We start from the raw sequence: 115343 nt of genomic DNA on the forward strand, positions 1-115343 counted from the left end.
CTATAAGTTCTACTGGCACTCCTACAGCGCTGGCCTGCTCCTCAAACACCTTAAACCTATGCTTAACCTGTGGAGCAACTATAGCAAGATCATACTTTTCAGCTCTTAATTCATCCTCAAACTCTCCAGTTCCCACTGCTTTAATCTCTAGTGGAAAACCTTTTTTATCAGCTTCCTGCTTTATAGCCTTAACTACTATAGCAGATGACATACCACCAGAACATACCATTAAAACTTTCATATGTTATTCCTCCTTTTCTTTATATATATTTATTAAGCAATATGCGTGCCAACTTCTGAAAACCTCATGCACATAACGTTTTCAATGATAGTGTATCTTTAGATACACTACGATACACTTTTATTTACATATATTATGATACACTATTTTTTCTGCCGATACACTAAGTTAACAACTAATTAACACTTGCTTAACCCTTTGTTTCTTAAATGCTAAACATGTAGTTATACATGTAATTAACAATATTCTCTAACCAGCATACTATATATTGGTTATTTGGAATATATAAATGCAATTAAGAATATTGTTAAAGTAGATTTAAAAAGGAGGACTTTCATGAGCGATTTGGATTCATTACTTTTAGAGGAAGCAAAGAAAGCCATTATAGAATTGGATTCTTTAAATAAACCTCTTTACAGTACAACTATTTTTGAAGAGATTAGCGGCGTGCCCTATGAGCCGTGTTTTTCTACTAACAACATAGGATTTACTACCTTTCTAACTACCCACCAAAAAGAATTAGGAATAGAATTTATCAGCCTAGTTAATATAAATTGCCAAAACTTCAATACTCTTACTGTAGAGTGGAGAATTTCTAATCTAAGAAAGCAATAAAAAAAGCATTGCCTGACCATATCTGTGTCATGCAATGCTTTTTTTATAATTTTACCTATAAAGTGATTCTTAGCTTCAGATGGATTAATCTTCTAAACTAAAAATAACTTAATTAATAAAAACAAAATCATCTATAACTTTTTCTGTTTTTCTGTTATCATACATAAGCTCTTCTGTGATATTTAAATTATTTTCATCATATAACCTCATAAAGGTTATTCCATCAATAATTTCGGAACCTATTAAAGGCCATACTTTAAGAAAATATCTTTCTCCTCTAGTACTCATAACTATAGTTTTTTTATTCACTTCTGTTTCTATGTGGCTTATAAAACAATTTTCATTATCTCCAGCAGCCACCACGTACTTACCGCTATCAGTAGTTATGATTCTAGAGAAACATTTAGTATCTCCATAATTAATCCAATCCAACTTTAATTTGCCGTTAAAGCCCTTAATATAAACAGCCATGCCAAACTCTCCACCATATACGAAAGATACTATTCGAGCATTATCTACATATCTAAAAGATAATAAGGAAATTTTTGCACTATCTATTAGGATGTGAGATTCTATATCTTTCAATATATTGTAGCTGTTGTCTTGAATTATATAATCAGTATTTTTACTTAAAAAATGTATAAAGAAAATAAATGCCACAAACAAGGTTGCCATTAATATATTATTCATATAAACACACCTCCAAGCTAATTATAACACTTTTAACTTAATATATTAATATATTAGTTAGGGAGTTTAAAATTTAATTTAATATTTACAATTTCTGATCTAGAGCCTATTCTTATGGGTGGCCCCCAAGTTCCATAACCTGAAGAAACCACTATATTTAAGTCTTTCTTCTTTAGATATCCATAATCAATTTCATATATTTTACTAGTTATTAAATTATTAGGTATCATCTGTCCTCTATGAGTATGCCCACAAAGCATCAAATCTGCCTGTATGTTATTAGCTTCTTCAATATCTTTTGGTGTATGATCAATTACTATAAATGGTAGGCTATAATCTGTATCTTTTATTATTTCCTCTAGGGGTTTCCTAGTACCTTTTACTCTGTTTATGGATATATCATCTCTTCCTACAATATAAAAACTTTCATTAACTAATAAAGCCTTATCTCTTAACACTTGGACATTTCCCTCTTCTTCTAGAGCCTGGGTAATCTCATCACCCTTTCCCATCATAAGATCATGATTGCCTAAAGCCGCATAAACTCCATACTTGCTATATATATTTTTAAATTCCTTTGCCATGTATTTATCTAAGAAAGGCTTTATAGAGCTATCTACAATATCCCCTGCTATTATTACCACGTCAGGATTTAACTCATTAATTTCTGACACCATCTTTTTAAGCCTTTTATTTTCAATAAGATCTCCTAGATGTATATCAGAAACCATAACTATATTTAAGCTAGATAGACCTCCTGCATTTTTATTTACATTAATATTATAGTTTTTCACATAAGAATTCTTAGCATTAAAAGAACCTAAAGAGATTAAAAGTACCATTATAACAGCAGTGACCAAAGAAATTACTACGCTTAAATTACTATAATTCATTATAATATTAGGAATAAAGTGTATTCTTTTATTAAATAACTTTACCAAATCTAACAATGAAAAAAATATTAAAAGGTAAAATATTACTGCCATATAGTATACTCCAATAATGTTAAATGCATTCGTAATCCTAGAAGGCATATAAGGGTCTAATATTTTAGCTGCCACATAAGATAGGGCTATTATCCAAAAAACTATCCAAAAAATAGTTGTATTTATATTAAAAACATGATTTATCCTTTGAATAGTTCTTTTCCCAATATAGTAATTTATAATAAAATAAATGCTGCTAGCAATTATTATAAATGCTAGCATACCAAAATTTATTTTTAATCCTTTGCTACTCATTTAAGAATTCCTCCACAGTTAACAAATTATTTTATTTACATAGATATTATTAAGATACAATCATTACTCACATTATAGTTTTAGTATAAAGAAAAATAAAGGGTATAATCCTTCTATAATAAGCATTATAACCCTTTATTAATAACTTATTAACATGTTTAACTTTTAATCTTTATGCTTTTTGCTTTTTGACGCCTTATTTTTTTCTTCTTCTTTTTTCTTTTCTTTCATTAGATATTTATTATACATATTTTGAAAAAGCTTTAAGTGTAACTTTTCATCTATAATTATCCTATCTAAGAGTTTTCTTATGTATTTATCTCCTATCATCTCTAAATGTTTATTATAATTCTCTATAGCTTCAGACTCTGCTCTTATATCCGCTCTTAGCATATCCAATATGTTATCTGAATAATCTACATGGGAAGCCTTCCAGTATTCCCACTCATTACAGCTACAAGATATAAATGCAGGTTTTCTGCCTAAAAGCTTTATGGTTTCTCCCAAAAGCTCTAAATGCTTCATTTCTACTATAGAAATACCACCTATAAGCTCTGCATAATCCTTGTATTCTTTATCACTTACTATATGCTGAAATGAATATAAAGAAACCGCTGTAAATTCGCTTACCATTCCCGCATAATCCTGTAGAAGTAAATTAGCATAAAACACATTTTCACATTCAACCTTTGGTTCTGGATAAGGTTTACTATCCATATATTTTGTGTGTTTTGATATATCTCCAGGCATAAAAAACTCCTCACAACATATTCACTATACATTATATGCTGTGAGGGTAAAATAAATTACATTTATAATTATATCTCTAATGAAGCTCCTTTAGTATCTCTTCCCATGAGTTTATCTTTTTTTATAAGATAGATGAATATTGCAGTAAGTATTACTCCCTTAAATACGCTGCTCATACTTATGCTCCACCATATTCCATTAAGTCCCAAAGAGGTTTTACTAGATAATAAATCTGCTGCTGGCACTCTTAATCCTGTAAATATTATACTTACTACTGAAGGGAATAAAGTTTTTCCTAAACCATTAAATGCCCCTGTAGTAGTGATTTCTATGCACATAAATAGCTGTGAATATCCTAATATTTTCAAATATTCCGCACCAATAATAGTTGCTTTTGCATCATTAGGTATAAATAATTTAAAAATATCTCCACCTAAGAACACTAATAGTAAGGTAGAAAATACACCTATCACCATAGCCATAATCATGGTATATATGTATCCTTTTACTATTCTGTTTTTATTGCCCGCTCCATAATTTTGACCTATAAAAGCACTTAAAGCTGTAGAAAGACCACCTGCAGTCATCCAAGAAATAGCTTCAATTTGAGATCCTATCTTTTGAACTCCAATAGGCTCTGCTCCCCAGGTAGCTATTATCCTTGCAATTAACATGGCAAACACCGTAAATAAACCATTTTGAAAGGAAACTGGTATCCCAAGTCTTATAATAGATTTAGCATAATCCATATTCATCCTTTCAAAGAGGCTAAATTTAAAGTACTCTTCTTTTGATTTAAGTATGGTGATGATAAAACAAGCAGTAACTAAAAACTGAGCTAATATAGTAGCTATGGCTGCTCCCTCTACCCCCATAGGCTTAAAGGGTCCTATTCCAAATATTAAAATAGGATCAAAAACTATATTAAAAACCAAACCTAATGTGTTAATTTTTAATGGAGTACTGGAATCTCCAGCTCCATTAAATATAGCTGTAAAAACGGGATTAATAAAATAAAACATAAGTCCTAAGCAAATTATCATAAGATAACTTTCTGCCATGTTTATAACTCTCATATCTCCTAAATTAAAAAATCCAATAAGCTGTTTTCTAAATATAAAGATAATTATGGAATAAGAAATAGAGAGTATCAAGTTAATTTGAATACTTGTGGCGATATAATGCTTAACTGAATGTACATCTTTCCTTCCTAAATTTTGAGCGACTTTAACTTCTGCTCCCACCTTGGATATAATTATAAAAGCCATAGCTAGCCAAGTAAAGAATCCTGCAGTTCCCACTGCTGCTACTTCTTTAGTTCCTACTTGTCCAATCCAAAACATATCTGTTATGTTATAAGCCGTTTGCAAAAATGATGTTCCCATAATAGGTAATGCTAATTTTAAAAGACTTTTTGCAATACTGCCCTTAGTCAAATCTAATTTATTACTCAAGCAAAACACTCTCCTTTTGTCATCAAGTGATTCTTAGCTTCAGGTGGAATCTCTTAAAAGGAATACCTACTCCAGCTGAAGTTTAGAAGAAAATTTATAAGGAACCTTCTTCTTTCCACCTAAAGCTTTTAAAAATTAGAGGAAGACGCTTTAGGTGCTACGAAGAAGTAAGCAGATTTGGAGCATCTGCTTATGGAGCTTAGCACCCCTTATCCTACCAATTAAAGAAGTTGGAGTATTAGGGGCGGTTAGCTATCGGATAACAAATTTAAGTATATGGGTATTATAAAGTAAAATCAATACACTTTTTATAAATCTTTAACATAGAACAGAGTATTATTCTGCTATAATGTTAATTATCAAATCATACTAATACTTTTATAAATTAAAAAGGAGGATTTATGAAAAGATATCATATGATAGTTAAAGGAAGAGTCCAAGGTGTGGGCTTTAGATATCATGCTAAATATGCAGCTGCAAAAACTAATATTACTGGATGGGCTAAAAATTTGGATAACGGAGATGTGGAAATCGAAGCACAAGGAGAAGATGAGCTTTTAGAAGCCTTCATAAAGCTTTTAGAAAAAGGCAATGGTTTCTCTAAGGTAACCTCTATTTTCAAAACTGACATTACATTAATTCCAAAGGAAAGATCCTTTAATGCTGTTTATTATTAAGTATAAAAATTTGAAAACTTCAAATCATATGAAATATACAAATTTTATTTTACCTATTATAACTTCTCTGATAGAATAGTATCTGCACTAAGTTTTTAGTGAGGGTGGGAGAGGGGCTTCGCAAAGGATGAGACGATGAATAATAAACTAATTGATTTTTTTGATTTTAATTTACATGATACTAATATGAAGAAAGAGTTCATGGCTGGACTAACCACTTTTTTTGCAGTTGTTTATATAATAGCAGTTAATTCTTCCATACTAGCAGATTCAGGAATGCCCCGTGAGGCTACTGTAATTTCTACCATACTAGCTTCTAGTTTGGGGTGTATCATTATAGCCTTTTACTCTAATACCCCACTGGTTATGATTCCAGGTATGGGGGTAAATGCTATGTTTACATATACTATAGTGAATAATTTAGGTCTTAGTTGGCAAAGTGCCTTAGGAACTGTTATGATGGCTGGTATTATATTTGCCATCACAGCCTTTACACCTTTAGGAAACATTTTAAAAGAAGCTATTCCAGATTCACTTAAAGATTCTATAAGTGTGGGTATAGGACTTCTTCTTACAGTATTAGGACTTCAAAAAAGCGGACTTATTGTGTTAAGCCCTACTTCTTTCGGTGCACTAGGCAAGCTTTCTAGTTTTAATGTGCAAATGTCTATATTAATACTTATAATAGCAATAATACTCTTTGCAAAAAATGTACCAGGTAACTTTTTAATTACTATAGTTGTAGGAACCTTATTGAGCATATTAACAGGTATTAATAGTGTGGACTCTTCCCAAGGCTTTAAGTTTTCTTTAGGAAATTACAGTTCAATTTTTATGAAATTAAGCTTTAAGGATATATTAACAGTACCTTTTTGGGTGGGTTCATTATCCTTAGCAATGGTTTTAATATTCAGTAACATAGGAGTAATAAATGCTTATGTAAACGGAATGCTTAAATCCCCTGAGAAATATGATAAAAGCTTTAAAGCTAATGCGTTATCAGCTTTAAGCTGTGGACTACTAGGAACAAGCCCTACGGTTACCTCTGCTGAAAGTGCCGCTGGTATAGCAGCAGGTGGTAAAACTGGTTTTACTTCACTAACCACAGCAGTGTTATTTCTATTATCCATACCCTTTATCCCCTTTATAAAATTGATACCAGATAACGCAGTAGCTCCTATATTCATAATAATTGGCTATTTAATGCTTCAAAATATATCAGCTATAAACTTTAAAGATGTTACAGAAGGGATTCCTGCCTTCTTAACCATAGCTGTGATACCTTTTTCCTCTGATATAGTAAATGGTATGGCCTTCGGCTTTATAGCCTACCCCATATTAAAGTTATTTTCCGGAAAAAAATCTCAAGTAAAACCAGCATTATATGTAATAGCATTATTGTTTTGTATATATTTCATATTAAAAGCTAAGTTTTAACTACAAAGAAATAGTGAAGTTTGCATAGCAAGCTTCACTATTTTATGCTCTAATGTGAAAATTTTAGAATGTCCAGTACATTGATACTGTTATTATCTATGTCCTTTTTCTTATATTCTACTTGAAAAATAGGCTCTTTATGAAGCATAGCTTTTATTTCATCTTCTGCTGCTTTATAAGAACTGCTGTTGTGAGTAACAATAATTCCATAATCATTTATCTTATCACTATACTTTTGTAAATAAGTTCTTACAGGACTACTTATATTACCAACCCATAAAGGTGTAATAATAATGGTTATATTATAATTTTGTGGATTATATTTAGCTTTATTTATGGTGCAGGTACTCTTTTTTATTCCTTGCCATGCTGATTTAATATACCCTGATATACCCTTTCTTTTTTCTTTCTCATTTATTTTTTCTACCATACATTTATAGTGCTTATTTAGCTCTAAAGCTACCTTTTCACTTCTTCCAGTTCTAGTAAAGTAAACTACTAGTATATTATCCTTCATCTCATTTCACCCATTTTAAAAATTATAAATATCAGCTTGAAATTTCTAGTTAATTTTATCATAGCATTTGTTCAATGTATATTAATATTAATTATTATTAACATTATTTTAGTAAAACTTTGATACTCAATATAGGCTATTTAATGGTTTTTATTATATACTTGTGCTATAAAATCTTAAATTATATAATCTAATGGTAAGGCAGGTGTTAATAATGGACTTAATAAAAGTAAAAGGTAATTCTTATTACATACAGGCGCCTACTAGTATAGGTGTATACACATTTAAAAATAAAAACTGCATGATGGTGGATACTGGTAACAATAATACTTCAGCAAAAAAAATTGAAGATGCCTTAATTCAAAACAATCTTCACCCCAAATATATTTTTAATACTCATGGTCATTTGGATCACTGTGGAGGAAATAACTATTTTAATGACAATTATCCAGGTATAATTACTTATAGTACTTTTAAAGAAAAATTATTTATGGAAAATAACGATTTAATGCCTTATGCTCAATTTGGCTCTTTTCCTGCTAGAGAAATAAAAAAAAGTTCAAAAAGTATAAAGGTAGATTATGTAGTAGAATATGGTATAAACAAAATAAATGACGAAAAATTAGAATTTATGCCTTTGCCAGGACATTCCATAGAACAGGCAGCTATGATTACCCCTGATAAAGTATGCTATTTAGGAGATGCTATTTTTAGCCATTCAACCTTGATGAAGTATCCTTTACCTTACTACTACAATATATTGGAAGTCTTAAATTCTTTAGATAAAATTAAAGAAATAGACTGTGATTACTTTGTGGTAAGTCATGGTGATAAACTATATAATAAAACTGAGATTCTTGAACTATGCAATGTGAATATAAATAATATACATAAATATATTAATGACATATCAGAAGTCCTATCTCAGCCTCTATCTAAAGAGGAAGTTTTAGAAAATATAGCTGTACTTAATGATATTAATATGAATTTTCAGGAATATTATATAAATCTATCTGCTATATCAGCATTTATTGCCTTTCTTTATAATAATGGCACTTTGAATTTTAGTATAGAAAATGGAAAGTTATATTACTATACAAAGGAAAAATAAAATACAATATTACTCCAGTGATATGTATAACATTTATAAGAAGATATAATGTTATAACTGGCAGTAAAATTTTATTAGATATTATTAAGAGATTAATGGAAGACTTTTTCACTCTATTATATACTACTGATAATAATAATAAAGGAAGGAGGATTTTTACAATAATCATCTTAAAATTACTATAGGCTATTTTATTCATAACAGGATTTACTTCCAAGAAAACTCCTGTTTTTAATAAGGTTCTAGTAAAAACAGCATCTGTAAAATTTAAAAGATATAATAATACAAATCTTTTTCTTAAAGCAAAAATAGCATTAATCTTAATACTTTCTTCCATGAATAATTTCTCCTTTTATAAACTACAATTTATTAAAACCTAATATATTATGTGTTTTAAAATGTAAATTATTCATCAATTATCCATCATAATATTATTAAAAGAGCACATACCTTATATTAGTATGTGCTCTTAATTATTTGACTATTTAACTTTTATAGTGATAACGTATTGAAGGCCTTTTCTCTTTGGCAAGTCTTGATTTATAAATTCTACTTTAAAGCCCTTATATTCACACATTAATTTAAGATGGCATAATGCGATACCCATATCTAATTTACTAAAGTGAGCTAAATTTCGTGTTATTATGTTTCCCTCAGTAACATAGGCATGAATTTCACTATGATCTTTATAGAATCTCCAGGGTTGAAAATTTACAGCAGAAGGAGCACGTCTAACCCCTTGAAAAATTTCTTCCCAAGTATCATTAAGAGTCCCTAAAGCTATATATTCTAATTCCTTCCTCTTATGACCGCTGCTTAATTCTATGTTAAAGATATTACTATCTTCTGGATAGCCAAAGGCTATGAGTACAACCGGCTTCTGATTTTCTGGTATTTCTACTATACCATTTAACAGCTCTTTTTTAATGGCCCCTCCTATCCAGCAAGTTCCTAATCCCATATGGGTAAGGTCTAACACTAATTTTTCAAAAGCAAAACCTATATTTTCGTGAAATCCTTCTTTCTCTTCTGAAGTTACCACTATATAGTGAGGGGCTTCTATCTTTCCGTAGCTACCAATAATACCTTTGCTAATCTTTTGAATTTCTACGCCATTTTCTACTAAAAGTCCCTGCATTTTTATTTCTTTATACAGAGGAGTTACATTTTTAATTAGCTCTTTTATCTCTAAGAGCCTTTCTTTTTCTATAGGTTCGCCTTTATACTTTCTTATAGACTTTCTTTTATATATAATATTTTTAATATTCATATCTATTTTCCTTTCCAAATATTTATATAACTCAATTATAAGTCTATATTGAAAATATCGGAATACCTTTATGCAAAAATACACCTAATTATTATGACTTTAGGTGTATTTTTGTATTAATATTATGGCTAAACTTTTATTTTTACTATTTAAACCTTATCCAAGTATCTCTTTTAGATCTTGTTCTACAGTAGTTACCGGTGCAATTCCAAAGTTTTCCACAAGCACATTTAACACATTTTCAGAGATAAATGCAGGAAGTGATGGTCCTAATTTAATATTCTTTATGCCTAAGGAAAGTAAAGTTAATAATATACATACTGCCTTTTGCTCATACCAAGATAATATCATAGATAATGGTAGATCATTTACACCGCAGTTAAATGCTTCTGAAAGAGCTAGTGCAATCTTAATTGCTGAGTACGCATCATTACATTGTCCTACATCTAGTAATCTTGGAAGACCTGCTACTGTTCCAAAATCAAGTTTGTTAAATCTATATTTACCGCAAGCCAAGGTTAAAATCACAGTATCTTGTGGTAGAGCTGTGGCTAAATCAGTATAATAATTTCTACCAGATTTTGCTCCATCACAACCTCCTATTAAGAAGAAATGCTTAATTGATCCATTCTTAACAGCATCTATTATTTCTGCTGCATAGCTTAAAGTTGCATTGTGTCCAAAGCCCACTAATATGGTCTTTTCTTCTTCCTCTTCAGTAAAACCTCCTAAAGATAGTGCCTTTTCAATAATAGGAGTAAAATCTTTAACTCCATTATTTTCATCAATATGCTGTGCACCTGGCCATGCTACTACACTGGTAGTGTAAATTCTATCCATGTAGTTTTCCCTTGGTTTTTGAATACAGTTTGTAGTCATAAGTACGCAGCCTGGTATTCCATCAAATTCTTTTTGTTGATCCTGCCATGCACCGCCATAGTTACCTACTAAATGCTTATATTTATGAAGTTCAGGGTAAGCATGGGCTGGAAGCATCTCTCCATGAGTGTATATATTTATTCCCTTACCTTCTGTTTGCTCTAATAAAGCCTTAAGATCCTTTAAGTCATGTCCAGAAACTATGATAAATGGTCCTTTTTTCTTAGTAACAGCTACTTTTGTAGGAGTAGGATGACCATAAGATTCTGTATTAGCCTTATCTAATAGTTCCATTATTTTAAAGTTAACTTGTCCCAACTCCATATTTAACCCTACCCATTGCTCCACTGTAAGTGTGGTATCTAAAGTTGAAGCTAGCCCTTTATAGAAGAATTTATTTACTTCTTTATCTGTATATCCTTGTACTGCTGCATGGTGTCCATATGCCGCCATACCTTTTAATCCATATATCAAAAGCTCTCTTAATGAAGTTATATCATCATTTTCATTTAATGCTAAAATACCTATCTTTTTAGCATCTGCTACCATAGCTACAACTCCTTCTGGAGCCATATAATCCGCATGAATGTTTGATGCAGCCTCCTCTGATAAAGCTTTAATTTCTCTTTTTATTTCATTTGCTTTTAAAATCACTTCAGCAATTACTTTTTCATCAAAACTAACATTAGTTAATGTAGTAAACAATCCATCCATAACAAATTTATCCATGTCATTACTTAAAGCTACTCCCTTTTCCATAGCTTTATAACCATAATAACCTATTCCTTTTAACTGATATATTAATAAATCTTGTAATGCTGCTACTTCAGGATTTTTTCCACACACACCGAATTTGGTACAACCAGTTCCAGCGGCTCTTTGTTCACATTGAAAGCAAAACATATCTGGGTTACTTAAATTCATTTCTTTTAACATTATCTTACCTCCTAAAAACTTTACCGATTTAGTACACTTTTATTTTATAAGTTATATTAAATAAAATCGGTAACAAAAGTTACAGTTTTAAAATAAAAATATAAATTAGCAAATAAAAAGGACTTTTGGACTTTAAATACGTTGTTAATTGTAAAGAGCAACTTTTAAGGAGTGAAACTTTAGTGTATAAGAGGTTAATATCCATACTTTCCCTATTCTTTATAGGTATGATTATAAGTGCCTGCAATTTAAAAAGTCCTATTAATAAAGAAGCAAATAGTTATACCCTTATTGAAAAAGAAAATTCCGCCCCCATATATGATGCTAAGACTGATAAAATAGTAGCTCAAGCCTATAAAAATTTCCATATATCTTTAGATAAAGTTAAAGCTAACAGAGCTTATTTTTCATTATCTATACATGAAAACCCTAATGGTAATCCTACAAATAAAGAATTTTATATTCCAATAAAGTATCTAAAAAAAACTTATAAAGATCCTTTTTTAATATTAGAAATAATATCAACAGATATGTTATCTCTAAAAGAAAATGCTGAAATATACGACGATAACGATAACCCCATTGCTAAGTTTACTGAAAATATTGGAGCCATGAGATTTATTCAAAAAACAGATAAAGGTTATCAGCTCGTTATAGCTAATAACCTTGTATATATTAAAGAAGGAGATATTATAATTATTCCTCAAAAGCAATAGATATTTTAAATCTTTTTTAATAATAGTTTTCTTCCAAGTGAAAATAAAAGCTCTGTGTAATTTAGTACATTACACAGAGCTTTTATTCCTATTTTCTATTTTTCTTTTTTACTACCTTAAGTCTAAAGAATTCTTCTCTGTCTTTTTCATCTAATACATTAGATATAAACCTTACAATTTCCTTAAACTTAGGTATTTGTATATTCTGAAGAGCATTAGCTCTCTTCTGAGTCTTCTTTACCTCTATAGCCAGCTTATATACTGCATTCTCTACTTCTGCCAGTTCATAGGTTAAGTATTTAACCTCATTAAACTTTTGAAAGGCCTCATCTACAGCAGAGTTACTCCTATATATGCCATAGGCTGGTTTAATAGGCTTTATTTCATATTTTACTTCTGGTACTTCCACTCCCATAACGGAGCGGTAAATAACTTCATAATCATTAGTTTCAGGTATAGCCATAGCTATATCTTCCAAAGTATTGATACCAATACTGATGTTAGCATGCCTTAAGGCTTCATAAGCCTCCTGGAAAGTTATGTTAATCTTATCTTGGAGAGCCTTAACTCTGTTCATATAAGACATCATTTCTCTTATAAGTACATTTCTTTTTTTATCTAAAAGTTCAAAACCCTTTTGAGAAAATTCTAGTGAACTTTCAGCTGACATCAGGTTGGATTTGGTAGGTGCTATATTTTCCATAAAATCACCTATCCTTTATAATATTTATCTAAAGTTTTCTGTGAAATTCTATCTAATTCATTTGTAGGTAGTATGGATAATATCTCCCAAGCCAAATCTAAAGTTTCATCTATATCTCTATTTTCGTCATAATCCTGTCTTAAGAATTTATCTTCAAATAATCTTCCAAATTCCATAAATATCTTATCGGTTTCTGAAAGTTCATCTTCCCCTATAACCTGAGCTAAAGCCTGAACATCCTGAACTCTAGAATAGGCTGAAAATATTTGGTTTGATACTTCAGCATGGTCTTCTCTTGTATATCCTTCTCCAATACCATCTTTCATAAGTCTTGACAAAGAAGGTAGTATGTTAACAGGAGGATACACATTTCTTTGCTGTATTCCTCTACTTAAAACAATCTGCCCTTCAGTTATATATCCAGTAAGGTCAGGTATTGGATGAGTTATATCATCATTGGGCATAGTCAGTATAGGAATCTGAGTTATACTTCCTTTACTTTCATTCATCATACCAGCTCTTTCATATAAGGAAGCTAAGTCAGAATATAAATAACCTGGATATCCCTTTCTGCTGGGAACTTCTTCTCTTAAGGAAGATAGTTCTCTAAGTCCTTCACAGTAGCTTGTAATATCCGTTAATATAACAAGTACATGCATACCTTCCTCAAAAGCTAAATATTCTGCTGCCGTAAGGGCACATCTAGGAGTAATGATCCTTTCTACTATAGGGTCATCCGCTAAATTCGTAAACATTACAACCTTTTGTTGAACTCCTGCTTCTTTAAAACTTTTTCTAAAGTAATTTGCATCGTCATTCTTTATTCCCATGGCTGCAAATACTATACAGAAGTTCTCCCCTTCATCAGCACTGATTTTTGCTTGCCTAACTATTTGAGCTGCTAAATCATTGTGTGCCATACCGCTTCCAGAAAATATAGGAAGCTTCTGTCCTCTTATTAAGGTTGCAAGACAATCTATGGAGGAAATCCCTGTTTGAATAAAGTTTCTTGGATATTTTCTAGCTACAGGGTTTAAAGGTCTACCATTTACATTGTATCTTCTAGAGGAATAAATAGGACCACCCTCATCCCTAGATTCTCCTACTCCATTAAATTCTCTTCCTAGCATATCTTTAGAAAGTGGTATTTCAAAAGGCTTCCCAGTAAAGTGCACTGAAGTATTTTCCACAGAAATTCCTAAAGTAGGCTCGAAAACCTGAATAACAGCTTTGTCACCTTCAATCTGAACTACTCTACCTTTTCTAGTTCTTCCATCATCTAGAAGTATTTCCACTATTTCATCATAAGCCACATTTTCTACTTCAGATAGTATTATTAAAGGGCCTTGAACTTTATCCAATCTTAAATATTCTTTTTTCATATTATCACCTACTTCTTAGACGCATATTTATGATAAAGGTTTCCGTAAAAAACTTTTATTTCATCTTGTAGAGAATCTAAAAGTTCATAATTATTATTTGGGACATTATATTTCATCTTATATAAGCCTTCAAAAATCTCTTTGTTAGTTATTTGAGATATAGGAACTCCCACTTTTACTGCCTTATAAGCATTTTCATAAAAAACTTCTATAGCTTTCAGCATTCTATACTGTTTTTCCAAAGGAACAAAGGTATCCTCTGCATGGTACGCATTCTGCTGCAAGAAAGATACTCTTATAATCTTTGCAGTTTCAAGGATTAATCTTTGATCGTCTGGTAATACATCTTCACCTACCAGCTTAACTATCTCTAATAGTTTACTTTCTTCATATAAAAGCTTTAGCATCTTTCCTCTTAAATCCCATATTTCAGGAGAAACATTTTCTTCATACCAGTCTTTTAATAGATTTATATACCCGCTATAACTAGACAACCAGTTTATGGCTGGATAATGTCTAGAATATGCAAGTTTCTTATCAAGGCTTAAAAAAGCACTTACAAATCTTTTAGTATTTTGTGTTACAGGTTCAGAAAAATCTCCACCAGCAGGGGATACTGCTCCTATTACAGTAACAGACCCTTCAGTTCCATTTAAATTTTCTACATAACCAGCTCTTTCATAAAACTCTGCTAATCTAGAAGGAAGATATGCAGGATATCCCTCTTCCGCAGGCATTTCTTCAAGTCTTCCTGATATTTCTCTTAAAGCCTCAGCCCAACGTGAGGTAGAGTCAGCCATGATAGCCACATGATACCCCATATCTCTAAAGTATTCTGCTAAAGTTATACCGGTATATATACTAGCTTCTCTAGCTGCAACTGGCATATTAGAAGTATTCGCTATAAGTATGGTTCTGTTCATAAGAGGCATATTGGTCTTAGGGTCAATAAGTTTTGGGAAATCTTCCAAAACTTCTGTCATCTCATTTCCTCTTTCACCACAACCTATATATACTATGATGTCTGCATCTGACCACTTTGCCAGCTGATGCTGAGTCATAGTTTTTCCTGTACCAAAACCTCCTGGTATGGCAACAGTTCCACCTTTAGCTAAAGGAAAGAATATATCAATTACCCTTTGACCAGTGATAAGAGGTCTAAATATAGTTTTTCTCTTTTTAATAGGCCTTGGATTTCTAACGGGCCAAACTTGATATAATTTAAGCTCTTCTATAGATTTTTCTGTCTTTAATTTAACTACTACAGTTTCAATATTATATTTTCCTGAAGGCAATACCTCTACTACTTCACCTTCTAAATTGGGTGGTACCATAATTTTATGCCTAATTAAAGGAGTTTCCTGTACCTCTGCATATACATCCCCAGATATAAGTTTTTCTCCTAAATTAACGGTTATAGTTACATCCCAAAGTTTATCTTCATCTAAAGTGATAAGTCCTATGCCTTCTGGTATAAACCCTTTAGACATTTCATTTATCCTAACCAAAGGTCTTTCTATACCATCAAATATATTACTTAGTATGCCTGGTCCCAGTTTTAAGCTTAATGGATTTCCGGTAGATTCTATAGGTTCATTGATCTTAAGACCTCCGGTTTCTTCATAAACCTGAATGGTAGCATTATCTCCTTCAAGAATTATTATTTCACCAATGAGCCTTTTGTTTCCTACCATAACCATTTCTCTCATTTTAAATCCGCTCATGCCACTAGCTTTTACTACGGGTCCATTAACTGCAATTATACTTCCAATTTTCTTTTCCATGTTATCCCCCTCTCTATGCAAGAGCTTCAGTTACCATTATGCCTATTTGTTCTTTACTATCTTTAAGTTTACTAATTAGTGTATTATCATACTTGAATTTCATACTGTAATCCTCCAGCATAAAACCGCCAATAATATTCTCACTAGAAGCAGCTGTCTTTAACTCTAAATGACTATTAGCTGAATTCATTTCATTGATATATTCCTTGAACTTTTTCAAGTCTCCTTCTTTGGCATAAAGGGTATAGCTTCCGGGTTTTAAATTATTTAAGGCATTAGTTAAGTTTTCTTTAAAATATTTAAGGTAATCCTCTGAATCCACAAAAGCTATAAGTTTTTCCTTTACAGCTTCACTGGTTTCTTGTATAAGTTCACTTTTTATCTTCAATACTTCATTATGCCTCTTTAATTCTTCTTTCGATATAATCTCATTAGCTTTTGCTTTTGCTTTTTTTACAGCATCTTTTTCATAAGTTTTTCTTACTCTATCTAGCTCTTCCATCTTTTCTTTTAGGATTACTTCTTTCTCTTGTTCAAACTTTTTCAAAGCTTCTTCTCTTTTTTCTTCTAACTTATCAAAAATAGCTTTATGAAAAAGTCTTAATTTATCATCAATTGTAGTTGACATACCATCACCTATTTCTGTTATATACTAGATTTTTAGGCCAATCGATTCTTTCATATATTTAGCTATATAATCATCTCCTCTTATGCTTCCATGCCTATCTGGCATTTCTATTATAAGAGGTCCGCTTTTAGAAAGCTTCATTTGGTTTAATTCTTCAGGGATAAGGTTAGCTGCCTTTTCAGTAATTATTATAATGCCAACCTCTTCATTGTTTTTAATGTCTTCCAATGCCTTTATAACCTCATCCTTGGTGTGAGCCAATAACCCTTTAATACCTGCCATTTTCATTCCCAATAATGAGTCAGTATTATCACTTATTATAAATGCTTTCATATCATCATATCCTAATTAAATTCTTGATAATATCATTATAGAAATAATAAGTCCATATATTGCAATACCTTCTGCTAGCCCAACATATATAAGGGTCTTACCTAATATGGAAGGATCCTCAGATACAGCTCCTAGGGCTGAAGAACCTACCGCTCCAACTCCATAACCAGCTCCTACTGTGGCTAATCCTGTACTCAAAGCAGCAGCTAAATAGCCTAGTCCAGCTGCTGGATTTGCTGCTGTTTCAGAAGCCGCATGAGCCGCTGTAGGTATCATTAGCACTACAGCTCCCATCATAGCAGGTATAAAAACTCCTAAATTTATCTTTAAAGCCTTTCTAACTTTCTTTTTTCCTTCTATCTCATTTTTTGATTTTTGAATTAACCCATAAGTTACAGTACCTACAACTAAGGCAAATACTATTATTAAAAATAAATACATCATATTAACACTCCTCGCATATTAAATTAATATTTTCTTCTATATGGTTTTGATTAATATTCTTTTCTAAAGCTATGGGGTTAAAAGCCACCCCTGAACCTTGATAATATTTACTAAACAGTTCATAGTACTCTAATCTAAGACCTTGAATAAATACTATTAATCCCTCTAAACCTATGATTATAATATTTCCTAAAACATACATAAACACGCTTCCTACTCCATTGTTCATCATATTAGCCATAGCAGCAAAAGCTACAAACAGTCCTACGTGGTTTAGAGCAAAAGCTCCCACTCTGATAAAGGACAAAGTATTAGAGAACATACTAAGCAAGGTCTCCAATATTTCAAATCCTGCTTCTACAAAGTATTCTCCAGGCTTAGTATTGAATAAAGGTCTTTTATGCATAACTAAATTAGCTAAAGGTTGTTTCATCATTATTACTATAAGTAGAGTAATTAAAACTACTATTACTATTGGTGTAGGAACTATATTTACCTTTAACACTTTAGTCAATATAAAACCTAATACTATTAAGTAAAAAAGTAAACCTGCTACCCCCTCTTTGCCAAATAAACCGTGTTCTACATCTTTTTTTCTAAAGGCATTAACTAAACCTAAAGCAAATCCAACTATTAATAGAATACATCCAAAGACTATTGCAGCTAGCAATATATCTTGAATATCTTCCATAGGCCTGATAAGCAGTGCAGGTATAGTTTCAAAACCAAAAATACTACCATAAAGGCTACCAAATACCATAGAGCTTATACCTAATCTTGAGAGAATTCCCCCTAGATTAACTCTTTTAAACTTATATTTCATAAGAATACCCGCAAGTGCAAGTATAAACCCTTGTCCTAAATCCCCAAACATTGCTCCAAACATAATCATATAGCTTATGCTTAAAAAAGTGGTGGGGTCTATTTCTCCATAGGCTGGGGTTCCATACATTTTCACCATAGATTCAAAAGGTTTAATAAATGAATTATTTTTAAGCTTGGTGGGTGTAGTTAAATGAGGATTTTCCAAGCTTTCTGGTTTCTTTTCAATTATTATTATCTTTTTATCTACCTTAGTAACTATTTTTTTAAATTCTTTCAAATAGCCCTGTGGAACCCATCCAGATAAATAGAAAAATTCATTGGTAGTGGCTGCTGTATTTTTTATATCATTAGCTCTAATATCTAATTCTAGACTTAAATCCAAGATTTCTATTTTAGAATTATTATCTTCAAAGAATTTTTTTAAATTCATCTCTAATTGTTCTATTACTTTTTCTATTTCTACTTTCTTTTCTCTCAAGGTTTCAGATGCTTCCTTTGGAGTCCCTGTAAATTCCTTTGCCATAGCTATAGGTTCACAGTTAGCTGACTGGAATACTTTTTGGGCTTCATTTAAAAGCATGTTTGGGGTAAATGTCATAATAATTTTGTAATCCTTAAATTTACAAAGGGTTACCACAGTTGAAGGTATATTTTCATAATTTCTTTTTAACTTTTCCCTATTATCATCGCTTATTTTATACATTCCCCAAGTAAAGTTTGAAAGGCCATTAAGTTCTTCCATTTTAACATCTACTTCTGAAAGAAAATCTAGTCCTTGAGCCATTCTCTCATATTCGTCTCTTTGATTTTTCTTTTCAATTAACTCTTCATTTATACCGCTATAGTTTTCATAAAGATCATTAATGGATTTAAATATCTCTCCATCATCCCAAATAAATTGATTATTATAATCATTACTTTTTACATATTTGCTTTTTTCCTTAATTAATTCTGCAATTTGTTTTGTAATTTTAGAATAATCCTTATGAGCGGTATAAGGTCTTATATAACATACGTTCAGCAAAGCATCCATATTATCTTCATTAGTACTTAGAGTAAAATTAGTGGAATTGATTTGCTGCAGAACATCTACAGGTTCAAAGTTATTCGTCATAACCACTAACTTTGAAATTCTGTCAAACTGGTTTATACTTCCTACCATGTCCACCATGTACATTTTTTCGATGGCCATATACTCACCTCTTTTATAGTGCTGTAGTTAGAAACTTAATCATTTCTGTATTTTCCGCGTTATACCGTTTATTTTCCACAATGGAAACTATATTTTTAATTTCTATGTGGAGTAAATTAAAATAGGATATTACCATAGATATGTCTAGATTTGAAGCCCTCATATAACTATCTAAAAACTTTTTAAAAGATGCTCTTTCATAAGCTTCTATCAGAAAATCAGAATTGTTTTTCATAGGAATAATTTGGCTATAAGGTAAATCTTTTAAAAGATCATAATACTCATCAACACTTTTGGCATAACAAAGCTTTTTAAGTATGTCTGACTTTAGCTTATAATTATCATATATAGCATAGTTAAATAGTTCTTCTGGAGAAATATTATAATACTTTTTACCTCTGTAAATAGCAGTAATATTCAATAGATCAGCTTCAAACCCTGTAATATCACTAATTATTTTTCTGTCGGTTTTATCTAGCTTCTTAATGAATTTCCTTAAAGTAATGTAATAAGTAAAGTCCAAATTATTTTCTAATCTAAACAGACCTTCATTGCTTATTTTAGCTTGAAAATATTTAGTATGCTTATAATAGACAGACCCTTTAAGCCTTTCAATAACCTCTTCTGCACTATTAGAAGATAATAAATAATCATAATCTACAGTAGTAAGAGGATTTTTAAAAGCTAGCATTTCTTCAATCTCTTCTCTTGATCTACCTACAAATTTAGCTCTTATTATTACTTTAATATCCTCAATTTCATACCTCATAAAAAGAATTTTAATTAGTCTTTTGTATTCTCCATTGAAATAGTGACTGAGTTTGTATAACTTCTGGATGTGATACCTTTTTAGTATTATTTCGAATTGCCCTCTTCTTATACTTTCGGCAGGAATCCCCTCAAGAGCTTCATTATAATGAGTTTCTTCTTTTAGTATTCTAATACACTCAGCAAAAGAATTTGCTGATAATAGTTTATTATATTGTTCTTTGTTTAAAAAATGCCCTTGCATCGCTTTAATTTTGGTGTTTATGGCACCATATCTAATAATATTGCTCATATTCCCCCTCCTTTATCAGGAGTTTATAATATTGAGAAAAACAGTATTTATAATAACATCTTTAGCCTTAATATAATTACTATTTATTCTATCAATTTCCAATTGTTTATCTTTAGCAATTTCTTCGGCTTTTTTTTCTGCTTGGTATATACCTTCATTGATGATGTTTTTTTTAATAGTATTTATAATGTTTATATTTTCCTCTTCAGCCTTTGTTAAATGCTCCTTAAGTTCTTTATTCTTTGCTTCTATCATCTCCTCAATATCTTTATCGTATCTTTCTGCTTCTTTGTCAATATTTATTATGCTATTAATTACATACTGCATAGTTTACACCCCCCGCTAAAAAGCCATAATTATATATTAATACTTTAGATGTAAATGTAAAATTTCAAAAATGGTGTTAATTAGAGCAAATGGAAGTTAGTATCATGTAAATTTCCTATATCCGTTTAATTTCGCAATGAATATGTTTTTAGACTAAATTTTGTACTTTTTTAACAGATTAATAACATTATAAATTTAGTTTTAATATTCTGATTTTTTCTAATATTCTCAAGATATATATGGTACCATTATTATAAGAATTATTTAAGGAGGAATATATATGACTGATAATTTTAATTATCCACCAGGAAACCCCAATAACCATCCCGAAGTTATTCCTGGAATAATAAGTAATGGTATATCTCCAGTGAATGATAAAAGCCCTGAAATTTATACAGAGGATACTGTGTCTGAAATAAAACCTACTGATGTTACTAATAATTATAATGTTTCGCAAAAATACAAAGCTTTAATGCATGTTCATGAAGCATCAAAATGGGATACAGCCTTAGAATCTGCTAAGAGTATATATGACCACTTAGGAATGCAAAATGTTCATCTCATCTTTGTAGCAACCGGTGATGCTGTAAAAACATTAATTGATAAGGAAAAGGCGAATACCGACTTTATGGATTCCATAAGAGCTTCTCTGGCTCATAGTAATGATGAAAATATTGAAACCATACTTGCTTTATCCGTAAGTGGTGCAGATTTTAAGGCCTGTGGTGCATCCATGGCTCATTATGATATAGATGCTCCCAAGATGTTTAACTACGTAAAAATAATTCCTTCAGCGCCTGTAGAACTATTAGTTAAACAAAATGAAGGTTATGCTTATCTTCTATTTTAACAGGAGGTGTATTTATGCCTTGGAATAAAAATGATTATCCAGCATCTATGAAAAATCTTCCAGATAAACAGCGAGATAAAGCCATTGAAATAGCTAATTCATTATTGGAAGATGGCTATGAGGAAGAAAGAGCTATCCCCATTGCTATTTCCACCTCAGAAAAATGGGCGGATAATAGAGCCTCTATCCCCTCTTCCAAGGAGATGAAACAAAGTAAAGGTCATGAAAAGGAAACTTCAGAAGCACTTTACCATATACTTCCTAATAAGGAAGAATGGATTATCAGAAAAACAGGTTCAAAAAGGCAGAGTTTTTCCTTTGATACAAAGCAAGAAGCTTTAGATAAAGCTAAATATATTTTAAAAAATACACCCTCTAGGTTTATAGTTCATAAAAAAGATGGTAGTTTTGAAAAAGTATTATAAATATCATCAGTCTTTAATTAATTATTTTAAAAGTATAATAAGACTTATTAAGGGTCCCATAAATATGGGACTCTTTTTTATTGTAGACATAATTATGACACATTTTTATGCTATAATTTGTTCATATTATTATTAACTTCAGGAGGATTATTATGAGCACGACTATACTCATTGCAGACGATAATATAGAGATAATAGATATTCTTACCCCTTACTTAAAGAGAGAAGGATATGATGTAGTATCTGCACTAAATGGTGAAGAGGCTTTAAATGAGTTTAAAACAAGTAACCCAAGCTTAATACTTTTAGATGTTATGATGCCTATTATTGATGGTATGGAAGTGTGCAGAATAATTAGAAGGGAATCTGACGTACCCATAATTATGCTCACAGCTAGAGGGGAATATAATGACAAAATTTTGGGGTTGGAATTAGGTGCTGATGATTACATAGTAAAACCTTTTAGTCCTGGGGAAGTAATTGCTAGAATTAAAGCTATCTTCAGAAGGATTGATAATGCTGAAAGTTCTTCTAAGCCCTTAACCTTGCATAACCTTGAAATAAATATAGAAACATATACCGTTAAAATAAATCATATTTCTATAACCTTAACAAAGAAAGAAATTGAATTACTATACCTACTAGCTTCAAACCCAGGAAGAGTCTTTACTAGAGATGTTCTTTTAGATAAAATTTGGGGATATGAGTACTTTGGTAATTCACGTACTGTAGATACTCACATAAAAAGATTGCGATCTAAGCTTAATATTAAAGATGATTTTCTTTGGGATATAAAAACCTTATGGGGTTTAGGTTATAAATTTGAGGTAAAAGAACATGCATGATAAAGAAAGAATTATTCATAATAAATTGATATTTAAAATCACCTTTGGTTTTATTTCTATAATATTAGTTTCTACCATAATTTTAGGTTTTATTTCTTTTCAAATTTTTAAGGATTATATGTACAAAAATAAAAAAAATAATATGTCCATGAAAGCTCATCAAATATCAACTATGCTAATGAGCCACGATATTGAAAAAGAAACTAATTTTGATTATGAAAGTCTATCTAATTATGTAGAACCTTTAGCCAATGGACGTATATGGATTTCAGACAAAAATGGTAATTTAGTGTTTTTATCGCGTAAAGGCTGTAAAAACCATATGATGGCTGGAGGTAAAATGGGTGCGAACCTAGACAATGACGCCTTAACCAGTGCTCTAAAAGGCAATACATTTATTAAAGAATCCAAGAATGCATATTATGATGAGAACATGCTTCTAGTTGCTGAACCTATTTACAATAAAAATAATGAAATAAACGGGGCTATACTACTATTTTCACCTATACAGGATTTAAAAGAAGCTCAAGGTAAATTTCTTCAATATCTTACTTATGCCCTTATCATTGAACTTATGCTTGCGGGGATATTAAGCTTTTATTTTTCTAAATTCATAACTAAACCCATCCTTTCCATGGTTAACTTTTCAGGAGAATTAATAAAAGGAAATTATAAAGTTAAAAACAATATAGTGCAAAAAGATGAAATTGGACTATTGGCAAATTCCTTAAATGAGCTTTCCAAAAGACTGGATGATAATGTTAAGGTTTTAATGGAAGAAGAATCGCTGAGAAAGGAATTTGTAGCTAATGTATCTCATGAATTCAGAACACCTTTAACTATATTAAAAGGTAGATTGGAGTCTTTAATAGATGGTGTAATTGAAGATAAAAATATACAGTATAACTATGAAAGTATGTTAAAGGAAGTAAATAGGCTAAGTAGAATGGTTAATGACTTATTAGACCTTTCTAAGCTTCAAAACAACAAGCTTCAACTTAATATAGAAGATATAGATGTAGAATTACTTTTAGAAGAAGTTTTGGATAATATAAGCGTATTAGCCAAAGAAGCAGGAATTAAATTAAATGCAGATATAGATATCTCTTCTATTACTATTAAAGGAGATTATGATAGACTTAAGCAACTTCTAATAATATTTCTAGATAATGCAGTAAAATATTCACCCAAAGGCACTTATATAGACATAAAGGTAAGTACAGGGGAATACCTGAATATTTTAATTAAAGACCATGGATATGGAATTGCAGAAGATGACTTAAAATACATTTGGCAAAGATTTTATAAAGGGGATAAATCAAGAACTCAAAAAGGCGGCACGGGCTTAGGCCTTGCTATAGCAAAACATATCATAGAACTGCATAAAGGCAAAGTTCAAATACAGAGTAATTTAAAGGAAGGTACTACAGTGATCCTTAGTTTACCAATATAAAATGGCAGTCATATGAGTTATGATTTATTGGACAATAACTCATATGGCTGCCATTGCTTATGCCACTGCTGAAAGCAAATTGCCGATTATATAGGCGGCTGTAGCGGCTAATCCACCTACTATAAGCATTTCTAATCCAGACTTTAGCCAATTTTCTTCAGTTACCTTTACCTTTAAGGCCCCTAACGTAAATAGAGTAGCTCCTGTTAACACACTGGCTATTATAAAGGTATTCTCTGCAAAATATGGGATAAATCTTGAAAGCACATAAGCTAATACTGGTATAAAACCAAATATTACAAAGGAAGTAAAGGTAACCAAGGCATTTTTTACAGGAGATTCATCTTCCTCTATAATACCTAGCTCCTCTACCATCATTATATCTATCCATGTATTTTTATTTTTTGATATAATCTCCGTTACTGTCACGGCATCTTCCTTTTCCATACCCTTTGCAGTATATAGTTCTATTAATTCTATTTTTTCTCCCTCAGGATAGTGCTCTACTTCCCAAGTTTCTCTTTCTCTCTCCAATTCTTTATACTTTATTTCTGCTTTTGTACTTAAATAGTCTCCAATGGCCATAGAAAGACCATCTGCTATTAAGTTTGCAAAGCCCATAATGAGAACAACTCCAGGAGAAAGAGCGGCACCTGCTACCCCTGCTACTACTGCAAAGGTAGTAATAATGCCATCAAGGCCCCCATAAACAACATTTTTTATATATTGCCCTTGTTCAGTATTATGCTTTTCATAGGACCTTTTCTTCAATTGATGTGCTTTTTTTGCAGCTTCCACATCTTTATTTTTAAAAGCTTCCTTAGCTTTATCTAAATTTCTAGAAAACAAAATATCACCTTCCTTTTGTAAGATTATTTTCTAATTATTTCTATTATAATATATGCTATCATTGAAAACAAATGTAAAAAAGCGCCTAAAAAGCGCTTTTTCATTCAAATACCCTATTAAAAACTTAAAACCAATTCATCAACATTATTAATTGCTTTATCTAAGAAACTCTCTGCTCTTTCAGGGAATTGATTCATTCCTTCTACATAAATTGTTTTATAGTCTGTTATACCAATAAAATTCATAATTGTTCTAATGTAATTAGTTCCAAAATCTAAGTTTTTACCTGGTTCTTCTGAGAAAAAACCACCAGAAGCTTGTACATGAATAACTTTTTTCCCTTGAAGTAGACCAACAGGACCATTTTCTGTATACTTAAATGTTTTCCCAGCTACACATACCGTATCTAAATAAGCTTTCATTACTGCTGGAATAGTAAAATTCCAAATTGGAGTTACTATAACATATTTATCTGCGTTTATAAATTGATCTGTGAGGGATGAGAAAGCTGCCAGCTTATTTTTCTCCTCTTCCTTTAAATTTTGAAATTCTGTTCCACTTGCTAATTTCTCCCAGGCATTAATTATGTCCTTATCTACCATGGGAACATATGTATCAAAAAGATCTATTTCTTCAATTACATCATCCTTATTTAATTTTTTGTAATCATTGATAAATTCTCTTCCTACTCTTAATCCAAAGGATTTATTTTCTTGTTTTGGGTTTGCTGTAATGTATAATACTTTACTCAATTATATTCTCCTCGTCTTTCTCGCTTATAGTTTCACGTTCTAATTATTAACAAATAATAACTATTACTTATTTAATATAAGTATATTACTAATCATTATTAAAGTCAATAAAAAAGGCGAAGATTTCTTCACCTTTTTAACTAGTTTCTAAATTTGAAAACTCTATATTAATATTTCTCATTAATCTGTCCTCTAAGAAATCTATATTTTCATTTACTTTTTCTTCATTTATCTTGTTTAATGGCAATTCTACTGTAAATGAAGTTCCTACATTTTCTTCGCTATCTACAGTGATATTACCTCCTAAAGCTTTAGTCATCAGCTTAGCAAGGTTTAATCCAATTCCTGTTCCCTCAAAGTTTTTTACTAGTTCATTGTTTATTTGATTATATCTTTCAAAAATATATTCTAACTTTTCTTTGGGTATTCCTATTCCCTCATCCCTAACTACAACACATACATTATTTCTTTCAACATAAACATATACATAAATTTTCTTATTAGGAGGAGTAAACTTTACTGCATTAGAAAGTAAATTTAAGATAATCCTTTCGTACTTTTCATCATCTAATGCTGTAATAATCTCATTATTAGATGAATTAAACTCTATGTCTATACCTTTATCCTTTGCATAAACTTCTATAGATTCAACAATAAGTCTAGTTACCTCTATTATATTAACATTTTTTTCATTTACCTTAAGGTATCCTGAATCTGCTCTTGTAATATCCAATAAGTTGTTTACAAGTCTTAACTGTTGAAGACAACTCTGCCTTATTTTACCTATATACTTTAAAGACATTGCATTTAAAGAATCTTTTCCTGTAAATTCTAGAACCTGAAGGGCTGATAACGCTACTGTTATAGGTGTTTTGAATTCATGAGAAATAAAAGAGAAAAACTCCTCCTGTGCTTTTAATAGGTTATTTATCTCTCTATTTTGGAGTATTTCATCTGTTACATCCACAACTATTATAATTAACTCTTTATTTACTCCATCTAAATCAAATAGCGGCTGACAAACTATATTATAATATTTTTCTTGATTATAACTATTTATCTTTATGTTCTTAAAATATTTTGTTTTCTTGGTGTTCTTTAAACTTCTTATGAACGACTCATTTTCATAAAGTTTTATGCTTTTTAATATATCCATTATTGAAATTATTTTTTTATCATAATTCTTATATTGAATTAATTTCTTTGCCCTATTATTTAATTCAATTACCTCCAAATTCGGGTAAGATAATCTTAAAATAGGTAAGTCTAGAGAATTAATAATATCATATAGATAATCTTTTTGTTTTATAAGATGCTCTTGCTGTCTAATAAGATATGATACATCTCTAAAGCACATAACCACATTAGATACCAGTGCATTTTTATCAAATATAGGAGTAGCATTAATATCATAGTACTTAATTACGCCATGATTATTTACGGAGACCCTAACATTTTTTACATCTTCTCCTTTTAATGCTCTTACAGCAGGTATATTTTTAGTATCTAACAATCTTCCCTCCTGGTCATACATGGGCATATTATTGATAACGTCACCAACTTTTTTTATACTTTCCTCATCCCCAAAGGTTTCTCTAGCTATTTTATTTAGTTTAGTATAATTACCGGATTTATCTGATATAAATAAGCAGTCTGACATATTTTCTATTATAGCTTCCAATTGCTCTTGTTGCCGTAGTATAAGGCTTTCCTGCTTTATAATTATATCTTTACTTTTTACATCTTTTGTAACATCCTCAACCATAATAACTATATGATTACTTTCTCCACCTATATATATTGGTGTTATGGACAAGTTCCAATAGGTTAAACCTTTATTAGGTACTAATATTTCATATTCTTTATTATTATAAGGCTTTCCAGTGAGTAGAATGTTATTCCATAAATTCTTTAATTTCTTTTCGTCGATAAAAGAAACCAATTCATGGACCTTTTTGCCTAAAATAAACTTCTTTTCATCTTTAATATCCAGCATATTAAAAAGTAATTCATTACCATAAATTAGTCTAAAATCCAAGGCAGTATAAATACCCATAGGAGAAATATTATTAGAACAAAGCTGATATAATACCGACATATGAGGAGTAGACATTAGATTTATAACATCATAAATAACATAGGTTTTGCATCCTAAATCTTCTCTCATTATTATTTTACATTCTGATGGAAGATAGTTTTTATCAAAAAATAAGTACCCTCTATTATGAGAGATTTCCTCTAAGGATACATTAAAATTTACAACAAAAAAACTATTTATATCACTATGAATTATATTATCTTCTTTGCAGGATAAAAGTTCTAAAAGCTCTATACTTATTTCTATTATTTTTTCTTCATAAGCACGTATAAATAAATTGCTTTTAATATTCTCTATAGAATTAAACATTATTACACCTGCCTTTTTTATAGATAATATCTCTTTTCCCTATTTATTATAATATCATAAAATTTACATAATGAACAATTTTATAACTAAATATGTATTTTTTTGTATATTATATATGAAAATAGTGTTTTATGTTGATCTATTATGTCTATTAATCATCTAAACACTGAGGTTTATTAATAATTTATTAACAGTTATTAACATTATGTGATCTATTGACTATCAATAAAAAAATGTTATAATATTTACAAAATAGTAAAACGATGATGAGAAGAGTAAGCTACAAACTATTTTCAGAGAGAAAATACATTTGCTGTAAGTATTTTTAAATAAGAGTAGCCCAAAACCGCCTCTGAGTGGCTCTAATAAAGCCCGGTAATTCCGTTATAATTATCTATAAAGAGATTTATTCATTTTGGATAAATAATCAGGGTGGAACCACGGGAATTTACAGCTCTCGTCCCTTTTAGGGATGAGGGCTTTTTTTATTTTAAAATAACAATTAAATTGAAAATAACCACTGGAAAGGAGTTTAAAAATGATAAAAATAACTTTAAAAGACGGTTCAATAAAAGAATATGCTTCTGCTATATCCGTTTATGACATAGCAAAGGATATAAGTGAAGGTTTAGCTAGGGTAGCATGCGTTGCTCTAGTTAATGGCAAAGTGGAGGATCTACGCTATATAGTTCGGGAGGATAGTGACCTTAGTATATTAACTTTTGAAGATGAAGAAGGCAAAAAAGCTTTTAGACACACAGCTTCTCATATGCTTTCACAAGCGGTAAAAAGATTATACCCTAATACAAAGCTAGCTATAGGACCTGCTATAGACGAAGGATTCTATTATGATTTTGATAGAGAAGGGTCCTTCAGCTATGAGGATCTTGAAAAGCTTGAAGCTGAAATGAAGAAAATAGCTAAAGAAGATCTTGCTATTGAAAGATTTGAACTTCCTAGGGAAGAAGCAATTAAACTTATGGAAGAAAGAAACGAATCTTATAAGGTAGAGCTTATAAACGAACTTCCTGAGGATGAAGTTATATCCTTCTATAAAATGGGTGAATTTGTAGACTTATGTGCTGGTCCTCACTTAATGAGCACTAAATTTGTAAAAGCTTTTAAATTAACTCACACAGCAGGAGCCTACTGGAAAGGCAGTGAGAAAAATAAAATGCTTTCTAGAATATATGGTACTGCTTATACAAAAAAATCAGATTTAGAAGCTCATCTTGAAAGATTAGAAGAAGCTAAAAAGAGAGATCATAACAGATTAGGAAGAGAGCTTGGTTTATTTACCACCTCAGAAGTTGTAGGTCAAGGATTACCTTTATTAACTGGAAAAGGTGCAAAAGTAATTCAAATACTTGAAAGATTTATAGAAGATGAAGAAGAAAACAGAGGCTACACTATAACTAAGACTCCTTTTATGGCAAAAAGTGATCTATACAAGATTTCAGGACACTGGTCTCACTATAAAGATGGAATGTTCATTTTAGGTGATGAGGAAAAGGATGATGAAGTATTTGCATTAAGGCCAATGACTTGTCCATTCCAATTTTCCATATATAATTCGGAACAGCATAGCTACAGGGAACTTCCTATAAGATACTCTGAAACTTCCACATTATTTAGGAATGAATCTTCTGGAGAAATGCATGGACTTATTAGGGTAAGACAGTTCACTCTTGCTGATGGACATATCATATGTACACCAGATCAAGTAGAGGAAGAATTTAAGGGCGCTGTAGACCTTATTAAATATGTTATGAAGTCTTTAGGTATACAAAATGATATATCCTATAGATTCTCCAAATGGGATCCAAATAATAGAGAAAAGTATATAGATAATCAGGAAGCTTGGGAAACTTCTCAAGAAAAAATGAAGGTTATCTTAGATCATCTTGAAATAAATTATAAAGAAGCTATCGGTGAGGCTGCTTTCTATGGTCCTAAACTAGATGTTCAATTTAAAAATGTTCATGGTAAAGAAGATACTATTATCACAGTACAATTAGACTTTGCTTTAGCAGAAAGATTTAACATGTACTATATAGATAAAGATGGAGAAAAGAAGAGACCATTTATAATTCACAGAAGTTCTATAGGTTGCTATGAAAGAACTTTAGCTATGCTTATTGAAAAATATGCTGGTGCTCTTCCTACTTGGATGGCTCCTGTTCAGGCAAAGATTCTGCCTATCTCAGAAAAATATCATGATTATTGTGAAAAAGTGGCAAAGACTTTAAAAGGCAAGGGCATTAGAGCAGAAGTTGACTACAGAGCCGAAAAGATAGGCTATAAGATAAGACAAGGAAGAATGGAAAGAGTTCCCTACCTGCTAATTGTTGGCGAAAAAGAAGCTGATAACAATGAAGTTTCAATAAGAAGCAGAAAAGCTGGCGAAGAAGGAGCAATATCCTTAGAGGCCTTTATGGAAAGAATTCAAAAAGAAGTAGAAGAGAAAGTAACAGAATAATTTAGAATTTAAAATGAAGGAGGAAACTCGAAGAGTTTCTTTCAATATATGCAAAAGGAAGAAGCTTCTGACGAAGCTTCTTCCTTTTGGTAGATATGAAATAACCTTTTAAACTTTATTTTTTCTAAATATTAATAATTCAACCACATATTCCATAATAAAAAACTCCCTCAGGAGTTTTTTATTTTGACTTTATACTAATTTATAAGTTTTTCTGACTCTTTTTCAGAAAAACTATCCTTCATTCTCAATTCTAAATTCTAAATTTTAAATTTTCGAAACGTATTCCGCTTCATATCTAGCCATTACATAAACCGTGTCGGATAATCTATTAACAAATTTCATTAAAACATCGCTTATGTCTGTTTCCCTTTTTAAAGAAACTAAAGATCTTTCAGCTCTCCTTAAAATTGTTCTGCTTACATGCAGCATTGCAGACTCTAGAGTATCGCCTGGAATTAAGAAGCTATTTTGCTCTCCAATGATGCTAAGGTAGCCATCTATGGTTTTCTCCAAGGTGGTTACATCTTCATCGGTAATTCTCTCTGCCAGCATTTTTATACCTTCTTCATCACTGGCTAATTCAGATGCCACTACAAAAAGTTTCTTTTGAATCCATCTTATTTTTTCTTTTAGCTCATTATCTACGCAGGATGCATAAGCCATGCCTAAAAAAGAGTTAGCTTCATCTATGGTTCCATAACAATTAACCCTTAGACTATCTTTATTTACCCTGCTTCCTCCAAAGAGTCCTGTTTCTCCTTTATCACCAGTTCGAGTATATACATGCATAATAACTTTCCTTTCTTAAAACTTATATTATTATATTTTTATTTACAATTCTTCCTTGCTAATAATTACTATTCTTAATAATATTTTATCATAAAAAGCTTCTAAGTTCATGCTTCATAATAAATTAACAAATAATAAAGTTTCATATTTTAGCTGATAGTATTAATGGCTGCCCTTGAAGGACTTATTCTATTATGTTATGATTTATGAGTATAATTGAATAAAAACACAGGGGGGCTGGTAATGCCAGCTGAGAGTAAGAACTTGATTTTTTGACCCTATTAACCTGATCTGGATAATGCCAGCGTAGGAAGTTGTATTGATTTATTTTAATTAAAGTAAACTTTTTAAACACAAATCCTATGGGTTTGTGTTTTTTTATTTGACAAACTTATTGTAGTAGGAGGATTTATATAATGAAAAAAGTATTAACTATAGCAGGTTCAGATAGTTGTGGCGGAGCAGGCATTCAAGCGGATTTAAAAACCTTCAGTGCTCATGGTGTCTATGGAATGAGCATCATCACCGCTGTAACAGCACAAAATACTTTAGGGGTGTTTGCTGTACAGGACATAGATGATGCTCTTATACAGGCTCAAATGGATGCAATTTTTACAGACATAGAAGTAGATGCAGTAAAAATCGGAATGGTATCTAAAATATCCATTATAGAAATTTTAAGTAAAAAGTTAAAACAATATAAACCAAAAAATATAGTTTTAGATCCAGTAATGATTTCAAAAAGCGGATACTCTCTATTAAAACCGGAATCCAAGGAAGCCCTTATAAAACAACTTATTCCTTTAGCTGATATTATTACACCAAATATACCAGAAGCAGAGGAAATATTAAAAGAAATAAATAGTGATATCCTAAGTATAGAAAATATAGAAGATATGAAATCAGCAGCTAAAGCTATTTATAATCTTGGATGTAAACATGTACTTATTAAAGGTGGACACCTTAAAGAAGAAGCTGTAGATGTACTTTATGATGGGGAAAACTATTATAGCTTTAACACAGAGAGAATTCATACAAAAAATACCCATGGTACAGGCTGTACTCTATCTTCCGCCATTGCATCCAATATAGCACTAGGTCACAATATGAATACTTCAGTTAAAAATGCAAAAGATTATATCACCACAGCCATAAAACATTCTTTCAGCATTGGTCAGGGAGTTGGTCCTACTAATCACTTCTATACATTATATAAAAAGAGCGGAATTATCGCAGAGGAGAATAAATAATGGAAAGATACTTAAAAGTTATAGATTTACTAGCAAAATTAAGAGAGGAAAAACCTTTAGTACATCATATTACCAACTATGTCACTGTGAATGATTGTGCCAATATAACCTTAGCTATAGGTGCTTCACCGGTTATGGCAGATGATATAAATGAAGTGGAAGAAATGGTATCCATGGCCTCTTCTTTAGTACTTAATATAGGCACCTTAAATGAAAGAACAATTCATTCCATGCTGGCAGCTGGCAAAAAAGCTAATGACTTAAATATCCCTATAGTATTAGACCCAGTGGGTGTAGGCGCAACTTCTTATAGAACTGGAACAGCAAAAAGGTTAATTAAAGAATTAAATATTTCAGTTATAAAGGGAAATATTTCCGAAATATCTACGCTTTATGGAATGGATGCCAGAACCAAAGGTGTAGACGCTGAAGAAAGCGGTGATGTCTCCGAAAATGATATTCAAAGCAAAATAGAAATAGCTAAAAAACTAGCTAGTAATTTAAATTGCGTTATAGCTATTACAGGAGCTATAGATATAATTACCGATGGAATTAAGGTATATACCGTAGAAAATGGAGATGTAATAATGTCTAGGATAACTGGTACTGGATGTATGTGTGCCTCACTTATTGGTTCATTCTGTGCAGTGTCTAGTAATGCATTAGAAGGTGCTTTAGCTGGAGTTTTGTCCATGGGTATAGTTGGAGAAATAGCTAAAGAAAAAATAGGTATTAGTCATAAGGGGACTGGAAGCTTAAAGGTGGAAATTATGGATGGCATATATAATCTTAATAAAGATATTATTACAAAGAGAGGAAAAGTATATGAAAAATAATATAGATTATACACTTTATTTGGTAACGGATAGAAACATACTTCAAGGTAGAAATTTATTGGAATCTGTAGAAGAAGCCATTAAAGGTGGAGTTACCTTGGTGCAGTTAAGGGAAAAATCTATCTCCACCAAAGAGTTTTATAACATTGCAGTGGAATTAAAAAAACTTACAGATATGTATAATATACCTTTAATAATAAATGACAGATTAGACATAGCACTATCCATAGATGCTGCTGGATTACACATTGGGCAAGATGATCTTCCTACTTCTGTCGCTAGAAAATTATTAGGTAAGGACAAAATATTAGGAGTTTCAGCTAGAAACCTAGAAGAAGCTTTAAAAGCTTCTTCCGAGGGTGCGGATTATATTGGGGTGGGAGCCATGTTTCCCACTATAAGTAAAAGCGATGCTGTATGGGTATCCATTGAACAGTTAAAGAAAATAAGAGAAAACACCTCCATTCCCATAGTGGCTATTGGAGGCATCACAGAAAAAAACGTTAAAGAACTTACTCATTGTAATATAGATGGAATATCAGTGATTTCTGATATTCTAGGTAAAAAAGATATAAAAATGGCTGCTGAGAGCATAAAGTTAAACTTTCTCAACAAAATATAAAAAGCATAGGGATGGGTGTACTTTTACATTTGTCCCTATGCTTTAAACTATTTATATTTATTTAATTTGCAGGTAATGGATTTATTCAATATCCTTATCCTCTAATATATGAGGCTTAAAATAATATAATATAGCTACGGCAGTTGCCCCTACAGTTCCATCTATTATGTCTGTCATGGTGTCTAGGAGGCTTCCCCCTTGGGAATTCAATCCAAAAATCATATCTCCAGAAAACTCAAATATTTCCCAAAAGCCAGCACAAGCTATCCCAAATATTATGATGAAAAAAGTAATAAATTTTTTATCTAACACCTGAAATTTCTCTTCTTTAAATATATTTAGAAGTATCATGTAGGCTATCATACCTAAAATAATGCCTGAGGTGAGATGAAGAAAATCATCCCAATTAGGAACTTTTGAATAAAAATTCATAAGCTTTCCCAAAAACATAGAAAGAAAAATAAACACTGAAATAGCAAAATTCATTTTTTCTGTAAACTTAACTTTAAAAATTATATAAACATAGTCCACCGCATAAGTAGTTATCAAGGTTAAAAACACATCAAACAGCCTATTTGCATTTCCTTGTATTACAAATAAAACCCCAGTTAAAACTATTAAAATTCTAAACCCTATAAGAAACCACTTATAATTCTTATTATTAATTTTTTGCTTCTGTAAGTTAAGCAAATTATCACATCCTTGTTAATGACTCCATGTATGCTTTTATATATCCTTTATTTAAATAAAATCCTAATACTATTTTAGAGCTTTTAAAGCCTCTTTAAAGGTTTCAACAACATAGTATACATCTTTTTCCGTTACCCAATGATGTGTAACAAATCTCATTATACCATTTTCATCTCCATTTATCTTTACCTGCTTTTCATAAAAGAAATCCACTAAATCTTGGATATTAATATCAGTTTCTTTTATATCAAAAAATACCATATTTATTTGTATATCATTTAAATTCACCTTTACTCCAGGAAACTCATTTAAAAGTTCCCCTAGTAATCTAGCATTTTTATGATCTTCTTTTAGACCCTCTCTCATTTCTTTTAAAGCAATTAAACCTGGAGCTGCAAGGAAGCCTGCTTGTCTTAATCCACCGCCCATGCGCTTGCGATTTTTTCTAGCAGCACTTATAAATTTTCTTGTGCCTGCTACTATAGAACCTATTGGTGCACAGAGGCCTTTAGACAAACAAAAGGTCACAGTATCACAATATTTAGTAATATCTTTTACGTCTACATCTAAATATGCAGCAGCGTTGAAGAGCCTAGCTCCATCTAGATGAACTTGTACATTATGATCCTTGGCTATATCATAAACCGCTTTCATATTTAATAATGAAGGTACCTTACCAGAAGAGTGAGCTGTCTCCATACATATTAGTCCAGTGTCTGGAAAATGTATATCCTCTCCTCTTAATTTGGATATCAACTCTGATATTATAAATTCTCCACCATTATCATGTAAAGTTCTAAGCTGAACTCCTGATAAGGCGGCTGCAGCCCCTACCTCATGTATCATAATATGACTGTTTTCACCTAGAAGCACCTCATCCCCTCTTCTGCAATGGGTCATTATACTTACCTGATTGCCAAAGGTTCCACTGGGAACAAACATAGCAGCTTCTTTTCCTACAAGTTTTGCTGCATACTCTTCCAATTCATTTACTGTAGCATCGTCACCATATACATCATCCCCTACTTCAGCATTAAAGATAGCTTGTCTCATTTTATCTGTAGGCTGAGTAACCGTATCACTTCTTAAATCTATAAAAGTCATAGTTTTTCACCTCTCTCTAAATATATATTATTATATTATAACAATAATACAAATTTATATAAACATTTAATAACTATTTGTTTAATTAAAGCCACATTAATAAAAATACAAAAGCTGATGATAATGGAACTGTTAAATTATCAATTTTTCCTGGAGAAACTCCTTCCACTATAGTGGCTACAGCAGAAATAATAAAGCTGTGTAGTATAACATTTTCATTTTCAAACCCAACAAGCAATACAAAGCTAATTAAAAAAGACACAGCTAACATGGCTATGCTCCCTTCTAAGGACTTTGTGTTTCCAAAAAAGCTATACTTATGCTTTCCTTTAATTTTTCCAATTAAAGCAGCAGCAGAGTCACCATATCCCATGATAAGCACGCCAATAGCTCCTGCCACAGGATGATATTTAGGATAATATGTTATTATAGATAGTATTATAACTGATATAACATAAAACATTGTTTTATAATCCCACTTACCATTAAACTCTATAGCATTAATAAATTTAATTTTACTAGACAATAACATTATGGCCATAAAAACCAACGCGGAAAGTACAGCGCTAAAAGGCGTTGTAAAATAATTCATAGCAAATAACCACCAAGTAGATATTATTGCATGAACAAAATTCTTAATACCTCCCTTGGAAAAAACATTAATTTTTTTTAAAAAGTTTCCCATAATTAAAATTGTTATTACGAATAAAGCAGAAAGAAAAATTCCAATAATATCTGACATATCTCCCCCAATAAATAATTGTTATAATAATAATATAATCTTTATTAATAAATTTTTAATTAACTTTTGTTAAACATTATTTAAACATTATTGTTTTTCTTGTAAATATAGATTTTTCTAATTTCCCGGGTAATTTTAAAAGCAGAGCTTCAATTTATTGCTCTGCTTTTAATAATATCACATATTTAATTTTGTATTTAACTCATCAATGACATTGATATATTTTCTTTGGATTTCTTCTTTTTCCCCCTGTGCTTCAAAGGCTTGGCATTCTTCCTCTAATTTTTCTTTTGATGAATCCGAAAGATTATTTTCAGCAAATTTATACACTACAGTATCTTCTTTATCTATATGTCTTTGTAAAAGATGCGTATAGGATATAGCATTTGCTATAACATCTAGCTTAGCCTCCTCATCACCCTTTAAAACTTTTACAATCGCTTCCTCCAGTTCTTTAATATACAATCTACCTAAATCATGTTCTACAAGCATTCCATACTTTACAAGTTTCTCCGCAGGAGCCCCTAGTTCCTGTACCATCTTATTAAATAGCATCTTTTCTTCTTTTCCATGATGATGCTTATCTGCATAGTTTCTAATAAAATCTATAATTTTATAAAAGTCTTCATAATCTAATTTTTCATTTTTTAATATTTTATAACAATACTTTCTAACGATTATTAGCATCTTTTTTATATTATTATGCTCTTCCACCATAGTTTGTATAGCTTTCATGTTTTCCTCCTATATATTTTCTATTTTTTTATTATGCATTGAGTACCATCTTCTTGTTTAACATAGTTAAACTCTGATGTAAGATTATTTACAAAAGCATCTATCCATTTAGTTCTTAAATTATAAAAGTTTGCTACATCTCCTCCAGCGGATTTCCAATATTGAGAATGAAGGCAGGTAGTAGCTCTCCATGCAAATATTTTATCATCACTTTCTAAAAATTCATTAACCCTATCACAAGGCATTCCCTCTAAAATGTAATCATTTATAGCTGCAAAAACCTCTTCTGGAGTGGAGGCATTTCTTTTATCTTTTTCTGACTCTCCGTCCTTTACCCCTTGATTATAAAATATATTTTCCAAATCATTTTCATACTTATTATCCATTTTTAGAATTCTCGTAATATACTCCGCTTGTCTTGCTTCAGCTTTTTGTATTTTATCTTGAAGCCATCCATGTATATTAGATTCATCTATGATTTCTTCCAATGGCTTATCCTCAGTAGGTTTTCCATAATTATTATATATATCTATACTCCAACTACTCACAGGTAAATTCATCGTTTCAGCATAACTTATTATTTCTTTTTCAATATTTTCAAACCATTTGATCTTATTAAATAACCAATAATGTATCTTACCTAAATATTTACTCAAATTTATCACTCCAGATTTTCATAAAATAATATTTTATTATATATATTAAAACTTATTATTTTTCTAACTTTTCGTTAAGTGCATTTAAAAGATCATTTACATTAAGTCCATGTACTAAAGCTGCGTCTTGAATAGATTCTGCTTGAGAGGCTGGACATCCTATACATCCCATACCAAAGTCCATAAGTATATCTATAGCTTCCGGATAATTTCTAACTAATTCTCCTATGGTAATTTCTTTTGTTATTTTCATATTTATACCACCTTTCAAATAATAATTATATGTTATATCATTTTCATCTTTATGAACTAATTATACAATTTAATTCCGAGTAATTCGGTAATATATGTTACCATTTTATTTTTTTATAAAAAACTAAAAGAGATTGTCTATGCAATCTCTTTTAGTCTTAATTAAGGTATAATAAAGTGTAAGGTCTACCAAATCATATTTTTTTCTGCTTCTCTTCTAAGCTCTTCCCTAAAATTAGGATGGGCTATGGCTATAAGGTTTTCCACTCTTTCTTTTATGCTTCTTCCTCTTAAAGCCGCTACTCCATATTCCGTAACTACATAATCTACATCGTTTCTTGAGTAAGTTACTGCAGCCCCTAGGTTTAAAAAGGGCACTATGGTGGAGAGGGTATCTTTTTTAGCAGAGGAATATAAGGCTATTATAGACTTGCCCTCAGGACTGTTTTGTGCTCCAATACCGGTATCCGCTTGTCCACCACTTCCAGAATACTGTCTAAAACCTATAGATTCAGAAGCGCATTGTCCTGTTATATCCACTTGAAGTGTAGTATTTATAGATACCATTTTATAGTTTTGTCCTATAACATAAGGGTCATTGGTGTAGGCACCTCTTCTAAGCTCTACCCCTACATTATTATCTATAAAATCATATAGTCTTTTTGTACCCAATGCAAAAGTACCTATCATCTTATTTTTATGAAGGGTTTTTCTACTATTATTTATTACTCCAGCTTCATACAAGTCTACCATGCCTTCAGTGATCATCTCAGTGTGAATGCCTAAATCTTTTTTGTTCATAAGGGCTTTAGCCACAGCATTAGGGATTCCACCTATACCCAGCTGTATGGTACAGCCGTCTTCCACAAGCTCTGCAATGTAATTTCCTATAAGCATATCTTTTTCTGAAGGTTCTATCACAGGAAGCTCTGGAACCTCACCATGGTGTTCATAAAAAAAATCTATTTCTCTTATGTGAACGGATGTATCCCCAAAGGTCCTTGGTAAATTTTCATTAATCTCCAGTATCACTATGTCAGCCTTTTCTATATAATCCCTTTCATAGGTTACAGAAAGAGATATGGAAAAATATCCATGCTTATCCATAGGAGATGCGGAAGCTATAAATATATTAGGTTTTTTATAACTTAACCTTTTAGTAGCTGATAGATGGAGATGATTAGGTATAAAGGTAGTGGTTCCATAACTATGGGCTTTTCTCGTAAGTGGACTGTAAAACCAAGTTTCATTGATAAAGTGACCTTTCATAGAAGGATCTGAAGTAAATTTATAGTCATTCATATTAAGACAGGTAACTATTGAAACATCCTTTACTTTATCCTTAATTTCATGTAACTTTGAAAGAAAACCTACGGGTTCTGCTCCTGCTAATCCCACCACCACTTCATAATTTGATTTTACATTGTCTAATGCTTCTTCTAATGTAATTAACTTACTTTTATACTCATCCTTTAAATTCATGTTTTTCCTCCTCTACTTAAGAAATCTGTCCCCATTTAATAGTATTAGCGGCCCAAGCATATCCAATACCTGCCCCTACTGTAACTATAATATCTCCATCCTTTATTTTTCCTTCCTCTAAAGCAAGGTTCATAGAAAGTATTTGATCTAGCTGCCCTAAATGACCATAATCCTTGAGGTATATAGATTTTGATTCTGGTACCCCTAATTCATTTAGGATATATTTATGGGCAGAATATTTAAAATGTATCATAGCTAAATAATCTATATCTTTTTCACTATATCCACTTTTCTTTACAGAATCTCTTATTACTTTAAGAAAGTTAGGAGTAGACTTTTCATTTAATCTTTCCTTCATTCCTTCTACATCCATAACATCTAAAGCTTTATAAGCATTTTCTAAATTTTCAACATTTATAGGATTTTCTGTTCCTCCATAAATAACTCCCACATCTCTGGCAAAGGATCCATCGGTTATTATGGAAGTTTCTAAAAGCTCATTTCTCCCATAATTTTTTCTAAGCATCACAGCTCCCCCTCCGGCAGCCAAGTTAAACATAAAACTTACCCTATTATTTTTGTAGTCAATAAAATCTCCATTTCTGTATCCACCGCAAACCAATATGGTATTCATGTTATCATCTGACAACATCATATCCTTGGCTATTTTTAAAGCTGTGATCTCTGTGCAGCACCTTTGAGCTATATCAAAGCCTATAGCTCTATATGCTCCGATTTTTTCTTGAATATATATAGCTGAAGTGGTAAGAGGATACTCTTTCCATTCTTCACCTATACAGATAATAGCATCGATTTCCATAGGATCTACTTCGGTATTTTTCAAACAATCTAGAGCAGCAAAATATCCCATTTCTTGAGTACCATCTTTTTCTCCTGCAATGGTTTTCTTTTCAAAGCCTAGCTTGCCAATAACTGCTTCTTCACTCCAACATCCTCCAGTTAAATCGCTTACATCCTTAGCAGATAATGTTTTCTCTGGCAGATATATACCAAATCCCATAATTCCAACATGTTTTCTCATAATATTACCTCCCATAACAGGCTTTATTTTCCTCTAATAAGTTATAAGAGCAAAATTTATGCCAAAGTTTCCATAGCCTCATAAATGGGAATAAATTATATAAAAACCTCGCTTAAAGTGGAATAAATTATATAAAAAACCAGCAGTTCTTACACTGCTGGCTAACCTATCACTTATTTAGGTATATATATACAAATATCTTATGTATCAATATATAACATTGTATACTATTGCTACATCTTTAATTCTATGCCATACTCCTCAATTTTTCTATATAAAGAAGCTCTAGGTATATTTAATTTCTTGGAGGCTTCAGATTTATTATAGTTGCATTCTTTCAGCATTTCTATGATTATTTCTTTCTCAATTTTGTTTAAAATATCATTTAATCCGCCTTCTGTGGTGCTTATATATTTTTTCTTTAAGGTTTCGTTTACAATATGGGGTGGTAAATCTGATAAAGTTATATTTATGTCATCAGCGTTAACACAAATCTTTTCCAATATATTTCTAAGCTCTCTTACATTTCCATGCCAAGGATACTGAATTAATATTTCCATTATGTTTTTAGGTATATGCCTGTACATTCCTGTTTCCTTATAAAAGCTTGTAAGAAATCTCTCTGCTAATAGTGGAATATCTTTAGCACGTTCTCTTAATGGAGGAATATCTAAAGTAAGTACATTTAACCTATAATAAAGGTCCTCTCTAAACTTTCCCTCCGCCACCATTTCTTCTAAGTTTCTGCAGGTAGCACATACCACCCTGACATTTATAGGTATGGGGGACTTTCCTCCTATGGGCATAACTTCTTTTTCCTGTAGTACTCTTAATAACTTAACTTGCATATGCAATGGCATTTCTGCAATTTCGTCAAGGAAAATGGTTCCTCCTTCTGCTAATTGAAACTTTCCTATGTTTCCCCCTCTTTTAGCTCCGGTAAAGGACCCTTCTTCATAGCCAAATAGCTCTGATTCTATGAGGTTTTCAGGTATGGCAGAACAATTTATGCTTACAAAGGCATTATTTTTTCTAGGGCCTTGGTTATGAATAGAATGAGCAAAAAGCTCCTTTCCCACTCCACTCTCACCTAGTATAAGCACATTTGAGTTTACCTTAGCCATCTTTTTAACCTTTTTCTTGCAGTTGATGATTTGTTCAGATTCACCTATTATATCATTAAGGTCATACTTTGCAGAGTTTAGCCTAGCCATTTCATTTTTATATAATCTAAGTTCTTTATCTACCGCTTTAAACTTATCTAGTACTTCCTGCATTTTATCTACATCATCAAAAAGCACCATACCGAAACCACCAATGACATTACCGTCATCATCAAAAATTGGTATCCTGTGCACTATGGCATCTTTTCCATTGTGAAATTTATGTTTACATGCTATTTCTGCTTGTTTGCTTTTGAGTACGTCTAAAAATTTAGAATTTGAGTTAACTTCGGTTACTAATCTCCCTAAAGAATCCCCTACTGTTACACCTAAAAAATTACAAAAGGTCTTATTGATAAAAATTATTTTTCCATCTTGATCTAGTATGTTTACAGCTAAAGGCAGCTTATCAAATACATCATAGCAAAAAGACATAAACTGTGTATCCATCGCTAGACTTCTCATATGCTTCACCCCATTATCAATTTAGTATATAGAAATATTTTCAATATATTCCAAGTATATCATAATAAAAACAGGATAACAATGCAAGGAATGTATTGTTATCCTAAGATCTAAAATATTAGGGGATTAAAATTTTGTATTTAGCGGTATCTAAAAAACCTTTTAAAATAGAAACGAATTCATAAGGTTTTTCATACATGGATGCATGTCCTGCATCCTTTATAACCACCATATGAGAATGTTTTATCTCCTCATGGAGTATATGTTGATAAGCTAAAGGAGTTATTATATCCATATCGCTGCCTATGATAAGAGTTGGCAAGGAGATACAGTGAAGCTCATCGGTTAGATTTAAAGAAGAAGCACTCCTTGCTGCTCTTCTAAAGCCTTCGTACCAATCTTTAGTAAAGACTTTGCAAAAGAGATTTTCTCTATCTTCTAGCCATTTACTATTTTCCTCATAAAACTTGTGAGAATAAATGAAAGGCATGGTAGCTTTAAAAAACACATGTCCATCATAGGTGGAAGCAGCAAAATCCCAAAGCTTTTCAATATCCTTTAACATATTGGTGGTCTTACTAGTGGTATTGCTTAAAAGTAAAGTATTTAATCTATTTTCATACTTAAGAGCAAATCTCATGGCCACTTCTCCCCCGTAAGATACACCAAAAAGATGTACCTTTTCTAAGGATAGCTTATCCATAAATTCTTTTATCATATCCACATGGATTTCCTGATCATAATAATCTTCTGCCTTGGAAGACTGCCCTTGATCTATAAGGTCTAAAAGAATTAACTTATAGCCCTTTAAACTTTCAGTGAATGGCTTCCAACTTAAAGTGCTCATCATTATTCCATTTAAAAATATCACTGGTTCACCTTCACCGTATATCTTATAATAAAGCTCATGTTCATTTATTTTAATTTTAGGCATTTATATTTTATTCTCCTCCTAGGAAGTCTGATATAACTTCATATTTAAAGTTTTTATCATCTACATACTTTGCTTTCATAAAGTACATCTTTTCAACACCATTACGTCTATCTGGGGTATAGGTTATTCCCTTTGCCATACCATCGCTGAAATCTTTAATGCTTTCCATACCCTTTTGGAAGTTTTCCCAAGTTAAGTCACCTTTAGTGTTCTTTAGGCCCTCTGTAAATACCTGCGCGGCTACCCATCCAGCTACTGCATAAGCGTTAGGTGTTTCATTAGGATAGTACTTTTTAAAGGCTTCAATGAATTTTTGAGCTGCTTTGTTGTTAGGGTCTGTAATATCTGCCACCCAGGCAGCGGTAATCACATCATTCCATGCATCTTTAGCTAATTGGAAAAGAGTTACGTCTGCAACTATATAAGTAGCTAAAAATTGAGTTTTAAAGCCTTGTTTTTTAGATTCTACAGTGATACCTGCAGCAGGCTTTGCGTTTCCATATATTATGGTTACATCAGGCTTTGCTTCATTAAGCTTTTGTACGTGAGTGGAGAAATCTGTATCTGTAGGATTGTATGGTACTTCCGCTACTAAAGCACTGTCTTTACTTATAGCTTTTAGTTTAGCCTTTACCCCTGCAAGTCCTTCTTTACCAATATCATTATTCTCATAAATAACAGCTATTTTATTTGCTTTTAAATTATCTAAAGCATATTTAACCATTAAACCACCTTCAAAGGTGTAGTTAGGCTGCACTGGGAAGTAATTTCCTTTAACTTTAGAAAACTCACTAGAACCACTACCTTGATAAACTGCAGGTATTCCTTTTTCTTTAAAATAGTCTATACTAGCAAGACAACCTGGTGTACCTAATTGTCCTACTATGGCAAATACTTGATCCTTTTCTACTAATTCCTCTGCCTTTTGAAGAGCTATATCTGCTTTAAATCCATCATCCTTAGATATTAATTCTATTTTTTTACCGTTTATTCCTCCTTCCTCATTAACCATTTTAAAATAGGCTTCCATGCCATGAAGCATAGGCATTCCTACTATGGCTAAGGATCCGGAGGTTGGTCCCATGGTTCCAACTTTTATAGTAGTGTCTGTAACCCCTTGCGCTACCTTTTCTTTACCTGCTTTGCCTTCTTCTCCGCTCTTTCCGCATCCAGCTAACAAGGACACTGAAAGTATAGCACTTAATATGATACTTAAATTTCTTTTTAACATAAAATACCCTCCTAAAATATAAACTTATTATTTAACCCTCCCTAGGTTAACCACCCAAGTAGGATTTTTTAACACTTTCATCATTTCTTATAACCTCAGCAGTACCTTCTAAAACGATGTTTCCTGTTTCTAGAACATATACATAATCTGCGATTTTTAAGGTTTGAAAAGCATTTTGTTCTACTAAGAGCACTGTAACCCCTTGTTTGTTTATTTCTTTAATTATTTGAAAGATCTCTTTTACTATTATGGGAGCCAATCCTAGAGAAGGCTCGTCTAGAATAAAGAGTTTTGGGCTTGCCATTAAACCTCTACCTATAGCAAGCATTTGTTGCTCCCCTCCACTCAGTGTTCCTGCTATCTGGTTCTTTCTTTCTCTAAGCCTAGGAAAATATTCGTAAACCTTAGAAAAATTCTCTTTAACTTCATTGTTATCACCTAGAACATAACTACCTACTTTTAAATTTTCTTCTACAGTAAATTGTGGAAATATTTTTCTACCTTCAGGACAATGTATTATCCCCTGTTTTACTATTTCATAAGCTTGTTTACCATCAATTTTTTTATCTTCTAGTTCAATACTTCCTTTAGATATAGGGACTATGCCTGACAAAGCTTTAAGAGTAGAGGTCTTTCCTGCCCCATTAGCTCCAAGAATACTTACTATCTTTCCTTCTGGGATATGAAAATCAATGCCTTTTACAGCTTTTATAAAGCCGTAATTCACATGCAAGTCGCTTACCTTTAGCATTATTTATACCTCCTCCCCTAAATAAGCTTCTATTACCATAGGATTACTCTGTATCTCTTTTGGTATGCCTTCTGCTATTTTCTTTCCAAAATTCATAACAGCAATCCTGTCGCATATATTCATAACTAAATTCATATCATGTTCTACCAATAGCACTGTAATTCCAAATTTATCTCTTATATTTTTAATCCTGTCACCTAACATTTTTGTTTCAGTATCATTCATTCCAGCTGCAGGTTCGTCTAAAAGAAGTACTTTTGGTTCTGATATAAGCGCTCTTCCTAGTTCCACTAATTTCTGTATACCATAGGGTAAGTTAAAAACCAGGCTGCTTGCGTAATTTTCTAATCCTAAGAATTTTAAAACCTCTATAGCCTTTTCTTTTTGTTTATTTTCTATCTTTGATACTTTAGGAAGCATAAACATGGAGGATAATATTCCATAACTTGCATTTATATGATTTCCTACTAAAAGATTGTCCATAACTGTCATATGTTTAAAAAGTTCTACATTTTGAAAAGTACGTGTAAGACCATATTTAATTACCTGATGGGTTTTCTTTTTTGTAATATCTACTTCTCCAAATATAACATTGCCAGAATCCGGCTTATAAAACCCGCTTATCATATTAAATACAGTAGTTTTACCTGCTCCATTTGGACCTATTACTCCAAATATATCTTTTTCAGAAACATTAAAGCTGATATTATCCACAGCTTTTAATCCACCAAAGGATATGGACAATTCATTTACACTAAGTACTGTATTCATTATTATGGCACCTCCTTCAGCTCTTTATTTTTAGGGAAATTATTCTTGCCTCCCTTAGATATAAATTTCTTAATATAAAAGGAAGCTTTGTGAAGAAGCTGAATAATTCCATAAGGACAAAACATAACGGTTAATATTAACAAAATCCCTGTAGCTATAAAGGACCCATTAGTAATTTTAATAGCCTTCATATATTCTGGTAATAGTGTCATAAACATTGCACCTATCACCGATCCCCATAAAGAACCTAATCCGCCTATAACTATCATGGCTAAAAGATTTAATGATATTGCCATACCAAAAGATTGAGGATAAACCTGTCTAAAGAGATAGGTCCAAAGGCTTCCTGCTGCTCCAGCATAAGCAGCACTTATTACGAAAGCTATGGTCTTGTATTTAGCGCTGTTTACCCCTAAGGAGCTGGCGGCGGTTTCACTATCTCTAATAGCTTGAAGTGCCCTACCTGTCTTTGTATTAATAAGATTTTTAGCCAATATAAAGGCAATAACTATGAATATTAGTATTAAATAATACATTTCTTGTCTACTTTTAAATTCTATATTAAATATTTTTGGAGCTTTAACTCCCTTAAGTCCTGAAAAGCCTCCAGTAAATACTTCAAACTCCATAAATATATGCTCAAAAGCAACTCCAAAACCTAAGGTAGCAATGGCTAAATAGTTACCTTCCAAACGAAGGGCAGGTAATCCTAAAATAAACCCTAAAATAGCTGTAACCACTACAGAAGCAAGCAAAGCAATGATGAAATTCACATCATATCTTATGGAAAGGTTTGCAGTTATATAAGCTCCTATACCTATGAAGGCAGCATGTCCTAAAGATATTTGCCCTCCAAAACCTAAGAGTATGTTATATCCTATAGCTGCAATAGCATATATTCCGCCTAAGTTTATCAACGTAATGGTACTTGTACGAAGTTTTACTCCTAATAGCTCACACAAAGTTGGAAACAAAAAGGCTAAAATTAAAATGATTATGGAAGTTTTATTTTTATTTAAATAACTCAATATCTTTTTAACCACTGCTACACCTTCTTTCTATAGGTTTTTCCTAGTAATCCATTAGGCTTAATAATAAGCATCAATATTATAAGACCAAAAGAAAATACCGTTTTCCAAGATAGTGAGATGTATTTCCCAAAAATATTTTCTGCAATACCTAGTAAAAGCCCGCCTACCACAGGCCCTCCAAAGGTGTTAAATCCACCTAGCACCGCTGCGGCAAAAGATTTTAAATGCATATCCGCCATCATTGACACATCTAAAAAGGTAATGGGAGCTATAAGCATACCCGCCACCCCTGACAATACAGCACTTATTATCCAAGTAAGAGTAACCACCTTGTTAACCGATATTCCCATAAGCTGTGCTGCTTCAGGATTCTGTGCAGATGCTCTTAAGGCTAATCCTGTTTTTGTATACTTGAAAAAGTATAATAATAACAGCATTATAAAAAAGGTAATCCCCATGGTAGCAAGGCTATTAGGTTCTACAGAAGTACCTAATATTTGAATGTTTTCTCCTTGTACAAGCTTAGGGAAGCTTTTAGTCTCAAAACCGAAAATATTACCTGCTAATCCATTAAGTATCATTATTAGTCCTAAGGTAGCTATCATAGAGCTTAAAAGCGGAGCATCCTTAAGAGGGCCAATAACTATTTTTTGAATTATCAATCCCATAATGGCAGCAAAGATTATAGTAAGAAAAAAAGCTAAATAGTAAGGTACCTTTAATGTGGTCAATAGAGTAAAAGCCATAAATGTGTTGAACATAGCCATTTCCCCTTGAGAAAAGTTAACTATGTCAGAAGTCTTAAAAATCATTACTAGTCCTAAAGCTGCTAAAGAATATAAACTACCAGTTATTAATCCGTTTATTATTAACTGCAGCATTGCTACACCCCCTGTAAAAATTTGATACAGTGTAAATTTTTATTACAACTGTTTTAATGAACTTATATAGTGTTTTATGTATTCTTATTCTCTTTAGAAGTCTCTATTCCACTGTTCCCCCTTTAATATAGCTATTATTGCTTATTTTCACGCTTAATTATATTACTAGCATTTTCTATGCCAAGTTATAGGAGTATACTTATTTTACGGGGAATATATGGCATTATAATTGCTATATATAAATTAAAAGAATTAAGGCATCGTAAAAAGTAACTAGTCAAAGATACGAAGTATTTTTTGGAGATGCCTAAGGAGGGTATATTTATGAGTCAAGATTTTAAAGTACAATATGTCCATCTCTCTAATGGTGAAACTTACGCTTATCGTGAAGCAGGTAAGGGAGAGGAAATACTTCTTTTAGTTCACGGTAACATGTCATCATCTAAACATTGGGATACTGTTATGGAAAAATTACAGGATAAATATAAAATTTATGCTGTAGATTTAAGAGGTTTTGGATTTTCCAGCTACAGTAACGAAATAAGTTCTTTAAAGGATTTTTCTGAAGATTTGAAGCTATTTGTAGATGCTATAAACATAAAAGGCTTCTATGCTGCTGGCTGGTCTACTGGTGGCGGTGTGGTGATGCAATTTGCAGCAGACTATAAGGATTACGTTAAGAAGATAATATTAGTAGAATCTGTGGGAGTAAAGGGCTATCCTATGTTTAAGAAGGATGAGAAAGGACAACCTATTTTAGGACAATTCTTAAGGAACAAAGAAGAGATAGCAGAAGATCCCATTCAAGTAGCCCCAGTATTACAAGCTCTTAAAAATAGGGATAAAGAGTTTTATAGAGGCTTATGGAATCTGGTGATTTATACTCAAAAGCAGCCATCTCCTGAAAAATATGAAGAGTATTTAGAAGATATGCTCACCCAGAGAAACCTAGTGGATGTTGATTATGCTCTTTTAACTTTTAACATCACCGATGAATTTAATGGGGTTACTCAAGGTACTGGGTCTGTAAAGGATATTAAGTGTCCAGTTTTAATACTTCAAGGAGATAAAGATTATGTGGTTCCTCCATATATGGGAGAAGAAATTGCTAAATATATACCTCATGGGGAGTACGTAGTTTTAAGAGATAGTGGACATTCTCCACTGGTGGATTGTTTAGAAGTCCTTGTGGATAAGATGATAACATTTATAGATAAATAATAAAAAAAGGTTCCTTGCAATATAATATGCCAAGGAACCTTATATTTATTATATGATGACAAATTGCTTATATATTTGTAGTTAGCTCATCTTCATTGTGCTATGTAAATAGATTCAAACATAATACCTTTAATTAAAACAGCTTTATTAGCATCCACACCTTTAAGTTTAATAACCCAAGTTTTAGAACCTAAAAATTTATCACCTTTAAATCTTCCTATGGTTTTGCCAGCTTTAAAATCATCTTTAGTATACTTAGTTCCTTTTTCACCTGCATCTACATATTTAATATTTTCTCCAATTACCATATTATCTTTCCAGGTATACTCCTTTAAACTCATATACCATGAATAAGAGGCCATGATAGCTACTAAAAGAATCAAACATATACCTATGAAAAACTTTTTTGCTACAGCTTTCACCCTTATTCCTCCTAATAAAATATTTAATAGCCTATTTCTTGTGGAATATTATACCAAATAATAAATTACATGTATATACATCACTATCCTCTAAATATATAGTACTGTATTCAATAATTCAACATATTATACAAGCAAATTTTCAAACAATTTTGATTATTTTAATATATTGATAAGATTTTCTATTTTATTTATGATAAATGAAAATACTATCAATATTAAATTATTAATTATATTAATTATTACTTTTATGCATTATAATGTAATTAATTATTCATATAATTTATAAATTTATATTAATTCCTAGGAGGACAACTCATATGGAAACCAACAAAAATATTAATAACCCTATAATCACTGAAGTACCAGCTAAAAAAAAGCCTAGACAAGGTGTGAATTTTAGGAAAGATGGATACCTTTTAAGAAATATAACTTCCATGCAAAAATTACTTCCATATATATTTAAAACCCGTACAGAAAGCTTGGTTTATTCCCCAGAACAAATAGATTTTACTTCAGCAAGGGAATATATAAAAAGAAAAAACAAGGAAAATCCAGGACTTAATCTTGGAACCTTTCACGTGGTTATAGCCGCTCTGGTAAGGACTATGGCTGTATACCCTTATCTTAATAGGTTCATAAGTGGTAAAAAAATTTATGCTAGGAATTATATATCTTTTTCCTTTATAGTACTTAAGAATATAGGAGGAAAAGTGGATGAAACCAATGCAAAACTTTATTTTAATAAAACGGATACCCTCTTTGAAGTTTCTAAAAAAATACAGGAAAACATTGAATATTGCAGATCTAATGCGGCTAAAGACGACGATAAGCTAATGGCTTTTGTATCCAAGCTACCTTCACCCATTATTTCTTTTATAGTGTTTACTCTTAGAAAAATTAACGATTGGGGATTATTGCCTAAAAGTTTTATAGATACAGATCCCTTATTTACCAGCGCCTTTATTTCAAACTTGGGAAGTATAGGCCATGGAGCATTAAATCATCATCTATATGAGTGGGGAAATTCATCAATATTTATAACCATGGGCAACATTAACAAAACCACTGTAACTGATTCAGAAGGAAATACTTCAAATAAAAGCACATTAGACATAGTATTTACCATAGACGAACGTATTGCCTATGGACATTATTTGGTAAAGGCATTAAAACATTTTAAAGCCCTTATGAAACATCCTGAAAAATTAGAACTCCCTCCAGAGGTAATTGTTGAAGATGATGGAATGTAATTAAGAAAGGAAGAATTTTCAATGGGAATTAGATATGCTATGCAGTATTTAAAAACTACCAATGTGCATTTGGTAAAAGATATGGGCATGATACCTTATAAACTGTATAAAAACTATAAATTTGATGCAAAGGTAATATCGTATAAAAACGGAGATTTTCCTTATCTTAACCAAGAGGTTAAGGGATTAAAACTAGATTTTGTAAATAAACTTTTTAAAAGCTTCACTTTAGACGGAGCATTACACCTGTTTAAATATGGGAAAGAAATTGATATACTTCAAGTATTTCACATAACCTTAAGTACTGTAGCTTATATGTATTCCTATAAGTTTAAGAATAAAAAAGGAAAGATATATCTTAAGCTAGATTGCAGCTACAAGCTTATAGAAAGAATAGCTGAACTAAGTAACTTTCAAAGGAAGCTTCTTAATACTATTTTAGATAAGGCTGATTTAATAAGCATTGAGCAGGAGTTTCTTTATTACGAATTAATAAAAATACTTCCAAAGTGCAAGGAAAAACTTATTATACTCCCAAATGGTGTGGATTATAATTATATAGATCATATAGATGTAAAATATAATTATGAAGCTAAGGAAAATATTATATTAACCTCAGCTAGAATAGGTGCCGAAGAAAAAAATACCCCAATGCTGTTAGAAGCTTTCGCAAAGGTTAAAGACGTAGAATATTCAAATTGGAAAGTTGTTTTAGCTGGTCCTGTAGAAGATAGTTTTTATGAATATCTTGATGATTATTTTATTAGATATCCTAATTTAAAAAACAAAATTGAAATAAAAGGAAATATAATTGATAGAAAAAAACTTTATGAGGAATATATGAGAGCAAAGATCTTTTCTCTCACTTCAGATTTTGAAAGCTTTGGAATTTCTTTTATAGAGGCTGCAGCCTATGGAGATATAATAGTCTCTACTGATGTAGGAATAGTAAGAGAAATTGTGGAGCCAACTTATGGAGCTTTAGTTTCCCCAGGTGACATAAAGGCTCTCACTGAAGAATTGGAAAAATATATGTTTAAAAAGGACCTAAGTGTAGAATCTCAATCAGTCTATAATTTGTGTAAAGAAAAATTTAATTGGGACAAAATTATAAAAAAACTCTATAGTCATTTAATAAACCTATAATAAAGAGATCTTTTATCACGGTAAAAGATCTCTTTTTATATTAATACTTATTTCTTTGGCAATTTATTTATATTATCTTGAGAATACTTATTTACCATATTCACCAGGAACTCAAGTGCTTCCTTAGGATATTTTCCTGAAGAAACCTCCCCTGCTAGCATGAAACCATCTACCTTCTTGTCCATGAATCTATATATTTCATTTATTTCTGACAGATATGGAAGTGTACTATTTTTCATAGATTCTAATAAGTAAGTGGCTACAATGAGAGGTTTTGTGCTTCTTTTCATAAAATTTAACACCTGCTGCTCACAGAAATATATATCTAAAGGGTTTACTTCTGCAAATAAATCCCCTCTTCCTAACATTATTCCATCACAATTTTTTACTATATCCCTTAAATTGTTAATTCCTTCTTTACATTCTATCTTTGCCCAAATACAAGGGAGCTTCCCTGATTTAACGTATTTATATACCTGTTTTATATACTTCTTTAACTCTAAAATATTAACGGGATCTATAGTATAGGATAAGCATACTATGTCCACATCATTTTCCATACCAAATATTATGTCTTTCTTATCTTTCAGAGAAAGTTTAATCAATGTTCTGTTAAAGCCTACTGCATTTACTCCCTTTTCTGCTCTTATAATCCCCCCACGCTTAACTAAAGTCTTTATTACTTGAAAATCTTCGCTGTTATTTATTATCTCAAACTCCATAGTTCTATCTTTTATAAGTACTTGTGTAACATTTCTAAAATCAAATTTATTTCCACAACAGGCAATGGGAATAATGTTAAATTCCTCTGCTAAAGCTCTCTTGGAATTATAATAGCTTTCTGTACAAAAATATACTTCTTGGCCTTTTGTAGCTAAAAACTCTTTAGGATATTTAGTAGATATCCTAAGTTTGCTGCCTTGAATATCTTGAATTATTTTAATACCAGGATATTTTTCTTTAAGATATTTAATAAGAGAAGCAGTAAAGGAATACTCCCCTTCTTGAACGTGGGCAAAATTAAATCTTGCTGCAGTCATACCATTTTCAGCAAGTAAATCCAAATCTTCTGCTCTCTTTATATTAGGTCCAATAGAACATATTATATCCATCTCATAAACCACCTTAATATTTATGTTAATAATTTGTAGCATGGTGTACCCAACGCTTTTTCAATATATTCTATGTTTCATGTTATAAGATTATATCCTTTATTAAAATAAAACATTGTATTACAATAGCATAGTTATTGTAATACAATGTTTTTTAATTATAAATATTATTATTCTAAACTTAGTTTTTCTTCAATCCAATGTTCCACCTTTAATAAGGTTTCTTGTAATGAAATATCAGAAGTATTAAGAGTTTCCATAGGGGGATTAGTATAAGGCGCTTTGTTTTTAAACCATTGATTATAAGCAATTTGCGTGTTTATAAATTTATCTGATAAAGGCTTTCTCCAGATTGCTCTTTTATAAAGTCTTTTGCTTATTACCGAATCTTCACATACTAAAGCCAAATAATGTACATTAGAAAAGTACCTTCTTTCTATGCATTCTTCTAACTCTTCTGGCTTAACAGATCCACATAGTATCACTGGCTTACCACCTTGGGATATATTCTTGCAAACCCTAAGCCACATCTCACGATATTCCTTAGTTTTATTAGGTAAATTAAACTCTGGCTTCCATAGTATATCACTTTCCATAAATATCACTTTTTTAAAGTGTTTAGATAACTCTAAACATATGCTGCTTTTTCCTGTACCACTGGCTCCTGTTACTATAAACAAAGGTAGCCTTTCAAACTTATGAGCATATCCACATTCAGGGCATATGGCATAGTTTTTAGTTTTATCTATTATTTTATCGCTACTATATTCACCACATTTAGGACATATATTAAACATAATTTATCACCTACTAGATCTATATGTATTATATTATGTCTATATGAATGAATTATCTATTAAAAATTATTTAGTTTCGGAGTTTTAAGGATTCTTAGCTTTAAACTCTGCCAAAAGTAAGTCTACCATTCTACCATAGCTTTCTACGCCATCACTTTGACCATTAGATTTTAAGTAATTATCATTTACATTATTGGATATCTTTTCTATTTTACCTTCATACTTTTCCCAAAACTCACTTTGATATTTAAGATCCCTTTTTACTCCTGGGGATAGTTTACTAGCTATTTTTTTGTAATCCTCCATATTTTTATCTGCCAAAGCATTAATAGAATGTACTAGGGCAAGCATTACCCCTGAATATTTAAAATCATTATCTGGATGAAGTGTGCATGTAAGGTACGCAATATAGTTTGCTTCATCTTCTCTAGCAAAGCCTCTTTGATGTGCCATTTCATGGGTAGCAGTACTAGGTATCATAAACTCAGGAGAGTTAACATTTACATTTGCTTCACCAGTATAGGGCATGTATACACCCCCTATGCCTGTATAACTCATTTTAGGAGAAGAAAGAATTACTTTAGGATGAGCATACTTTCCCGCGAAAACCGGAAAAATATCTGATGCTGCACTATATCCCTTGTATGCTCTTATAAATGCTTCTTTATATCCTTTTGGTAATATAGTTACCCCTTGAGAATTTTCTTGTACTTTTTCTCTTAATAAGCTTGCTTTACTAGCAAGATCTTCACATAAGGCATACAAATCTTTTTCTGAGGACTTTTCAACTTTAACATTTATTATTTTATCCAAAGACATTCTATTATAATTAAACCCCCAAAGTACCATAAATAGTACATATAACACAGAAAGAAATACTCCTAGATTTAATAAATCCTTCAAGAAGTTTCGTTTAATTATAGATATTAGTACCTTTATAACTAAAATTACAAGCATTATTACTAATATATAAAAAAGTATTTCCCCTAGAGAAAATTTCACTAAACCAGATAAGGAATTTAAGGCTTCTCTTATATATTTGTTTATATATGTAGAATAGTACTTCTCAACAAATCCCGGAAACCTTCTAGTAATAATGTTTAGTATTATTGTTAAAGGAGTTAATAATATAATTATTAATTTTACTTTAGTGCTTTTCTTCATTATTTGCTCTCCCCCTATAATCATGCACATATATTATTCTTATATTATATAATTAATTCGGTTTTTTGTATTGCATATTATCAGAGGATTCTTATGTATCAAGTGATTCTTTGCTTCAGAGGTCGTTTTCTTAAAAGGAATACCTACTCCAACTGAAGCTTAGAAGAACTTATCCAGGAGCTTAGCACCCCTTATCCCACCACTTAAAGAAATGGGGGTATTAGGGGCGGTTATCTATGGGATAAATTATAAAAAACAGTAGCTATCCAAAAGGATAAGTACTGTTTTGAAGTTTAAGCTATGTGTTAAATAAAATTGTTAGATAGATTCTCATTTATAAGTCGTGTGTTGTAGTTATTTACACATAAACCATTATATTTTTTCAGCTCACAATCTTCTTCTTCCATATCATTTAATGGTGCTAATTTTTTATTATCAAAATACCTTTTACCATTACATTTACAAGAAATAGAATAATAATTATATATATCCTCAGCTTCCTCCGGAGGTGATGCATGCTGTCCATCAACACACTTTATCTCTTTAATGTCTTTACTCGTTATTCGTTGCCATGAAATATTCACTTCCCAGCTTTGGTTATAGATATATTTGCAGCTACTATAATCATTAATAACCTTCTTTATAGGAACTTTAATATCTAGTACATTTTTACATAGGGAAAGTACCTTGGCTCCCTCTTTTCTGGTATCACAGACTTCAAGTTCTTCATTAAAGAAAAAACCATAGTCTTTTTTATTAGTCCATGAAAAAATTGCTTGTATAATCTTATGCATTTCATAAAAATTAATATTAGCAGGAACCTCAAGGTTTCTCCATATAGAAGGAAATGAATCTTCAATGGTAAAGGTTATATTATATCCACTATATTTCATAATAATCTACCTCATCAAGTGATTCTTAGCTTCAGATGGAGTTTGCTTAAAAGGAATACTTACTCCAACTGAAGCTTAGAAGAACTTATCCAGGAGCTTAGCGCCCCTTATTCCACCACTTAAAGAAGTGGTGGGATTAGGGGCGGTTGCTATCGGATAAATTTATGTTAAAATAAATTAAGTTTAAATCTCTATTTATTATTTTTGACTAAATATTATAAATTAATACAACTATTTCTTTAGATAGGAGGATTAGTATGTGCGGACGGTTTCAACTTGATTTTACTTTAGAGGATTTAGAAAGATATTATAAGCTTATGGATGAACTAAAAGAAAGGGAAAATGGAACAAAAGATACTAGGATAAGTAATTTTCTTGAAGAAGTAAATAAATCTAAAATAAGCCAAGAGGATATTTTATCTATTCAAGGAGTAAGATACCCTGATAACAGTTCTTTAATTGTTACCAATGAGTCTTTAAAGTTAATAAAATGGGGGTTTCCTTTCAATAAAAAGCTAATTATTAATGCTCGGGGGGAAAGTATTTTTGAAAAAAGAATGTTTTCCAAATCTGTATTATCACGAAGATGCTTAATACCTGCAAATATGTTTTTTGAATGGAAGGATAAGAATAAGTATGAAATAAAACTTAAAGAAGAAAAACTATTTTCCATGGCAGGGATATATAATGTTTTTCACAATGAGGATGGCTCATTACAAGAAAGGTACCTTATTATTACCACTGAAGCTAATGACGAAATGAAGCTTATTCATCATAGAATGCCTGTAATAATACCTAGCTACCTGGAAAAAGACTATTTAAATCCTCATTCCTCACCAAAGGAAATAATGGATATGATAAAGCCTTATAAAAAAGGAGACTTACTCATTAATTCTTTGAGTAACCATGAGCAGCTTAAGCTATTCTAAAAAAATATTAACAAATAATGCCATAGCCCCTGGGGTGCTTCCAAAAGAAGGAAGCACCCCAGGGGCTATGGCATTTATTTACATTTATATACTGATTATTATTTAGTTTCAAGATACTCATCATAGGAACATTTTTTGTCTACCATTCCTTGAGGAGTTAATTCTATAATCCTATTGGCCACAGTTTGTACAAATTGATGGTCATGACAGGCAAATAGAACTACGCTTTTAAAGTCTATAAGACCATTGTTTACTGCTGTGATGGATTCAAGATCTAGATGGTTTGTTGGCTGGTCTAAAATAAGGATGTTTGCTGAGCTTAGCATCATTCTTGAAAGCATGCAACGAACTTTTTCTCCTCCTGAAAGCACCTTTGCTTCTTTAAGGGCCTCTTCTCCTGAGAATAGCATTCTTCCAAGGAAGCCTCTTAAATAGCTTTCTGTTTGATCCTCTGAATATTGACGTAACCAATCCACTAAAGTAAGATCGCTATTTTCAAAGTACTGGGTATTATCCTGTGGAAAATAAGCTTGTGAAGTGGTAATACCCCACTTAAAGCTTCCTTCATCAGCTTCCATTTCTCCAGTAAGTATCTTAAACAATGTAGTTATAGATATTTCATTACCTACAAAGGCAATTTTATCTTCTCTTCCTACCATAAAGCTAACATTATCTAAAACCTTAACACCATCCATGGTTTTTGAAATACCTTCTACAGTTAATATATCATTTCCTACTTCTCTAGCAGGTTTAAATCCTACAAAAGGATATCTTCTGCTGGAAGGCTGAATGTCATCTAGGGTAATTTTATCTAAAAGCTTCTTTCTGGAAGTAGCTTGCTTAGATTTGGATGCATTAGCACTAAATCTTGCAATAAAGTTTTGAAGATCTTTAATTTTTTCTTCCTTCTTTTTATTTTGATCTTTGGACATTTGTAATGCTAATTGACTTGATTCATACCAAAAATCATAGTTACCAACATATAGTTTGATTTTTCCAAAGTCTACATCACAAATATGAGTACATACCATATTCAAGAAATGTCTATCATGGGACACTACTATAACAGTACCTTCAAAATCTGCCAAGAAGTTTTCCAGCCAAGTAATTGACTTTACATCTAAGTTATTGGTAGGCTCGTCTAAAATAAGCACTCCTGGCCTTCCAAATAAAGCTTGAGCTAAAAGTACCTTTACCTTTTCTGAACCATTTAATTCTCCCACATTTTTATAATGCAAATCAGTGGTGATGCCTAACCCTTGAAGTAGTGAAGATGCTTCTGCTTCTGCTTCCCAACCATTTAATTCTGCAAATTCTCCTTCTAACTCAGCAGCTCTTATTCCATCTTCATCGCTGAAATCGGACTTTGCGTATATTTCATCCTTTTCTTTCATTATCTCAAATAGTCTTTCATTTCCCCTAATAACAGTACTTAGCACATCACATTCATCATATTTAAAGTGATCTTGCTTAAGCACTGAAAGTCTTGTGTTTGGTGCTAAGGATACCTCCCCTGTATTAGGTTCAATTTCTCCAGATAAAATTTTTAAGAAAGTAGATTTTCCTGCTCCATTAGCTCCTATTACTCCATAACAATTTCCTGGTGTGAATTTTAAATTAACATCTTCAAAAAGTTTTCTTCCGCCATATCTTAAACTAATATTATTTACTGTAATCATTAAAAATATTTCCCTCTCTTTAGTACTTAAATTTGTGCTTAGACTTTAATGCACACAATTCTACATTATATCACATACATGCCTATTTATGAATATCTTATTTTATTTCACATCATACTTCTTTATATACCAAGTTTTAATTAACTGAGTTAATATCACATAGCAAAGTAATGTGAGTATTAATAGTGGGTAATAAAGTCCTGGTAATTTAACGAATCCAAAAAAGCTACCTAGTGGTGAGTTTACTAACAACACTCCTGCCAAAATGATTAGGGTAGAGGTTATCATCAAAGGTTTGCTTGCGGTGCTTTGTATAAATGGTATTTTATTTGTTCTTATAACATGAATTATTAAAGTTTGGGTAAATAATGATTCTAAGAACCATCCAGTTTGAAACAAAGGTGCATTATTCCAAGCTTTAAATACAAATAACATAATAAAATAGGTAGTATAATCGAAAATGGAGCTTATAGGTCCTATAAAAGTTATATATCTTTTAATATCATTTATTTCCCACTTTCTTGGTTTTTGTATCCATTCTTCGTCTACAGTATCAGTAGGAATAGCTGTTTGAGATATATCATATAACAGATTATTTGTTAATACTTGTAAAGGCATCATGGGTAAAAAAGGAACAAATATACTAGCACCCAAAACGCTGAACATATTACCAAAGTTTGAGCTAGCTGTCATCTTAATATACTTAATGATATTTCCAAATACTCTTCTTCCTTCTAGAACTCCCTCTTCCAGTACTAATAAGCTGTTTTCTAAAAGGATTATATCTGAGGATTCTTTAGCAATATCTACAGCGGTATCTACAGATATACCTACATCCGCTGTTTTTAAAGCAGGTGCATCATTGATTCCATCACCCATAAATCCAACCACATGATCTCTGCTTTGTAGTGATTTTATTATTCTCTCTTTATGCATGGGTGAAAGTTTTGCAAACACAGTGGTTTTTTCAGCTGCCTCTCCTAACTCTTCATCAGTCATATTCTCAATGTCACTACCTAGTAACATTGAATCTATAGGAAGGTTTACTTCCTTACAAATCTTTTTAGTTACTATTTCATTATCACCAGTTAATACTTTTACATCCACATTATATTTATGAAATTTTGAAATTGCCTCTGCAGAGGTTTCCTTTGGAGGATCTAGGAATGCCATAAATCCTAATAATGTAAGCTGGCTTTCATCTTGAAGGGTATATTCCTTTTTATAATCCTTAGAAACTTTATACGCTATAGCAATAACTCTATATCCTTCTTTGTTTAAATCCTTAACTATTTTTTCTATTTCTTTTGTCATCTTCCCTACAAAGGGTTCGGTACCTTCTTTTGTTTCATATTTATTACATAAGCTTAAAACTTCCTCCACTGCACCTTTGCATATTAAAACATCTTCCATCCTTTTATTTCTTACTACTACAGACATTCTCTTTCTTATGAAATCAAAAGGAATTTCATCGATCTTTTCATACTTATGAGCGATGTTAAAGTCTTCTCCATCGCTGCCATGTTCTAGGATTGCAGTGTCCATAAGGTTTTTAAGTCCGGTTTGATAGAAGCTATTAATGTATCCATACTTTAATACTCTTTCACTTTCTACTCCATAAATATTTAAATATTTTTGTAGTATAACTTTCCCACAAGTTATGGTACCAGTCTTATCTGTACAAAGTACATCCATGGCTCCAAAGTTTTGAATAGCATTTAGCTTTTTTACAATAACCTTTTGCTTTGAAAGTGATATAGCTCCTTTAGATAGGTTAACAGTTACTATCATAGGAAGCATTTCTGGGGTAAGCCCTACTGCCACAGCAATAGCAAATAAAAAGGCTTGCCACCAGTCACCTTTTGCAAAACCATTTATTAAAAAAACTACAGGAGAGAGTATAAATATAAACTTTATCATTAACCAAGTAAACCTATTTACCCCTTTGTCGAAGCTTGTAGTTGGTCTTTCTGCTACTAGCTTGCTGCTTAACTGTCCAAAATAAGTTTTACTGCCTGTGGTAGTTACTACCGCTATAGCAGTACCGCTTTCTACGTTGGATCCCATAAAACATAAATTGGGGTTATCTAATGGATTTTTATAGTCTTTAGCTGTAATTATTTTTTCTACAGGTAGAGATTCTCCTGTAAGCGCTGATTGATTTATAAATAAATCCTTAGAGGATACAATTTGAACATCTGCAGGTATCATATCTCCCGAAGAAAGATGAATTATATCCCCTGGCACCAAATTCTTAAGTGGTATTTCTTTTTTTGCATCATCACGTATTACAGTGGCAGTGGTGCTTACCATAGCCTTTAATTGTTCTGCTGAATTATCTGCTTTAACCTCTTGTATAAATTTTAGTATCACACCTAAAGACAGCATTGCCAGCATAACTATAGCGCCTCTTAAATCTCCAGTAAAATAGGAAATAGAAGCCAATACTGCTAATAGGATTACTAGCGGATTTTTGAGATTTTCTAAAAATCTAACCATAGGAGATTTTTTCTTTTCGCTTTCCAGCTGATTTAGGCCATATTTTTCTAACCTTTCTTCTGCTTCAACTTCAGTTAATCCATTTACGCTGGTGTTTAGTCTTTCCAAAACTGGTTTGATAATATCTTCTTCGAAGTTGTTAATTAATGCTTTTAAAACCATAGCAATGACCTCCTTTTAGTCACTGCCCTTCTTAAAGTGATTAGCCCAAAGAACAGCAATGACGTTTTTATATTCAATTGTGTACGTACTACCAGGGCTGTCTTCCATGCCAACCACCTCCAACTTCTATAATTTTTAAAATAAATAAAACTCTTCATTTCAACAAATGAAGAGTTTTTTACGCAACAAAAAAACGCTGTCTTCATTCGTTGAGCTTTAGCACTAAATAGCTTTGAGCATAAGCATTCATATTACTATGAATGTTGTCAGCTACATTAAGTAAAACCTTAATTCGGCAGTACCTGCTGACCCATTGGCGTCTCTCGACATTTCTGGGCAGTAGCGTATATCTATATAGTAACCTCACCTAACGACAAATTTATAAAATTGTTTTAATACCACTTAAAGAATACCCTAAATAATATTATTTGTAAATATTTTTTATAAAAAATATAACCAACCTTTTAAGTTATAGAACCTTCATTAATTACCTTATCTCTTACTAGTATATGCTCATCTATCCATTTGTACACAAAATCTAATATTTCTAGTATAGAAGAATTTTGATGTAAATCTATCTTATCAATATCCACTTCATTTATTTTATTTATGAAATTAATGTGCTCTACTTTATGAGAGAAAAACCCTTTATAACCAGACTCCATCATATACTTTTCTTCACATTCAAAATGATACATTGTATAATCTTTCAACTCAGTAAGTATAGATACTATATCATCATACTTATCTAATCTCATCTTATCTTTCAAAAGTTTGAAAGCTTTATCACCAATCCTGAATAATTCTTTATGCTGGTCATCAATTAAAGGTACTCCTACCTTATAATCATCTTTCCAAATAAACATCCCTCTACCCCCATCTTGTTAAATATTCTTCTCTGTTCATTAAAGATACTACTTGAAACTCTTAATTTTTTAAAATAGTAGTAAAAATCAACATTATTTTTATTATACATTATCAAATAATTACCCTATTTTTCAACATATTTATTAAAATTTTATTGATATTATATAGATTTTAACATTCTTAACTTATTCATAACAATAAAAAGCTACCTTAAGTAGCTTTTACTTTAAAATATTAACCTCTACATATCCTTTTTTTTGTAGATATTATAGGATATAAAAGCTGATACCATCATTACTGCAATGACTATTATAGGAGACATTTTTAACAAGAACATTAATTGGTCTTCTGAAGGTTTCGCAATTCCTAACTTACTAAGTAAAACTAATAATAATGTAGGTATTGCAAAAACCGCCATTATCATAATTCTGCTTTTTTCTACGCCAAACTTATATAGTAGAGGCATTAAAACACTTATGAAAATAATAGCTACTGCACTTGAAGAATAGGTTTGAAGTAATAATTCCCATAGATTTACCGAGCTTTTAATATTACTTATTACAAAAACTATAACAAAAGATAGTGCTGCTCCCAAAACTATAAAAATTATAGAAAGAAGATATTTACTCATAACCATGTCTTTTCTAGAAATAGGTAAAGATAAAGCATATTTATCCCATTTTGCAAGGTCATCATAGGAAAAAGAAGAAATGGACATCATAGTCATAAGTAAAACTATCATTCCACCTAAGAATCCTGCATCATTAATTGTATAAGCAAATATTCCATAAAAAGCAACAATTAATAGTATTGAACGTCCATAATTTTTTAAATTAAGAATATCCTTTATAATTAACCCCTTCATATCAATTCACCTCTTACATAAAATAGCATTAAATCTTCTATACTAATATTATCAACAATAAAATCCTTGTATTTTTTCTTAATTTCATTTTTTTTATTTACTAGCACTTCATATCCAAATTGGCTTTTTCTATGTGCAACCATATAAGTTTTATCAATTTTCTTAAAATCATTTAAACCGCATTTTAGTACTCCATAATTATAAATAATATCATCTTTTGAATTACTAAAAACTATTTTCCCTTGATTAATAAATGTTATATAGTCTGCAATTTTCTCTAAATCACTGGTTATATGAGAGGAAATAAGTATAGAATGATCTTCATCTTGAATAAAATCTAGAAAAACATCTAATATTTCATTTCTCATCACAGGATCAAGTCCACTTGTTGCTTCATCAAGTATTAGGAGTTTTGGATTATGGGATAATGCTGTTGCAATGGAAAGCTTCATCTTCATTCCTTTAGAAAACTCTTTAATAATTTTATTTTCAGGTAACTTAAATCTATTTATATAATAATTAAAAAGCTTACCATCCCAATTACTAAAAACATCCTTCATTATTTTAGAAATATCCCTAGGTTTTAAGTTATCGTGAAAATAGCTTTCATCAAATACAACGCCAATTTGCTCCTTAATTTGCTTTTCATGCTTTATATTATTTAGTCCTAAAACTTCAATACTACCACTATCTATTTTAATTAAATTCAATATAGCTTTTATAGTAGTAGTCTTTCCAGCGCCGTTTTCCCCTACAAAACCCATTATGCTTCCCTTTGGTAAGCAAAAACTTACATTATTAAGTTTAAACCCTTCGTAGGACTTGCATACATTTTTAAGTTCCATTATATTATCCAACGTTTATTCCCCCTTATATAATAAAGTTAATATATCTACTAATTCACTAAGGACTATACCGCTGCTCTTTGAAATATCTACCGCCTTTTGTAAGTACTCTTCCGCCATGCGTAAATGCTCTTCTTTGATAAATTCTAAATTTTTGGAGGCAACAAAACTCCCTTTTCCTGTTACGGTTTCGATAAACCCATCACGCTCTAACTCTTCATAAGCTCGTTTTGTAGTTATAACGCTTATTCTGAGCTCTTTAGCTAGAAGCCTCATAGAAGGCAGCATCTCACCTTCAGATAAAGTTCCATTAATTATCATATTTTTTATTTGTGATGTGATTTGTTCATAAATTGGTTTTCCGCTAGAATTGCTAATTATTATATCCAAGACATCACCTCTAATCAAATAGTGTATATATACTATATATACACTATAACACCCTAAAGTAAAAAAAGTCAATAAAAAAACTCGAAAGTTTAAACTTTCGAGAAATTAATTTTTTTAACTTTTTTTCTTAAGTCTTCTAATGTACCGTTATTTTCTAAAACACAATCTGCTTTTTTAACTATATCAGCTACATTTTTTTCGGTATTATGATTAGGGTCTGATTTCTTTGCTACTTCTTCCCCATCACGAAGGATAAGCCTATTCATTCTTAAATCCTTATCTGTCTTTATGCCAACTATCATAAAACCTATGGATTTCCAATAATCATAATCATCATAGGTTCTGCCTCCCACAATCATAGGAATAAACTCATTACTAACTAGATTTAAATTGAAGCTTATGTCTTCTATTTCATTTTCTAAGGTTACTTCTCTTAGCTCCCCTTTTGAGTAATCACTAAACATTTTACTTAAGCAATATTTATTTAATATATTATTATCTATCTCACGAAGTTTATCCGCAATACTTTGATAAAATCCTCTTTCTTTCCCCTTCCACTGCGGTGAAACCCTTAATATTGGTTTCATAGATCGAATAAGGTCTCCCAGTCCATATTTCTTTATTCCTGGGTGTTCTTCAATTATCATATCCGCAAGGGTATCCTTTCCAGAACCCATTTCACCAAATATTATAATTCCATTATATTCTTCCATAGTATCCCTCCTTATAGGAAATTAACTAAAGTTAAACTTGATATTCGTACATTATTATTTTTTTACTACAATATGAAGATGTTCTGAACTATCTCTATACTGAGCTAATTCACAATTCTGTGAAGAGGCTTTTAAAAAATTCTCATATGCCTTTGAATTTTCCATAGCTAAATTTGCAATTTGAGTTCTCAAGCCTGATAAAAATCCCTCTGCTGCTGCATAACTAATAATATTAAAACCTGCCTTTTTAACTTCCTCTAAAGCATGCTCAGGTGTAGTAAAATAAGTTTCAGTAAAACTTTCTTCTGCAGAAAACTTCAAATCTCCTTTTAAATACCTTGAAAAATGATTTTCATCTTCAAATACCTCTGGAAATTCCTCAACAGCTGCTCTTAAACATCCCCAGCTGTTTATATAAGATATTAAAGCGGTACCTCCCTCTTTAAGCATTCTATAAACATCCTCCAATACCTTTAATCTAAGATTTTCATGGTGAATATGATATAAAGGACCCATAAGCAATACTCCATCAAAGTAGCTGTCTTGAAAATCACCTAAATCTGTGGCACTCTTACAATAGTATCCTTGGGCTTTTAAACCTGCTTCTGTAATTTTATCTTTTGCAATATTAAGCTCATTAATGGATATATCTAGAAGTGAAACTTCATAACCATTTTTTAAAAGCTCTAAGGAATATCTTCCTGGCCCTGAACCTATATCTAATATTTTGCCTTCACTAGGAAAGTACTTCTTAATTAAATAATTTGTACTCTCAAACTCTACTCTAGAATATGGATTACTTAATCTATTCCATTCTCTTTCTGCTTCCCTATCATAATATTCTCTAACCACATCCATCCCGTCTCCCCCTTTAAATTATAAAATTATTTAATAATTATTATATCATCCTTTAATCCAAAAACTTCAAAGTTTTTATCATTCTGTCTTTACCTATTATAATATTTTTATAAATATTTTTAGCATTATTCACATATTCCTCTGGCTCTGTCATAGCAGGACTAAAATGAGTAAGTATAAGTTCTTTTACATTTCCATCATAAGCAAGCTTTGCAGCTTCACTAAAGGTCATATGCTTATTTTTTATTGCCTTATGCAGGTCCTCATCACTACCATAGGTACCCTCACAAATGAATAAATCGCTGTTTTTTATAAAATTCACTATAGAGTTAAGAGGCCTAGTATCTGTAATATAACTAAGCTTTATTCCATTCCTGCCTCTTCCCAATACCATAGATGGATTATATTGTATACCTTCATACTCAATATCCTGTCCCTTTTGAAGATTATTCCATAAACATTTCGGTACATTGTTAGTTTCTGCTTTTTCCATATCAAATTTTTGTCTTCTGTTAATATAGAAGCTATAACCTAAACAAGGGGCTGAGTGTTCTAAAGGTAATGTAGATATTATTAATTCTCCTTTTATTAAGGAATTAGAATTATTTTCTGTAGTGTCTTCTTCTAATGCTATAGGATATAACAATTCCTCTAGAAAGTTAAATGCAATTTCCTTAATGGGATTTTCTATAAGGTTTATATCATAAGGAAGGTAGGGTACTATTACTCTAAGGCCTCTAATAATCTCTCTTATACCTTCAGGGCCAATTATAGTTACAGGTTCTGTCCTACCGCTATTGCCAATAGTGGCTAAAAGTCCTGGTAAGCCTACGGTATGATCTCCATGACCATGAGTTATAGCTATTACATCAATGGACTTAAATCCCCAACCCAGCATTTTCATAGACACTTGAGTCCCTTCGCCACAATCTATTAATATTTTTCTTCCTCTATAGTTTATAAGCAATGCTGAGAGAAACCTATTTGGCATAGGCATGCCTCCACCACATCCAAGTAAGGCTAAATCAACCAAAACAAACCCCTCCTAACAATTGTGAATTTAGAATTTAAAATGAAGGAGGAAACTCACAGAGTTTCTTAGTGTATAATTACGAAATTCCTAAAGGAACTTAAAAGTTAATCATTGTAGTTTTTCTGATGCTTTCTCAGAAAAACATCCTTCATTCTCAATTCTAAATTTTAAATTAAAAATATATTTCCTTCTCAAAAATAATGTGCTAGTATATAGTGGACAAGTTCATATAATCTTTAAAGTTTGTTTTAAAAAAATTTTCATTTATAGATAATCTATATAAAATGGGGTGTGTGATGAAGAAATATTTATGGTTTATTTCTTTGACTTTCTTAAGTTTATTAATTTTAATACTTATATATACAGTGTACAATTCAAACTCCTCTAAAATCTTAACTTCTTTTGCCACTACTAGAAAAGAGAAATCTTCAAAGTCTAAACATATTAAATTCCTAAGTTCCACCAATAATTCCATAAGTTTTATAGATTATGGTCCTTATGCTGCTCACAGAGGTGAGGTGTCAAAACTTCCTGAAAATTCTTTAGAAGCCTTTAGAAGCTCTAAAAAAATGGGCTTTAAGGTAGTTGAGACAGATCTGCGTTTAACCAAAGATAAAAAATGGATACTAATGCATGATTACACTTTGGATAGAACTACCACAGGAAAAGGTGTGTTAAGTACTTTAAAGCTTCAAGATATAAGAAAGATTAAACTTAAAAGCAATTCAACTCAAGCCTACAGAATTCCAACTTTAGAGGAATTCTTGAAACTCTGTAGTGAAGAAAAGCTAATTCCTATACTAGACGTAAAATTAGGACCTGATGAAATCTCTGAACAGGACTATAAGGCTATTATATCTAATTTAACTAAATATAATATTCTTAATAAAAGTATAATATGTTCCAATCATAGAGATGTACTTGCCTATGTAAGAAGCCTAGATTCGGAAACACCTCTTGCTGTGATGATGGATATAAATGAGGAAAGTCTTAATTTTGTTAAGGAATTAGGCAATGCTTTTATTTACTATAACTATAAGAGCATAACTCCTGAAAAGATAGCGCTTATGAAAAAGAATAATATTAAGTATGCTGTGTGGACAGTGGACAACCTCGAAGATGCCAAATACTTCAAAGAACAAGGTTCTATGTTTATTGTGACAGACGAACTGGGACCGAATTGAAATTCGGTAATTGAGAATTTAAAATTTAGAATGTAGGAAGAAACTCACAGATTTTCTAATAATATAAGGTGAAATCTCCTAAAGGATTTCATCTTTTCCATATATTGTAGTTTTTCTGATGCTTTTTCAGAAAAACCTCCCCTTCATTTTAAATTCTCAATTCTAAATTTTAAATTATTTTCTCCCCCTGTCACCATCTCTAAATTACTTCGTCTCCTGTTTTAGTATAACTGCTTTTATTGCCCTGTATTCAATATCCTCGGGAAGCATTTCTTTTATAGGCTTGAGCTTTTCAGCTCCTATTTCCTTTATAACCTTTAATATTTCTTCTTCTCTTCCTTCTGGAATGAACTCGTCTAAATCTATGTCCATGCCCTCTGAAGCACATTGAAATATGTGGTTTTCAATGGTAAGTGGTGTTAACTCTCTTTCCTTGGCAATTTCATTTAGTGAAAGCCCTTGTTTATATAGATCATAGGTTATTTGCTGAGTTTTCACCTTAGTTTTTTCTATTATAATATTATCTTTAAGTTCTGGTAATTCCTGTGAAATTATATTGTTTTCTTTCATATAGTTTTCAATAACCTGAATAAATCTATCTCCATATCTTTCGTACTTCCTATCTCCCACACCTTTAATATTTAAGAACTTTTCTCTACTATTTGGCATTCTTAAGGCAAGTTCTTTTAAAGTGGCATCAGGGAAAATGATATATGGAGGTACTTTAAGTTCTTCAGAAATATTCTTTCTTAAAGCTTTCAAATCAGCTAATAGTGCATTATCTTCCTGTTTAACTTCTACTACTCTTCTCATGGCTAGAATTACAGGTTCTTTTCCTTTTAAAGCATTAGCTGCCCTAGGAGTTAGCTTAAGCACAGGGTATTCACCGTTAGTAACAAAAATATACCCGTCGGCAATAAGCTTATTCATAAGTTCCTCTATATATTTTCTGTCATATTCCTGCATCAAACCATAAGTAGAAATCTTATCTAGGGAAAATTTAAGAATTCTTTGATTCCTTGAGCCCTTTAAAATATCTACTATAGTATTAATGCCATATCTTTCTCTTACCCTATAAATACTAGAGAAAATCATTTGAGCTTCTAAAGTTGTATCTATCTTCTCGGTTTCATCATTGCATATGCTGCAATTACCACAGTAATCCTGTGTATAATCTTCACCAAAATAGTTTAATATATATTTTCTGAGACACTGTGAAGTATAAGAGTAGTCTACCATAGTCCTTAAATTAGTATATTCTTTGTCTTTTTTTTCAGGCGATAAGGTAGTGGTTTCAATTAAATATCTTTGAGTTTGCACATCCCCTGAATTATATAAAAGTATACATTCAGAAGGCTCACCATCTCTTCCAGCACGCCCAGCCTCTTGATAGTAGGCTTCAAGATTTTTAGGCATGTTATAGTGAATTACATATCTTATGTTAGATTTATCTATGCCCATACCAAAGGCATTGGTAGCCACCATTATATGAAGATTATCAAACATAAATTCTTCCTGCATAGTCCTTCTCATTTCTTCTTTAAGACCAGCATGATATAAGCCAACCTTATATTTATCCTTAAGCAAGGTATAAAGATGCTCCGTTTCTCTTCTGGTAGCTGCAAATATAATTCCGCTTTCTTCTGGTCTATCCTTCAGATACTCTTTAATAAAGTTATCTTTATTTTCTCCTTTAAACACTTTAAAGGTTAAGTTTTCTCTGTTAAACCCTGTAAAATGCACCTTTGGATTATTAAGTCCCAAAAGATTTATTATATCCTCTTTAACCTCGGGGGTAGCTGTAGCTGTACAAGCCAGAATTCTTGGTCTGTTTTCTAATAGGTTAATAAAACTTCTTATTTTCCTATAGCTAGGTCTAAAATCATGTCCCCATTTAGATACGCAATGGGCCTCATCTATGGCTATAAAAGAAATATCCATACACATAAGCTCATGAGCAAACTTTTCAGACTCCAATCTTTCTGGAGCCACGTATAACATCTTACATTCTCCGTTATAAACCTTCAGCAAATTCTCATCAATCTGTTTTTCTGTAAGGCTGCTGTTAATATATACAGCATTGATACCCATTTCATTTAAGGAGTCTATTTGATCCTTCATTAAAGATATCAAAGGTGATATAACTACGGTAAGACCTGGAAGCATCATAGCAGGAATCTGATAAATAAGAGACTTTCCTCCCCCTGTAGGCATTATTACAAAGGTGTCCTTACCTTCCATTAAATTTTCAATGGCTTCCTTTTGACCTTTTCTAAAACTATCATACCCAAAATATTTTTTTAAAATAGTTAAAGCTTTATCCATCCACATTTTCATTCTCCTAATAAAAAATTTCAAATACTATATTTTTAATTTTACCCAAAAACAAAAAACACAAACAAATGTTCTTACATTTTTATTATATTATAACATATTATAATAAATTAAAGGGCCTACCCGCAAGGATAGACCCTTCTTAAATTTACTTACTTAAATAATTTCTCTTCACTTTTTAGTAATATTTATCAAATAGTGAATTATTATATTCATCTGCATTATCTGTATTGGAACTCTTAAAAATTGGAGGGTTAAATCCCTTATTTACCATCATGTCTATGGAGGATGTAATTAAGGTTTGTGCTATTGCTGTACCTGTTATATCCGAGGTAGGTCCAGTGATAGTTTCCATATCTCCAACCTTATAGGCGGCATCTCCAAATTCTGCACAATTATCTATAATAACATCTGCCACTTCAAAGAGTCTTAATCCACTTTCGTGCCTAGATGTTACCTTAGAACTATGTTTCATGGAGGTGATGGCAATAACCTTACATCCTATTTTTTTAGCTTCTATAGCCATTTCTACTGGTACTATATTCCTTCCAGAGTTAGATATTATCATTATGACATCTTTACCAGAAACCTTGTGAAGCTTTAATATAGCGCTGGAATAACCTGCTAATCTCTCTAGGTGTGTGCTCTTATTAGGAGTTTCATGGAGCATAAGTTCTGGTTCTAATATAGCTTTTACTAAAGCTAATCCTCCAGCTCTTAAATAAATTTCTTCAGCCACTATATGTGAATGTCCGGAACCGAAAACAAAAAATTTTCCTCCATTCATACATGCCTCTGCAATATATCCTGCTGCTTCACTTATATTATTAAGCTGAGTATTTTTAACATCTTGGAGTTTTTCTATAACAAATTCTAAATATTTTTCAGAAACAAGCATGTCCATATCTCCTTTTTAATATACTACTTTTTAAATGGGGTAAGATATGCCCCTTGTTGTAATAATATTTTTCTAAGCTCTTTCACATCTATATCTTTAGCTGCTTTATGAGAACTTGAAGCTAAAGCCGCTGCAGCTCCGGCAGCATGTCCTAATGCCATGGCTATAGGACTAACTCTTAAAGAACTAGCTGCTTCATGTTCTGCACTGACACATCTACCTGTGGTTATCAGGTTATCCACTTCATTATTTACCATAATTCTATAAGGGATAGAATAATAAGTGCCAGCCTTTAAAAATTTGTCATCATTAGATCCACCATCTGGAGAATGTATATCGAAAGGATAACCTCCCATGGCTATGGCATCATTAAACATAACATTATCCATCATTTCCTCAGCGGTTAAAGTGTACACACCCTTTATTCTTCTAGTTTCTCTAACACCTATCTGAGGACCAGTACTTACAAGATAACACTTCTCAAAGCCAGGAATATATTTTTTCAAGAAATTGACTGATTGTCTAACCTGCTCCCTCCCTTGAATCTCTCCCTGGGTAAGCTCATAGCTGTCTGTTGCGTTAAGCTTTAATATCCTAGACATATTAAGTATAACTTCTCCAGGATTATTATTCTCAAAGAACAGCACCGTTTCTCTTGGATAGGTTAAGTCCCCATTTTCTTTTGCTTCTTTTAATTTACTATAAAATCCTGAAACTGATAGCTTTGGTGTTTCATCAAAGGAGCTCCAATCCTTTGTAAAAAAATCTTCAGGATTATCTTTCATATACTTTCTTACTTTATTAATATCCACATTTCCTATTCTTGCCTTCATGGTCATGGGTTGAGCAAGTCCATCTAGCTTTCTTCCATATTCATAAGGTACTCCAGCTTTTACAGAAAGATCCGCATCTCCAGTGGCATCTACAAAAGTTTCTGCCTGCAATTCAATAAGTCCTGATTTTGTCCAGAATTGAACTGATTTTAACTTATGATCTTGTACTTTACAATCTGTAAAAAAGCTATGATAGAGCATTTCTCCCCCAGCCTCTATGTGCTTATGTTCAATTACATACTTCATAGCTTCCGCATCAAAAGGAGTTAAAGAAGAAGCATAGCCAATAGTATCTTTTATATGTCCAGGGCTTCCCCCCATTTCCTTTAAAGTTTGTATCAGTTCATCTGGAATCCCTTTTACCACCTGGGTATCCCCAGCATGAAAGGTCATCATGGGACCTACTCCTGCCATGGTAAGCATACCACCCATAAAACCATATCTCTCTACCACTAAGGTCTTAGCTCCTGCTCTCGCTGAAGCTATAGCAGCAATGGAACCTGCTACTCCTCCGCCTATCACTATTACATCATATTTTTCTTTTAACAAAAATATCATTCCTCCATTTTAAATGAATGTTTAACGAAACTGTGAGCCCCTATCTCTGAAAGTGCTTTAACTCCTGACTTCCAATTAAAACCGGCTATTTTAAAAATAGTAACCTTATATATATTAGAAAGAAGTCCAATTTTTTCACATTCTAAATAATGAAAAAATTCATGTGCTATGAACAACTCTTTACATTCTTCATAGGTTTTGTTCAAGGCTACCGCCCAAGCTTCTACAGCCTTTTTATATATTAATATCTCTTTTTTCCCACTATAAAACTCGCTATAAAAAACAACATCTCCAATAATTAACTCTTTATCTTCTTCTATTATTTTTAACCCATGTTCTCTGGCTATATGATGAAAGCTTTTATCAGGATACATTTTTTTAATTCTTATAGCCCAGTCTTTACCAATGGATGCCGCTGATTTAATTATTGATGATAAATCTTTGGAAGGAACTTTATCGAAGTATCTATCTCTTTTAAGTTCAAAGAGGGCCAGCTCTTCCATTGGTAAAAACAAGTGATCCATTTTAAATCATCCTTCCATTCTTTTTGAAACCACTAAAATTATAGGCTCATGGCTACTGAGCCCATTGATTTCCACCTTTGCTAAGGATACAATCTGATCTACGCTTTGAAGTCCTGAAAGGTCAATAAGTCTCTTTCCACAAATTATATAAATGTTAGGCATCTCTGTACCGCCATCTCCATACACTACTACTTCTTCCATAAGACTTCTTAGTGAAGCATCAAAATTACCTACCGTAGCTTGAAGGCAAAGAGCATTATTTTTTTGAAGTCTAATAACTCCTTCATTGTCTATTATTCTTACAGCTTTGTTTTTCTTTTTAATAAAGCCGAAGAGTTTTTTGCTTACACATTCATGAGATATAGCATACATATAATCAGTTTCACCTTCAATTTTAAGCTTATCTGAAGTTGTTTCTAAATTATGTGCCACCACCTCTAATATTTCTTTTTGTGTAAGTTCTTTTTGCATGAGATCTTTAGCTCTAAACTCCGTAGTTCCTACAGCAATAGCACGGACAATATTTCTCTGGCTATCTACTTCTACTTGAACTTCCACGGTACCTGGTGCAGCTCCTGCTTTAAGCACTGCTTCTTCGGCTTCTTTTCTAGTTTTTATAATGTCTTCTTCTGTAGGATTTGGTATAGTTCTTTCCACTACATCTCTTACCATGGCTAAGGCCACCCCTATAGTTGAAATAACCGGTGCATTTTTAGCTAGCTTATGCTTCATATCCATATGTTTTCCCAGGGAAGGAACTACTGCAGCACAACCTCCCCCTCCACCTATTAATACGGTGGTACGTGGATCTAAATTATAGTCCTTTATAAGTGCTTTAACTACTTCTCCGTTCTTATTAGCTGCCATTTCTAAAACTTTTTCTGCCACCTGCTCCACGGTGAGGTTCATATTTTTTGCTAAAGGCTCATAAGCTTTTTTTGCTGCCTCTACATTTCCATAAGCATAGTCTTCTTCATGAACATATCCAGCTATATTAGCCGCTCCTGCCAAAGTAAGAGAAAATTTCTTTCCATTACTGCATTTAATGTATGCATAAGCTGGATCCCCTTCTATAGGTACAATAGTCTCTAAAATCGGATCCACAATATCTTCTGAGGAAGCATACACTTCATAGGGTAGACCAGCTATATGAGCACTTCTAGGCCCTACATTGCTAGCCTTTCCATTAGATATTTGAATCATACTTCCCCCGCCAATACCAACAGTTCTAACATCTAAAGAATTTAAATAGGTTTTGTGCCCTCCTATTTCTGCATACTGTATCATAACCTTGCCATCTTTTACTGCAGAAATATCTGTACTAGTTCCACCCACCTCTAGAAAAATTCCATCTGTTAGTTTTTCATACATAAGAGCTCCAGCCACACCAGCTGCTGGGCCGGATAATACCGTTAGTATAGGTCTCTTTCTAACTTCATCTACGCTCATAACTCCACCGTCACATCTCATTATCATCAATGGAGATTCGATGCCTGCATTTTTAACACTACTGTCAGTCATATTAGCAGTATCCAGCATCTTTGGAAGAATGCTGGCATTGATCACTGCTGTTCTTGTTCTTATTTTAAGGCCATAAAGCTTGGATATTTCATGAGTAGCTGTACAGGGTACATTCATTTCAGCACATTTCTCCTGTACCAAGGATTCATTTTCAGGGTGATCTACACTAAAAGCTTCTGCAGCCACTATGGACTTTGCTGCTGAATTCATTAAAGCCCTTACTGCTTCTTCACTTTCTTTTTCTCCGTCTTTAAACTGAACATGATAGTTTTCAGTTTTTAAAAATTTTCCTGGAGCAAGCTCTATGTTTCCCATTTCTGTATCGCTTTTGGTTTTCATACCTTCCATACCTGAACCCATGGACAAAACTCCTACCTTCACCACATCACCTTCTAATAAAGCATTGGTGGCTTGTGTGGTTCCATGAGCTATGAACGATACATCCTCAGGAGCTATATTAAATTTTTCCATAACTCCTTCCAGTACATCTATAATCCCTTTTGCAACTCCATTAACTGCTGAATGAGTGGTAGGCACCTTTAAGGTGCCAATAAGTTCAAAGGTTTCATTATTTATTACCGCAGCGTCTGTAAAAGTACCACCCACATCTATTCCTATTCTTACTTTCATATATACCTCTCCTTCATTTGTTTCATCCATTATCTGCTATCTATAAGCCATATCTTTTACATCATTAAATATCTTGCTTATGGTCTATATTAAGCTATATCCAAAGGAATCTTCCTACTATTACCCCAGCGGCAGCAAGTACCCAAACATAAGGGAGAAGTTTTGCCAAAACTTGATTTACATCTACTCCAGCATAGTTTGAAAGCCATACGTTATGAGTATTAGTTGGGTCAGCTATAGCTTGTACCCTTTCCACTGCTAAGAATGCACTCATAACTGCTGCTGCAGGAAGAATATTAAAGCTTACTATAAGGCCTGCAATACCACTACCTAAGCCAAAGAGGTTTAATGGTCCTCTATATAAAGCAAGAGGTGCTAGTAAACTAAAGAATAAAATATAACCTATAGCACTGGTAGGTACCACAGCAGTGATAAAAGGCTTCATCTTTTCTGCCACTATGGGGTGCATTAAAGAGTTTAAAAGCATACCAATACCTATCATTAATATAACCGCTGGAGCAGCATCTGCTACACCGTCAAAGCCTGTTTTAGTTAACAGATTAATTGCTTTATTAAATTTACGTTGAGTAGTAATTAAGGCATAAAGTATACCTACTAAGAAAGAAGGAACAATAGGCCATTTAAAAAACATAACTAGTATAATAGGAATAATAGGAGTTAATAATGAAATTATAGGTGCTTTTTTATTTTCTAATTTGCTGTCACCACTTTTATTATTTGATGCTGGTGCAGAACAAGCAAATTTAATACCATTTTTCTTAAATTCTACTATGGCGAATATAAGTCCTGTTAAAGCAGTTAATACCGCTAATATTATGGCAAAATGTTTTATATTTTCTAATGGAACCTTTATTACATTTAAGTAGAAAGACCAGTTAGAAATATTAAATAAAAGTCCAATTCCCATTCCAAAAAGAAACATACAAACCGCAATCATTGATGATACTCCCACAGAGACCATTATTGGTATTACTATGGAACCTATCATGATAACTGCTCCTAGACCTCCAATAGTGGTAAACAGTACAGCTACTGCTGCAGTTAACAATATAGTAATAAGAAAAGGTCTATCTCCACCTAACTCGGCAGCATACTTTACAATAGTTTCTGCAATGTTAGTTTTATTCATAATTTGACCAAGCCAAGAACCGAATATTACTGCTACATAAGCACTAGCTAATCTAATGGAACCTGCTTCAAGAACAAATTTTAATATTCCATTATCTCCATCTTTTATAGGATTAACTAGTGGAACTCCTGCTATTATTGCAACTCCTATAGCCAAAAGAGGTAAAGCTAAAAGGGTAGGCATCTTTCTTGTAATCATTAATATTGAAACCACTAAAAATAATAGTATAATAAGTATAGGGACTATCACTGTTGATCAGCTCCTTAATTTTTTATTTTACGAAAATTTATTTTTATTTTTATTTTATTATCTGATTCCTTAGTGACATAAGGAATCATTTTTTTATAGTCTTTCTATAGCTTCTCTAAATTCTGATGTAACTTTCTTTAAGTTTTCTATATCTTTTGTAGTTACTACAGCTCCAATCATTATAGCTTTAACTCCCACTTCATGAAGTAGTTTAATTTCCTCTGGTTTTATCTTCTTTTGTGTGGGAACTAAAACAGGTTTTGAAATGGTGCTTGCTATAGCTGAATACTGCATTAAATCTCTAAAGTATAAAGGTTGTCCATAAGATTCACCTGGCATTATAGATGCTTCAAGTACCTCCATAGGAGAGTTTTCTATACCTCTTAAAATTACCTCATTATAGTTATTATCAATAGCTACCATCCTTGTAAGCTTTTTAGTATCAGCGATGTTTGCTGGAAGATGATGATAATAAGCAGAATAAAAATCCACTCCCATATCTTCTAATTGCTGCATTTCTTCTTTTGTAGCAAAGGCATCTTGTCCACCTGGTACAACTCCTAAAGGTACATTAAACTCACGAGAAATACTTCTAAAGAGTTCTTTTCCACTTTGGAAATTACCAAAATCGTTCCCACTGGCTCTATGATGCACATTAATATGCATTTTTAAAGCCTGAGCTCCTGCTTCATAAGCAGCTTTAGCCATTTCGAAGCTATTTTCGGGCAGACTTACCACCAGTGTCATCTTATTGTTCTCCAATAAATTTTTAAATAGCATAACATAACCTCCTGTCCTTTTAATATTTTCTTCTGTTTTCTTACACCTATCCCCCTCTCAAGATAATGATTGGTTTATTATTTATTATTTATTATTTATCATTTTCAGTTTTATAGTTAAATTTATCTTTAACAAAGTTGAAAATGATAATATATAACCCTATGAACTAATCTAATACCTTATTATCAAAAGCGTCGAAATGCTTATATCTTAATTTTTCAGCTAGAGCTAAGGTATTCCCCCTATCCATTTTAGGCATAGACTTTATTATTATTTCTTTGGTATCACTAAAAACTTTTCCAAATTGGTTTTTAACTATGTTATCAAAACCAGGCATATTCATAAGAGCTCCTCCTAGTATGAAAACATCTATTCTAAAAAATAATAGTAAGTTTTTCATTATTAAAGTTATAGAATCTGCAGCTTCATATATATATTTCTGAAGTTTATCGTTAAGTTCAAAGCCTTGATTCCCTAAATCCTCCCAGTGATCTATAATATCAGTAGTATTTTTTTCACCCATGGACTCTAAGTTTTCTATTCCTAGACAATGAGTAATTTTTCTATAGAAGTTACTTGGGGATATAAGCTGTTCTACGTCTACATTAGGTGAAATTAGTAACTTACCTATATCAATTATCCTTTCACCATTTCTTTCAAAAGGCTTTCCACCAGTATAAATAGATGTAGTAATCTTTTCATCAAAGGATATATATGTATAATTTTCTGGTATATCTCCTAAGAGCTTTGCCACCTGTTTCTCCATATCTACCCTTCCGGAATATTCAGATATAACCGGTATTTTAAAGGTGTATTCTAGAGCTTCTTCAATAGAAAAGTTTTCTTGAAAAACATAGGTAGAAAATAATTCATTAAACTTTGTGGTATAAAGACTTTCATCCATTAGTATACCTATACCAGCTGCTTTTTCTCTTTGTATGTTAAGCTTATTCATGGCATTTTCCATAGCACCAGAAATCAATGCAAAGAGCTCATTACCATAAATCATCTTTTTATTTAGTAAGTTATGATATACCGTATTTAAATTCATATCGTAAACCGTTAGATTTATCTCATTAGAGTTTAAATTTATAATAAAAATATACGAGCTGTTTCCTTTTATAGTTAAATATATAGGCTTTCTTCCACCAGAAGACTCACCAATACTATTTTCTTCAATAATCTCATCCTCAATGAGCTCACTTACCAGTGAGGAAACAGTACTAGCACTTAAATTTACCTTTGCTGTAATTTCAGCCCTAGATAATTTTCCATGTTCTATTAAAGTTCTTAATATTAGATTTTTATTCATTTCTTTCATGAGCTTTAAACTACCAGCTTTAAATTTCATATCGGCACCCATTTGTTTTATATTTATATATATCTTAGTGAATAAAGTTCTTAAACTTATTTCGGAGTCCGAATAAAGTTCTTAATTCTATATTATCATCATTTTTAAAATAATCAAACGTTTTCAGATTTGAAATTGTAAATAAATTATGAACAAAAAGAAATCAATATAAGGATTACCTATACCGATTTCTTTTTACTAATGTAGGATTATAAGTTAGTATGTACCTATCTTTACTATACTATTCCTATATCCTTTCTAAAATATATATTATTAAATGTTATGGAATTTAATGCTTCGTAGGCCGCTGTTCTTGCTTCTCCTATATTCTTTCCTGTGGCGGTAATAGATAATACACGTCCCCCACTGGTAATAAGCTTATCCCCATCTAACTTAGCACCGGATATAAATATCTTTCCCTTATGAGAATTTATATTTATTTCAAAACCCCTTTTAAAATTTCCCGGATATCCACCAGATGCTGCTATCACACTGCAACTATATAAGTTTTTCCACTTTATTTCATAGCCTTCTAAATCTTCATCAATAGCATGTTTTATCATATCAATAATATCTGTTTCAAGAAGACACATAAGGGCTTGGGTTTCTGGATCTCCCATCCTCACGTTATATTCTAAGAGATAAACGCCTTTTTTGGATATCATTATTCCAAAGAATATTATGCCCTTATAGTCCATGGCTTCACCTTGTATCCCCTTCATAGTAGGTAGCAAAATCTCTTTATAAAAGGCCTTCATCACCTCTTCATCTACATAGGGATTAGGTGCTATAACTCCCATACCTCCAGTATTGGGTCCAAGCCCTCCTTCATATATCTGTTTATGATCCTTTGCAGATATAAAAGGTATTATAGTTTGTCCATCTGTTATAGATAAGATTGAAGCTTCTACTCCTTCAATAAACTCTTCAATAACTATTTCATTTCCTGCTCCATGGAATATATCTGAAACCATAAAGGAATCTATGGTTTCCTTAGCTTCCTTTTTACTTTGGCATATCACTACCCCTTTACCTGCAGCTAATCCATCAGCTTTAATAACTATGGGATATTCACAGCTTTCAATGTATAATAAAGCGTTATGTGCATTATTGAAACTTTCATAAGAGGCAGTTTTCACGCCGTATTTTTTCATAAAATTCTTTGAGAAAACCTTACTTCCCTCTAACCTAGCTGAATTTTTATCCGGCCCAAATATTTTCAGTTTTTCTTTTTTAAACTCATCTACTATACCCTTGGTTAAAGGTTCTTCCGGTCCTACTATAGTGAGATGTATATTTTCATTCTTAGCAAACTGTACAAGATTCTTTATTTCAGTAATATTTATATTCTCACACTTATTTTCTAAAGCGGTACCACCATTGCCCGGTGCGCAATAAATTTTGGTAACCTCAGAATTTTGGGATACTTTCCAAGCTAACGCATGTTCTCTTCCCCCTGAGCCAATAATTAGTACTTTCATAATATCATCTCCAGATATTAATATTTTAGAATTGGAGTATCTGCTTAGTGCTTAAAATGCCTCACTCCTGTAAATACCATGGAGATTCCTAGTTCATCACATTTTTTTATGGAATCTTCGTCTCTCATGGAACCTCCTGGTTGAATAATGGCTGTAATATTATGTTCACCTGCGGCTTCTACCACATCATTAAAGGGAAAGAAAGCATCGGAAGCCATGACGCAGGCACCTTCTCCTCTTTCTAAAGCCTCTTGTGCCGCCCAAATTCTATTAACTTGTCCTCCCCCAATACCCACAGCTTTTTTATCCTTTACTAACACAATAGCATTGGATTTAACGTATTTTACAACCTTCATACCAAAAAGCATATCCTGTAGTTCTTTTTCAGAAGGCTTTTTAAGGGTAACCACCTTGATATCCTCTGTAAGTACACTATCTTCCTGTTGAACTAACACCCCTCCGTCTATGGTTACAAAGGAATCTTTATCCTTAGGTTTAGCATTACATTTAATTACTCTCAAATTCTTTTTACTTCTTAATATGTTTAATGCTTCTTCATCAAAGTCTGGTGCAGCCACTACCTCTAAAAATATCTTTATCATTTCTTCTGCCGTAGCTTTATTTACAGTTCTATTTAAAGCCACTATGCCTCCAAAAATTGAAACAGTGTCACATTCATAGGCCTTTTTATAGCTGTCATAGGCATCTTCACCTACCGCTACCCCACAAGGAGTATTATGTTTTAAAGCGCAGCAAGCTGGTTCTTCAAATTCACAGGCTACCTTCCAAGCTATATCTAAATCCTTTAGATTGTTGTAGGAAAGCTCTTTCCCATTTAATACTTCTAAAGAGTTCATAGCTCCCTGGGTCATATTTGATACATAATAAGCTGCTTTTTGATGAGGATTTTCTCCATATCTTAAATCCATGGCTTTTTTATAGCTTACACTTAAATATTCAGGGTAATTATCTTCATCTTCCATAAGAAATTTTGCTACTGCTGCATCGTATGAGCTCATAAGATTGAACACCTTACCTGCAAGATTTTTTCTAGTATTATATTTTACTTCATTACTTTCTAACATCTCATTTATTAATACTTCATAATCATTTTTATCTGTAACCACCACCACATCATTAAAGTTCTTAGCAGCCGCTCTTAGCATGGTAGGTCCTCCAATATCTATAAACTCAACTTTTTCTTCAAAAGTTAAATCCTCTTTATATTTTTCAAAGAAGGGGTAAAGATTTACTATAACCATATCTATGGTGCCTATGTTTCTTTCCTTTAGTGTATCCATATGAGCTAAATCATCTCTTCTTGCTAAAATTCCTGCGTGAATAATGGGGTGCAGCGTCTTAACCCTTCCATCTAACATCTCAGGAAAATCGGTTAATTCATTAACTTCTATGGCTTTTATTTCATTATCTTTTAAATACTTATAGGTGCCTCCTGTGGAGATAATTTCATATCCTCTTCCTTGTAAAAAACTTGCAAAATCTATAATACCTTCTTTATCATATACGCTTATTAAAACTCGTTTCATCATTAAACCACCTCTTCTAATATCTTTACCCCCTGGGAGGTTAGGGATATCTTTTTCTTCTCTATAAGATTTATAGCTTCTATTAGAATTTTATGTTCTTCTGTGAGTACCTTTTTTTGAAGGGTATCTGCATTATCATAACTTTCCACAGATACTGTTTTCTGTAACAGTACAGCACCGCCATCCACTTCTTCATTGACAAAATGCACTGTACACCCCGTTGTTTTTACCCCAGAATTGATAACTGCTTCATGCACTTTCTTTCCATACATACCTTTTCCACAAAAGTTAGGTATTAAAGAGGGATGAATGTTAATTATTTTATCTTTATAAACTTTTAATATTTCTCCCTTTAATATAGAAAGAAACCCTGCCAATACTATTAAATCTGCTCTATCACCCAATATTTCTAAAGCTTTGTCCCCAATATTTTCTCTATAGCTGCCCCTATCCAATACATAAGTTGTAATACCTTTTTCTTCAGCTCTTTTTAATGCCTTAGCATCAGCATTGTCAGAAATCACTCCCACTATAGAGCAATTTAATTCACCTTTATTAATACTATCCATAATAGCTTGGAGATTACTGCCTCCTCCAGAAACAAATACCGCTATTTTAAGCAATACCCTCACCTCCGAAAATAAATTTTACTTGATACATATTCTTTCATCTCCGGAAGTGATAAAGCCAATATCATATGCCCTTTCCCCTAAAGAAATTAAATACTTTATTACCTGTTCTTTTATACTTTTGTCCACACATAATACAAAACCAATGCCCATATTAAAGGTATTAAAGAGCTCATCTTCAGTAATTCCCAGGGATAAAAATCTTTCATAAATCTCCGGTATAGGATAACTATTTTTATTAATAACAGCAGTTAATCCCTTAGGAAGCATTCTTGGAATATTTTCAATAAATCCTCCTCCAGTTATATGAGCCATACCCTTTACATTAAACTTTTCCAACACATTTAAAATAGGCTTTACATATACTTTTGTAGGGGTAAGAAGTACTTCTCCTAACTTTTGACCATTATATATCTCATCTATATCCGTAAAAACTTTTCTTATAAGTGAGTAACCATTACTGTGAAATCCTGAAGATGATAAACCTATTAAAGCATCCTCTTCTTTTATGTCTTTCCCATCTACGATTTTATCCTTATCCACGATTCCCACTGCAAATCCAGCAATATCATATTCTCCTTCTCTATAGAAACCAGGCATTTCTGCTGTTTCACCACCAACTAAGCTAGCGTTACACTGAGTACAGCCTTCTGAAACCCCTTTTACTAGGTCTGCTGCAACTTGTGCTTCTAACTTTCCACAAGCGATATAGTCAAGGAAAAATAATGGTTTTGCGCCATGGCACAGTATATCATTTACACACATGGCTACACAGTCTATACCCACGGTATCATACTTTTTTGTCTTGAAAGCTATATCCAATTTGGTTCCTACACCATCTGTACCAGTAACTAATACAGGTTTTTTATAACCTTCTGGAAGTTCTATCATAGCAGCAAAACTTCCTAAGCTGTTTAAAACTAAATTTCCTGTGGTCTTTGCTGCATATTCTTTCATTAAGCTTACTGCCTTGTATCCTTCTTCAATGTTTACTCCTGCTTCTTTATAAGTAATCATTTTTACACTACCTTTCAAGATAATCTTTTGAGGTTTCTATGGGTGTGGCCATGGGATAAATACCTTTAAAACACCCAAGACAGAAATCATTACCATGGTTAAAGGCCTTTAAAAGCCCTTTTATACTTATGTACTCCAAGCTGTCAGCACCTATCTTTTCCCTTATGCTTTCTAAATCTAAGTTAGAGCCTATGAGATCCTTTCTATAAGGAGTATCAATGCCAAAATAGCATGGATATTTAACCATAGGTGAAGCTACTCTAAAATGCACCTCTGTAGCACCTGCTTTTTTTAATAGCTCTACTAACTTTAAACTGGTGGTGCCTCTTACTATGGAGTCATCAATAAGCACTACCCTCTTCCCTTCTACATTGCTTTTTAAAGGGTTAAGCTTTAAAGCCACAGCCTTTTCTCTTATTTCTTGAGAAGGTGCTATAAAGGTTCTTCCCACATACTTATTTTTAATAAAACCTATGCCATAAGGTATACCTGAAGCTCTGGCATATCCTACAGCTGCTGCTATACCAGAATCCGGTACTCCCACTACTATATCTGCTTCTACAGGGGATTCTTCATAAAGAACTTCCCCTACTTTTACCCTAGATTCATAAACATTTATTCCGTCAATGGTGCTGTCAGGTCTTGCAAAATAAATATATTCAAAGGAGCAGGTTTTACATTGTGTCTTTTCTGCTTTGTTTAAGCTCCTTAATCCATCTTTATCTATAATTACAATCTCTCCTGGCATTACATCTCTAACAAAATCTGCACCTACCGCATCTAAGGCACAGCTTTCTGAACATAGTATATAGGATTCTCCCATCTTACCTATGCACAATGGCCTTATACCATAGGTATCTCTTACCCCTATCAATTTATCATCTGTAAGTATCACTAAAGCATAGGAGCCTTTCACCGCTTGAATAGCATCAAAAACCGCTGTCTCTATTCCTTTTTTAGCACCTCTTGCTATTAGACTTAAGACTACTTCTGAATCTATAGAAGTTTGAAATATAGAGCCTCCATCCTCTAGGAGTTCTCTTATTACATCTGCATTTACCAAATTTCCATTATGTGCTATAGCCATGGAGCCTAGCTTATATTGAGTTACTATAGGTTGGGCATTGGTTATATTACTGGAGCCTGCAGTGGAATATCTCACATGTCCAATGGCTGCATTACCTTTAAGCTTTTTCATATCTTCCCCATTAAAAGCTTCACTAACTAGTCCCATACTTTTATGACATATTATTTCTTTTCCATTGGAAACAGCTATACCAGCACTTTCTTGTCCTCTATGCTGCAAGGCATAAAGTCCATAATAGGTAATATCAGCTACATTTTCTGCTTCTTTTGAAAAGATGCCAAAGACTCCACATTCTTCCTTAAATTTATCCACGGTTAAATCTATCATGATTTTTACCTCTCTATTTTTTTAATTCTCTTTTGATACTATCCTGCTGAGTATTTCCTCATAGGCATCCTTAACATTCCCTAAATCTCTTCTAAATCTGTCTTTATCTAATTTCTCATCGGTTTTAGCATCCCAAAATCTGCAAGTGTCAGGGGATATCTCATCTGCTAGAATTATCTCTCCCTTATATCTTCCAAACTCTAATTTAAAATCTATAAGTTTTATATTTTGCTTTAAGAAAAACTCTTTTAGAACTTCATTTATAATTTTTGTAGCTGCATAAATTTTTTCTAGCTCATCATAGCTGGCCAAGCCTATGGCCACAGCATGGTGATCATTTATGAGAGGATCTCCTAACTCATCATTTTTATAGCATATTTCAAACACTGTGGTGGATAAGTTTGTTCCCTCTTCTAGTCCTAATCTTTTAGCCATGCTTCCTGCTGCCACATTTCTCACTATTACTTCTACAGGAACTATTTCCACCTTCTTGCAGAGCTGCTCCCTATCACTTATTTTTTTAATGAAGTGAGTTTTTATCCCCTTAGTTTCTAAGAGTTCAAACAACTTGGATGTAATACTGTTATTTAATATGCCTTTCTGCTCTATTTGCCCTTTCTTTTCTCCATTAAAGGCGGTAGCATCGTCTTTGTAATAAACTATTACCTCATCTTCTTTTTCAGTAGTATATATTTTTTTAGCTTTTCCTTCATAAAGCATTTCTTTGTTTTCCATTAAAGCTCCACTCCTTCTCCATTTTCTTCTATAAACTTTTCTTTCATATTTTTTCTAAATTCCACTAATTTAACTTTCAGTTCAGGATACTTTATGGAAAGTATCTCTATAGCCAGCATCCCTGCATTGTAGCTGTTATTTATTCCTACAGTAGCTACAGGTATGGATTTAGGCATCTGAACTATGGAAAGCAATGCATCTAATCCATTAAGCTCAGCTTTAATTGGAACACCAATCACAGGAATAATAGTATGCGAAGCTATAACTCCTGGAAGGTGAGCAGCAAGTCCAGCCCCAGCAATAATGCATTCAAAGCCTTCCTTCTCAATATCATTTAAAACCTCCATAAGTTTTTCCGGAACCCTATGGGCTGATAAGATATATGCCTTATACTCCACTCCAAAGTCCTTTAAAGCTGAAGCTGCACCCTTCATTATCTCTTTATCCGATTTGCTCCCAAAAAAAATTGCCACTTTCATATATAAAACCGCCTTTCTTAATATATAAACCTACTTGAAGTAATTGACACCGGATTTGAATATATCTTGATTTTTTATGCTAGGGATGTTTTTATATAGGTATTTTCCTTGTCTTTCGCTGTGGGCCATTTTTCCTAAGATTTTTCCATCTGGACTTGTAATGCCTTCTATTGCATATAAAGACCCATTAGGATTAAATGGACTATCCATTGCTACTTTTCCATTTAAATCTACATATTGTGTAGCTACTTGGCCATTTTTTATTAACCTTTGAAGCTCTTCACTAGAAGTAGTAAATCTTCCCTCACCATGGGACACTGGTATTCTATGAATTTCTCCATACTCCATTTCATTAAACCAAGGAGAAAGCTTGGATACTATTTTAGTCTGTACCATGGTGGAAACATGACGTCCTACGCTATTGTAGGTTAAAGTTGGCATATGCTCTTTTATATCTACTATCTCACCATAGGGTACAAGTCCTAATTTTATAAGTGCTTGAAAGCCATTGCATATCCCTAAAATAAGTCCATCCTTTTGTTTTATAAGCTCCATTACAGCTTCACTGAGTTCAGGGTTTCTAAATACTGCAGCTATGAACTTACCAGAGCCTTCAGGTTCATCCGCTGCGCTAAATCCTCCTGGTATCATGAGTATTTGAGAGTTTTTAATAGCCTTAGCCATTTCTTTTATAGAGGCTTTTAGTTCACTGGAAGTGAGATTTCTAAATATCAGCGAATTAACTTCAGCTCCTTGATTTTCAAAAGCTTTTATTGAATCATACTCGCAGTTTGTACCAGGAAATACTGGTATAAACACTCTAGGCTTAGGAAGCTTTATTCCCATATAAGTTTTTGAGTTGCTGCTAGAATTATTAATTTCAGTGCTTTCTTCTTTACTGTGCTTTTTAGTAGGGAACACATTACTTAGAGGCTTTTCCCAGGCACCTATTAATTCATCAATTTCTATTTTTTCATTCTTATACTGTATATATGTTTTTCCTGATTTATTAGCATCTTCTTTAAGGTTTCTAAAATCTTCATCCCCTAAGTTTATATCTCCAAAATGGATACAATCAAAGCCTTGTAACTCCTCTTCTATATCTAGGTTGTCTGATACCTGCATTAATATAGAACCGTAGTAAGGGAAGAATAAATCCTCTGTGGTTAAATTATCATTTAACCTTATTCCCACCTTATTTCCAAAACTCATCTTACATATTCCTGTAGCAGCCCCACCTTCTCTTATGGCATAAGCAGCTATTATATTACCTTTATGAATAAGTTCTTTAATTTTATCCAGATTATTCTTTAAACCTTCAAAATCTATTGTCTTAGTATCTATGTCCATGTTAGTTCTTAACAAATATACCTTTTGGCCTTTTATGCTATCTGTGAGATGTCTAGAAGAACTATAAGAACTTATTGAACTCTTAAACTCTGGAGATATTATATTTTCAGCTTTATCTAAAGCTACCGTAAAGGCTACTAAGGTAGGAGGAACATGAATATTTTCAAAGGTTCCAGACATACTGTCCTTTCCTCCTATAGCTGCAATACCCAATTGTTTTTCAGCATACAACGCTCCTAAGAGTGCTGAAAATGGCTTTCCCCACTTAGTTTTATCATTACCAAGCTTTTCAAAATACTCTTGAAGGGTTAATTTAATATTTTTATAATCCCCTCCCATAACAGCTATTTTAGTCACAGCTTCTACCACTGCATACAAAGCGCCATGATAAGGGCTCCACTCTGCAATTTTAGGATTATATCCAAAGGACATTAATGTAACACTATCAGTATCACCTTTTAGTACAGGTATCTTTGCTGCCATTCCTTCTGCAGGCGTAAACTGATATTTTCCACCTAGTGGCATAAGCACTGTGGAGGCTCCTATAGTAGAATCAAATCGCTCTATTAATCCCTTTTTACTACAAACATTCAACTCTGAAAGAGTATTTATAACACTATCTTTAAAACTGTCACTACATATATTTTTATAATTATCAAAATAATTATTTTTTTCTGAAGGTGATTTAATAAATACTTGAGAATAGCTCTTAGCACCATTGGTGTCTAAAAACTCCCTGCTTACATCTACAATAAGTGTATTTTGCCACCACATTTTAAGCCTATTACTGTCTGTTACTTCTGCTACCCTTATAGCTTCTAAATTTTCTTCTTTAGCCAAAGTTATAAATTTGTTCTCATCTTCCTTTGAAATCACTACTGCCATTCTCTCTTGGGATTCCGATATAGCAAGCTCTGTTCCATTTAACCCTTCATATTTTTTAGGAATTAAATCTAAATTTATATCCAGCCCTTCACTTAGTTCACCAATAGCTACTGACACTCCACCTGCGCCAAAATCATTACATCTCTTTATCATTTTTGAAGCTTCTTCTTTTCTAAAAAATCTCTGAAGCTTTCTTTCTACTGTAGCATTACCCTTCTGAACCTCAGCTCCACACTTATTTATAGAGTCAAGGTTATGTTCTTTAGATGAACCTGTTGCTCCACCACAGCCATCTCGTCCTGTTCTTCCACCAAGAAGTATTACCACATCCCCCTTTACCGGCTTTTCTCTCTTTACCTGTTTTGAAGGTACTGCCCCAATAACTGCTCCAATCTCCATCCTTTTAGCTTTAAAACCTTCATGGTATACTTCTTCTACTTGCCCTGTAGCAATACCAATTTGATTTCCATAGGAACTATAACCCTCTGCAGCTCCTAGAGTAATCTTTCTTTGTGGCAGCTTTCCTTTAAGAGTATCTTCTATTTTTTCATTAGGATTACCACTGCCTGTAACCCTCATTGCCTGATACACATATGCTCTTCCTGACAAAGGATCTCTTATAGCTCCCCCAAGGCAAGTGGCTGCCCCTCCATAAGGTTCTATTTCCGTAGGATGATTATGAGTTTCATTTTTGAATAATATTAAATATTCTTCTTCTCCTTTATCCGTTCTAATATTAGCTTTTATTGTACAAGCATTTATTTCTTCAGATTCATCTAAATCAACTAATAAACCTTGCTTTTTTAATTCCTTCATGGCTATTGTAGCTATATCCATTAAGGTCATATCTCTTTTATTGGAATAAACAAACTCTCTAGATTTTTTATATTCTATATAAGCCATCATCGCAGGTTTATTTAATAAACTTTTTTCAATTTCTACATTGGTTATGGATGTTTGAAAGGTGGTGTGTCTGCAATGATCTGACCAATATGTATCTATAACTTTTATTTCAGTTTCAGTGGGATTTCTATGTTCACTTTGAAAGTAATTTTGACATAGCTTTAAGTCCTCAAAAGACATAGCTAGAGCAAAGTCCTTATGAAAAGATTCTAGTGCTGATGCATCCATATTAATAAATCCTTGAATTTCATTTATGGCATCAGGACTTTCATATTCATCTTCTAAGATTGGATTATCTAGGTTAGCTTCTCTTTTTTCTACGGGATTTATATAGTAACTTTTAATCTTTCTTATTTCTTCTTCAGTGATATTTCCTTTTAAAGCAATAATCACAGCACATTTTACCTTTAAGGTTTTTCCTTCATTTAAAAGGGCCAGACATTGCATGGCAGCCTCTGCTCTTTCATCATATTGACCTGGCAAAAATTCTGTAGCAAATACATAGTATTTATCTTTAAGAAAATTTATTTCAGTATAAACCTTATCTACAGTGCTTTCAGAAAATACATTATTAACACCTTGAGTAACTAATTCTTGTGATACACCTTCTACCACATACCTATTTATACATCTAACCTCTTCTAAATTATTTACTCTAAGATTTTCTTTAAAATCTTCAAAAAGTGATTTCGCTATGACATCAAAAGGCCTTTTCTTTTCTACATAAATAATTTTGTAATTCTGAGACATTTGTCCCCCTCCAAATTCATATTAAAATCTAACACCTTTATTATGATTTTTCTTTAAGTTTTCAGAATTTTATCTAGATGTGATTATATTTCTAGCATAGCAATGCAAAAGAAAAAAGTCAAACATTTAATTGCTCTTTATTATTATTATTCGTATTATAACGCATTTAATATTAATGATATATATTATAGTTCGTGTTTATATGGTTTATTTATTAATTTTTTTGATATACCGCTGATAATTTTTGAAATTTCATCTTTGAAAATTAAACATTAAAATAAAGAAAAGCTAAAATTTGCTCTTCGCAAATTTTAGCTTTTAATATAAATAATACGCTCCTCAGTATACAAATAATATACCCATTAAAATAGTATTTCCATAAAATTGTCCAAGGTAATGTTAGTAATGTAGCTATCTAAATCAAGATCAACTAAAGCTTTTCTTATATCTTCTTCATTATGGGGTTTTCCCTCTAAATATTCTTCTAATCCATGAATATCTAACTTTCCAAAAAAATCTCCATAAATTTTAATGTTTTCTATACATCCTGATGTTACCTGTAAGGTTACCTCTACAGTACCTGCTGGGAATTTCTTTTCGTTATAAAAATTGTATCTAGGTGACTTGCCGTAATTCCATTGCCAAGTACTGTATTTTTCTTCTTTTAGTTTATTAATAATTTCCACTTCTTCTTTGGAAAAGTATTCCACTTGTTTTCCTTCCTCTGCTATAATGTATTTGAATATAGCTTCCTTAAATTCTAAAACATCTAAAGCTTTAGGAAGATGCTCAGAAATATTGGTTACTCTGCTGGCTACGGACTTAACACTTTTATCTGAAAATTTCACAGCTTTGGGCTTTAAAGCACCGCTTAAATCTGCCATATTGGAAGAAAATAAAAGGGTTCCATGATGCATCACTCTGTTTTTATGCTTGCATTGAGCATTGCCTGAAAACTTCTTTCCTTCTATAAGCATATCATTTCTTCCTGAAAACTCTGCTTCTACTCCTAATTGTCTCAGCACTTCGATAATAGGTTTTACAAACTTATAAAAATCATTATAGCTATGGTTATCATTTACTATAAAGGTAAAGTTTATATTACCTAAGTCATGAAATACCGCTCCTCCGCCAGTAAGTCTTCTTACTACTTTGATATTATTTTCTTTAACATAATCAGTATTTATTTCAGATAGGGTGTTTTGATTTTTACCTACAATTATGCAGGGTTCGTCCCTCCACAGAGAAAAGTATTCTTCCTCAGTATGCTTTAAAAGATATTCCTCTGCAGCTAAATTAAAGTATGGGTCTATGGATGTATTGTCTATATATCTCATGGTCTATTTCCTCCTAGATGGCACTGCATGTATAGCTTCATTATTTAATGCTAAAACCGCTTCATAGAAGGCTTCAGATAGGGTTGGGTGAGCATGTACCATGTGCTTTATATCTTCTACCTTTACCTCTTTGTTCATGATAACTACCCCTTCGTGAATTAAATCTGAAGCATGAGGACCTAATATATGCACTCCTATTATCTTGTTATCTTCATCTGAGATAACCTTTATTAATCCTTCTCCTTCACCTAAAGCTAGAGCTTTTCCATTAGCACCAAATAAAAACTTGCTGGTTTTGTAGTTAATCCCTTCAGCCTTTAACTGTTCTTCTGTGGCTCCTAAGGATGCTATTTCAGGGAAAATAAATATACAGTTTGGTATTAAAGTGCTGCCCTGGTTATCTATGCCCATAATCCTCTCAGCTACTTCTACCCCTTGGTGAGAAGCAGCATGAGCTAGCATCCACTTTCCATTAACATCTCCTATGGCATAGATACCTTTCACACTGGTTTCATAATTATCCTCTGTTTTTATGCCCTTTTTGTCATATTCAATATTAACTTCTTCCAAGTTCAAGCCCTGAATATTAGGCTTTCTACCAGTAGCAATGAGGACTTTTTCACCTTCTAAGGTAAATTCGCCTTTCTTACCCTCTACATTAACCAAAAGCTTATCCTCATGCTTTTCTATGGATTTTACCATAGCTCCGGTGTGAACTTCTATGTCTTTCTTTCTTAGCATGGGGTTTAATCTTTTAACTATTTCCCCATCCACCATGTTCAAAATGGAAGGAAGGGCTTCTACTATAGTTACTTTTGTGCCAAAGGAATTAAATATAGCACCAAACTCCATACCTATTACACCGCCACCTATAATAACAAGACTTTTAGGTATCTCTTTAAAGTTAATTATATCATCGCTAGTTATTACTCCTTCATTATTAACCCCTTGTATAGGAGGTATAAAGGTGTGAGAACCAGTAGCTATGATTATATTATCTCCTTCAACTATTTCCTCTCTTCCATCATCTAAAGTAATTTTAACTTTTTTGATGTTTTCCTCACAAGAATAAAGGACTCCATGACCTTTTCTCACTTCTATATTATTAGCTTTCATAAGCTGTTCCACACCACTTACTAACTGATGCACGATACCATTTTTTCTTTCTTGTATCTTATTTACTTCTAAAGTAAAGTTATCTACTAATATACCAAAATCCTCTGAAGCTTTTAAATTATTTACTAATTCAGCATTTCTGTAGAGAGCTTTAGTAGGGATACATCCTTTGTTTAAGCAAGTTCCCCCTAAAGCTTCTTTCTCAATAAGTGTTACCTTTGCCCCTAATTGGGCAGCCCTGATGGCAGCAACATAGCCACCAGGACCTCCTCCCATTATTATTATTTTCTTCTCCATTATGTCACCTATTTACTCCACTTTAATATTGGATTTCTTGCTGCTCTCACTTCATCTATCCTTCTTACTGGGGAGTTGTGAGGAGCGGTTTTAAATACTTCTGGGTTTTCTTCAGCTTCTTTGGCAATGGCATGCATAGCATCTATAAAGGCATCCATGGTCTCTTTACTTTCGGTTTCTGTAGGTTCAATCATAAGCGCACTATCTACAATAAGTGGGAAATAAACTGTAGGTGGATGGAACCCGTAGTCTATAAGCCTTTTAGCAATCTCTAAGGTAGAAACTTCCGTAGACTTATTTTTTATTCCTGCAAATACCACTTCATGTTTGCACACTTCATCAATGGCCAGCTTATAGCTATCTCTTAGTCTTTCTTTCATATAATTAGCATTTAATACAGCATTTTCAGAGGCAGCCTTAAGACCATTTCCACCTAAAGATAATAAATAGGTGTAAGCCCTAACTAGCACTCCAAAGTTTCCATAGAAGTTCTTGATTTTACCTATAGAGTTTGGTTTGTTGTAATCTAAATAATATTTCTCATCCTTTTCAATAAATGGTACAGGTAAATAGGGTATTAATTCCTTCTTAACCCCTACTGGTCCTGAACCTGGACCTCCACCTCCATGGGGGGTAGAAAAGGTCTTGTGTAAGTTTAAATGACAAACATCGAAACCCATGTCCCCTGGCCTGGTAATGCCCATAATAGCATTCATATTAGCCCCATCGTAATATAATAAGCCTCCAGATTCATGCACTAATTCTGCTATTTTTTTAATGTTCTTCTCAAACAAACCTAGAGTACTTGGATTTGTAAGCATTAATCCTGCAATTTCATCATTTAATACGGATTTTAAGTCTTCTACATCCACAGATCCATCTTTAGAAGATTTTACTTCTACCACTTCAAAGCCCGCCACCGTAGCACTGGCAGGGTTTGTACCATGTGCTGAATCTGGAACTATGATTTTATTTCTCTTTAAATCCCCTCTATGCTCATGATAAGCTTTTATAAGCATAAGTCCTGTAAGTTCTCCATGGGCTCCTGCTGCTGGTTGCAGGGTAAATTTATCCATGCCTACAACTTCACATAAATCTTCTGATAAATTGTACATAAGCTCTAAAGCTCCTTGTACTGTTTCTTCTGGCTGATAAGGGTGTAGCTTTGCAAAATTTGCATTAGAAGCTATATCTTCATTTATTTTAGGATTATACTTCATAGTACAGGAACCTAAAGGGTAAAATCCTGAATCTATACTATAATTTTTCTTTGATAACAAGGTATAGTGCCTAGCTAAATCCAGTTCGCTAACTTCAGGAAGTTCTATATCTTCCTGCCTTATATATCCTTCAGGTATTAAACTTTCAATATCCTGTGCTGGAACATCTAACTCTGGAAGTGCATAAGCTTTTCTACCCTGAGAGGATAATTCAAATATCAATTTTTGGTAACTCATTATATCACCTCCATAATTTTCACAAAATTATCTATTTCTTCTTTGCTTCTTTGCTCTGTAACGCTGATAAGAACAGCATTTTCATAGGGGTAATCTGTTTTTTCTAAATTAAATCCTCCTAAAATCCCCTTCTCTAGTAACTTTGCATTGATTTCATCCACTGATTTTTCAGTTTTTACTGCAAATTCCTTAAAGAATGGCTTTTCAAAAAGAGGCTTAAACTTTCCTGTTTTAATTAATTCATTGTAGGCATAATGGGATTTTTGTATGCATTGATTAGCTACTTCTTTTATACCTTTCTTGCCTAAGGAAGATAAATAAATAGCAGCAGCAATGGAGTTTAGCGTCTGATCAGAGCAGATGTTGGAAGTAGCTTTTTCTCTTCTTATATGCTGTTCTCTCGCTTGGAGGGTAAGTACAAAAGCCCTTTTACCATCCACATCTACGGTTTCTCCCACTATTCTTCCGGGCATTTTTCTCATAAGCTTAGTAGTAACTGTCATAAAGCCTAAAACAGGACCACCAAAACTCATACTTCCACCTAATGCCTGACCTTCTCCTACCACTATATCCGCTCCCAGTTCTCCTGGGCTTTTTAATAATCCTAAAGCTATAGGGTCTACGCTCATCATCAATAAGCTTTTATTTTCATGAACTAATTTTTCTATTTCCTTTATATCTTCAATTATTCCGAAAAAGTTTGGATATTGAAGTAGTACTCCTGCTATATCTCCATTTATATTATTTTGTAAATCTTCTAAATCTGTAACTCCGTCTTTTTCCTTTATTTCTACCATATTAACATTTCTAAATTTAAGATAAGTCTTTAATACTTTTCTAGTTTCTGGATTTACAGTTTTAGAAATCAATACGGTTTTTCTTCTAGTGGACACTGAAGCTAATATAGCTCCTTCTGCTGCAGCAGTAGGTCCATCATACATGGAAACATTGGATACATCCATGCCAGTTAGTTTACATATCATACTTTGATACTCAAAAACACCTTGAAGTGTACCTTGACTTATCTCTGGCTGATAAGGTGTATAAGCAGTATAAAATTCAGACCTGGATACAAGATGCTTTATCACAGAGGGAATATAGTGATCATAGGATCCAGCCCCTAAAAAGCAGGTTAAATCTTCGGTACTCTTATTTTTATTAGCTAGGCTTCCTAAGGCCCTTCTAACTTCTATTTCTGAAAAGCTATCTGGAAGATTAAGCTCTCTATTTAACCTTACATCTTTGGGAATATCTTTAAATAGCTCCTCTATGGAATTAACTCCAATGGCACTAAGCATTTCATTTATATCATTATCAGTGTTTGGTATATAAGGATGCATAATTATTCCTCCTTACTGCAAAAATCTTCATATTCCTCAGCCTTCATAAGTCCTTCTAGCTCAGCTTCATCCTGTAATTCCACGCATATAAGCCAGTTGTCATAAGCGGCGCTATTTATTAAACTAGGGTCATCTACGGTATCCTCATTAGCTTCAAGTATCTTTCCTGTTACGGGAATAAAGATGTCTGAAGCTGCTTTTACAGATTCCACTACTCCAAAAACCTCTCCTTTAGAAAATTCTTCATCCACTTCTGGAAGCTCTACATAAACTATAGATCCCAAAGCTTTTTGCGCGTAATCTGTAATTCCTATATAAACTTTATTTCCTTCCACCTTTAACCATTCATGTTCCTCTGTGTATAATAAGTTTTTTAATACTGACATATTTATCTCTCCTTTAAAATTAATTATTATATTTATAGTTAATTATTTGCCTTTAAAACTAATGTTTCTTCTAAATTAATTACTTTCCTTTAACATAGAATTTTCTGCTTACTATTCTAGCCTTTGCTTTTTTATTTCTTATTTGAATCTCTATCTCTTCATCCATGCTGGCATTATTTATGTCTATCATAGCTAAACCTACGTTTTTACCTAGGGTAGGTGAAAGGTATCCTGTGGTTACAAAACCTATATTTTCATGATTTTTAAACACTTCATAACAATGCCTTGGTATCCCTCTATCCACCATTTCAAAGCCTACTATCTTTCTTGTTAACCCTTGTTGTTTTTGTTTTACTAAAGCTTCCTTACCAATAAATTCTTCTTTATCTAACTTTACAAAAAATCCAAAGCCTGCTTCTAAGGGAGTTATTTCCTCTGAAAGTTCATTGCCATATAGAGGCAAATTGGCCTCAAATCTCAAAGTATCTCTGGCACCTAGCCCAATAGGTTTTACCCCTTGGCTTTCCCCCTCTTTTAATATGGTTTCCCATAAATACACTAAGTCTTCTGGCTTAGTGTATATTTCAAAGCCATCTTCACCAGTGTACCCTGTTCTTGAGATCATACATTCTCTACCACTTATAGATACATTTCTTTTAGCATAAAAGAACTTTATTTCCGCTAAATTATAATCTGTTAGTTTTTGAAGTATACTTTCAGCTTTTGGTCCCTGTAATGCTAACTGACACATATCCTTAGAGATATTCTTTACTTCCGCTTCAAAATCTGATTTATGATTTATTATCCACTCATAGTCTTTGTCCACATTTGAAGCATTTACTACTAGTAAGAAATCCTCTTGAGAAAATCTGTAAATCAGAAGATCATCCACCACACCTCCAGCTTCATTGCACATAAATGTATAAAGCACCTGATTATCCTTTAGTTTTGATACATCATTGGTGAGTAGATGCTGACATAACTTTAGCACATCTTTTCCTTGCACTGAAATTTCTCCCATATGAGAAACATCAAAAAGTCCTGCGGAGTTTCTTACAGTATGGTGTTCTAGTATTATTCCTTCAAATTGTACTGGTAGAGCCCAACCTGCGAAGTCTATGGTTTTTCCACCATATTTTTCATATTCATTTACTAATGGCGTTTTCTTTAAATTCTCCACTATAATCCTCCTTTAATTTATTATTTCTTAATAATTATTATTTGTAATTAGATAAAATAAAAGAGAATATGATAGGCACAAAAAAATAAGATGCCACCATATTCCCTGTAATTTACCTGAGAGATTCTACATAAATGCATTGCTCCTACGGCGATCCGACTTAACTTCGGATACTTTCCAGAGATCCATCAAGTAACGCTCCTTGTGCCTGAAAGTTTCTATAAAAAGCTTGGCATCTTTTCTATATTTCTCCTTCGGCTATCCTTTAAGATATCTCCCGTTACTCTCACTTGGAAAATATTTATAATATACTTCAATTATATGTCTACTTGTAATTGTTTGCAACTGATAAAAGCATAGAATTATTAAAATATTGTAAATTATTAAAATAATATTATCTAATAGTAAATATTAGTAAAATTTTAAATAAAAAAAAGCTGAAGTACTATTTTTATCCTAGCACTTCAGACAAATAATAATTATTTAATGATTATACTTTATTTAATATGGTTTATATCTTGCCACCATATTATGGATTAAAAAGATTACAAATAAAGTCTATTATTAAACCTACCCAGTATTTCACTTCAGCATATTTTTCATCTGGAATAACTACCACTTCACAAGTATCAGTATGCCCTCCATCCAAAGATGTTACTGTTACTATAGCTCTACCTGGTTGTAAGCCCTTAACTTCCGCTAGCTTACCGTTCTTTGCTGTTACGCTTATAATAGGGCTATTTGTACTCCATGTAACAGCCTTAATATCTGCATTACCTGGATTTACGCTAACATTAAGCTTTTCTTCTTTACCAGCTTTAATCACTATGGCAGATTCATTTAAACTTACGGATTTAACTGCATTTTTAGCTACTGCTACAATGCACTCTGCCTTAAATCCACCTTCTTCTGAAGTAGCAGTAATTTTAACCACTCCTACCTTATTAGCTGTTACCTTACCATTTTCATCTACAGAAGCTATCTTATTATCACTGGATGTCCAAATAACCTTTTTGTTAGTAGCATTTTCAGGTCTAAAACTTACATTAAGGACTTCAGAGGTACCAGGTTTTAAACTTAAGTTTATTTTATTTAAGCTTATGCCTTGTAGTGGAACATTAGGATCCATTACAGTTACTTCACAATAATCAGTAAACCCGCCATCCACAGTGGTTACTAATATAATGGTTTTACCTGGTGCTAGAGCTTTAACCATTCCATTTTCATCCACAGTAACTACCTCTTTGTTACTAGAACTCCACACCACATTTTTATCTGTGGCATTTTCAGGAAGAATTTCTGCGCTAAGCTGTACATTATCATTAATTTTTAATTCTAATGAGCCCTTATTTACTTTTACACCAGTTACAGGTGTTTTTAATTTTATTATTTCTGCAGTATTTCTAACCCTTAATCTATGCCCTTCAGTATCTTCTGAGGCAAGTCCAATGGCACTCACCATATCTCCTACTTTTATATTTTTATCCCATTTTCCTAGCATTTCTGGATTGTCAGTATCATCACCTATATACCCATTAACGTATACCCTTGCTTCACCACTTCCATCATCAATAAATAATGAGTTTTCAGTGATACTCTTGACCTTACCTATTACCTTTACTAATAATCCTTCATTTTCTTCTAGCATGCTGTCTTTGGTAGATATTTCTCTTGGCTCTACTATAGAAATACCTTCATCTAATATTTCAATGTCTAGATTCTCATTGGATATTTGAATTTCAGTATCCCCTTCATAATGATCCACAATACCGGTTATCCTTACCTTAGAACCTAGTGGAAGAGCCTTTGATGAAACACCAAATACTGTTATTCCACCAGTTTCGTCTTGTATATATGCTACATCAAAGAAGGCTGTATTTTTAACTGCTGATTTAGAAGCTGCTGTTACTCTACCTTCCACCATAACCTTACCTTTTCCTAAAAGGTCAGGTATTCCATCCTTATCCTTATCTATTCTCACTTCTTGTATGGTCTTTTTGCTTGGTGCTATTAGCCAGTTTAACACATTTTCTGTAATTTGCTTATTAGCATAAATATTATCTCCTGCAGTTTCAAAGTCGCTAAAGAAAGTAGTTCCTGCTACGATTACCTTTCCTCCAGATGGAAGTACTTCTGCAGCTAATGAGTAAACATTTCCTTTTTCTAAAGATATAGCATCATTTTGAAGGTCTGAATCTAATATTTCTGTGGTTTCATGGCCTTTTACTAACCAATCCACCTTACTGTCATCTCCACCTTCTTTTAGAATAACTGAACATCCACTGTAGGCACTGTAAGTCAATCCTTCAGGTATATTTTTAGTCAAGTTATATTTTGTAGAAGTATATTTATCAAAGTATAATCTAAATTCCTGCCCGCCATTGGATGTTTTATCTATAACTTCATCATCATTAAATCTTAAATTAGAATCTATAGCTTCTAATACATTATTTCCCTGTACAGAGCTTTCATACATTCTTTCAGTGACACCTTTGTCATCATAATCTGCTCTGGAAGTTATAATAAGAGAGTTACCTCTGCTTATAAAATCCTTAATAGCTTGTACTTCTCCATCTTTATAGTAGGACTTATATAAATTGTAGGTAGTTTTATCTTTACTTTGAGGATCTGTTAGTATAAGAATTTTTGCATCTTTCAAATCCTCTTCAGTAATGTCATCATTATTTTCCACCAACATATATTTCTTTTCTCCCAGCATGGCTTTAAGAGAATTGATTTTGCCAGCATAGTCTCCAGAAACATATTGATTATAGTGGCCAGCATCTATTACCACTTTAATAACATCTTGTGGGTTTACTATATCGACTTTGGTGCTCTCAATAGAGGCCTTAATTTCTCCGCCTACATTTACCAGCACCCTGGCATATATAGTATAATTACCTACACTTTCAGGTGTCCAAATAAACTCTGAATTGGCAGTCCCTGAGCTAGGTACTTTAGACACAATTTGCTCGCCAATTTTGTTTTCATCAACTATATTATTTATAAAATATTCTACTTTCAAGTTTTCTATAGGGTTACTACCGTTATTATATAGTGCTGTATTTATTGCCACAGGAGTTTTAACTGCGTATAAATTTTGATTAGTAGAAACTTTGGATACTCCTGCTAGCATCTGCGCTTGACCTGTCCATACTGGAGCTGTTACAGCAATATCCTTATCAACTTGATCAACTCTTACATAGTAGTATGAATATTGAGGATTAAGGGTTAAATTCCAAGAAGCTATATTACTATCAAAAGTCTTGGAGGCTACCACTACCCCTCCGTTAGCTATTATAGATACCTTACCTATTTTATCGCTTACATCCGGGTCTGTAATATCTATATTTATATCTATAGATTTAGGATTAGATAAGAATGACCCCATTACTTGGTTGTTTGCTTTGTACATTACTCTAAGGTTGTTATCTTCTGATGCATAGGTTCTCATATTTCTCAAAGCATCGTATACGGATTCTCTAGACAATTCATTAGCTAGTACAACGGTTCTAGCATTATTAGAGGTTATCCAATTCCCTTTATGGTTATCTTGATTATTTGTAGGTGCCAAATGCCATCCCTTATCCAAAGCTCTAGTATATTCATTATAGCTTGGGAAATATCCACTTCCTCTTACAGGTCCCTCCCCATTCCCTACTTCTATCAAGGTTACAACCTTATCCACTTGAGGATCATAATATCCATAATCTCCAAAATCCCCGAAGGTTGTCCCTGGGTGATTAAGCTGTGATATAGACTGAGGTACTTTTTTTAGTTCATTGTAGTACATTTGAAGGTCTACAGCTTTACCACCAATTTTACTATTTCTTGAAAGGAACCCTTCAGTGTTAAAGGTATTCATGTGCCCCCATCCACCGGTACTTCCACTCCAAGTCATTTCATAACCAGCTATAGCTGCAAACTTTCCATCTTGGTTGTATTTATCTGCAGTTAAATGAAGATTCTTCCACTCAGTGCTTGTAGAACCATTAATTAAGGTTGCGCTGGTATCATTATCTAGGGAATTAGAGTGATCGGTTACAGCAAAAAAATCCGCCTTAGCTGTTTCTTTAGCCCATTTGTATGCATCTTCTGGAGTGCCTTGTCCATCTGAGTAGTTAGTATGGCTGTGGAGTTGTCCAAAGTAGAAATTATAGCTCTGCTCTCCTACAAAGAAGTTCCAAGTGAATATAGTTTTATTTGCAGTAGCACTTTTATCTGATACTTCTAGTGTTACCACATGTTGACCTTTTGAAAGATCACTTTCTGGAGTGTAGCTTATTTTGTTTTCTGTTATATAAGCTTTATTAGTGACATCATTACCATCTAATAATAATTTAATAGAAGATGTATCTACCCCTGCAAGGTCGCTATACTCAGCAGTAATAACAGGTTTTGTAACATTCCCTGTACTTGACCCGCTTTCAGGAGATATATTTTTAACTTCTGGACCAACTATATCAGAAGCTGCTAACACCTTAACGTGGCAGCTGGCAGTGAAGTTACCATCCTCTGTAGTTACAGTTATTATTGCAGTCCCCTCTGAAACTCCCATAACCACTCCACTATTAACTGTGGCTATATCAGGTTTATCTGAGGACCATTTAACATTTTTATTGGAAGCATTGGCAGGAAGTATTTCAGCTTTTAATTCAGCAGTACCTCCCTTAGGCATTTCTAAAGATGCCTTATCTAATTTAATTGCTGTTACCGCCACCGGTGAAGAGCTTACTTCCTCCATGGCTGTGATGTTTTTAAGCCCTACATGAGGGGTAAAATAAGGTGTTAAATTTCCAGTGGTCTTTACTAATATACCAAGCTTATTAGGATTAGTCTTTAAACCAAAATTTGTTCTAAAATCTCCAGCAGGAATCTGAACATATAGCATCTTATTTACATCTGTTTCATTAGGCGAATCCGCTATAGCTACAGCTGTATCACCAGTGTATGCACTGGTAATAACTTTTTTCTCTGCAGTGGGTTGACCAACAATATACCCCTGCACTGTTTTTACACTATTATCTTGAATTAATATACTTTGAGCCACGGTAAAAGGATTGTCCCAAGCGCCTGTACCCTCTGCTGCTCTAACTCTTTTGATGTTTACAGGAAGAAGTACATTACTAAACAAAAAGCATAGAGCTACCAAGAGATAAAACGTTTTAAATCTTTTAATTTTTTTCATAGATACTCCCCTCTTATAACTTTATAATTTCCATAGTGAGCTAAATTTCCCTGTACCAACACCTCCAATTCTATTATTTTCAAAGGTCCTAAGGGTGTTACATAATTATGCTTACCGTCATAGCTTTGAAAACGTTTAAATGCATGCTAAACTCCTTAGTAATCCTAGGTAAAGTGCATAGTTATGCTTATTTAAATTATGCTGAATATATGCATTATATGTTATATATAATACTATATTAACCTTTTTTTACACTTAATGTAAGTATATAAATATATAATATCTGTAACATTTCATTTGTTAAAAAACAAGAATCCTATTAGAGTCTTTATAAATTTCATTTGTAAACCTTTTACCTTAGTATTAAAATTAAAGATAGTTATAGAAAACTTACTTTTAAAAATGTTAAACTATAAATTTTTAGGGGGAATACCTATGCTAAAAAGTATAAAAGTGAATTTAGAAGCCATTGAAGCCATGCTTTATTTCTGGCAAGCAGCATCTGAAAAGGAAAATGTAGCTGAAAGCTTTTTTTATGATGTGGCCTCTATGAGAGGCATGAAATTAGCCTATAATACGGATTTTAATGCCGAATCTGTTAGAAAAGTTCTTAGTGCTATAAAAAATAGAGAGCTTCTTTCTGATGCTACAAAAGCTGAAAAAAGGTTTTGGAATAATAACATGTGGATGATGGAGGACTTGGAGTATACCTCCAGCATGGCTGCACCTATAAAAGTTCTAAATCTAGATCCTATGATCCAGTTAATAAATGAAAGAATTCCTGACATAAAAAATGAAGAGCTGGAAGTGATTTTCGCTCCCCTTCATTTAGAGGAGTATTATGTAAAAGATAATACTTTAATAATTAACTTCTTCAGAGTTAAACCTAGCGACTTTGATGATAATACTTTTATTGGAGAAGTTAAATTAGAAGATTATATCATGGAAAAACTAATGGCTATGTGCAAATAAATTTTCTCATAGACAGAAATACTACAGGGTAAACATGAACAACATGCTTACCCTGTAGTAATATATTTCTTATTATTTAAATGTAAGTTCTTCAATAGTTTTTGGAATACATTATATGTGGTGTATTACTGCCTAACATCTCCAGCACTGATTTCAGTTATTTTCTAAGTAAAGTTCTATGAAGCGCGGCTATTATGGCACCTACGGTGTTAAAGATCATATCCATGTTAGTATCTATCACATTTCCTTGACTAGGAAATTGAGGTTTTAATACTATGTCAATGGTAAACTCTATAAACTCAAAAAATACACCTAACGTTACTCCTAAACAAAGAATAAATATAAAATCACGAGATTTTTCAAGATAATCTTTTTTAATAGTTTGATTTATTAATGAATAGCTTAACAAAGTGAAAGAGTAAGTTCCTACTGCATGAAGTACTTTATCAAAAATAAAGGATTTAACATAAAGATTTAAAAAATCTCCTATAAAAGTATGGGCGAGTATGGTTAATATAATAAAAAATCTAGTGTAATTACTTAAATGCAAATTATATTTAACTTCTATAAAAGTATAAATAATGAAAAAAAAAGTTGTGGCCAAAACTTCATAGATATACATATATTGCTTATTTTTAAATAATAACAAGCCAATAATTATCTGTAAAAATATAAAAATTAATGTACTATAAATCATAAACTTATTTTTTTTCATAATCTCTCCTCCAATCTACTATTTATAGCTTATCCATATGAGGAAAAATTATAGTATTCAATTTAATCAATTAAATTAGTTAATAATAGCTTTTAAACTGTCTCTTAGCAGCTGTTGATTTCCATGGAAAATAATTATCTTTATGCCCATTTCCTCTGCTCTTAACAGCGTTGTGTTCTTACTAGGTGGGCCAGTAGCTACAAGTATTTTAATAGCATCTTCCCCTCCAATTTTCTCCGCATAAACTTCTAACTCATTAAGGGCAATCTCGTCATAATTTTGAGTATCTTTGCAAGAAATATATATAAGCTGGGAATTGGCCGTAGCTAGCACATCTGCCTCATTTTTAAGCTTTTCTTTATCACTATCCCATAAAAATACTACTCCTGCTCTTACATCTTCCATAGAATTTATACTTTTTACAGCTTTATAGACTATTATTTCTAACCATGTACCAGCTTTAAATAGAAATGATTTATAATCATGATTGGCAAACTCCAGCATTAATGAGTTATGTTTTCCTTTAGAAAGCTTTAAAATTCCTAACTCCTGGCATTTTTTGAAGAATGGCATATATTCAGAAAAATTATCAATAATTCTTGTATTCATAGTTACAGACAAGGGGTAAAATTCACTGTATTGAATGTATAAGTTATTTCTTAATATGTACTTTAAATTTAACCACATTTTATAATTAGACATTATGTAAATCATCATGTCATTTATTTTTTTATCATTATAAAATTTGGTATTATCATTGAGTATCTTTCCTCCTGCACTGGCTATTAAATCCTCTACATTCATTTCTTGTAAAGGAAACTCTATAGGAGTGGGCTCTTTTGAAGTCAAATCTAATATAACTTCATTATCCATATTGGAAAATACAGCAATATATCCTTTTTCTTCACAGATTTTAAAGGCTAATAGGTTTAAAAGCCTGCTGCCACGAGATAAATTAATCACAGTATCTTTTTTTGAATAAGAAATAATTAAATCTGAAAGTTCTTTATATGAAACATTATTTAATATTCTATTTTCCACAGTAACTAAAGGAAGTTTAGAGAGAAGGTGTTCCTTAATATTTTCAAAATCATCCAAAATAGCCTCCTCATCATCTGAAATAAATATTATGTTTTTAGGCTTCAAATTAATTGCTGCATATATACTTGCACCATTATACTTATCAAAGAAACAAATTAAATTATTACAATGAATACTCTTCATAAAACCCCTCATTTCTAAATCCTAAAAAAATGTGAGGTTTTCCCAAAAGAATACACCTCACATTTTAATTTTTAATAGATTCAAAATTTTATTTTCTATTTCTCCTGGTAGTGCGCCAAATACCGCACACTCTATGTGTTTCCTCATACTCACCTATATATTCAAAATATATATCGTTAAACTCAAAATCCTTTCTATTTTCTCTTTCTCTTAAAGGACTCCAACTTACATCCCTATAACTTGGGTGAAAATTATTCCCATCCGTTACGATAATAGCTCCATTGACTAATTTTGATGTTAAAATTTTAAAAAGCTGTGGGGAAAACCACCACTGTCCACTGCCACCTTCCCCAGGGGAGTCTCCTCTATAAAAGAAAACTGATATGTCATTAAGGGTTAGCAATGACAAAAAACCATCATTTTTAATCGTAGTAAGTTTTATTTTACTTTTATCTTCAAGGAACCATTCAATTTTTTTGCTTCTATTAACAGTTCTTATACTTCCCAAATTAATACTAAAATAGTTATTAAGAGACCTACTAATATCTAAATTTCTATTTTCTAGATTAATGTGTACTTCTTCAATAATGCCTCTATGAATTTCTCCTTGAGATTTTTCCTTATATACTCTTGATTTCACATTATGATAAAAAATCATATCACAATTAGGATGTGGAAGCTTTACATCTCTTATATCTGCAAATATCATATTATCTACTAAGGATCCAAAAAGCTCAATAGGCTCTAAAGTGTCATATCCAGCACAAGGATAAAAAAGAACTCCTTCTGGAACTTTTATTCCAAACTTCTTGTAAAAATTATCAAACATCATTTATCCCCCTTTATACCCATAAAAGAAATGATTATAAAAAATATTGGAATTTACCTCCTCTCTATTTATCCGATAGCTAACCGCTCCTAATTCCCATTCAATTTTATATATACATGTGCTTCATTTAATATTTTACCTTATTTAAATTTTACATTATTTTTAGAATATTCTCAATTTTAATTTTATATTTTTAATGAACATTCTGAGACATTAGTAATAGTATGTATTATGTGAATGACAATAATCTTCACTAATTTTTACAAAGGAGATAAAGTGATATGGAAAACTCAAAGAAAATAGTACTTCCCCCATACTGTGACCCACCTGAAATTACACCTCATGTACACGAATTTGAACAAAGCACAAAATTAGCAGAAACGGGAGCAGACACACACAATCATCGACTTGCTGGCGTTACCAGTCAAGTTATACCCATAACAGATGGCGACCACGTTCATGCTATACTTTCAAACACTGATTCTTTAGACCATAATCATGAAATCGGTGTAATAACAGGACCTAGTATTCCTATTCCCAATTCCACTAAGCATGTTCATTTGGTATCTGGTACTACTACTTTAGTGGATGGACATGTTCACGAATTTCTTTTTACTACACAAATTGATAGTCCGCTTGTGTAAGTAAAGATTTAATGGAGAGGAGACTCCTATAGTCTTCTCTTTTATATTACCTAAATTAAAATATTTCCAACTATTAAATATTGTATTTAATATTGCTTAATAAGTTATATATAACCACTATAAGCGACATTACAACTATTAAAATGTATAATTCAGCTATTATATATAAACTTTAATAGATGCTTGTACTATATTATCTTTAACAGAATAATTGTTGGAGGTAAATAAAGTTGATTGGAGTAGAACTCATTAGCTGGAAAGCACTAAAAAAACTTCATAGGTATATTGATGGTGATGACATAATTTATTGTTGTGAATGCAAAAACACTGGAGTAAAATTGGACTTTTTTTCAGAAGAAATTAATAGAAAATCACCCTTTTGCACTGTAGCTCTTACCTCTTCAAAGATGTGTATTATTTATGATATCTGCGGCGATGATCTATGCTATTCAATACCTTTATCCTCAATAAAGGAAATTAACTATGCAGAGAAGGATAATGGGAATAGTTCCATAGGAATAAGCTATGGAAAAAATAAATTCAATCTAGAAATGTATCACAGAGAAGCTGAGAAGGTAATACTATATATTAGTAAATAAATAAACTAAGTTCCCCCTATTTTCCCTTGTAGAAATAATTATTACAAATTTCTATAAGGGATTTTTTTAATGGTTTTATTTAAGAATTTCCTTACATTTTTTAAAAGCTAACAATTATTCTAAAGAATTCAAATTAATAACTTTAAGTAACTAAACTATTAATATTCTGATAATAACGCAATCTTTTCCTTAGTATAGGTTAGAATATAAAGTGATTTTAATGTAGTACTAAGGGGTGTAATTATGAAAATAATGAATGAACAATTTGCTAATCCACAAGGGGTTGTGGGTAAATTAGCAGGTTTTTTAATGCAGGCTAAGGATAAGAATCAAAGCAGTTGGGTTGTTTCCAACTCACGAATTAAGCCAAATACGAAAGTCCTAGAAATAGGTTATGGACCAGGCCTTGGAATAGAAAGCGCCTCTGGATTTGCTTATGAGGGATTTACTGCTGGCATTGATATTTCAAATGTTATGTTGATGCAAGCATCTAAAAGAAATTCTGAAAATATAAGTAAAGGCAAAGTAAAACTACTTCAAGGAAATGTGAATGAAATACCCTTTGAGGACAATTATTTTGACATGGTATTTTCAGTTAACAGTATGCATTACTGGGAAGACTTACAGGAAGCCTTAAAAGAAATAAAAAGGGTTCTTAAACCTGGTGGAGAAGTTTGTATATCTCTTCATCCAAAATGGTTTAAAATCGAAGCAGACTCAATTTTACTAAGAGAAGAGATAAAAGCCTCAGTGGAAACTTCTGGATTTAAAAATGTTAAAGCAAATCAACTTAATTTGAAACCAGTATCAGCTTTCTGCATTTATGGTATAAAGTAGCTTATTTTTTAATGTGCTTATAAATTCTAAAACTAATGCATGTAATGTGTACATGCATTAGTTTTTTTATTTAAGTAACTCTAAAAATACTTTTAAATTTAAAAGCCTTAAATACTAATAATTTTAGAAATATTGCTAAAAATAACATAGACAACACAGGAGGTGTAAAAAATGCCCGAAAACAAAAAACTAAACATATCCAAAGAAGAATATAAAGAATATGCTGATAAAAGAAAACCCAAGAGACCTGTATTAAAAAATTGCTTTAGAGCATTTATAGCAGGAGGAATAATCTGTACCATAGGTCAGTTTCTTCAATGGTTCTTTATCACTTACTTTGGATTTACAGTAGAAACAGCAGGCAATCCCGCCACAGCAATACTCATTATATGTTCTATCCTTTTAACAGGTTTTGGAGTCTATGACCATATAGCTCAATGGGCTGGAGCAGGTACTGCAGTGCCTGTTACTGGATTTGCAAACACCATTGCTTCTGCTTCCATTGAACATAGAACAGAAGGTTATGTGTTAGGTGTAGGTGGTAATATGTTCAAGTTAGCTGGATCCGTCATAGCTTTTGGAGTATTCTCAGCTTTTGTGGTTTCCATAATAAAATTGCTATTTAAATGGTTAGGGGGTATGTAAATGCTACAGGGTAAACAGACTTGGTTATTTCAATCAAAGCCATTTATAGCTGCTTCCGCCGCTGTAGGAGGCCCTTTTGAAGCTAAAGGTCTTCTTTCTAAAGATTTTGATATACTTCATGATGATGTATGGCTTGGACAGGATAGCTTTGAAAAAGCTGAAAAGGTATTGCTTCAAGAGGCCTGTGAAACAGCTATAAAAAAGGCAGGATTAAAAAAAGAACAAGTTCAGTTTTTTATAAGCGGAGATTTAATGAATCAGATTATTTCCAGCAGCTTTGCTGCAAGAGCACTGGGTATACCTTATTTGGGAGTTTTCGGTGCTTGTTCTAGCTCTATGGAAAGCTTGGCTTTAGCTTCATTTATTATAGATAACAAAGGAGCTGATTATATAGTAGCTGGTGCCTCTAGCCATAATGTATCTGCTGAAAAACAATTTAGATATCCAACAGAGTACGGTGGTCAAAAACCCCCTACAGCACAGTGGACAGTAACTGGTGCAGGTGCCGGCCTAATTTCTAGCAAAGGAAGTGGTCCTAGAATAGTATGTGCTACCATTGGCAAAATAGTAGATAAAGGCATTTCTGATCCTTTTGATATGGGTACCGCTATGGCTCCTGCTGCTGTAGATACTTTATTATGCCATTTTAACGATTTGGGTATAGATCCTACATATTATGATCTTATTGCCACAGGTGATTTAGGAAATGTGGGTCACGCTATTGCCTCAGATCTTTTAGAAAAAAGCGGTATGAAAATACCTCCTGGCATATTCACCGACTGTGGTACCCTTATTTATAGCAAGGATCAACCAGTTATGTCAGGAGCTAGTGGGTGTGCCTGTTCTGCTACAGTTACTTATGGCCATTTTATGAATCTCATGAGGAAAGGTGATTTAAGAAGGTTATTGGTGGTTGCTACTGGTGCCTTACACTCACCTATTTCATATCAGCAGAAGGAAACAATTCCTTGTATAGCTCATGCTGTATCCATAGAAATTTAATGAAAGGAGTATTAATATGGATAAATTTATTTGGGCTTTTATAGTAGGTGGCGGTATCTGCATTATTGGCCAATTAATGATGGACGTTTTAGAACTAACCCCCGCTCATACCATGAGTACACTAGTGGTTATTGGTGCAATACTTGGGGGGTTAGGTCTATATGACCCTTTAGTTAAATTTGCAGGTGCTGGTGCTTCTGTGCCTATAAGCAGCTTTGGCAATTCTTTAGTTAAAGGTGCCTTACAGGAAGCTGAACAAGTTGGAATCATAGGGGTGCTTACAGGAATTTTTCAGATTACTAGCGCTGGAATCTCAAGTGCCATAATATTTGGTTTCTTAGCCTCATTAATATTCAAACCAAAAGGGTAATAGATGAGCTAATCTCGTATTTGGCGCATTCTCTACTTCTTCGTAGCCTCTAAAGCTACATCTTTCCTCTATTAAAAACTTTAGGGGTGGAGAAGAAGTTTCAATTAAAATATATTTCTAAAATAAAAATCCAGAGTAAAATCTGGATTTTTATTTTATAAGTATACTTTTTTATTAATAGGCAAGAATACTCAAATGTAAGTAAATTTCTAGAAAGGATATAAATTTTATATGAAGGTAGGAATCCCTAAAGGACTTTTATACTATAAGTATCACACATTTTTTGAAAGCTTTTTTACAGAATTAGGTGCAGATATAGTACTTTCTCCAGACACTAATAAAGAAATATTAGATGCTGGTATTAAACACTGTGTAGATGAAGCATGTTTACCAGTTAAAATATTTCACGGTCATATATATTCCATAAAGGATAAATGCGACGTAATTTTAATACCACGTATTATGCAGCTTCAAGAAAGAGAATTCATCTGTCCCAAATTTTGCGGACTTCCAGAAATGGTATTAAACTCAATTTCCCCTATGCCAAAGGCTATCACCGCTCCTATTTATGCAGTATCCAAGGATAAGTTTTATACTTGGGCAAAAGAAGCTGGAAAAACACTTAATATAAATGATAGTAAAATAAAATCTGCTCTTAGCATTGCCCTTCAGAAACAAGAAAGAGCCACAACAGGTATAAAGGATAAAAATTATCCTATAAATATTGCCTTAGCTGGACACCCTTACAATGTTTATGACGACTTCGTAAACATGAATTTAATAAAGAAACTTAATAAATTAGGAGTAGGTGTCATTACAGAGGAGTTTGCTGATGATAGCTTGTCAAGTTTAGCTGTAAGTAAGCTATATAAAAAACCATTTTGGACCTTTGCAAGAAATAACTATGGATTTGCCATTCAAGCAGCTTCTAATAATAGTGTACAAGGAATTATATACATATCTTCCTTTGCTTGTGGCATAGACTCTGTGGTAATTCAGCTTATTAATGATAAGATTCAAGATTTCCCCTTCATGGTTTTAAAAATAGATGAACACACCGGTGAAGCAGGGTTAGACACAAGAATAGAAGCTTTTGTAGACATGCTAGAAAGGAGCATCCACCTTGAAAATAACATTTCCTCATCTAGGTAACGTATATATTGCAGTAAAGGCTCTTTTTAACGACCTAGAAATAGAGTGTATAATCCCACCCTTTACCAATAAGAAAGCTTTAGAAATCGGTTCATTGTATTCTTATGATGAAATGTGCTTGCCTTATAAAATAATGATAGGAAATTATATTCAAGCCATTGAACAAGGTGCAGATACTGTAGTTCTCACTGGAAGCTGCGGCCCTTGCAGATTTGGTGAATACTGTGAACTTCAGATGAATCTTTTAAAAAAGCTTGGCCATAATTTAGATTTTATAGTCATAGATAGCCCTGGAGATATTGGAACAAAAGAACTTTTAAATAGGATTTTTAAAATTTCTTCTAATAGCCCTCTACCAAAATATCAAAAGTTTAAGGCATTATCTAATGCTATGAAGGTTATAAATGAAATGGACGAAATTGAAGCCAAAGCAAGATATTTAGCTGGCTATGAGAAAAATAAAGGAAGCTGTAAATTTTTATTAAATAAATGCAAAGAAGAAGCTCTTAATTGCAAAAACTCCAAAGAAATGATGCACATATTTGAAAAATATAAAGACAAATTAAATAGCTTGGAAATGGATAATCATAAAGAGCCTATTAAGATAGCCATAATTGGAGAAATTTACACCATAATCGAGGCTTTTTCTAATTTGTATATAGAAGATAAACTTATGGATTTAGGTGTCTCTACTAAAAGAACTCTTAGCCCAAGTTGGTGGGTTAAGGATATGGTTTTGTCTCCTTTTAATTTAAATCAGAAGGAAATAAAAAGAGCTTCCAAAGATTATCTTTCCTTTGAAATAGGTGGTCATGCTAGGGAATGTATAGGGGAGGCCATATTAGCTTATGAAGAAGGTTTTCATGGTGCTATACAAATATTTCCTATGGGATGCATGCCTGAAATAGTTTCTAAAGCAATATTACCCTCCATATCTAAGGATAAAAATTTTCCTATAATGACTTTAGTGGTGGATGAAATGACTGGAGAAGCAGGCTACTTAACAAGAATAGAAGCCTTTGTGGATTTACTTGAAAGGAGAAGAGAAAATGTATTATCTTGGAGTTGATGTAGGCTCTGTGAGTACAGATATTGTACTCATTAATGAAAACTTAGATATAATTGAAAAGTTTTATTTAAGGACTAAGGGTAGACCTATAAGTGCCATACAGCAAGGTTTTAAATTTCTAAAAGAAAAGTACTCACATATATGCATAAATGGAGCTGGTACCACTGGCAGTGGAAGGCATATTTCTTCTGCATTAATTGGTGCTGATGCAGTAAAAAATGAAATTACCGCTCACGCCGTAGCAGCTTTAGAAATAGACAAGGATGTTAAAACTATTATAGAGATTGGTGGTCAAGATTCTAAAATTATTATTTTAAGAAATGGAGTAGTTATGGATTTTGCCATGAATACAGTATGTGCTGCAGGAACAGGTTCTTTCATAGATAGGCAAGCAGAAAGACTTGAAATACCTATTGAAGACTTTGGAGATTATGCATTGAAATCAAATAATCCTATTAGAATTGCTGGAAGGTGCGCTGTATTTGCGGAATCAGATATGATACACAAGCAACAGCTTGGTTATAACGAAAGTGACATAATTAGAGGTCTCTGCGAAGCTCTGGTAAGGAATTACCTTAATAATGTTGCAAAAGGAAAAGAAATATCCCCTAAAATATTCTTTCAAGGTGGGGTAGCTGCCAATATAGGAATAAAAACTGCCTTTGAAAAGGCATTAGGATACGAAGTGTTTGTGCCACAAAATTATAACATGATGGGTGCTATAGGTGCTGCTATATTAGCAAAAACCTCCGTTGAGAAAACTGGAAAATCTAATTTCAAGGGTTTATCTTTGGCAGATAGCTCTTTCCAATCTAAAAGCTTTGAATGTAATGGTTGCAGTAACAACTGTGAAGTAGTAAAAATTCAAGAAAATAGCATCCCTGTAGGCTGTTTTGGAGATAGATGCGGTAAATGGCAAGTGGTTTAAGCGAGTATTATCACACCACTTAAAGAAATGGGAGTATTAGGAGCGGTTAGCTATAGGATAAAAATTAAAATATATAATACAAAATAAAAAATAAATAAAATATTTTAATAATTATTATTGATAAGTAAAGATTATTGATATATAATACATATATACAATCCCATTTTAATTTCAGTGGAGATAACATTCTTAACCTCAAGTATGTTATTAGTACCCAAAGAAATTACCCCTAAGATTAAAAGTCCCTTTCTATTTAAATGAAGCGGAGAAAATCTTTGTTTAAATAGTTTATTTTAATCCCTCAGATACTCCCAAAAGTATTATAACCTTAAATTAGCCCTAGAAAACTCTAGGGCGTTTTTTTATTTAATTAATAATTAAATTTATATTTATTCGTTTACTTCTTCTAGTTTACCTGCATTTTCATAACTTTCACTAACTGACCTAAATCCTAATTCATTTAATGTTTCTATTATTATCTTTCTAAGTTCTGTGGATAATACTAAATCTTTAAACCTTTTCATCACCTTTTCTTCGATATCATCACTTATGAAATTTAAATCGCCCTCTGTCATAGGTTCTCTAATGTCATCGGATGCATTGCATATAGTTCTCTTAATCTTATCTAGGTTAAATTCCTGTAGTCTGGAGTCTCTTTTTTTTACTTTCATAAAAGTCATCTCCTTCACATGGTATTATTAACTTTATTATAGCACATTCTTAACTATATTTGAAATGTAGAGTAGGTTTTAAAAATCATATTTAGTAGATAAATATTTTTTTATTATAAAAGGCTGTAATATAAACATAACTGAAAGTTTATATTACAGCCTTAATTACCTTTATTAATTATCTTTTTAATCATTCTCCTATGTTATCCTTTTTCAATTTCATTCTTGTAGTTTTTCTCGTAGCTTTATAATTTCATATTTATATATACAATTAGTATCATAGTAGTCATTTAAAATTTTATCGATTATTGCAAGCTTTCTAGAAGCTACAGAAACGCTGTTCCCTGTTAAAAATTTAAAATACTCTTTTAGGGGTTCCTCTTTCTTAATGCCTTCTTGGAGTCTTCTATAACTTTCTAATACGCTTTTTAGTTCCGAAGAGTTATCCACTTGAGTAGCTTCTTCCAAGATTTTAACCGCATCATCCACGCTGGTTAAAAGGAGGATTTCTGCAAGCTTTCTATATGCCGAAGAGTTACAAGGATCTAGCATTATTACATTTTTAAAAGCCTTTTCTGCTTTTTCATTATCTTGAATCATTAAGGAGGCTAAGCCTATGTTATTCCATATAAC

At 32.2% G+C, this 115343-nt stretch carries 107 protein-coding genes, 3 riboswitches and 1 other annotated feature (2 of these 111 running past the window's edge); of the genes, 28 read left to right on the forward strand and 79 right to left on the reverse strand.

Annotation, left to right across the window (positions count from 1 at the left end; translation table 11 throughout):
- A protein-coding gene (locus BUA82_RS11040; RefSeq protein WP_073007846.1) for a PTS sugar transporter subunit IIB crosses the window boundary here: on the reverse strand, positions 1-241 show its 5' portion. Its footprint begins 68 nt before the window's first position; only the first 241 of its 309 coding nucleotides appear in the window; the start codon lies at positions 239-241; its stop codon lies beyond the left edge, outside the window.
- 336 nt (positions 242-577) lie between these two features.
- On the opposite strand from BUA82_RS11040, the gene BUA82_RS11045 reads away from it, so the two are divergent.
- Entirely contained in the window at positions 578-856 is a 279-nt protein-coding gene (locus BUA82_RS11045) for a hypothetical protein (protein ID WP_073007848.1), read from the forward strand.
- 108 nt (positions 857-964) lie between these two features.
- On the opposite strand, the gene BUA82_RS11050 is transcribed toward BUA82_RS11045, so the two are convergent.
- The 4 genes from BUA82_RS11050 to BUA82_RS11065 all read right to left on the reverse strand — a co-directional run bounded on the left by BUA82_RS11050 (position 965) and on the right by BUA82_RS11065 (position 4991).
- Complete coding sequence (locus BUA82_RS11050; RefSeq protein ID WP_073007851.1) at positions 965-1546, reverse strand: hypothetical protein; 582 nt, start codon at positions 1544-1546, stop codon at positions 965-967.
- Positions 1547-1599: 53 nt separating this feature from the next.
- The gene (locus BUA82_RS11055; RefSeq protein ID WP_083599902.1) at positions 1600-2787 is read right to left on the reverse strand and encodes a metallophosphoesterase; all 1188 of its coding nucleotides are present in this window, start codon (positions 2785-2787) and stop codon (positions 1600-1602) included.
- A 165-nt stretch (positions 2788-2952) separates the two neighbouring features.
- Entirely contained in the window at positions 2953-3537 is a 585-nt protein-coding gene (locus BUA82_RS11060; RefSeq protein WP_073007853.1) for a ferritin-like domain-containing protein, read from the reverse strand.
- A gap of 68 nt (positions 3538-3605) precedes the next feature.
- Positions 3606-4991: an MATE family efflux transporter gene (locus BUA82_RS11065; protein WP_073007856.1), complete on the reverse strand. Its 1386-nt coding sequence runs from the start codon at positions 4989-4991 to the stop codon at positions 3606-3608.
- 401 nt (positions 4992-5392) lie between these two features.
- Between BUA82_RS11065 and BUA82_RS11070 the strand changes: the two genes are divergently transcribed.
- Entirely contained in the window at positions 5393-5668 is a 276-nt protein-coding gene (locus tag BUA82_RS11070) for an acylphosphatase (RefSeq protein ID WP_073007859.1), read from the forward strand.
- Between the two features lie 135 nt (positions 5669-5803).
- Complete coding sequence (locus BUA82_RS11075; RefSeq protein ID WP_073007863.1) at positions 5804-7105, forward strand: NCS2 family permease; 1302 nt, start codon at positions 5804-5806, stop codon at positions 7103-7105.
- A 49-nt stretch (positions 7106-7154) separates the two neighbouring features.
- On the opposite strand, the gene BUA82_RS11080 is transcribed toward BUA82_RS11075, so the two are convergent.
- Positions 7155-7622: a flavodoxin family protein gene (locus BUA82_RS11080; RefSeq protein WP_073007866.1), complete on the reverse strand. Its 468-nt coding sequence runs from the start codon at positions 7620-7622 to the stop codon at positions 7155-7157.
- Between the two features lie 214 nt (positions 7623-7836).
- Here BUA82_RS11080 and BUA82_RS11085 point away from each other — a divergent pair, with 214 nt between their 5' ends.
- Positions 7837-8733, forward strand: coding sequence for an MBL fold metallo-hydrolase (locus BUA82_RS11085; RefSeq protein WP_073007870.1), 897 nt, complete (start codon positions 7837-7839; stop codon positions 8731-8733).
- Here the strand turns inward: BUA82_RS11085 and BUA82_RS11090 are convergent.
- The 3 genes from BUA82_RS11090 to hcp form a co-directional block, all read right to left on the reverse strand.
- On the reverse strand, positions 8687-9070 hold the full coding sequence (locus BUA82_RS11090) for a DUF5658 family protein (protein WP_073007873.1): 384 nt from the start codon (positions 9068-9070) through the stop codon (positions 8687-8689). The two genes, BUA82_RS11085 and BUA82_RS11090, sit on opposite strands and share 47 nt — an antisense overlap.
- A 144-nt stretch (positions 9071-9214) precedes the next feature.
- Positions 9215-10003: a nitroreductase family protein gene (locus tag BUA82_RS11095; RefSeq protein ID WP_073007876.1), complete on the reverse strand. Its 789-nt coding sequence runs from the start codon at positions 10001-10003 to the stop codon at positions 9215-9217.
- A 156-nt stretch (positions 10004-10159) separates the two neighbouring features.
- The gene (gene hcp, locus BUA82_RS11100) at positions 10160-11818 is read right to left on the reverse strand and encodes a hydroxylamine reductase (RefSeq protein WP_242948961.1); all 1659 of its coding nucleotides are present in this window, start codon (positions 11816-11818) and stop codon (positions 10160-10162) included.
- 182 nt (positions 11819-12000) lie between these two features.
- On the opposite strand from hcp, the gene BUA82_RS11105 reads away from it, so the two are divergent.
- Positions 12001-12534: a hypothetical protein gene (locus tag BUA82_RS11105; RefSeq protein ID WP_073007880.1), complete on the forward strand. Its 534-nt coding sequence runs from the start codon at positions 12001-12003 to the stop codon at positions 12532-12534.
- 88 nt (positions 12535-12622) lie between these two features.
- Here BUA82_RS11105 and BUA82_RS11110 read toward each other — a convergent pair whose 3' ends face one another.
- Genes BUA82_RS11110 through BUA82_RS11150 form a run of 9 tightly spaced genes read right to left on the reverse strand, consistent with a single transcriptional unit; the run spans position 12623 to position 21212 of the window.
- Positions 12623-13237, reverse strand: a complete 615-nt coding sequence (locus BUA82_RS11110) for a V-type ATP synthase subunit D (RefSeq protein WP_073007882.1) — start codon at positions 13235-13237, stop codon at positions 12623-12625.
- Between the two features lie 8 nt (positions 13238-13245).
- Complete coding sequence (locus BUA82_RS11115) at positions 13246-14619, reverse strand: V-type ATP synthase subunit B (RefSeq protein WP_073007884.1); 1374 nt, start codon at positions 14617-14619, stop codon at positions 13246-13248.
- 8 nt (positions 14620-14627) lie between these two features.
- Positions 14628-16403: a V-type ATP synthase subunit A gene (locus BUA82_RS11120; RefSeq protein ID WP_073007887.1), complete on the reverse strand. Its 1776-nt coding sequence runs from the start codon at positions 16401-16403 to the stop codon at positions 14628-14630.
- A gap of 13 nt (positions 16404-16416) precedes the next feature.
- Positions 16417-17031: a V-type ATP synthase subunit E gene (locus BUA82_RS11125; protein ID WP_073007890.1), complete on the reverse strand. Its 615-nt coding sequence runs from the start codon at positions 17029-17031 to the stop codon at positions 16417-16419.
- 24 nt (positions 17032-17055) lie between these two features.
- Positions 17056-17364 carry a V-type ATP synthase subunit F gene (locus tag BUA82_RS11130; protein ID WP_073007893.1) on the reverse strand — a complete coding sequence of 103 codons (309 nt, stop codon included), beginning with the start codon at positions 17362-17364 and terminating at the stop codon, positions 17056-17058.
- Between the two features lie 15 nt (positions 17365-17379).
- Positions 17380-17808, reverse strand: coding sequence for an ATP synthase subunit C (locus tag BUA82_RS11135; RefSeq protein ID WP_341430330.1), 429 nt, complete (start codon positions 17806-17808; stop codon positions 17380-17382).
- 1 nt (position 17809) lies between these two features.
- On the reverse strand, positions 17810-19825 hold the full coding sequence (locus BUA82_RS11140; RefSeq protein ID WP_073007898.1) for a V-type ATP synthase subunit I: 2016 nt from the start codon (positions 19823-19825) through the stop codon (positions 17810-17812).
- A gap of 13 nt (positions 19826-19838) precedes the next feature.
- Entirely contained in the window at positions 19839-20885 is a 1047-nt protein-coding gene (locus BUA82_RS11145) for a V-type ATPase subunit (RefSeq protein ID WP_073007902.1), read from the reverse strand.
- Between the two features lie 15 nt (positions 20886-20900).
- Entirely contained in the window at positions 20901-21212 is a 312-nt protein-coding gene (locus tag BUA82_RS11150) for a hypothetical protein (RefSeq protein WP_073007905.1), read from the reverse strand.
- A 280-nt stretch (positions 21213-21492) separates the two neighbouring features.
- Here BUA82_RS11150 and BUA82_RS11155 point away from each other — a divergent pair, with 280 nt between their 5' ends.
- From BUA82_RS11155 to BUA82_RS11170, 4 genes are all read left to right on the forward strand, one after another.
- On the forward strand, positions 21493-22062 hold the full coding sequence (locus BUA82_RS11155) for a DsrE family protein (RefSeq protein ID WP_073007908.1): 570 nt from the start codon (positions 21493-21495) through the stop codon (positions 22060-22062).
- A gap of 14 nt (positions 22063-22076) precedes the next feature.
- Positions 22077-22487, forward strand: a complete 411-nt coding sequence (locus tag BUA82_RS11160) for a DUF2188 domain-containing protein (RefSeq protein WP_073007910.1) — start codon at positions 22077-22079, stop codon at positions 22485-22487.
- Positions 22488-22639: 152 nt separating this feature from the next.
- Positions 22640-23332: a response regulator transcription factor gene (locus tag BUA82_RS11165; protein ID WP_073007913.1), complete on the forward strand. Its 693-nt coding sequence runs from the start codon at positions 22640-22642 to the stop codon at positions 23330-23332.
- Positions 23325-24785, forward strand: a complete 1461-nt coding sequence (locus BUA82_RS11170; protein WP_073007916.1) for a sensor histidine kinase — start codon at positions 23325-23327, stop codon at positions 24783-24785. Before BUA82_RS11165 ends, BUA82_RS11170 begins: the two co-directional genes overlap by 8 nt.
- Before the next feature lie 57 nt (positions 24786-24842).
- On the opposite strand, the gene BUA82_RS11175 is transcribed toward BUA82_RS11170, so the two are convergent.
- From BUA82_RS11175 to BUA82_RS11185, 3 genes are all read right to left on the reverse strand, one after another.
- On the reverse strand, positions 24843-25634 hold the full coding sequence (locus tag BUA82_RS11175) for a VIT1/CCC1 transporter family protein (protein ID WP_083599903.1): 792 nt from the start codon (positions 25632-25634) through the stop codon (positions 24843-24845).
- Between the two features lie 116 nt (positions 25635-25750).
- A complete protein-coding gene (locus BUA82_RS11180; protein WP_073007921.1) occupies positions 25751-26386 on the reverse strand; it encodes an FMN-dependent NADH-azoreductase in 636 nt (211 codons plus the stop codon).
- A gap of 136 nt (positions 26387-26522) precedes the next feature.
- Positions 26523-28793 (reverse strand): sensor histidine kinase, encoded by a 2271-nt coding sequence (locus BUA82_RS11185; RefSeq protein WP_073007924.1) that lies wholly within the window; start codon positions 28791-28793, stop codon positions 26523-26525.
- Between the two features lie 254 nt (positions 28794-29047).
- Positions 29048-29261: a binding site (T-box leader), on the forward strand.
- Between the two features lie 70 nt (positions 29262-29331).
- Between BUA82_RS11185 and thrS the strand changes: the two genes are divergently transcribed.
- Positions 29332-31272 carry a threonine--tRNA ligase gene (gene thrS, locus BUA82_RS11190; RefSeq protein WP_073007927.1) on the forward strand — a complete coding sequence of 647 codons (1941 nt, stop codon included), beginning with the start codon at positions 29332-29334 and terminating at the stop codon, positions 31270-31272.
- Positions 31273-31539: 267 nt separating this feature from the next.
- On the opposite strand, the gene BUA82_RS11195 is transcribed toward thrS, so the two are convergent.
- Positions 31540-32064, reverse strand: a complete 525-nt coding sequence (locus BUA82_RS11195; protein WP_073007930.1) for a cob(I)yrinic acid a,c-diamide adenosyltransferase — start codon at positions 32062-32064, stop codon at positions 31540-31542.
- A gap of 220 nt (positions 32065-32284) precedes the next feature.
- Positions 32285-32394: riboswitch (TPP riboswitch) on the forward strand.
- Positions 32395-32480: 86 nt separating this feature from the next.
- On the opposite strand from BUA82_RS11195, the gene thiD reads away from it, so the two are divergent.
- The 3 genes from thiD to thiE are packed head-to-tail and all read left to right on the forward strand — an operon-like array spanning position 32481 to position 34772.
- Positions 32481-33314: a bifunctional hydroxymethylpyrimidine kinase/phosphomethylpyrimidine kinase gene (thiD, locus tag BUA82_RS11200; RefSeq protein ID WP_073007934.1), complete on the forward strand. Its 834-nt coding sequence runs from the start codon at positions 32481-32483 to the stop codon at positions 33312-33314.
- A complete protein-coding gene (thiM, locus tag BUA82_RS11205; protein ID WP_073007937.1) occupies positions 33314-34150 on the forward strand; it encodes a hydroxyethylthiazole kinase in 837 nt (278 codons plus the stop codon). Before thiD ends, thiM begins: the two co-directional genes overlap by 1 nt.
- Positions 34140-34772 (forward strand): thiamine phosphate synthase, encoded by a 633-nt coding sequence (gene thiE / locus BUA82_RS11210; RefSeq protein ID WP_073008215.1) that lies wholly within the window; start codon positions 34140-34142, stop codon positions 34770-34772. Before thiM ends, thiE begins: the two co-directional genes overlap by 11 nt.
- Positions 34773-34853: 81 nt before the next feature.
- On the opposite strand, the gene BUA82_RS11215 is transcribed toward thiE, so the two are convergent.
- The 15 genes from BUA82_RS11215 to BUA82_RS11285 all read right to left on the reverse strand — a co-directional run bounded on the left by BUA82_RS11215 (position 34854) and on the right by BUA82_RS11285 (position 48702).
- On the reverse strand, positions 34854-35462 hold the full coding sequence (locus tag BUA82_RS11215; protein WP_073007940.1) for a DUF2238 domain-containing protein: 609 nt from the start codon (positions 35460-35462) through the stop codon (positions 34854-34856).
- A 69-nt stretch (positions 35463-35531) separates the two neighbouring features.
- Positions 35532-36566: a low-specificity L-threonine aldolase gene (ltaE, locus tag BUA82_RS11220; RefSeq protein ID WP_073007944.1), complete on the reverse strand. Its 1035-nt coding sequence runs from the start codon at positions 36564-36566 to the stop codon at positions 35532-35534.
- 85 nt (positions 36567-36651) lie between these two features.
- The gene (locus BUA82_RS11225) at positions 36652-37308 is read right to left on the reverse strand and encodes a diacylglycerol/polyprenol kinase family protein (RefSeq protein ID WP_073007947.1); all 657 of its coding nucleotides are present in this window, start codon (positions 37306-37308) and stop codon (positions 36652-36654) included.
- Between the two features lie 177 nt (positions 37309-37485).
- Positions 37486-38043 (reverse strand): hemerythrin domain-containing protein, encoded by a 558-nt coding sequence (locus BUA82_RS11230; RefSeq protein ID WP_073007950.1) that lies wholly within the window; start codon positions 38041-38043, stop codon positions 37486-37488.
- Positions 38044-38063: 20 nt separating this feature from the next.
- Positions 38064-38708, reverse strand: a complete 645-nt coding sequence (locus BUA82_RS11235; protein ID WP_423230454.1) for a hypothetical protein — start codon at positions 38706-38708, stop codon at positions 38064-38066.
- Positions 38709-38754: 46 nt separating this feature from the next.
- Positions 38755-38952, reverse strand: a complete 198-nt coding sequence (locus BUA82_RS11240; protein WP_073007956.1) for a DUF1858 domain-containing protein — start codon at positions 38950-38952, stop codon at positions 38755-38757.
- Between the two features lie 185 nt (positions 38953-39137).
- Positions 39138-40433 carry an acetyl-CoA hydrolase/transferase family protein gene (locus BUA82_RS11245; protein WP_073007959.1) on the reverse strand — a complete coding sequence of 432 codons (1296 nt, stop codon included), beginning with the start codon at positions 40431-40433 and terminating at the stop codon, positions 39138-39140.
- Between the two features lie 16 nt (positions 40434-40449).
- A complete protein-coding gene (locus BUA82_RS11250; protein ID WP_207650301.1) occupies positions 40450-41475 on the reverse strand; it encodes a 3-oxoacyl-ACP synthase in 1026 nt (341 codons plus the stop codon).
- A gap of 233 nt (positions 41476-41708) precedes the next feature.
- Positions 41709-43103, reverse strand: coding sequence for a sigma-54 interaction domain-containing protein (locus BUA82_RS11255; RefSeq protein ID WP_073007962.1), 1395 nt, complete (start codon positions 43101-43103; stop codon positions 41709-41711).
- A 118-nt stretch (positions 43104-43221) separates the two neighbouring features.
- Positions 43222-44037: an alpha/beta fold hydrolase gene (locus BUA82_RS11260; protein ID WP_073007965.1), complete on the reverse strand. Its 816-nt coding sequence runs from the start codon at positions 44035-44037 to the stop codon at positions 43222-43224.
- Positions 44038-44044: 7 nt separating this feature from the next.
- Positions 44045-45268, reverse strand: a complete 1224-nt coding sequence (locus BUA82_RS11265) for an ABC transporter substrate-binding protein (RefSeq protein ID WP_073007967.1) — start codon at positions 45266-45268, stop codon at positions 44045-44047.
- A 46-nt stretch (positions 45269-45314) separates the two neighbouring features.
- Complete coding sequence (locus BUA82_RS11270) at positions 45315-46019, reverse strand: ABC transporter ATP-binding protein (protein ID WP_073007970.1); 705 nt, start codon at positions 46017-46019, stop codon at positions 45315-45317.
- Between the two features lie 3 nt (positions 46020-46022).
- On the reverse strand, positions 46023-46790 hold the full coding sequence (locus BUA82_RS11275; protein ID WP_083599904.1) for an ABC transporter ATP-binding protein: 768 nt from the start codon (positions 46788-46790) through the stop codon (positions 46023-46025).
- Between the two features lie 2 nt (positions 46791-46792).
- Positions 46793-47833, reverse strand: coding sequence for a branched-chain amino acid ABC transporter permease (locus tag BUA82_RS11280; protein ID WP_073007976.1), 1041 nt, complete (start codon positions 47831-47833; stop codon positions 46793-46795).
- A gap of 2 nt (positions 47834-47835) precedes the next feature.
- Positions 47836-48702, reverse strand: coding sequence for a branched-chain amino acid ABC transporter permease (locus BUA82_RS11285; protein WP_073007979.1), 867 nt, complete (start codon positions 48700-48702; stop codon positions 47836-47838).
- A 324-nt stretch (positions 48703-49026) separates the two neighbouring features.
- Between BUA82_RS11285 and phaZ the strand changes: the two genes are divergently transcribed.
- Positions 49027-49923 carry an intracellular short-chain-length polyhydroxyalkanoate depolymerase gene (gene phaZ, locus BUA82_RS11290; RefSeq protein WP_073007982.1) on the forward strand — a complete coding sequence of 299 codons (897 nt, stop codon included), beginning with the start codon at positions 49027-49029 and terminating at the stop codon, positions 49921-49923.
- A gap of 92 nt (positions 49924-50015) precedes the next feature.
- Here phaZ and BUA82_RS11295 read toward each other — a convergent pair whose 3' ends face one another.
- On the reverse strand, positions 50016-50345 hold the full coding sequence (locus BUA82_RS11295; RefSeq protein ID WP_073007985.1) for a hypothetical protein: 330 nt from the start codon (positions 50343-50345) through the stop codon (positions 50016-50018).
- Between the two features lie 320 nt (positions 50346-50665).
- Between BUA82_RS11295 and BUA82_RS11300 the strand changes: the two genes are divergently transcribed.
- Positions 50666-51598, forward strand: coding sequence for a 2-oxo acid dehydrogenase subunit E2 (locus BUA82_RS11300; protein WP_073007988.1), 933 nt, complete (start codon positions 50666-50668; stop codon positions 51596-51598).
- 21 nt (positions 51599-51619) lie between these two features.
- Positions 51620-52744 (forward strand): glycosyltransferase family 4 protein, encoded by a 1125-nt coding sequence (locus tag BUA82_RS11305; protein WP_242948962.1) that lies wholly within the window; start codon positions 51620-51622, stop codon positions 52742-52744.
- Between the two features lie 47 nt (positions 52745-52791).
- Here BUA82_RS11305 and BUA82_RS11310 read toward each other — a convergent pair whose 3' ends face one another.
- From BUA82_RS11310 to BUA82_RS11325, 4 genes are all read right to left on the reverse strand, one after another.
- Positions 52792-53856, reverse strand: coding sequence for a pyruvate kinase (locus BUA82_RS11310; protein ID WP_073007992.1), 1065 nt, complete (start codon positions 53854-53856; stop codon positions 52792-52794).
- A 170-nt stretch (positions 53857-54026) separates the two neighbouring features.
- Positions 54027-54653, reverse strand: coding sequence for a P-loop nucleotide/nucleoside kinase family protein (locus BUA82_RS11315; protein ID WP_073007995.1), 627 nt, complete (start codon positions 54651-54653; stop codon positions 54027-54029).
- An 84-nt stretch (positions 54654-54737) separates the two neighbouring features.
- Entirely contained in the window at positions 54738-55817 is a 1080-nt protein-coding gene (locus BUA82_RS11320) for a DUF3810 domain-containing protein (RefSeq protein WP_073007998.1), read from the reverse strand.
- A gap of 305 nt (positions 55818-56122) precedes the next feature.
- Positions 56123-56710, reverse strand: coding sequence for an IS1096 element passenger TnpR family protein (locus BUA82_RS11325; protein ID WP_073008000.1), 588 nt, complete (start codon positions 56708-56710; stop codon positions 56123-56125).
- 257 nt (positions 56711-56967) lie between these two features.
- Between BUA82_RS11325 and BUA82_RS11330 the strand changes: the two genes are divergently transcribed.
- Complete coding sequence (locus BUA82_RS11330) at positions 56968-57639, forward strand: SOS response-associated peptidase (protein WP_073008003.1); 672 nt, start codon at positions 56968-56970, stop codon at positions 57637-57639.
- Between the two features lie 98 nt (positions 57640-57737).
- Here the strand turns inward: BUA82_RS11330 and BUA82_RS11335 are convergent, their stop codons facing one another.
- The 9 genes from BUA82_RS11335 to BUA82_RS11375 form a co-directional block, all read right to left on the reverse strand.
- Complete coding sequence (locus BUA82_RS11335; protein WP_073008006.1) at positions 57738-59318, reverse strand: ABC-F family ATP-binding cassette domain-containing protein; 1581 nt, start codon at positions 59316-59318, stop codon at positions 57738-57740.
- A gap of 102 nt (positions 59319-59420) precedes the next feature.
- Positions 59421-61979 (reverse strand): magnesium-translocating P-type ATPase, encoded by a 2559-nt coding sequence (gene mgtA, locus BUA82_RS11340; RefSeq protein ID WP_073008009.1) that lies wholly within the window; start codon positions 61977-61979, stop codon positions 59421-59423.
- A 194-nt stretch (positions 61980-62173) separates the two neighbouring features.
- Positions 62174-62361, reverse strand: a riboswitch (M-box (ykoK) riboswitch).
- Between the two features lie 82 nt (positions 62362-62443).
- Positions 62444-62845 carry a bacteriohemerythrin gene (locus tag BUA82_RS11345; protein WP_073008012.1) on the reverse strand — a complete coding sequence of 134 codons (402 nt, stop codon included), beginning with the start codon at positions 62843-62845 and terminating at the stop codon, positions 62444-62446.
- Between the two features lie 242 nt (positions 62846-63087).
- A complete protein-coding gene (locus BUA82_RS11350) occupies positions 63088-63711 on the reverse strand; it encodes an ABC-2 transporter permease (protein WP_073008015.1) in 624 nt (207 codons plus the stop codon).
- Positions 63708-64568: an ABC transporter ATP-binding protein gene (locus tag BUA82_RS11355; RefSeq protein ID WP_073008018.1), complete on the reverse strand. Its 861-nt coding sequence runs from the start codon at positions 64566-64568 to the stop codon at positions 63708-63710. Before BUA82_RS11355 ends, BUA82_RS11350 begins: the two co-directional genes overlap by 4 nt.
- A 3-nt stretch (positions 64569-64571) precedes the next feature.
- Positions 64572-64946 carry a GntR family transcriptional regulator gene (locus BUA82_RS11360; protein WP_073008021.1) on the reverse strand — a complete coding sequence of 125 codons (375 nt, stop codon included), beginning with the start codon at positions 64944-64946 and terminating at the stop codon, positions 64572-64574.
- Between the two features lie 89 nt (positions 64947-65035).
- On the reverse strand, positions 65036-65659 hold the full coding sequence (locus BUA82_RS11365) for a nucleoside/nucleotide kinase family protein (protein ID WP_073008025.1): 624 nt from the start codon (positions 65657-65659) through the stop codon (positions 65036-65038).
- A 54-nt stretch (positions 65660-65713) separates the two neighbouring features.
- Positions 65714-66517: a class I SAM-dependent methyltransferase gene (locus BUA82_RS11370; RefSeq protein ID WP_073008028.1), complete on the reverse strand. Its 804-nt coding sequence runs from the start codon at positions 66515-66517 to the stop codon at positions 65714-65716.
- Between the two features lie 52 nt (positions 66518-66569).
- The gene (locus BUA82_RS11375) at positions 66570-67550 is read right to left on the reverse strand and encodes a ribonuclease Z (protein WP_073008031.1); all 981 of its coding nucleotides are present in this window, start codon (positions 67548-67550) and stop codon (positions 66570-66572) included.
- 296 nt (positions 67551-67846) lie between these two features.
- On the opposite strand from BUA82_RS11375, the gene BUA82_RS11380 reads away from it, so the two are divergent.
- The gene (locus BUA82_RS11380) at positions 67847-68734 is read left to right on the forward strand and encodes a glycerophosphodiester phosphodiesterase (protein ID WP_073008034.1); all 888 of its coding nucleotides are present in this window, start codon (positions 67847-67849) and stop codon (positions 68732-68734) included.
- Positions 68735-68938: 204 nt separating this feature from the next.
- On the opposite strand, the gene recQ is transcribed toward BUA82_RS11380, so the two are convergent.
- From recQ to BUA82_RS11495, 23 genes are all read right to left on the reverse strand, one after another.
- Complete coding sequence (gene recQ, locus BUA82_RS11385; RefSeq protein ID WP_242948963.1) at positions 68939-71065, reverse strand: DNA helicase RecQ; 2127 nt, start codon at positions 71063-71065, stop codon at positions 68939-68941.
- 181 nt (positions 71066-71246) lie between these two features.
- Positions 71247-71966, reverse strand: coding sequence for an SIS domain-containing protein (locus tag BUA82_RS11390; protein ID WP_073008037.1), 720 nt, complete (start codon positions 71964-71966; stop codon positions 71247-71249).
- A gap of 23 nt (positions 71967-71989) precedes the next feature.
- Positions 71990-73348, reverse strand: coding sequence for an FAD-dependent oxidoreductase (locus BUA82_RS11395; protein WP_242948964.1), 1359 nt, complete (start codon positions 73346-73348; stop codon positions 71990-71992).
- A gap of 5 nt (positions 73349-73353) precedes the next feature.
- Complete coding sequence (locus tag BUA82_RS11400) at positions 73354-73881, reverse strand: hypothetical protein (RefSeq protein ID WP_073008043.1); 528 nt, start codon at positions 73879-73881, stop codon at positions 73354-73356.
- Positions 73882-73887: 6 nt separating this feature from the next.
- Positions 73888-76032, reverse strand: coding sequence for a hydantoinase/oxoprolinase family protein (locus BUA82_RS11405; RefSeq protein WP_073008045.1), 2145 nt, complete (start codon positions 76030-76032; stop codon positions 73888-73890).
- Positions 76033-76126: 94 nt separating this feature from the next.
- Positions 76127-77431, reverse strand: coding sequence for a transporter permease (locus BUA82_RS11410; protein ID WP_073008047.1), 1305 nt, complete (start codon positions 77429-77431; stop codon positions 76127-76129).
- Between the two features lie 93 nt (positions 77432-77524).
- Positions 77525-78211, reverse strand: a complete 687-nt coding sequence (locus BUA82_RS11415) for a beta/alpha barrel domain-containing protein (protein WP_073008049.1) — start codon at positions 78209-78211, stop codon at positions 77525-77527.
- 166 nt (positions 78212-78377) lie between these two features.
- Positions 78378-79562 (reverse strand): winged helix-turn-helix transcriptional regulator, encoded by a 1185-nt coding sequence (locus tag BUA82_RS11420; RefSeq protein WP_073008051.1) that lies wholly within the window; start codon positions 79560-79562, stop codon positions 78378-78380.
- Positions 79563-79798: 236 nt separating this feature from the next.
- Positions 79799-81043: a phosphoribosylamine--glycine ligase gene (purD, locus tag BUA82_RS11425; protein WP_073008053.1), complete on the reverse strand. Its 1245-nt coding sequence runs from the start codon at positions 81041-81043 to the stop codon at positions 79799-79801.
- Positions 81044-81087: 44 nt separating this feature from the next.
- Complete coding sequence (gene purH / locus BUA82_RS11430; RefSeq protein ID WP_073008055.1) at positions 81088-82593, reverse strand: bifunctional phosphoribosylaminoimidazolecarboxamide formyltransferase/IMP cyclohydrolase; 1506 nt, start codon at positions 82591-82593, stop codon at positions 81088-81090.
- The gene (purN, locus tag BUA82_RS11435; RefSeq protein ID WP_073008057.1) at positions 82593-83213 is read right to left on the reverse strand and encodes a phosphoribosylglycinamide formyltransferase; all 621 of its coding nucleotides are present in this window, start codon (positions 83211-83213) and stop codon (positions 82593-82595) included. The genes purH and purN overlap by 1 nt, the downstream gene beginning before the upstream one ends.
- Before the next feature lie 24 nt (positions 83214-83237).
- The gene (purM, locus tag BUA82_RS11440) at positions 83238-84236 is read right to left on the reverse strand and encodes a phosphoribosylformylglycinamidine cyclo-ligase (protein WP_073008059.1); all 999 of its coding nucleotides are present in this window, start codon (positions 84234-84236) and stop codon (positions 83238-83240) included.
- A 7-nt stretch (positions 84237-84243) separates the two neighbouring features.
- A complete protein-coding gene (gene purF, locus BUA82_RS11445; RefSeq protein ID WP_073008060.1) occupies positions 84244-85650 on the reverse strand; it encodes an amidophosphoribosyltransferase in 1407 nt (468 codons plus the stop codon).
- A gap of 21 nt (positions 85651-85671) precedes the next feature.
- On the reverse strand, positions 85672-86385 hold the full coding sequence (purC, locus tag BUA82_RS11450; protein WP_073008062.1) for a phosphoribosylaminoimidazolesuccinocarboxamide synthase: 714 nt from the start codon (positions 86383-86385) through the stop codon (positions 85672-85674).
- Positions 86385-86864: a 5-(carboxyamino)imidazole ribonucleotide mutase gene (purE, locus tag BUA82_RS11455; RefSeq protein WP_073008064.1), complete on the reverse strand. Its 480-nt coding sequence runs from the start codon at positions 86862-86864 to the stop codon at positions 86385-86387. The genes purC and purE overlap by 1 nt, the downstream gene beginning before the upstream one ends.
- Positions 86865-86894: 30 nt before the next feature.
- Positions 86895-90752, reverse strand: a complete 3858-nt coding sequence (locus BUA82_RS11460; RefSeq protein ID WP_073008067.1) for a phosphoribosylformylglycinamidine synthase — start codon at positions 90750-90752, stop codon at positions 86895-86897.
- 362 nt (positions 90753-91114) lie between these two features.
- Positions 91115-92089: a lipoate--protein ligase gene (gene lplA / locus BUA82_RS11465; protein ID WP_073008070.1), complete on the reverse strand. Its 975-nt coding sequence runs from the start codon at positions 92087-92089 to the stop codon at positions 91115-91117.
- Between the two features lie 3 nt (positions 92090-92092).
- Complete coding sequence (gene lpdA / locus BUA82_RS11470; RefSeq protein ID WP_073008073.1) at positions 92093-93502, reverse strand: dihydrolipoyl dehydrogenase; 1410 nt, start codon at positions 93500-93502, stop codon at positions 92093-92095.
- Between the two features lie 8 nt (positions 93503-93510).
- Positions 93511-94962 carry an aminomethyl-transferring glycine dehydrogenase subunit GcvPB gene (gene gcvPB, locus BUA82_RS11475; RefSeq protein ID WP_278321582.1) on the reverse strand — a complete coding sequence of 484 codons (1452 nt, stop codon included), beginning with the start codon at positions 94960-94962 and terminating at the stop codon, positions 93511-93513.
- Complete coding sequence (gene gcvPA / locus BUA82_RS11480; RefSeq protein WP_073008079.1) at positions 94959-96299, reverse strand: aminomethyl-transferring glycine dehydrogenase subunit GcvPA; 1341 nt, start codon at positions 96297-96299, stop codon at positions 94959-94961. The genes gcvPB and gcvPA overlap by 4 nt, the downstream gene beginning before the upstream one ends.
- 2 nt (positions 96300-96301) lie before the next feature.
- Positions 96302-96685, reverse strand: a complete 384-nt coding sequence (gene gcvH / locus BUA82_RS11485) for a glycine cleavage system protein GcvH (protein ID WP_073008082.1) — start codon at positions 96683-96685, stop codon at positions 96302-96304.
- A 79-nt stretch (positions 96686-96764) separates the two neighbouring features.
- The gene (gcvT, locus tag BUA82_RS11490) at positions 96765-97865 is read right to left on the reverse strand and encodes a glycine cleavage system aminomethyltransferase GcvT (RefSeq protein ID WP_073008085.1); all 1101 of its coding nucleotides are present in this window, start codon (positions 97863-97865) and stop codon (positions 96765-96767) included.
- A 186-nt stretch (positions 97866-98051) separates the two neighbouring features.
- Positions 98052-98155: riboswitch (glycine riboswitch) on the reverse strand.
- A 239-nt stretch (positions 98156-98394) separates the two neighbouring features.
- Entirely contained in the window at positions 98395-103053 is a 4659-nt protein-coding gene (locus tag BUA82_RS11495) for an Ig-like domain-containing protein (RefSeq protein ID WP_073008088.1), read from the reverse strand.
- Positions 103054-103488: 435 nt separating this feature from the next.
- Between BUA82_RS11495 and BUA82_RS11500 the strand changes: the two genes are divergently transcribed.
- Complete coding sequence (locus BUA82_RS11500; RefSeq protein WP_073008091.1) at positions 103489-104025, forward strand: TDE2712 family protein; 537 nt, start codon at positions 103489-103491, stop codon at positions 104023-104025.
- 157 nt (positions 104026-104182) lie between these two features.
- Here the strand turns inward: BUA82_RS11500 and BUA82_RS11505 are convergent, their stop codons facing one another.
- The 3 genes from BUA82_RS11505 to BUA82_RS11515 form a co-directional block, all read right to left on the reverse strand.
- A complete protein-coding gene (locus BUA82_RS11505) occupies positions 104183-104740 on the reverse strand; it encodes a DUF2238 domain-containing protein (protein ID WP_083599909.1) in 558 nt (185 codons plus the stop codon).
- Between the two features lie 75 nt (positions 104741-104815).
- Positions 104816-105964, reverse strand: a complete 1149-nt coding sequence (locus BUA82_RS11510) for a Card1-like endonuclease domain-containing protein (protein WP_073008096.1) — start codon at positions 105962-105964, stop codon at positions 104816-104818.
- Between the two features lie 88 nt (positions 105965-106052).
- On the reverse strand, positions 106053-106793 hold the full coding sequence (locus tag BUA82_RS11515) for a hypothetical protein (protein WP_073008098.1): 741 nt from the start codon (positions 106791-106793) through the stop codon (positions 106053-106055).
- Between the two features lie 281 nt (positions 106794-107074).
- Here BUA82_RS11515 and BUA82_RS11520 point away from each other — a divergent pair, with 281 nt between their 5' ends.
- The 9 genes from BUA82_RS11520 to BUA82_RS11560 all read left to right on the forward strand — a co-directional run bounded on the left by BUA82_RS11520 (position 107075) and on the right by BUA82_RS11560 (position 114039).
- Positions 107075-107437, forward strand: a complete 363-nt coding sequence (locus BUA82_RS11520; protein WP_073008100.1) for a YmaF family protein — start codon at positions 107075-107077, stop codon at positions 107435-107437.
- A 230-nt stretch (positions 107438-107667) separates the two neighbouring features.
- Positions 107668-108036: a hypothetical protein gene (locus BUA82_RS11525; RefSeq protein WP_073008102.1), complete on the forward strand. Its 369-nt coding sequence runs from the start codon at positions 107668-107670 to the stop codon at positions 108034-108036.
- A 243-nt stretch (positions 108037-108279) separates the two neighbouring features.
- Complete coding sequence (locus BUA82_RS11530; RefSeq protein ID WP_073008103.1) at positions 108280-108873, forward strand: class I SAM-dependent methyltransferase; 594 nt, start codon at positions 108280-108282, stop codon at positions 108871-108873.
- Between the two features lie 171 nt (positions 108874-109044).
- Positions 109045-109518: a stage V sporulation protein AC gene (spoVAC, locus tag BUA82_RS11535; RefSeq protein ID WP_073008104.1), complete on the forward strand. Its 474-nt coding sequence runs from the start codon at positions 109045-109047 to the stop codon at positions 109516-109518.
- Positions 109519-110520: a stage V sporulation protein AD gene (gene spoVAD / locus BUA82_RS11540; RefSeq protein WP_073008105.1), complete on the forward strand. Its 1002-nt coding sequence runs from the start codon at positions 109519-109521 to the stop codon at positions 110518-110520.
- A gap of 16 nt (positions 110521-110536) precedes the next feature.
- On the forward strand, positions 110537-110890 hold the full coding sequence (spoVAE, locus tag BUA82_RS11545; protein ID WP_073008106.1) for a stage V sporulation protein AE: 354 nt from the start codon (positions 110537-110539) through the stop codon (positions 110888-110890).
- 231 nt (positions 110891-111121) lie between these two features.
- Positions 111122-112042 carry an acyl-CoA dehydratase activase-related protein gene (locus BUA82_RS11550; protein ID WP_073008108.1) on the forward strand — a complete coding sequence of 307 codons (921 nt, stop codon included), beginning with the start codon at positions 111122-111124 and terminating at the stop codon, positions 112040-112042.
- The gene (locus BUA82_RS11555; protein WP_073008110.1) at positions 112014-113111 is read left to right on the forward strand and encodes an acyl-CoA dehydratase activase-related protein; all 1098 of its coding nucleotides are present in this window, start codon (positions 112014-112016) and stop codon (positions 113109-113111) included. The genes BUA82_RS11550 and BUA82_RS11555 overlap by 29 nt, the downstream gene beginning before the upstream one ends.
- On the forward strand, positions 113092-114039 hold the full coding sequence (locus BUA82_RS11560) for an acyl-CoA dehydratase activase (RefSeq protein WP_073008112.1): 948 nt from the start codon (positions 113092-113094) through the stop codon (positions 114037-114039). Before BUA82_RS11555 ends, BUA82_RS11560 begins: the two co-directional genes overlap by 20 nt.
- Positions 114040-114428: 389 nt before the next feature.
- Here the strand turns inward: BUA82_RS11560 and BUA82_RS11565 are convergent, their stop codons facing one another.
- On the reverse strand, positions 114429-114710 hold the full coding sequence (locus BUA82_RS11565) for an ATP cone domain-containing protein (protein WP_073008114.1): 282 nt from the start codon (positions 114708-114710) through the stop codon (positions 114429-114431).
- A gap of 219 nt (positions 114711-114929) precedes the next feature.
- A protein-coding gene (locus BUA82_RS11570; RefSeq protein WP_073008116.1) for a tetratricopeptide repeat protein crosses the window boundary here: on the reverse strand, positions 114930-115343 show its 3' portion. It continues 1290 nt past the right edge of the window; 414 of the gene's 1704 nt are visible here — the last part of the coding sequence; its start codon lies beyond the right edge, outside the window; its stop codon occupies positions 114930-114932.

This window comes from Clostridium amylolyticum (assembly GCF_900142075.1).
In the GTDB taxonomy this organism is placed as follows: domain Bacteria; phylum Bacillota; class Clostridia; order Clostridiales; family Clostridiaceae; genus Clostridium_AA; species Clostridium_AA amylolyticum.

Excerpts from the sequence above, each read along its gene's own strand:
- BUA82_RS11305 (WP_242948962.1), top strand. The coding sequence starts at position 51,620 with ATGGGAATTAGATATGCTATGCAGTATTTAAAAACTACCAATGTGCAT.
- BUA82_RS11255 (WP_073007962.1), bottom strand. The coding sequence starts at position 43,103 with ATGAGAAGTCTAGCGATGGATACACAGTTTATGTCTTTTTGCTATGAT.
- lpdA (WP_073008073.1), bottom strand. The coding sequence starts at position 93,502 with ATGGAGAAGAAAATAATAATAATGGGAGGAGGTCCTGGTGGCTATGTT.
- lplA (WP_073008070.1), bottom strand. The coding sequence starts at position 92,089 with ATGAGATATATAGACAATACATCCATAGACCCATACTTTAATTTAGCT.
- BUA82_RS11495 (WP_073008088.1), bottom strand. The coding sequence starts at position 103,053 with ATGAAAAAAATTAAAAGATTTAAAACGTTTTATCTCTTGGTAGCTCTA.
- thiD (WP_073007934.1), top strand. The coding sequence starts at position 32,481 with ATGAAAAAAGTATTAACTATAGCAGGTTCAGATAGTTGTGGCGGAGCA.
- BUA82_RS11240 (WP_073007956.1), bottom strand. The coding sequence starts at position 38,952 with ATGAAAATAACAAAAGAAATTACCATAGGAGAATTAGTTAGAAATTAT.
- BUA82_RS11315 (WP_073007995.1), bottom strand. The coding sequence starts at position 54,653 with ATGTTTAATATATGTCCTAAATGTGGTGAATATAGTAGCGATAAAATA.
- BUA82_RS11140 (WP_073007898.1), bottom strand. The coding sequence starts at position 19,825 with ATGGCCATCGAAAAAATGTACATGGTGGACATGGTAGGAAGTATAAAC.
- thiE (WP_073008215.1), top strand. The coding sequence starts at position 34,140 with ATGAAAAATAATATAGATTATACACTTTATTTGGTAACGGATAGAAAC.
- BUA82_RS11285 (WP_073007979.1), bottom strand. The coding sequence starts at position 48,702 with ATGCTGCAGTTAATAATAAACGGATTAATAACTGGTAGTTTATATTCT.
- BUA82_RS11330 (WP_073008003.1), top strand. The coding sequence starts at position 56,968 with ATGTGCGGACGGTTTCAACTTGATTTTACTTTAGAGGATTTAGAAAGA.
- BUA82_RS11260 (WP_073007965.1), bottom strand. The coding sequence starts at position 44,037 with ATGCCTAAAATTAAAATAAATGAACATGAGCTTTATTATAAGATATAC.
- purM (WP_073008059.1), bottom strand. The coding sequence starts at position 84,236 with ATGATTACTTATAAAGAAGCAGGAGTAAACATTGAAGAAGGATACAAG.
- BUA82_RS11515 (WP_073008098.1), bottom strand. The coding sequence starts at position 106,793 with ATGTTTGATAATTTTTACAAGAAGTTTGGAATAAAAGTTCCAGAAGGA.
- BUA82_RS11350 (WP_073008015.1), bottom strand. The coding sequence starts at position 63,711 with ATGAAGGGGTTAATTATAAAGGATATTCTTAATTTAAAAAATTATGGA.
- BUA82_RS11520 (WP_073008100.1), top strand. The coding sequence starts at position 107,075 with ATGGAAAACTCAAAGAAAATAGTACTTCCCCCATACTGTGACCCACCT.
- BUA82_RS11135 (WP_341430330.1), bottom strand. The coding sequence starts at position 17,808 with ATGATGTATTTATTTTTAATAATAGTATTTGCCTTAGTTGTAGGTACT.
- BUA82_RS11045 (WP_073007848.1), top strand. The coding sequence starts at position 578 with ATGAGCGATTTGGATTCATTACTTTTAGAGGAAGCAAAGAAAGCCATT.
- BUA82_RS11160 (WP_073007910.1), top strand. The coding sequence starts at position 22,077 with ATGCCTTGGAATAAAAATGATTATCCAGCATCTATGAAAAATCTTCCA.
- BUA82_RS11170 (WP_073007916.1), top strand. The coding sequence starts at position 23,325 with ATGCATGATAAAGAAAGAATTATTCATAATAAATTGATATTTAAAATC.
- BUA82_RS11245 (WP_073007959.1), bottom strand. The coding sequence starts at position 40,433 with ATGAATTTAAAGGATGAGTATAAAAGTAAGTTAATTACATTAGAAGAA.
- BUA82_RS11345 (WP_073008012.1), bottom strand. The coding sequence starts at position 62,845 with ATGTTTATTTGGAAAGATGATTATAAGGTAGGAGTACCTTTAATTGAT.
- BUA82_RS11130 (WP_073007893.1), bottom strand. The coding sequence starts at position 17,364 with ATGAAAGCATTTATAATAAGTGATAATACTGACTCATTATTGGGAATG.
- purC (WP_073008062.1), bottom strand. The coding sequence starts at position 86,385 with ATGGAAAACAAAGAAATGCTTTATGAAGGAAAAGCTAAAAAAATATAT.
- spoVAE (WP_073008106.1), top strand. The coding sequence starts at position 110,537 with ATGGATAAATTTATTTGGGCTTTTATAGTAGGTGGCGGTATCTGCATT.
- BUA82_RS11325 (WP_073008000.1), bottom strand. The coding sequence starts at position 56,710 with ATGAAATATAGTGGATATAATATAACCTTTACCATTGAAGATTCATTT.
- BUA82_RS11115 (WP_073007884.1), bottom strand. The coding sequence starts at position 14,619 with ATGAAAAAAGAATATTTAAGATTGGATAAAGTTCAAGGCCCTTTAATA.
- BUA82_RS11150 (WP_073007905.1), bottom strand. The coding sequence starts at position 21,212 with ATGCAGTATGTAATTAATAGCATAATAAATATTGACAAAGAAGCAGAA.
- BUA82_RS11265 (WP_073007967.1), bottom strand. The coding sequence starts at position 45,268 with ATGTTAAAAAGAAATTTAAGTATCATATTAAGTGCTATACTTTCAGTG.
- BUA82_RS11275 (WP_083599904.1), bottom strand. The coding sequence starts at position 46,790 with ATGAATACAGTACTTAGTGTAAATGAATTGTCCATATCCTTTGGTGGA.
- BUA82_RS11225 (WP_073007947.1), bottom strand. The coding sequence starts at position 37,308 with ATGTCAGATATTATTGGAATTTTTCTTTCTGCTTTATTCGTAATAACA.
- purD (WP_073008053.1), bottom strand. The coding sequence starts at position 81,043 with ATGAAAGTACTAATTATTGGCTCAGGGGGAAGAGAACATGCGTTAGCT.
- BUA82_RS11055 (WP_083599902.1), bottom strand. The coding sequence starts at position 2,787 with ATGAGTAGCAAAGGATTAAAAATAAATTTTGGTATGCTAGCATTTATA.
- BUA82_RS11505 (WP_083599909.1), bottom strand. The coding sequence starts at position 104,740 with ATGAAAAAAAATAAGTTTATGATTTATAGTACATTAATTTTTATATTT.
- BUA82_RS11380 (WP_073008034.1), top strand. The coding sequence starts at position 67,847 with ATGAAGAAATATTTATGGTTTATTTCTTTGACTTTCTTAAGTTTATTA.
- spoVAD (WP_073008105.1), top strand. The coding sequence starts at position 109,519 with ATGCTACAGGGTAAACAGACTTGGTTATTTCAATCAAAGCCATTTATA.
- BUA82_RS11550 (WP_073008108.1), top strand. The coding sequence starts at position 111,122 with ATGAAGGTAGGAATCCCTAAAGGACTTTTATACTATAAGTATCACACA.
- hcp (WP_242948961.1), bottom strand. The coding sequence starts at position 11,818 with ATGTTAAAAGAAATGAATTTAAGTAACCCAGATATGTTTTGCTTTCAA.
- BUA82_RS11050 (WP_073007851.1), bottom strand. The coding sequence starts at position 1,546 with ATGAATAATATATTAATGGCAACCTTGTTTGTGGCATTTATTTTCTTT.
- BUA82_RS11335 (WP_073008006.1), bottom strand. The coding sequence starts at position 59,318 with ATGATTACAGTAAATAATATTAGTTTAAGATATGGCGGAAGAAAACTT.
- BUA82_RS11365 (WP_073008025.1), bottom strand. The coding sequence starts at position 65,659 with ATGGAAGAATATAATGGAATTATAATATTTGGTGAAATGGGTTCTGGA.
- BUA82_RS11080 (WP_073007866.1), bottom strand. The coding sequence starts at position 7,622 with ATGAAGGATAATATACTAGTAGTTTACTTTACTAGAACTGGAAGAAGT.
- BUA82_RS11310 (WP_073007992.1), bottom strand. The coding sequence starts at position 53,856 with ATGGATATAATATGTTCTATTGGACCTAATATAAAGAGAGCAGAAGAT.
- BUA82_RS11420 (WP_073008051.1), bottom strand. The coding sequence starts at position 79,562 with ATGAAATTTAAAGCTGGTAGTTTAAAGCTCATGAAAGAAATGAATAAA.
- purH (WP_073008055.1), bottom strand. The coding sequence starts at position 82,593 with ATGATGAAACGAGTTTTAATAAGCGTATATGATAAAGAAGGTATTATA.
- BUA82_RS11390 (WP_073008037.1), bottom strand. The coding sequence starts at position 71,966 with ATGCTTGTTTCTGAAAAATATTTAGAATTTGTTATAGAAAAACTCCAA.
- thrS (WP_073007927.1), top strand. The coding sequence starts at position 29,332 with ATGATAAAAATAACTTTAAAAGACGGTTCAATAAAAGAATATGCTTCT.
- gcvH (WP_073008082.1), bottom strand. The coding sequence starts at position 96,685 with ATGTCAGTATTAAAAAACTTATTATACACAGAGGAACATGAATGGTTA.
- BUA82_RS11565 (WP_073008114.1), bottom strand. The coding sequence starts at position 114,710 with ATGAAAGTAAAAAAAAGAGACTCCAGACTACAGGAATTTAACCTAGAT.
- gcvPA (WP_073008079.1), bottom strand. The coding sequence starts at position 96,299 with ATGCATCCTTATATACCAAACACTGATAATGATATAAATGAAATGCTT.
- recQ (WP_242948963.1), bottom strand. The coding sequence starts at position 71,065 with ATGTGGATGGATAAAGCTTTAACTATTTTAAAAAAATATTTTGGGTAT.
- BUA82_RS11405 (WP_073008045.1), bottom strand. The coding sequence starts at position 76,032 with ATGAAAGTAAGAATAGGAATAGATGTGGGTGGTACTTTTACAGACGCT.
- BUA82_RS11400 (WP_073008043.1), bottom strand. The coding sequence starts at position 73,881 with ATGGATCACTTGTTTTTACCAATGGAAGAGCTGGCCCTCTTTGAACTT.
- BUA82_RS11155 (WP_073007908.1), top strand. The coding sequence starts at position 21,493 with ATGACTGATAATTTTAATTATCCACCAGGAAACCCCAATAACCATCCC.
- BUA82_RS11095 (WP_073007876.1), bottom strand. The coding sequence starts at position 10,003 with ATGAATATTAAAAATATTATATATAAAAGAAAGTCTATAAGAAAGTAT.
- BUA82_RS11460 (WP_073008067.1), bottom strand. The coding sequence starts at position 90,752 with ATGTCTCAGAATTACAAAATTATTTATGTAGAAAAGAAAAGGCCTTTT.
- BUA82_RS11090 (WP_073007873.1), bottom strand. The coding sequence starts at position 9,070 with ATGGAAGAAAGTATTAAGATTAATGCTATTTTTGCTTTAAGAAAAAGA.
- BUA82_RS11110 (WP_073007882.1), bottom strand. The coding sequence starts at position 13,237 with ATGGAAAATATAGCACCTACCAAATCCAACCTGATGTCAGCTGAAAGT.
- purE (WP_073008064.1), bottom strand. The coding sequence starts at position 86,864 with ATGAAAGTGGCAATTTTTTTTGGGAGCAAATCGGATAAAGAGATAATG.
- BUA82_RS11145 (WP_073007902.1), bottom strand. The coding sequence starts at position 20,885 with ATGAGCAATATTATTAGATATGGTGCCATAAACACCAAAATTAAAGCG.
- BUA82_RS11370 (WP_073008028.1), bottom strand. The coding sequence starts at position 66,517 with ATGGATGTGGTTAGAGAATATTATGATAGGGAAGCAGAAAGAGAATGG.
- BUA82_RS11165 (WP_073007913.1), top strand. The coding sequence starts at position 22,640 with ATGAGCACGACTATACTCATTGCAGACGATAATATAGAGATAATAGAT.
- ltaE (WP_073007944.1), bottom strand. The coding sequence starts at position 36,566 with ATGACTTTTATAGATTTAAGAAGTGATACGGTTACTCAGCCTACAGAT.
- BUA82_RS11250 (WP_207650301.1), bottom strand. The coding sequence starts at position 41,475 with ATGAGAAAACATGTTGGAATTATGGGATTTGGTATATATCTGCCAGAG.
- BUA82_RS11085 (WP_073007870.1), top strand. The coding sequence starts at position 7,837 with ATGGACTTAATAAAAGTAAAAGGTAATTCTTATTACATACAGGCGCCT.
- BUA82_RS11530 (WP_073008103.1), top strand. The coding sequence starts at position 108,280 with ATGAAAATAATGAATGAACAATTTGCTAATCCACAAGGGGTTGTGGGT.
- mgtA (WP_073008009.1), bottom strand. The coding sequence starts at position 61,979 with ATGGTTTTAAAAGCATTAATTAACAACTTCGAAGAAGATATTATCAAA.
- BUA82_RS11510 (WP_073008096.1), bottom strand. The coding sequence starts at position 105,964 with ATGAAGAGTATTCATTGTAATAATTTAATTTGTTTCTTTGATAAGTAT.
- thiM (WP_073007937.1), top strand. The coding sequence starts at position 33,314 with ATGGAAAGATACTTAAAAGTTATAGATTTACTAGCAAAATTAAGAGAG.
- BUA82_RS11070 (WP_073007859.1), top strand. The coding sequence starts at position 5,393 with ATGAAAAGATATCATATGATAGTTAAAGGAAGAGTCCAAGGTGTGGGC.
- BUA82_RS11300 (WP_073007988.1), top strand. The coding sequence starts at position 50,666 with ATGGAAACCAACAAAAATATTAATAACCCTATAATCACTGAAGTACCA.
- BUA82_RS11195 (WP_073007930.1), bottom strand. The coding sequence starts at position 32,064 with ATGCATGTATATACTCGAACTGGTGATAAAGGAGAAACAGGACTCTTT.
- phaZ (WP_073007982.1), top strand. The coding sequence starts at position 49,027 with ATGAGTCAAGATTTTAAAGTACAATATGTCCATCTCTCTAATGGTGAA.
- BUA82_RS11075 (WP_073007863.1), top strand. The coding sequence starts at position 5,804 with ATGAATAATAAACTAATTGATTTTTTTGATTTTAATTTACATGATACT.
- BUA82_RS11230 (WP_073007950.1), bottom strand. The coding sequence starts at position 38,043 with ATGAAAGCTATACAAACTATGGTGGAAGAGCATAATAATATAAAAAAG.
- BUA82_RS11120 (WP_073007887.1), bottom strand. The coding sequence starts at position 16,403 with ATGGAAAAGAAAATTGGAAGTATAATTGCAGTTAATGGACCCGTAGTA.
- BUA82_RS11060 (WP_073007853.1), bottom strand. The coding sequence starts at position 3,537 with ATGCCTGGAGATATATCAAAACACACAAAATATATGGATAGTAAACCT.
- BUA82_RS11500 (WP_073008091.1), top strand. The coding sequence starts at position 103,489 with ATGCTAAAAAGTATAAAAGTGAATTTAGAAGCCATTGAAGCCATGCTT.
- BUA82_RS11415 (WP_073008049.1), bottom strand. The coding sequence starts at position 78,211 with ATGCTATTTAAAAATTTATTGGAGAACAATAAGATGACACTGGTGGTA.
- BUA82_RS11125 (WP_073007890.1), bottom strand. The coding sequence starts at position 17,031 with ATGTCAACTACAATTGATGATAAATTAAGACTTTTTCATAAAGCTATT.
- BUA82_RS11560 (WP_073008112.1), top strand. The coding sequence starts at position 113,092 with ATGTATTATCTTGGAGTTGATGTAGGCTCTGTGAGTACAGATATTGTA.
- purF (WP_073008060.1), bottom strand. The coding sequence starts at position 85,650 with ATGATAGATTTAACCGTGGATAAATTTAAGGAAGAATGTGGAGTCTTT.
- BUA82_RS11270 (WP_073007970.1), bottom strand. The coding sequence starts at position 46,019 with ATGCTAAAGGTAAGCGACTTGCATGTGAATTACGGCTTTATAAAAGCT.
- BUA82_RS11320 (WP_073007998.1), bottom strand. The coding sequence starts at position 55,817 with ATGAAGAAAAGCACTAAAGTAAAATTAATAATTATATTATTAACTCCT.
- BUA82_RS11185 (WP_073007924.1), bottom strand. The coding sequence starts at position 28,793 with ATGTTTAATTCTATAGAGAATATTAAAAGCAATTTATTTATACGTGCT.
- spoVAC (WP_073008104.1), top strand. The coding sequence starts at position 109,045 with ATGCCCGAAAACAAAAAACTAAACATATCCAAAGAAGAATATAAAGAA.